The organism is Nocardia sp. NPDC046763 (assembly GCF_040645495.1).
Classification (GTDB): domain Bacteria; phylum Actinomycetota; class Actinomycetes; order Mycobacteriales; family Mycobacteriaceae; genus Nocardia.
In genome coordinates, this window is the sequence record NZ_JBEYYI010000002.1 from 344,238 (window position 1) to 459,580 (window position 115,343).

General features: G+C 67.7%; 96 protein-coding genes and 2 pseudogenes (2 of these 98 cut by a window edge). 56 read left to right on the top strand and 42 right to left on the bottom strand.

Annotated elements, in window-relative coordinates:
- Both htpG and ABZ909_RS04415 read left to right on the top strand, forming a co-directional pair.
- Window positions 1-433, top strand: the end of a protein-coding gene (gene htpG, locus ABZ909_RS04410; RefSeq protein WP_356996186.1) for a molecular chaperone HtpG. Its footprint begins 1,523 nt before the window's first position; only the last 433 of its 1,956 coding nucleotides appear in the window; its start codon lies off the left edge, out of view; the stop codon is at window positions 431-433.
- A 317-nt stretch (window positions 434-750) separates the two neighbouring features.
- Window positions 751-951: a cold shock domain-containing protein gene (locus ABZ909_RS04415; protein WP_033085228.1), complete on the top strand. Its 201-nt coding sequence runs from the start codon at window positions 751-753 to the stop codon at window positions 949-951.
- Between the two features lie 154 nt (window positions 952-1,105).
- On the opposite strand, the gene ABZ909_RS04420 is transcribed toward ABZ909_RS04415, so the two are convergent.
- The gene (locus ABZ909_RS04420; protein ID WP_356996187.1) at window positions 1,106-1,873 is read right to left on the bottom strand and encodes an SDR family NAD(P)-dependent oxidoreductase; all 768 of its coding nucleotides are present in this window, start codon (window positions 1,871-1,873) and stop codon (window positions 1,106-1,108) included.
- Between the two features lie 143 nt (window positions 1,874-2,016).
- Here ABZ909_RS04420 and ABZ909_RS04425 point away from each other — a divergent pair, with 143 nt between their 5' ends.
- Both ABZ909_RS04425 and ABZ909_RS04430 read left to right on the top strand, forming a co-directional pair.
- A complete protein-coding gene (locus ABZ909_RS04425; protein WP_356996188.1) occupies window positions 2,017-2,925 on the top strand; it encodes an SDR family NAD(P)-dependent oxidoreductase in 909 nt (302 codons plus the stop codon).
- 28 nt (window positions 2,926-2,953) lie between these two features.
- On the top strand, window positions 2,954-3,598 hold the full coding sequence (locus ABZ909_RS04430; protein ID WP_356996189.1) for a TetR/AcrR family transcriptional regulator: 645 nt from the start codon (window positions 2,954-2,956) through the stop codon (window positions 3,596-3,598).
- Here ABZ909_RS04430 and ABZ909_RS04435 read toward each other — a convergent pair.
- The 3 genes from ABZ909_RS04435 to ABZ909_RS04445 all read right to left on the bottom strand — a co-directional run bounded on the left by ABZ909_RS04435 (window position 3,539) and on the right by ABZ909_RS04445 (window position 5,916).
- Window positions 3,539-4,285: a TMEM165/GDT1 family protein gene (locus ABZ909_RS04435; protein WP_356996190.1), complete on the bottom strand. Its 747-nt coding sequence runs from the start codon at window positions 4,283-4,285 to the stop codon at window positions 3,539-3,541. The genes ABZ909_RS04430 and ABZ909_RS04435 overlap by 60 nt on opposite strands.
- Before the next feature lie 293 nt (window positions 4,286-4,578).
- On the bottom strand, window positions 4,579-5,100 hold the full coding sequence (locus ABZ909_RS04440) for a peptidase (protein WP_356996191.1): 522 nt from the start codon (window positions 5,098-5,100) through the stop codon (window positions 4,579-4,581).
- Between the two features lie 192 nt (window positions 5,101-5,292).
- A complete protein-coding gene (locus ABZ909_RS04445; protein ID WP_356996192.1) occupies window positions 5,293-5,916 on the bottom strand; it encodes a superoxide dismutase in 624 nt (207 codons plus the stop codon).
- 246 nt (window positions 5,917-6,162) lie between these two features.
- On the opposite strand from ABZ909_RS04445, the gene msrA reads away from it, so the two are divergent.
- A complete protein-coding gene (gene msrA / locus ABZ909_RS04450; protein ID WP_356996319.1) occupies window positions 6,163-6,792 on the top strand; it encodes a peptide-methionine (S)-S-oxide reductase MsrA in 630 nt (209 codons plus the stop codon).
- A gap of 119 nt (window positions 6,793-6,911) precedes the next feature.
- On the opposite strand, the gene ABZ909_RS04455 is transcribed toward msrA, so the two are convergent.
- Window positions 6,912-7,523, bottom strand: a complete 612-nt coding sequence (locus ABZ909_RS04455; protein ID WP_356996193.1) for a hypothetical protein — start codon at window positions 7,521-7,523, stop codon at window positions 6,912-6,914.
- 356 nt (window positions 7,524-7,879) lie between these two features.
- Here ABZ909_RS04455 and ABZ909_RS04460 point away from each other — a divergent pair, with 356 nt between their 5' ends.
- From ABZ909_RS04460 to ABZ909_RS04475, 4 genes are all read left to right on the top strand, one after another.
- Entirely contained in the window at window positions 7,880-8,206 is a 327-nt protein-coding gene (locus tag ABZ909_RS04460; protein ID WP_356996320.1) for a rhodanese-like domain-containing protein, read from the top strand.
- A gap of 18 nt (window positions 8,207-8,224) precedes the next feature.
- Window positions 8,225-9,322 carry a DUF4328 domain-containing protein gene (locus tag ABZ909_RS04465; RefSeq protein ID WP_356996194.1) on the top strand — a complete coding sequence of 366 codons (1,098 nt, stop codon included), beginning with the start codon at window positions 8,225-8,227 and terminating at the stop codon, window positions 9,320-9,322.
- On the top strand, window positions 9,319-10,086 hold the full coding sequence (locus ABZ909_RS04470; protein WP_356996195.1) for a glycerophosphodiester phosphodiesterase: 768 nt from the start codon (window positions 9,319-9,321) through the stop codon (window positions 10,084-10,086). The genes ABZ909_RS04465 and ABZ909_RS04470 overlap by 4 nt, the downstream gene beginning before the upstream one ends.
- Before the next feature lie 141 nt (window positions 10,087-10,227).
- Window positions 10,228-11,145: a DUF5926 family protein gene (locus ABZ909_RS04475; RefSeq protein WP_356996196.1), complete on the top strand. Its 918-nt coding sequence runs from the start codon at window positions 10,228-10,230 to the stop codon at window positions 11,143-11,145.
- 419 nt (window positions 11,146-11,564) lie between these two features.
- Here ABZ909_RS04475 and ABZ909_RS04480 read toward each other — a convergent pair whose 3' ends face one another.
- From ABZ909_RS04480 to ABZ909_RS04490, 3 genes are all read right to left on the bottom strand, one after another.
- Window positions 11,565-12,113, bottom strand: coding sequence for a ferritin (locus ABZ909_RS04480; protein ID WP_356996197.1), 549 nt, complete (start codon window positions 12,111-12,113; stop codon window positions 11,565-11,567).
- A gap of 397 nt (window positions 12,114-12,510) precedes the next feature.
- Complete coding sequence (locus tag ABZ909_RS04485) at window positions 12,511-13,305, bottom strand: CPBP family intramembrane glutamic endopeptidase (RefSeq protein WP_356996198.1); 795 nt, start codon at window positions 13,303-13,305, stop codon at window positions 12,511-12,513.
- A 34-nt stretch (window positions 13,306-13,339) separates the two neighbouring features.
- Window positions 13,340-14,110, bottom strand: a complete 771-nt coding sequence (locus ABZ909_RS04490) for a DUF2470 domain-containing protein (protein ID WP_356996199.1) — start codon at window positions 14,108-14,110, stop codon at window positions 13,340-13,342.
- A 115-nt stretch (window positions 14,111-14,225) separates the two neighbouring features.
- Between ABZ909_RS04490 and ABZ909_RS04495 the strand changes: the two genes are divergently transcribed.
- The 3 genes from ABZ909_RS04495 (at window position 14,226) to ABZ909_RS04505 (ending at window position 16,306) form a co-directional block, all read left to right on the top strand.
- Entirely contained in the window at window positions 14,226-14,645 is a 420-nt protein-coding gene (locus tag ABZ909_RS04495) for a hypothetical protein (RefSeq protein ID WP_356996200.1), read from the top strand.
- Between the two features lie 84 nt (window positions 14,646-14,729).
- A complete protein-coding gene (gene pheA, locus ABZ909_RS04500) occupies window positions 14,730-15,647 on the top strand; it encodes a prephenate dehydratase (RefSeq protein ID WP_356996201.1) in 918 nt (305 codons plus the stop codon).
- Window positions 15,644-16,306, top strand: coding sequence for a histidine phosphatase family protein (locus ABZ909_RS04505; RefSeq protein WP_356996202.1), 663 nt, complete (start codon window positions 15,644-15,646; stop codon window positions 16,304-16,306). The genes pheA and ABZ909_RS04505 overlap by 4 nt, the downstream gene beginning before the upstream one ends.
- On the opposite strand, the gene ABZ909_RS04510 is transcribed toward ABZ909_RS04505, so the two are convergent.
- The 6 genes from ABZ909_RS04510 to ABZ909_RS04535 all read right to left on the bottom strand — a co-directional run bounded on the left by ABZ909_RS04510 (window position 16,303) and on the right by ABZ909_RS04535 (window position 22,003).
- A complete protein-coding gene (locus ABZ909_RS04510) occupies window positions 16,303-17,052 on the bottom strand; it encodes an ESX secretion-associated protein EspG (RefSeq protein ID WP_356996203.1) in 750 nt (249 codons plus the stop codon). The two genes, ABZ909_RS04505 and ABZ909_RS04510, sit on opposite strands and share 4 nt — an antisense overlap.
- Before the next feature lie 62 nt (window positions 17,053-17,114).
- Window positions 17,115-18,287, bottom strand: a complete 1,173-nt coding sequence (locus tag ABZ909_RS04515; protein ID WP_356996204.1) for a PPE domain-containing protein — start codon at window positions 18,285-18,287, stop codon at window positions 17,115-17,117.
- Between the two features lie 15 nt (window positions 18,288-18,302).
- A complete protein-coding gene (locus tag ABZ909_RS04520; RefSeq protein ID WP_356996205.1) occupies window positions 18,303-18,614 on the bottom strand; it encodes a PE domain-containing protein in 312 nt (103 codons plus the stop codon).
- An 80-nt stretch (window positions 18,615-18,694) separates the two neighbouring features.
- Window positions 18,695-19,048, bottom strand: coding sequence for a metallopeptidase family protein (locus ABZ909_RS04525; RefSeq protein ID WP_356996206.1), 354 nt, complete (start codon window positions 19,046-19,048; stop codon window positions 18,695-18,697).
- Between the two features lie 19 nt (window positions 19,049-19,067).
- On the bottom strand, window positions 19,068-20,114 hold the full coding sequence (locus ABZ909_RS04530) for a septum formation family protein (protein WP_356996207.1): 1,047 nt from the start codon (window positions 20,112-20,114) through the stop codon (window positions 19,068-19,070).
- A gap of 299 nt (window positions 20,115-20,413) precedes the next feature.
- Window positions 20,414-22,003, bottom strand: a complete 1,590-nt coding sequence (locus ABZ909_RS04535) for a GMC family oxidoreductase N-terminal domain-containing protein (protein ID WP_356996208.1) — start codon at window positions 22,001-22,003, stop codon at window positions 20,414-20,416.
- Between the two features lie 290 nt (window positions 22,004-22,293).
- On the opposite strand from ABZ909_RS04535, the gene serS reads away from it, so the two are divergent.
- The 5 genes from serS to ABZ909_RS04560 all read left to right on the top strand — a co-directional run bounded on the left by serS (window position 22,294) and on the right by ABZ909_RS04560 (window position 28,707).
- A complete protein-coding gene (gene serS / locus ABZ909_RS04540; protein ID WP_356996209.1) occupies window positions 22,294-23,553 on the top strand; it encodes a serine--tRNA ligase in 1,260 nt (419 codons plus the stop codon).
- A gap of 75 nt (window positions 23,554-23,628) precedes the next feature.
- Window positions 23,629-25,497 (top strand): bifunctional diguanylate cyclase/phosphodiesterase, encoded by a 1,869-nt coding sequence (locus ABZ909_RS04545; protein WP_356996210.1) that lies wholly within the window; start codon window positions 23,629-23,631, stop codon window positions 25,495-25,497.
- A gap of 148 nt (window positions 25,498-25,645) precedes the next feature.
- On the top strand, window positions 25,646-26,902 hold the full coding sequence (locus ABZ909_RS04550; RefSeq protein ID WP_356996211.1) for an MFS transporter: 1,257 nt from the start codon (window positions 25,646-25,648) through the stop codon (window positions 26,900-26,902).
- A 138-nt stretch (window positions 26,903-27,040) separates the two neighbouring features.
- A complete protein-coding gene (locus ABZ909_RS04555) occupies window positions 27,041-27,970 on the top strand; it encodes a DMT family transporter (RefSeq protein WP_356996321.1) in 930 nt (309 codons plus the stop codon).
- Between the two features lie 59 nt (window positions 27,971-28,029).
- Window positions 28,030-28,707 carry a MauE/DoxX family redox-associated membrane protein gene (locus tag ABZ909_RS04560; protein ID WP_356996212.1) on the top strand — a complete coding sequence of 226 codons (678 nt, stop codon included), beginning with the start codon at window positions 28,030-28,032 and terminating at the stop codon, window positions 28,705-28,707.
- A 50-nt stretch (window positions 28,708-28,757) separates the two neighbouring features.
- Here ABZ909_RS04560 and ABZ909_RS04565 read toward each other — a convergent pair whose 3' ends face one another.
- Window positions 28,758-30,302 carry a Rieske 2Fe-2S domain-containing protein gene (locus ABZ909_RS04565; protein WP_356996322.1) on the bottom strand — a complete coding sequence of 515 codons (1,545 nt, stop codon included), beginning with the start codon at window positions 30,300-30,302 and terminating at the stop codon, window positions 28,758-28,760.
- Window positions 30,303-30,759: 457 nt separating this feature from the next.
- On the opposite strand from ABZ909_RS04565, the gene ABZ909_RS04570 reads away from it, so the two are divergent.
- Window positions 30,760-31,506 (top strand): lysophospholipid acyltransferase family protein, encoded by a 747-nt coding sequence (locus tag ABZ909_RS04570; RefSeq protein WP_356996213.1) that lies wholly within the window; start codon window positions 30,760-30,762, stop codon window positions 31,504-31,506.
- 33 nt (window positions 31,507-31,539) lie between these two features.
- Window positions 31,540-31,815: a DUF397 domain-containing protein gene (locus ABZ909_RS04575; RefSeq protein WP_356996214.1), complete on the top strand. Its 276-nt coding sequence runs from the start codon at window positions 31,540-31,542 to the stop codon at window positions 31,813-31,815.
- Here the strand turns inward: ABZ909_RS04575 and ABZ909_RS04580 are convergent.
- From ABZ909_RS04580 to ABZ909_RS04600, 5 genes are read right to left on the bottom strand one after another with little or no spacing between them, the layout of a single operon-like run.
- The gene (locus tag ABZ909_RS04580) at window positions 31,769-32,422 is read right to left on the bottom strand and encodes a hypothetical protein (RefSeq protein ID WP_356996215.1); all 654 of its coding nucleotides are present in this window, start codon (window positions 32,420-32,422) and stop codon (window positions 31,769-31,771) included. The genes ABZ909_RS04575 and ABZ909_RS04580 overlap by 47 nt on opposite strands.
- Window positions 32,423-32,460: 38 nt before the next feature.
- Window positions 32,461-34,143: an ABC transporter family substrate-binding protein gene (locus tag ABZ909_RS04585; RefSeq protein ID WP_356996216.1), complete on the bottom strand. Its 1,683-nt coding sequence runs from the start codon at window positions 34,141-34,143 to the stop codon at window positions 32,461-32,463.
- Window positions 34,144-34,186: 43 nt separating this feature from the next.
- Complete coding sequence (locus ABZ909_RS04590; RefSeq protein WP_356996217.1) at window positions 34,187-36,064, bottom strand: ABC transporter ATP-binding protein; 1,878 nt, start codon at window positions 36,062-36,064, stop codon at window positions 34,187-34,189.
- On the bottom strand, window positions 36,061-37,008 hold the full coding sequence (locus ABZ909_RS04595; RefSeq protein WP_356996218.1) for an ABC transporter permease: 948 nt from the start codon (window positions 37,006-37,008) through the stop codon (window positions 36,061-36,063). Before ABZ909_RS04595 ends, ABZ909_RS04590 begins: the two co-directional genes overlap by 4 nt.
- On the bottom strand, window positions 37,008-37,985 hold the full coding sequence (locus tag ABZ909_RS04600; RefSeq protein ID WP_356996219.1) for an ABC transporter permease: 978 nt from the start codon (window positions 37,983-37,985) through the stop codon (window positions 37,008-37,010). The genes ABZ909_RS04595 and ABZ909_RS04600 overlap by 1 nt, the downstream gene beginning before the upstream one ends.
- A gap of 259 nt (window positions 37,986-38,244) precedes the next feature.
- On the opposite strand from ABZ909_RS04600, the gene ABZ909_RS04605 reads away from it, so the two are divergent.
- Window positions 38,245-39,045 carry an HAD family hydrolase gene (locus tag ABZ909_RS04605; RefSeq protein WP_356996323.1) on the top strand — a complete coding sequence of 267 codons (801 nt, stop codon included), beginning with the start codon at window positions 38,245-38,247 and terminating at the stop codon, window positions 39,043-39,045.
- Window positions 39,046-39,052: 7 nt separating this feature from the next.
- On the opposite strand, the gene ABZ909_RS04610 is transcribed toward ABZ909_RS04605, so the two are convergent.
- Complete coding sequence (locus tag ABZ909_RS04610) at window positions 39,053-41,188, bottom strand: N-acetylmuramoyl-L-alanine amidase (RefSeq protein WP_356996220.1); 2,136 nt, start codon at window positions 41,186-41,188, stop codon at window positions 39,053-39,055.
- Window positions 41,189-41,506: 318 nt separating this feature from the next.
- Between ABZ909_RS04610 and ABZ909_RS04615 the strand changes: the two genes are divergently transcribed.
- On the top strand, window positions 41,507-42,934 hold the full coding sequence (locus ABZ909_RS04615; protein WP_356996221.1) for a SpoIID/LytB domain-containing protein: 1,428 nt from the start codon (window positions 41,507-41,509) through the stop codon (window positions 42,932-42,934).
- A 17-nt stretch (window positions 42,935-42,951) separates the two neighbouring features.
- Here ABZ909_RS04615 and ABZ909_RS04620 read toward each other — a convergent pair whose 3' ends face one another.
- A complete protein-coding gene (locus ABZ909_RS04620; RefSeq protein ID WP_356996222.1) occupies window positions 42,952-43,452 on the bottom strand; it encodes a MarR family transcriptional regulator in 501 nt (166 codons plus the stop codon).
- A gap of 107 nt (window positions 43,453-43,559) precedes the next feature.
- Here ABZ909_RS04620 and ABZ909_RS04625 point away from each other — a divergent pair, with 107 nt between their 5' ends.
- Together ABZ909_RS04625 and ABZ909_RS04630 are read left to right on the top strand one after the other, a co-directional pair.
- The gene (locus tag ABZ909_RS04625; RefSeq protein ID WP_356996223.1) at window positions 43,560-44,498 is read left to right on the top strand and encodes an EamA family transporter; all 939 of its coding nucleotides are present in this window, start codon (window positions 43,560-43,562) and stop codon (window positions 44,496-44,498) included.
- A gap of 29 nt (window positions 44,499-44,527) precedes the next feature.
- A complete protein-coding gene (locus ABZ909_RS04630; protein ID WP_356996224.1) occupies window positions 44,528-45,166 on the top strand; it encodes an NAD(P)H-binding protein in 639 nt (212 codons plus the stop codon).
- 87 nt (window positions 45,167-45,253) lie between these two features.
- On the opposite strand, the gene ABZ909_RS04635 is transcribed toward ABZ909_RS04630, so the two are convergent.
- On the bottom strand, window positions 45,254-45,985 hold the full coding sequence (locus ABZ909_RS04635; RefSeq protein ID WP_356996225.1) for a S1 family peptidase: 732 nt from the start codon (window positions 45,983-45,985) through the stop codon (window positions 45,254-45,256).
- 285 nt (window positions 45,986-46,270) lie between these two features.
- Between ABZ909_RS04635 and ABZ909_RS04640 the strand changes: the two genes are divergently transcribed.
- On the top strand, window positions 46,271-46,723 hold the full coding sequence (locus ABZ909_RS04640) for a DUF4189 domain-containing protein (protein WP_356996226.1): 453 nt from the start codon (window positions 46,271-46,273) through the stop codon (window positions 46,721-46,723).
- A gap of 73 nt (window positions 46,724-46,796) precedes the next feature.
- A complete protein-coding gene (locus tag ABZ909_RS04645) occupies window positions 46,797-47,552 on the top strand; it encodes a MerR family transcriptional regulator (RefSeq protein WP_356996227.1) in 756 nt (251 codons plus the stop codon).
- Window positions 47,553-47,819: 267 nt separating this feature from the next.
- On the opposite strand, the gene ABZ909_RS04650 is transcribed toward ABZ909_RS04645, so the two are convergent.
- Entirely contained in the window at window positions 47,820-49,043 is a 1,224-nt protein-coding gene (locus ABZ909_RS04650; protein WP_356996228.1) for a hypothetical protein, read from the bottom strand.
- A gap of 318 nt (window positions 49,044-49,361) precedes the next feature.
- Between ABZ909_RS04650 and glf the strand changes: the two genes are divergently transcribed.
- The 23 genes and pseudogenes from glf to ABZ909_RS04765 all read left to right on the top strand — a co-directional run bounded on the left by glf (window position 49,362) and on the right by ABZ909_RS04765 (window position 80,677).
- Complete coding sequence (glf, locus tag ABZ909_RS04655; protein WP_356996229.1) at window positions 49,362-50,558, top strand: UDP-galactopyranose mutase; 1,197 nt, start codon at window positions 49,362-49,364, stop codon at window positions 50,556-50,558.
- A gap of 70 nt (window positions 50,559-50,628) precedes the next feature.
- Complete coding sequence (locus ABZ909_RS04660) at window positions 50,629-52,575, top strand: glycosyltransferase (protein ID WP_356996230.1); 1,947 nt, start codon at window positions 50,629-50,631, stop codon at window positions 52,573-52,575.
- The gene (locus tag ABZ909_RS04665; RefSeq protein WP_356996231.1) at window positions 52,572-53,156 is read left to right on the top strand and encodes a phosphatase PAP2 family protein; all 585 of its coding nucleotides are present in this window, start codon (window positions 52,572-52,574) and stop codon (window positions 53,154-53,156) included. The genes ABZ909_RS04660 and ABZ909_RS04665 overlap by 4 nt, the downstream gene beginning before the upstream one ends.
- 26 nt (window positions 53,157-53,182) lie before the next feature.
- Window positions 53,183-54,130: a decaprenyl-phosphate phosphoribosyltransferase gene (locus ABZ909_RS04670; RefSeq protein WP_356996232.1), complete on the top strand. Its 948-nt coding sequence runs from the start codon at window positions 53,183-53,185 to the stop codon at window positions 54,128-54,130.
- Window positions 54,131-54,176: 46 nt separating this feature from the next.
- Window positions 54,177-56,117, top strand: a complete 1,941-nt coding sequence (gene zomB / locus ABZ909_RS04675) for a flagellar motor control protein ZomB (protein ID WP_356996324.1) — start codon at window positions 54,177-54,179, stop codon at window positions 56,115-56,117.
- 347 nt (window positions 56,118-56,464) lie between these two features.
- Complete coding sequence (locus ABZ909_RS04680) at window positions 56,465-57,433, top strand: alpha/beta hydrolase family protein (protein WP_356996325.1); 969 nt, start codon at window positions 56,465-56,467, stop codon at window positions 57,431-57,433.
- Window positions 57,434-57,768: 335 nt separating this feature from the next.
- Window positions 57,769-58,857 (top strand): alpha/beta hydrolase family protein, encoded by a 1,089-nt coding sequence (locus tag ABZ909_RS04685; RefSeq protein WP_356996233.1) that lies wholly within the window; start codon window positions 57,769-57,771, stop codon window positions 58,855-58,857.
- A 141-nt stretch (window positions 58,858-58,998) separates the two neighbouring features.
- Window positions 58,999-59,934 carry an alpha/beta hydrolase gene (locus ABZ909_RS04690; protein WP_356996326.1) on the top strand — a complete coding sequence of 312 codons (936 nt, stop codon included), beginning with the start codon at window positions 58,999-59,001 and terminating at the stop codon, window positions 59,932-59,934.
- 149 nt (window positions 59,935-60,083) lie between these two features.
- Complete coding sequence (locus tag ABZ909_RS04695) at window positions 60,084-61,130, top strand: alpha/beta hydrolase family protein (protein ID WP_356996234.1); 1,047 nt, start codon at window positions 60,084-60,086, stop codon at window positions 61,128-61,130.
- Window positions 61,131-61,239: 109 nt separating this feature from the next.
- Window positions 61,240-61,497, top strand: a complete 258-nt coding sequence (locus ABZ909_RS04700) for a hypothetical protein (protein WP_356996235.1) — start codon at window positions 61,240-61,242, stop codon at window positions 61,495-61,497.
- 308 nt (window positions 61,498-61,805) lie between these two features.
- On the top strand, window positions 61,806-62,039 hold the full coding sequence (locus ABZ909_RS04705; protein ID WP_356996331.1) for a hypothetical protein: 234 nt from the start codon (window positions 61,806-61,808) through the stop codon (window positions 62,037-62,039).
- A gap of 41 nt (window positions 62,040-62,080) precedes the next feature.
- Window positions 62,081-62,233 carry a hypothetical protein gene (locus tag ABZ909_RS04710; RefSeq protein WP_356996236.1) on the top strand — a complete coding sequence of 51 codons (153 nt, stop codon included), beginning with the start codon at window positions 62,081-62,083 and terminating at the stop codon, window positions 62,231-62,233.
- 324 nt (window positions 62,234-62,557) lie between these two features.
- Window positions 62,558-63,601 (top strand): alpha/beta hydrolase family protein, encoded by a 1,044-nt coding sequence (locus ABZ909_RS04715; protein ID WP_356996237.1) that lies wholly within the window; start codon window positions 62,558-62,560, stop codon window positions 63,599-63,601.
- Between the two features lie 304 nt (window positions 63,602-63,905).
- Window positions 63,906-65,072, top strand: a pseudogene (locus ABZ909_RS04720) (alpha/beta hydrolase-fold protein); the annotation flags it as partial.
- 145 nt (window positions 65,073-65,217) lie between these two features.
- Window positions 65,218-66,243, top strand: coding sequence for an alpha/beta hydrolase family protein (locus ABZ909_RS04725; RefSeq protein ID WP_356996238.1), 1,026 nt, complete (start codon window positions 65,218-65,220; stop codon window positions 66,241-66,243).
- A gap of 278 nt (window positions 66,244-66,521) precedes the next feature.
- Window positions 66,522-68,309, top strand: a pseudogene (locus ABZ909_RS04730) (alpha/beta hydrolase-fold protein); the annotation flags it as partial.
- A gap of 474 nt (window positions 68,310-68,783) precedes the next feature.
- Complete coding sequence (locus ABZ909_RS04735; protein ID WP_356996239.1) at window positions 68,784-69,320, top strand: DUF732 domain-containing protein; 537 nt, start codon at window positions 68,784-68,786, stop codon at window positions 69,318-69,320.
- A gap of 47 nt (window positions 69,321-69,367) precedes the next feature.
- Entirely contained in the window at window positions 69,368-70,300 is a 933-nt protein-coding gene (locus ABZ909_RS04740) for a cutinase family protein (protein WP_356996240.1), read from the top strand.
- A 678-nt stretch (window positions 70,301-70,978) separates the two neighbouring features.
- On the top strand, window positions 70,979-72,901 hold the full coding sequence (gene fadD32, locus ABZ909_RS04745) for a long-chain-fatty-acid--AMP ligase FadD32 (RefSeq protein WP_356996241.1): 1,923 nt from the start codon (window positions 70,979-70,981) through the stop codon (window positions 72,899-72,901).
- A gap of 168 nt (window positions 72,902-73,069) precedes the next feature.
- On the top strand, window positions 73,070-78,190 hold the full coding sequence (gene pks13, locus ABZ909_RS04750) for a polyketide synthase Pks13 (RefSeq protein WP_356996242.1): 5,121 nt from the start codon (window positions 73,070-73,072) through the stop codon (window positions 78,188-78,190).
- 53 nt (window positions 78,191-78,243) lie between these two features.
- Window positions 78,244-79,788, top strand: a complete 1,545-nt coding sequence (locus ABZ909_RS04755) for an acyl-CoA carboxylase subunit beta (RefSeq protein ID WP_356996243.1) — start codon at window positions 78,244-78,246, stop codon at window positions 79,786-79,788.
- 87 nt (window positions 79,789-79,875) lie between these two features.
- Complete coding sequence (locus tag ABZ909_RS04760) at window positions 79,876-80,352, top strand: hypothetical protein (RefSeq protein ID WP_356996244.1); 477 nt, start codon at window positions 79,876-79,878, stop codon at window positions 80,350-80,352.
- A 118-nt stretch (window positions 80,353-80,470) separates the two neighbouring features.
- The gene (locus ABZ909_RS04765) at window positions 80,471-80,677 is read left to right on the top strand and encodes a DUF5988 family protein (protein WP_356996245.1); all 207 of its coding nucleotides are present in this window, start codon (window positions 80,471-80,473) and stop codon (window positions 80,675-80,677) included.
- 212 nt (window positions 80,678-80,889) lie between these two features.
- On the opposite strand, the gene ABZ909_RS04770 is transcribed toward ABZ909_RS04765, so the two are convergent.
- Together ABZ909_RS04770 and ABZ909_RS04775 are read right to left on the bottom strand one after the other, a co-directional pair.
- Complete coding sequence (locus tag ABZ909_RS04770; RefSeq protein ID WP_356996327.1) at window positions 80,890-84,228, bottom strand: arabinosyltransferase domain-containing protein; 3,339 nt, start codon at window positions 84,226-84,228, stop codon at window positions 80,890-80,892.
- A gap of 220 nt (window positions 84,229-84,448) precedes the next feature.
- A complete protein-coding gene (locus tag ABZ909_RS04775) occupies window positions 84,449-87,700 on the bottom strand; it encodes an arabinosyltransferase domain-containing protein (protein ID WP_356996246.1) in 3,252 nt (1,083 codons plus the stop codon).
- Window positions 87,701-87,858: 158 nt separating this feature from the next.
- Between ABZ909_RS04775 and ABZ909_RS04780 the strand changes: the two genes are divergently transcribed.
- Both ABZ909_RS04780 and ABZ909_RS04785 read left to right on the top strand, forming a co-directional pair.
- Entirely contained in the window at window positions 87,859-89,736 is a 1,878-nt protein-coding gene (locus tag ABZ909_RS04780; RefSeq protein WP_356996247.1) for a serine/threonine-protein kinase, read from the top strand.
- Between the two features lie 14 nt (window positions 89,737-89,750).
- On the top strand, window positions 89,751-91,421 hold the full coding sequence (locus ABZ909_RS04785) for a serine/threonine-protein kinase (protein WP_356996248.1): 1,671 nt from the start codon (window positions 89,751-89,753) through the stop codon (window positions 91,419-91,421).
- On the opposite strand, the gene ABZ909_RS04790 is transcribed toward ABZ909_RS04785, so the two are convergent.
- The 6 genes from ABZ909_RS04790 to ABZ909_RS04815 form a co-directional block, all read right to left on the bottom strand.
- Window positions 91,422-93,269 carry a DUF6541 family protein gene (locus ABZ909_RS04790; protein ID WP_356996328.1) on the bottom strand — a complete coding sequence of 616 codons (1,848 nt, stop codon included), beginning with the start codon at window positions 93,267-93,269 and terminating at the stop codon, window positions 91,422-91,424.
- Between the two features lie 303 nt (window positions 93,270-93,572).
- Window positions 93,573-95,483 carry a galactan 5-O-arabinofuranosyltransferase gene (locus ABZ909_RS04795; protein WP_356996329.1) on the bottom strand — a complete coding sequence of 637 codons (1,911 nt, stop codon included), beginning with the start codon at window positions 95,481-95,483 and terminating at the stop codon, window positions 93,573-93,575.
- Window positions 95,484-95,625: 142 nt separating this feature from the next.
- Complete coding sequence (locus ABZ909_RS04800; protein WP_356996249.1) at window positions 95,626-95,952, bottom strand: hypothetical protein; 327 nt, start codon at window positions 95,950-95,952, stop codon at window positions 95,626-95,628.
- Window positions 95,949-96,149 carry a hypothetical protein gene (locus ABZ909_RS04805; protein ID WP_356996250.1) on the bottom strand — a complete coding sequence of 67 codons (201 nt, stop codon included), beginning with the start codon at window positions 96,147-96,149 and terminating at the stop codon, window positions 95,949-95,951. Before ABZ909_RS04805 ends, ABZ909_RS04800 begins: the two co-directional genes overlap by 4 nt.
- A 363-nt stretch (window positions 96,150-96,512) precedes the next feature.
- Window positions 96,513-97,274, bottom strand: coding sequence for a decaprenylphospho-beta-D-erythro-pentofuranosid-2-ulose 2-reductase (locus ABZ909_RS04810; RefSeq protein ID WP_356996251.1), 762 nt, complete (start codon window positions 97,272-97,274; stop codon window positions 96,513-96,515).
- Window positions 97,271-98,776: an FAD-binding oxidoreductase gene (locus ABZ909_RS04815; RefSeq protein WP_356996252.1), complete on the bottom strand. Its 1,506-nt coding sequence runs from the start codon at window positions 98,774-98,776 to the stop codon at window positions 97,271-97,273. Before ABZ909_RS04815 ends, ABZ909_RS04810 begins: the two co-directional genes overlap by 4 nt.
- A 65-nt stretch (window positions 98,777-98,841) precedes the next feature.
- On the opposite strand from ABZ909_RS04815, the gene ABZ909_RS04820 reads away from it, so the two are divergent.
- Entirely contained in the window at window positions 98,842-99,297 is a 456-nt protein-coding gene (locus ABZ909_RS04820) for a GtrA family protein (RefSeq protein WP_356996253.1), read from the top strand.
- Here ABZ909_RS04820 and ABZ909_RS04825 read toward each other — a convergent pair.
- The 3 genes from ABZ909_RS04825 to ABZ909_RS04835 form a co-directional block, all read right to left on the bottom strand.
- Entirely contained in the window at window positions 99,294-99,911 is a 618-nt protein-coding gene (locus ABZ909_RS04825) for a pyridoxamine 5'-phosphate oxidase family protein (protein ID WP_356996254.1), read from the bottom strand. The genes ABZ909_RS04820 and ABZ909_RS04825 overlap by 4 nt on opposite strands.
- Before the next feature lie 440 nt (window positions 99,912-100,351).
- Window positions 100,352-102,565 (bottom strand): molybdopterin-dependent oxidoreductase, encoded by a 2,214-nt coding sequence (locus ABZ909_RS04830; RefSeq protein WP_356996255.1) that lies wholly within the window; start codon window positions 102,563-102,565, stop codon window positions 100,352-100,354.
- A gap of 205 nt (window positions 102,566-102,770) precedes the next feature.
- Window positions 102,771-103,235: a hypothetical protein gene (locus ABZ909_RS04835; protein ID WP_356996256.1), complete on the bottom strand. Its 465-nt coding sequence runs from the start codon at window positions 103,233-103,235 to the stop codon at window positions 102,771-102,773.
- A 350-nt stretch (window positions 103,236-103,585) separates the two neighbouring features.
- Here ABZ909_RS04835 and ABZ909_RS04840 point away from each other — a divergent pair, with 350 nt between their 5' ends.
- Both ABZ909_RS04840 and ABZ909_RS04845 read left to right on the top strand, forming a co-directional pair.
- Window positions 103,586-104,173: a DUF4282 domain-containing protein gene (locus tag ABZ909_RS04840; protein ID WP_356996257.1), complete on the top strand. Its 588-nt coding sequence runs from the start codon at window positions 103,586-103,588 to the stop codon at window positions 104,171-104,173.
- Between the two features lie 127 nt (window positions 104,174-104,300).
- Window positions 104,301-105,173, top strand: coding sequence for a helix-turn-helix transcriptional regulator (locus tag ABZ909_RS04845; protein ID WP_356996258.1), 873 nt, complete (start codon window positions 104,301-104,303; stop codon window positions 105,171-105,173).
- Here ABZ909_RS04845 and ABZ909_RS04850 read toward each other — a convergent pair whose 3' ends face one another.
- Window positions 105,174-105,599 carry a MarR family transcriptional regulator gene (locus ABZ909_RS04850; RefSeq protein WP_356996259.1) on the bottom strand — a complete coding sequence of 142 codons (426 nt, stop codon included), beginning with the start codon at window positions 105,597-105,599 and terminating at the stop codon, window positions 105,174-105,176.
- An 86-nt stretch (window positions 105,600-105,685) separates the two neighbouring features.
- On the opposite strand from ABZ909_RS04850, the gene ABZ909_RS04855 reads away from it, so the two are divergent.
- A complete protein-coding gene (locus tag ABZ909_RS04855; RefSeq protein ID WP_356996260.1) occupies window positions 105,686-107,152 on the top strand; it encodes an MFS transporter in 1,467 nt (488 codons plus the stop codon).
- Window positions 107,153-107,261: 109 nt separating this feature from the next.
- Here the strand turns inward: ABZ909_RS04855 and rfbC are convergent, their stop codons facing one another.
- Both rfbC and rfbA read right to left on the bottom strand, forming a co-directional pair.
- Window positions 107,262-107,828, bottom strand: a complete 567-nt coding sequence (gene rfbC / locus ABZ909_RS04860) for a dTDP-4-dehydrorhamnose 3,5-epimerase (protein ID WP_356996261.1) — start codon at window positions 107,826-107,828, stop codon at window positions 107,262-107,264.
- Window positions 107,829-107,834: 6 nt separating this feature from the next.
- Window positions 107,835-108,710, bottom strand: a complete 876-nt coding sequence (rfbA, locus tag ABZ909_RS04865; RefSeq protein WP_356996262.1) for a glucose-1-phosphate thymidylyltransferase RfbA — start codon at window positions 108,708-108,710, stop codon at window positions 107,835-107,837.
- Between the two features lie 247 nt (window positions 108,711-108,957).
- On the opposite strand from rfbA, the gene ABZ909_RS04870 reads away from it, so the two are divergent.
- Window positions 108,958-109,965 carry an alpha/beta hydrolase gene (locus tag ABZ909_RS04870; RefSeq protein ID WP_356996263.1) on the top strand — a complete coding sequence of 336 codons (1,008 nt, stop codon included), beginning with the start codon at window positions 108,958-108,960 and terminating at the stop codon, window positions 109,963-109,965.
- 175 nt (window positions 109,966-110,140) lie between these two features.
- Here ABZ909_RS04870 and ABZ909_RS04875 read toward each other — a convergent pair whose 3' ends face one another.
- The gene (locus ABZ909_RS04875) at window positions 110,141-110,848 is read right to left on the bottom strand and encodes a hypothetical protein (protein ID WP_356996264.1); all 708 of its coding nucleotides are present in this window, start codon (window positions 110,846-110,848) and stop codon (window positions 110,141-110,143) included.
- A 434-nt stretch (window positions 110,849-111,282) separates the two neighbouring features.
- Between ABZ909_RS04875 and rfbB the strand changes: the two genes are divergently transcribed.
- Window positions 111,283-112,287, top strand: a complete 1,005-nt coding sequence (gene rfbB / locus ABZ909_RS04880; protein ID WP_356996265.1) for a dTDP-glucose 4,6-dehydratase — start codon at window positions 111,283-111,285, stop codon at window positions 112,285-112,287.
- A gap of 21 nt (window positions 112,288-112,308) precedes the next feature.
- On the opposite strand, the gene ABZ909_RS04885 is transcribed toward rfbB, so the two are convergent.
- The 3 genes in view from ABZ909_RS04885 to ABZ909_RS04895 are tightly spaced (at most 50 nt apart) and all read right to left on the bottom strand, a layout consistent with a single transcriptional unit that may run on beyond the window.
- On the bottom strand, window positions 112,309-113,286 hold the full coding sequence (locus ABZ909_RS04885) for a hypothetical protein (RefSeq protein ID WP_356996266.1): 978 nt from the start codon (window positions 113,284-113,286) through the stop codon (window positions 112,309-112,311).
- Window positions 113,287-113,336: 50 nt separating this feature from the next.
- Window positions 113,337-114,887, bottom strand: coding sequence for a DUF2142 domain-containing protein (locus ABZ909_RS04890; protein WP_356996267.1), 1,551 nt, complete (start codon window positions 114,885-114,887; stop codon window positions 113,337-113,339).
- A gap of 50 nt (window positions 114,888-114,937) precedes the next feature.
- Window positions 114,938-115,343 carry the 3' portion of a glycosyltransferase gene (locus ABZ909_RS04895; protein ID WP_356996268.1) on the bottom strand. The gene runs 566 nt beyond the window's last position, so only the last 406 of its 972 coding nucleotides appear in the window; its start codon lies off the right edge, out of view; the stop codon is at window positions 114,938-114,940.

The following is a 115,343-nucleotide window of genomic DNA, read 5'->3' on the forward strand; positions in this document are numbered from 1 at the left end:
GGACGAGAAGAAGGCCTCCGAGCAGCTGCGCGAGCAGCAGGAGAAGGACTTCGCCGACATTCTCGGCTGGCTGCAGCAGACGCTGGACGCGGACGTGAAGGAGGTGCGCCTGACCAACCGGCTCACCAGCTCCCCGGCCTGCATCGTGGGTGATGTATTCGATTTCACTCCGATGCTGGAGCGCATGTACCGCGCCTCCGGGCAGGAGCTGCCGCACAGCAAGCGCATCCTCGAGCTGAATCCGGCGCATCCGCTGGTCACGGGTCTGCGTGAGGCGTACGCGGCGGTGTCCGGCGCGGACGAGAAGCCGGTGGAGCTCACCGAGACCGCCGAATTGCTCTACGGCACCGCGGTTCTCGCCGAGGGCGGCGAACTGAAGGATCCGGCGCACTTCGCCCGCATCCTCGCCGACCGTCTGACTCGCACGCTCTGAGCGTCGTTCACGGGATCGGGCTCCTGCGGTGTTTCCGCAGGAGCCCGACCCATAGCAAGCGGGAATTGGTCATGCCCCTTTTGTCGTAAGTGTGACGATCCACATCCCTCGGTGATTTCGGGAACTAGCCGCGAACGCGTACGTTGTACGTCTTGGTCGTAAGTTTTTCGTGTTCGTGTTCAACATGCTCGCGCGGAACAGTGTGCGGGCGTCGCTTCACCTTGCCAGGCAAGTTGCAAGCCGCCTTCTGATCGACCCCCGGTACCGCGGCCGCGGTACCCACGCAATAAAAAGAAACACCTCGTCAGGAGAAGGTAATGGTTCAGGGCACCGTCAAGTGGTTCAACGCGGAGAAGGGCTACGGCTTCATCGCCCGCGAAGACGGCCCCGACGTTTTCGTCCACTACTCGGAGATCGAGGGCAACGGCTACCGTCAGCTCGAGGAGGGCCAGGCGGTCTCCTTCGAGATCACCGAGGGCAAGAAGGGCCCCCAGGCTGCGGCCGTCCGCCCGCACTAGGGAGGCTGCGGGCTGACCCCGCAACTCACTGAGTCGTGAATTGACAAGGCCCGCACCGGAATCCGGTGCGGGCCTTGTTGCTGCCGGGGGTCCGGGGGTAGGGCCCCGAAATTCCCTTGTGGAGGTTCGGGTGCGAAGCCCCCGGAACCCGGTGTCAGCGAGGCGCCATGCGCAGCGCGCCATCCATGCGGATGGTCTCGCCGTTCAGGTAGTCGTGCTCGGTGATGTACTGCGCGAGCTGCGCGTACTCGTCCGGACGGCCCAGGCGGGACGGGAACGGCACGCCCGACTCGAGGCCCTTGCGGTACTCCTCGGTGACACCGGCCAGCATCGGGGTGTCGATGATGCCGGGGGCGATGGTGTTGACGCGGATGCCGAACTGCGCGAGGTCACGCGCGGCCGGGACGGTCATGCCGGCGACGCCGCCCTTGGAGGCGGAGTAGGCGATCTGCCCGATCTGGCCCTCGAAGGCCGCGACCGAGGCGGTGTTGATGATCACACCGCGCGAGCCGTACTCGTCGACCGGGTCGGTCTTGGCGATGGCTTCGGCGGCCAGGCGCATGACGTTGAAGGAGCCGAGCAGGTTCACGGTGATCACCGTGCGGAACAGCTCCAGGTCGTGCGGGCCGTTCTTGGACAGGATGCGTCCCGCCCAGCCCACACCGGCGCAGTTGACGACAATACGCAGCGGCACACCGGATTCCACGACCGTGGCGACCGCGGCGGCCACCTCGTCACCGCTGGTGACGTCGGTCGGGATGAGGGTGACACCGGCGGGGACGTTGTCGCCCGCGCGCTCGATGGACTGAGCCAGATCCAGGCCGAACACGGTCGCGCCCGCGTCGGCGAAGCGCTTGGCGGTGGCGGCGCCCAGCCCGGACGCACCTCCGGTGACAATGGCGGCGGAGCCCGAAATCTCCACGGTGTTTGGTCCTCTCGACTGTGGACGGCCCTCTCACTGGCCCTCCGTCAATAGGCACCATAGCCGGGCTGTACGCACGCTTACGCAAGAGGCTCGCAAGATTTGCGAACACGGGTGTTCGTATAAGTGGTAGTTTCGCAGACATGAACGTCAGCACGGCCCGTCCTCGCCGTGGTCTCCGCCGTCCGGCCCCGCGAGTGGCCGGCAAACGCATCCTGATCACCGGCGCGGCCCGTGGCATCGGGGCCGCCCTGGCCCGCCAGCTGCACGTGCACGGCGCGCACGTGGCCCTGCTCGGCATCGAGGAGTCGCTGCTGGCCCAGGTCGCGGCCGAATGCGGGGACGCGCCCTGGCGCTACTGCGATGTCGGTGACCCGGCGCAGGTGGAGCGGGTTGTCAACTCTCTCACCGCCGAACTGGGCGGCCTGGACGCGGTGGTGTGCAATGCCGGGATCGCCCGGCAACTGTCCCTGCTCGACGGCGACCCCAGCGTGCTCGAGGAGACCCTCGCGGTCAATGTGCTCGGCGTCTACTACACGCTGCGCGCCGCCGGACCCCACCTCGCGCACCCCGACGGCTACGTCCTGCTCATCTCCTCGCTGGCCGCGGCCATCCACCTACCCCTGGCCGGCGCCTACAGCGCCTCCAAGGCGGCGGTCGAGGCGCTCGGCGACACCCTGCGGATCGAATTGCGCCATACCGGCGCCCGGGTCGGCTTGGCCTACTTCGCCGAACTCGACACCGAGATGACCAGCCGCGGTTTCGGCACCGAGGCCGCGCGCAGCATTCTGGGCCGCTCCACCGTCTCCGGCATCGCCCCCCTCGGCCCGGCCATCGACGCCTGTGAACGCGCCCTGGCCCGCCGTTCCCGTCGCATCGTCTCGCCCTACTGGGTGAGCATGGTGCTGTGGTGTCGTCCGCTCGCCCAGCGCCTGGTGGACTATTCACTACGCGGGGGCGTCGCCGGCGGACTCGAGATCGCCCGCACCGAACCGGCGGATTTCACCACCGACCAACCGGCCCGCCCCCGCAGAATGAGAAAGCTCGCCTGAATCGCTCGAGGCCAACGGAGTCCAGCACATGCCCGAATCGGCAACCCGCCAACTGCCCCGCGGCCGGCACGGCCTGCCCCGCGAAACCGTGGTGGCCGCCCAGCGCGACCGCATCCTGCTCGCCCTGGCCGAGGCGATGGCCGAGAACGGTTATGTCGGAACGCCGGTGGCCGCGGTGATCAAGCGGGCCGGCGTCTCCCGCGAGACCTTCTACGAGCAATTCCGTTCCAAGGAGGACTGTTTCGAGGCCGCCTACGAGCGCGCCGCGGAACTCATGCTGACCGGCATCCTGACCGCCACCGGCGCGGAATTCGACGGCGAGACCCGTACCGAGCGCATCGAACGTGTGCTCGGCGCGTACCTGGACGCGCTCGCGGGCCAACCCGCTTACGCCCGTTTGTTTCTCGTCGAGGTCTACGCCGTCGGCCCCGAGGCCATCGCGCGCCGCACCCAGCTGCAGGAGACCTTCGTGGCCATGGTCGCCGATGTGCTCGGTGCGGACACCGAGGAGCAGCGCTTCGCCTGCCAGACCCTGGTCGCGGCCCTGAGCTCCATGGTCACCGCCCGCGTCGCGGTGAGCGACCTGGACGGGCTACGGGAGTTGCGGGAGCCGCTACTGGACCTCGTGCGGCGCAGCGGGGACCTGTTCGGCAATACCGTGCTCGGTGACTGAGGACGCCTGGACGGTCGCGGCCCGGCGGTGCAGCAGCCACAGCACGCCGCCGGCGAGCGCCGGCAGGGCCGGTGACAGCACCGCGATGGCCGGGGTGCCCAGGCCGTGGGCGAAGGCCTCCAGCAGGGTCAGCGCACCGAAGTAGAGGAACAGCAGACCCGAGCAGACGGCGATGAACCGCTCCGGAATGTGCTTGCCGACGGTCACCCCGATCAGGATGGCGAGCGCGCCCGCGGCCACCATGCCCGCGACCGACCCGATCCACACCGCGACCCAGCCGTTCTTGGTGGCCAGGGCCATGGTGGCGAACATGGTGCGGTCACCGAGCTCGGCCAGCAGGAAGGCCGACAGCACCACCAGGAACGCCGAGCGCGAGTTCGGCTGCGGCGCGATCTCCCGATCCTCCTCGCCAGAGTCCGACGGCAGCGTCTCGCGCAGGGTCCACAGGCCGACCGCGATGAGAGTGGCTGCGGCACAAAGGGAAATGACTCCGGTCGGCAGCGCCGCGCCCAGGAAGTGGCCGACACCGACGGCGATCAGGTTCACCAGCATGCTCGCGACCGTGATGCCCGACAGCACCACCCACCAGTGGTAGCGCAGCGCGAAGGTCAGGGCCATGAGTTGCGATTTATCGCCCAATTCGGCGAGGAACAGCACGCCGAAACTCAGCAATATCGTGGCGATCATGAAGGTCAGCTCCCAGGTCTCCGGCCTGTCGGCTGAATGCGGGGACGCTTCAGCCGACACCGCACCGGTAAATCGGTTTGGTTCTTGTCGGCCGAAGGTCTCGCCCACCGGAGAAATCCGGTTCACGCGCCGGATCCTCGAGGGATCAGTATGTCGACGATGTGATTGGGGGCTACTCCCCTTCGCTCGGCCGCCATGCTACTCCGGCAAACCGGGCGCAGGCAAATGACTGTCTCCCAAATCGCAATGCGCACAATAAGTTTGGCGATGCTGCCGGAAGGTTTCGGTTACCCTTACGCGGCCAGCAGCATGGCCAGAACCGCGGTGTCGGGATCACTGATCGGATCCACCCCCACCCGTGAAACCATCGAGGTCACCGCGCCGTCGCTGTCGGTCTCCACCCAGGCCGCCCGATGTTCGAGTCCCAGATGCGGCAGCCCCGGCAGTAGCAGGCACCCCGAGGCCGCGCCCGCGCACTCGGGCAGAGAGGGCCGCGTCTCGCGCGGCGGGTGCAACATGATCAGGGCCGGTGGCACATGACCGGCAAACATGCCCGGCTGCAGCCCCTCCGTCCCCAGCACCGTGCCCTCGGCGATCACCAGCCCCACCATCTCGGGATCCGGGTCCTCCGGCAGTTCCTCGCGCGCTCCGAACACCGTCGAGGTGGGCAACAACCCCGGCAGACTGGCCACCCGCACCGCGAGCACCAGCAATTGCGCCCATTCCTTGGTGGAGTCCGGCCAGCGTCCGGAGATCACGAAACCCTGCAGCGAACCATGCGCATGGAACGGCATGACGCCGACCTGACCATTCATGATGTGCCTCCCGAACCTCCCGGGGGCGACTGTGCCCGGTGTTGCCGTTGGGAACACCAGGTTGTACCCGAACAGAACTGGCACACAAGTACCAAAGAGTGCTAGCACCCGGACCCTCGAAATGCGAAAGGCCCGCGAACCGATGCGGTTCGCGGGCCTCGGACGTACGAACGGGCCGGAGCCCGACGGGCATCAGCCGAAGATCAGACCCTTGCCCTGGTTGACCGCCTTGGAGTAGCGGTCCTGAATCTCGGCCCAGTTCACGACGTTCCAGAACGCCTTCACGTAGTCGGCCTTGACGTTCTTGTACTGCAGGTAGAAGGCGTGCTCCCACATGTCCAGGCCGAGCAGCGGGATGATGCCGAGCGGCACGTTGCCCTGCTGGTCGGTCAGCTGGAAGGTGAGCAGCTTGTTGCCCAGGGTGTCGTAGCCCAGCCAGGCCCAGCCGGAGCCCTGCAGGCCGTTGGCGGCCGCCGAGAACTGCGCGACGAACTTGTCGAAGGAACCGAACTCCTCGTCGATGGCCGAGGCCAGATCGCCGACCGGCTTGTCGCCGCCTTCCTTCGACAGGCTCTTCCACCAGATGGAGTGGTTGACGTGGCCGCCGAGGTGGAACGCGAGGTTCTTCTCGTTCAGGAAGATGGCGGCGTGGTCGTCCTTGGCACGCGCCTCCTCCAGCTTCTCGAGGGCCGCGTTGACACCCGCGACGTAGGCCGCGTGGTGCTTGGTGTGGTGGATCTCGTTGATCTGCCCGGAGATGAAGGGCTCCAGGGCGCTGTAGTCGTAATCGAGGTCTGGCAGCGTGTAAACAGCCACGATGTCCCTTTCCGTGTCGGGGCCGTGTGTCCTCGGCAGGTGCCGAGGCGCACCCAACCATCATTCGTACACCCGGTCGTCTGCAACCAGGCTGCGTGCCCCCACATTCCACCCGATGTATATCTTTCCCAACCTTTGGAATTCGGCTGAACGCAACGTCGCCGACGGTCGCGCCGGGTCCCGTAGCATCGAGTCATGTCGTGGTACGACGAGTTCGTTGGGCGTGTGCGACTACCGGAACCGATCATGGTGACGGCCGGGCAAGCGCTGCCGGGCCGCGCCGAACCGCTGGTCGTGCCGGACAAACATCATGTCAGCGGCCATGCCCTCAAACCTCCGTTCCCGCCGGGTACGCAGCTCGCGGTGGTGGCCATGGGCTGCTTCTGGGGTGCGGAGCAGGGCTATTGGCAGCTGGACGGCGTGTACAGCACCGCTGTCGGCTACGCGGGCGGATTCACCCCGAATCCCACCTACGAGGAGGCCTGTTCCGGCCGGACCGGGCACACCGAATCGGTACTGGTGGCCTTCGACCCGCAGGTGATCAACTACGCCGCGATCCTGAAGCAGTTCTGGGAGAACCACGATCCGACGCAGGGCATGCGGCAGGGCAATGACCGCGGCACCCAATACCGTTCGGCGATCTACACCCTCGACGACGAGCAGCGCGAGGTGGCCGAGGCGACCAGGGCCGGCTATCAGGAACGGTTGACGGCGGCCGGTTTCGGCGAGATCACCACCGAGATCGCCCCGCTGCCAGACCTTTCCGCCTTCTTCTACGCCGAGGGCTATCACCAGCAGTACCTGGCCAAGAACCCCGGCGGCTACTGCCCGGACCACGGCACGGGCGTGAGCTGCGCGATCGGGCTCGGCGCGTGAGCACTTCGGCGGACCACCGCGTAAGCACCGTGCGGACCACCGCGTAAGCACGTCGTCAGGCCACATCGAAAGGGGTTCCGGGACTTGGTCCCGAACCCCTTGTGCGTGTCCGTTGCTCTTTACAGCGGCGGGACGACGTCCGGTCGCATGGTGCGCGGGTCGCCCGAGTCGTGCGCCTGCCACCAGCGGACGCCGCCGGCGATGAAGTCCGGCAACGGGATCGGGTTGCCCTGCTTGTCGGTGACCTCCGCGCCCTCGAACCACACGCGCACGTCGAGCTCGCGCGGGTCGACGCCCTCCTCCTGGGAGAACTCCATCAAGTGGGCGCCGGGTGTGTCGCTCAGCGTGGAGTCGAAGCTCAGCAGTTTGCGCCACTGGCTCCAGGAGCTGTCGGAGAGGTCGAGGAAGTCCCAGCCGTGCAGCGCGCCGCCGCCGAAGCTCTGGACGGCGTCGTGCAGGCCGTCGAGGGTGAGCGGGAGCACAACGGGCTCGAGGTCGTCCCAGCGTTGGCGGCGCAGCGAGGCGGCGACCCGGCTGACCCCGGTGAGGGTCAGATAGATATCGCAGTCCGCCGGTGGGGGACCGTTCTCGGGCAGGGTCAGCACGTCGAGTTCCAGCCGTAGCGTGGCGCGCGGCGGGTCGACGTCGATGCCGAGGCATGTCGCCTCCGACAGCGCGCGGTTGAGTCCGTTGACGTCCAGGCCGTCGAGTAACCCCCTGCTCACAGTCATAGCACCAGGCTACCGATCTTGCCTGGCCGGACCGAGGATTTCCGTTTTTCGACAGTGTTGTCGTTCTTTTCGAGTGCGAAAGGAACCATGTGCTCACCTGCGGCGTCAGACTGAATGGGGCCTTCTGGGACAGGGGCCCGAGGTCGGCCGCTCCGGGACGGGGGAGGGGACTTCCGGATCGGCCGACCGGACGAATCGGTCATCTATCAACCTGTGGATCAGGTTGTGGATTATGTGGATAACTCCCGAAACCAACCCTGCGCAGGGACGGAACTCCACAGCCCTCGCGCGCGCGTGGCAGGATCGAATCCGTGACGAACCCCCACGTGCCCACGGTGCCGATCGACGCGGTTCCCGTGGAATTCGATGCCGCGGACGGCTGGGGTTCGGCCGCGCCCGTGCCCGCCCAGCTCCTCGACGTCCGCGAGGACGACGAATGGCAGCTCGGCCGCGCGCCCGGCGCCGTTCACATCCCCATGACCGACGTGCCCGCCCGGCTCGACGAACTCGACATCGATGCCGAGATCTACGTGATCTGCCGGCAGGGCGGACGGTCCGTACCGGTGGTGGAGTACCTGAACCAGATCGGCTACGAGGCCGTCATGGTTACGGGTGGCATGGTGGCCTGGCAGCAGACCGGCCGGCCGCTCACCGGTGACGGCCCCGAGGCGAAGATCTACTAGGCGCGGAGAGGTGGAGCGATGAACGGGGGACAGGTGGGCCGATCGCGATCCGCCGTCGTACAGCCGTGCGCCCGCTGTGGCGCGCGCTGGGCGGTACAGGGCAAACCGCTGCACTGGTGCCCGCGCTGCCACGGTGTCCTGCTCTCGCCCGCACCGGTGGACGCGCCCGCCGACCGGCGCAACTACCGCTGGGTGGCCCGCCCGCCCGGCCGCAGAACCCATGGCCCGCAGCCGGTCCGGCGTCCGGGTCCGCTGCAGACGCCGCGGTATCACCGGATTCCACAGTGGGGCCTGCAAGATCGGCCCCCGGAGGCGGCCGCCACACCGCATCGTCCGCTGGCCGCGCTGAGTGACCGCATCACCGTGCTGCTGCCGGCCACGGCCGGTGTGTTCATGTTCTCCGCCCTGGCCGAGCTGGGCCGGTACGGCGTGCTGCTGCACAACCGCACCCGCCTCATCCCGCCCTGGCTACTGTGGATTTCCGATGCGGCCGTGACGGTTTCCGCGGTAATCGCGTTGGCGTCGGCGCTGGTGTCGGCGGTGGCGCTGGTCGGCTGGCTCACCGAAACCCGCCGCGTCGCGTACGCGAGTGCGGGCGAGTCGGATCCGCGGTCGCTGCGTGCCCTGGTGCTGGGCTGTGTGGTGCCGATAGTGAACCTGGTGTGGCCGGGCATCTTCCTGACCGAGGCGGCCCGGCTGCGGTCGGCCGGCGGCGAGGATCCGCGGCTGCTGCGAGCGGTCCGGATCTGGTGGGCGGCTTGGCTTCTCAATGCGGTGCTGGTGCTGGTGGCGATCCTGTACCGGTTCGCGTCCTCGCTCCAGGTGCAGGCCGACAGCGTGCTGGCGAGCATGTGGACCGATCTGGTCGCGGCCGGTGTCGCGGTGGCCTCGCTCGGGCTGGTGCACGCCTTCGCGGGCCTGGATCTGCGGGGCCGACCGAAGGCGCTGCGGCGCTGGGTGATCGCCACCGGGCCCGCGCGACCGGTGATCGAACCCGTGCGACGCGCGCCCACCGCTGCGCTCGGGAATGATGCAGTCGTCGGGGATGATGCAGTTTCCGGGGATGACGCAGAGGCGTCCCCGGAAGCGGAGCAACAGGAGGTAGTTGCGAAGTGAGCCGGGCCAGTCGTGCGCCGTTCGTGGTCGCGCACCGGGGGGCGTCGGCGGCGCGACCCGAACACACCCTCGCCGCCTACGATCTCGCCCTGCAGGAGGGCGCCGACGGTGTCGAATGCGACATCCGCCTGACCAGCGACGGGCACCTGGTCTGCGTGCACGACCGCACCGTGGATCGCACCTCGAACGGATCGGGCGCGGTCAGCGAAATGACCCTGGAGGAGTTGAAAACCCTCAACTTCGGGACTGCGGAGGAACCGGAGGGTGTGCTCACACTGTCCGAGCTGATCGAGCTGGTGCTGGACTGGAAGAGCCGTCCCACCAAGCTTTTCATCGAGACCAAGCACCCGGTCCGCTACGGGGCGCTGGTGGAGACCACGCTGCTGACCGAGCTCACCCGCTACGGCATCGGCGCACCCGCCTCGGCGGATCACTCACGCGCGGTGGTGATGTCGTTCGCCGCGACCGCGGTCTGGCGGATTCGCCGTGCGGCCCCGCTGCTCCCGACCGTCCTGCTGGGCGAATCCTCCCTGTACCTGTCCGGCGGCGCCGCCCACACCGTCGGCGCGACCGCCATCGGCCCGTCCGTGCGCACCCTGCGCGAGCACCCGGACCTGGTCGACAAGGCCGCCGCCGCGGGCCGCGCCACCTACACCTGGACCTGCGACGATCCCGAGGACGTCCAGCTCTGCGCCGATCTGGGCGTGGACTGGGTCGCCACCAACCACCCCGCCCGGACGAAAGCCGTCCTGGCCAACGCCTGAATTCGCCCGGACCCCACGTTCGAGCACAGATAACACGAACGACTTCCTCGCCCTTACTCCCACAACCACTTTCAGTAGGAATTCCCGCGAACCCTGCCCGGAGCGAAGCGGAGGGCCAAAGACCCAGTAGGTTTGCCAGTCATGGGTAAGAGCAAGCGCAACAGTCCCAAGCCGGACTCCAATCGGGCGCAGAAGCTGGCCGCCCGCCGCGCCGAACAGGAGGCGGCGGCGCAGGTCGTGACGCGTCCCTTCGAGGGCTTGGCCGCCGAATGCGATCTGGTGGCGCTACGGGAGTTCGTGCCGTCGGCGACCGCGATCTTGAAGCTTTCGCCGAATGTCGCCGCGGAGCGGGCCGTCACCCTCGCCACCGTGCTGCCGGGCGCGGTCGCCGCGCTGGTGCGGGCCGGTGACGAGCCGATCGGTTTCGTCGGCACGCAGGTGCAGTTCCAGTCCGGCGATCCGGCCGCGGATCTGGCCGCCGCCGTGCTGTGGACCCAGTCCGCCACCCCTGGCGAGTCGCTGAACGCCGCGACCGTGGACGGCACGCCGCGGCTCACCGAGGTGCTGGATCCGGGCGCGGCCCTGGACCTGACCGTGCACCAGGATTTCAACTGGTGGGTGCCGGCGGGTGTCACCCCGGATCCGCAGGTGGCCGCCACCATCGAGCAGGCCAATCAGGCCATCATGCCCTCGGCCCGCCTGGAGCTGGGTGCGGACGCCGTCGGCGCGGCTTGGTGGGTGGACGCCGGCGAGAAGGCGCACATCCGCTGGGTGCGGCCGGAGGACGAGGACCAGCTGATGCTGGCGCTGGCCCGGCTGCATGCGGCCGGCGATCTGCACCTGGGTGAGGGTTCGCGCTTCGCGGGCTCGTTCCGCACGCACGGCCTGCTGGTGCCGGTCTTCGACCTGGACCCGGAGCGGCACGCGAGCGAGTGGGAGGGCCCGGCCCGCGAGTTCGGTGCGAAGCTGGCGACCGCGCTGAAGTCGGACGCCCCGCTGACCTCCGAGGAGCGCCGCTCCCGCGACGGCCTGCGGTCGCGCCAGGTCACGCTGCGCTGACACTTGCGGGCAGAGCACCCGCGGTACCGGCACGGTCCGGGCCGTTCTCCGATGAACTGGATTCACTCGGTGAACGGCCCGGGTTTTGCGGCGATTTTCTGAAAAGCACCTGTTTCGCTCCGAGTGCTCGGTTAGGTTCTCTTCACCCCGGAAGTTCGGGGGGATCCGGTGATCATCACACCGGATATCAGATGAGGAGAAGAACCATGGATGCCATTCTGGCCGTGGTCAAGTCGCTGTTCGGTACGTTGTCCGCGAACGCCACCGGCACCGTCACAGTGCCGCAGAAGTAAGGAAAAGGCGGGTACGTATCGCACGAGCACCGAGCACATGCAACAGGCCCGGTCCAGCGCAAGGGACCGGGCCTGCTGTGTCAATCCACCGGGCCGGGAACCGAATTACCTTCGGCCCACAGGTAATTACAGCGAGCCACCCGCGGCGTGCGGCGCACCGGACGCGTCCTTCGGACCGCTCATTTCCCGCTGTACGAAATTCTCCAGGTCGAACAGATTCGCGCTGGCCCGCTCGGCGACGGTGAGCAGGGTATTCATGGTCGCGACTTCTTCGACCTGTTCCTTCAGGAACCACTGCATGAATTGCTCGCCCAGGTAGTCGCCCTCTTCCCGGGCGGTCCTGGCGAGCTGGATGACCTGCTCGGTGACGGCCTGCTCCTGTGCGAGCGCCAGCGCGATGGGCTCCTTGGCATTCGCGAATTGTGAAGTGGCGGCTTCGGTTCCGGGCATCTCCACGGCGATGTCGTGATCGATCAGGTACTGCGCGATCATCATCGCGTGGTTACGCTCTTCGACGGCCTGCTTGTAGAAATACCTGGCCAGGACCGGCAGATCGGCATTGTCGAACCACATCGCCACCGCGATGTACTGGTGTTCGGCATTGAATTCGTTGCGGATCTGATCCTGGAGCAGGGCCTGGAACTTGCTGCGCTTGGTTTGGATTCGGGTGGACATGCGGACGACATTAATCGCGGGTCAAACCGCGTGTCAGCCAAGTACAGCCTTATTGAGTACAGCCTTAATGAGGCAAGTGTTGCCTAAATTATTCCTAGCTCCCGACCTTGGTGATCAAGTCCTGCTGAACCTGCTGATCCTTGGTGTCGGATCACCTGAGTCGGTTCTATGCCCGACCCGTCGTCGTCAACGGGCCGGCCGTCCCCGGGTGGCCGCTGAGACGAAGGTCTCTGCGATTGCCAGAGATTCGCTGCTGGTCGAGGCGGATACGTCGGGGGCTCGCCCGGGCGTCCCGGCGGCGGCTCCCGGCGCATCCGTGCAAAGTGCTGGGGGTCGTCGCCGTTCATCACTGGAAACGGTACCGACCGCGGCGCCCGCGTGGCTCGTTCCGATTGGATCACGGCAGCCAGGAGACGTGTCCGTGCAGGAAGGTGTACCCGATGTAGGCGATCGTGTCGATGAGCGCGTGCGCCAGCAGCAGCGGCCAGAGCCGGTTGGTGCGCTGCCAGTAACGACCGAAGATCAACCCCATCACCAGGTTTCCGAGCCCGCCGCCCAGACCCTGGTACAGGTGGTAGCTGCCGCGCAGGATCGCCGACGCGAGCAGTGATCGATTCTCGGTCCACCCGAGGGCCCGCAGCCGCGAGATCAGGTAGGCGACGACCAGTACCTCCTCGGCCGCCGAGTTCGCCCACGCGGACAGCACCAGCACCGGCAGCCGCCACCAGTGCGCGAGCGAACTTGGCACGATGGTGACGCTCACACCCAGTGTGTGTGCCGCGAGATACAGTCCCAGCCCGGGGATTCCGATCACGGCCGTGAGCGTGAGTCCCGGAAGCACGTCCGCCCGCCAGCGCAGCCGCCGCACCAGCCCGATCGCCCGCGGCGCGATCCCGCTGCGCCACAACAGATAGAGTCCCAGCGCCGCCCAGCCGAGCAGGCGGGCCACGCTCAGCAGCTGGAAGAGCAGGTCGATGGTCGACCGGGTGGCTCGCGACGCATTCAGCGCGATGGTCTGCCCGCCCACCCCGCCTGGCGCGAGGGCGCTCTCGAGCAGCGACAGTGCCGCATTGGCCCCGCTCAGCCCGAAGGTGACGACCAGCACCACCGCGATCTCGAGTTTGATCGCCCGCCGGCCCGGTTCGGACGATTCGGGCGCGGGCCACACGGGTGCGGGATCAGCCGAAACCATGCCCGCCAATCTAGGCGGGCGCCCGGCGAACCCGTCAGATGCGGTGCAGGCCGCCGCGGAAGGGGTTGCCCGCCAAGGCGCGTACCGCGCGGGCGAGGGATTCGATGTCGTGCGCCGGGGCCTCGAACGGGATGCGGATGTCGTGGTCGGCCTCGATGGCCTCGACACGCAGGGTGACGCCGTAGCGGTCGATGGCCAGCGGATGGATGAGGGCCCCGCGGCGCAGGGCGTGCGGTAGGCGGCGGGCCAGGCGATCCACCACATCGGGGTGATCGGCCTGAAGGTGTTGCAGCCAACCGGCTTCCAGTGCGCAGAACGGATCCGGACGGGCGTCGCGCAGCTGCTCGCGGTCGACCGAGTCGGCGCCGTTGGTGTCGGCCACCACCGCGGAGTCGATGACCAGCCGCAGCAGGACCGCCGTGTGGCCGACGTCGAGCAGGTCCGGATGCGGATGGTCGGCGGCGACCGCGCCGGCCAGCGCGCGCTGCGCGTGCGAGGGCACGGCGTGCGCCCAGCCACGCAGCCAGACCAGGGCGCGGACGCGTTCGCGCAGCGGCAGGGGGGCCTGGTCGGTGAGTTCGAGGACCGCGGGGGATCCGTTCGCGCCGCAGCCGCGCACGAGACCGGCGGCGGTGGAGTTCATCGGGACCGCCAGCACCATGTCCCCGCGACGCCGCAGCAGGTGCACGGAGGTGGGTACCGGGTCGACGCCGGGTAGGGCCAGCACCGCGCTCTCGGCGTGCGCGCAAGCGGTGTGCGCGCGTTCGGCGGTAGTGGGTGCGACGACCTGGGCCGCGGGTGGCATACACACCTCCGGGAGGAAAATTAGGCAAACCTAAGCTAAGTGACGTGGGTCGCGTGCGCAAGGACTTACCGGGTGGCCGCGCCGGCAACGTCGCGCCGATCGCTACCGTGAAGGCGTGCCGCACGACTCGTCCCCCGCGCCCGAACCGATCGCCCTCACCCTGTCCGTCCCGCCCCGCCCGGCCCGCGGACTGACCGAGGAGCTGGTCCGCCCGGTCTCCGCCGATCCGGGTGTCGAGGTGCTGGACCTGGCGCTCGACGACGAGGCGGTGTCGGAGTTCCTGGTGCGAATCGTGCACGGCGACAGCGGTTTCGTGGCCCGCACCGACTCGGGTGGGCGCGCGCTGGCGGGTGTGGCGGCGACCGTGGCCGCGCTTTGCGGCGAGGACATTCGCGCCGCGCTCGCCGCACCGGACATCCCGTTCCTCGCCGGGCTGAAACCGCCCGCGGTCGAGGCCTTCCGTGAGGTGCTGCTGGCCATCGAAACCGGCGAGGTCGCGGCCGTGACCGCCGTGCTCGCCGGGCTGGGCGGTTGAACCCGCCGCGCCCGGGGGTGCGAAGTTACCCAGGAGTTGGCCAAAGCCGGGGGTGACCGGGCGCACGCAAGTAATGTCGTAACCGTGCCGCGTATCGCCTACTTCGGGCCGTCGGGAACCTTCACGGAGATGGCCCTCGCCAAACTGGAGTCCACCGGAGTCTTCGATGGACCGGTCGAGCGTGTCCCGGCCCCGAGCCAGGGCGCGGCCGTCGAGCTGGTGCGGGCCGGTAAGGCCGCGGGCGCGGTGGTGCCGATCGAGAGCTCGGTCGAGGGCTCCATCGCGCCGACGCTGGACGCGCTGGCCGTCGGCCCGCGGCTGCAGATCATCGCGGAAACCGACCTGGATGTGGCCTTCACCATCGTGGGCCGTCCCGGCATCGAGCTCGACGAGGTGCGCCGGATCGCGGCCTACCCGGTCGCGGCCGCGCAGGTCCGCATATGGCTGGCCGTCACCATGCCGCTGGCGCAGCTGTACACCTCCGCCTCCAATGCCGCGGCCGCCGAGGACGTCGTCGCCGGGCACGCCGATGCCGCCGTCTCCACCGCGCTGGCCGGCGCCCGCCTGGGGCTCACCACCCTGGCCGACGGCGTCGCCGATGTCGATCGGGCCATCACCCGCTTCGTGCTGGTCGCCGCCCCGCAGCCGGCGCCGCCGCGCACCGGGACCGACCGCACCTCCATCGTGCTGGAGTTGGCCAACGAGCCGGGCTCGCTCATGCGCGCCTTCGCCGAATTCGCCACCCGCGGTATCGATCTCACCCGCATCGAATCCCGGCCCACCCGCACCGGCATGGGCACCTACCGCTTCTACCTGGACTGCGTCGGGCACATCGACGACGCCGCGGTCGCCGAGGCACTGAAGGCACTGCACCGCACGGCCGCCCGGATCCGATTCCTCGGCTCCTGGCCCGCCACCGCGGCCACCGGCACCCCGCCGCCGCCGGACGCACCCGGCGCGGTCTGGCTGGCCGATCTGAAGAAGGGGGTGGCCGACCTGTGACCGGCAAACTCATCCTGGTCCGGCACGGTGAAACCGAGGGCAATGTCGGCAAGATCCTCGACACCCGCCTGCCCGGCCTGCCGCTCACCGAACGCGGTGTGGCGCAGGCGAAGAGCTACGGTGCGAACCTGACCGTCCCACCGCAGCGGCTGTTCTCCTCGGCCGCGCTGCGCGCGCGGCAGACCGGCGGCTACATCGAGGCCGCCACCGGTGTCGCACTGGATGTGCTGGAGGATCTGCAGGAGGTGCAGCTCGGCGACCTCGAGGGGTTGAACACCCCGGCCGCGCACGAGGAGTTCCAGAAGGTTTATCACGCTTGGCATTTCGGTGATCTGGGCGTCCGGGTGCCCGGTGGCGAATCCGGTGAGGACGTGCTCGCCCGCTACGTACCGGCGCTGCAGCGACTCCGCGACGACTATCTGAGCCGCCCGGGCGCCCACGATGTCATCGTGGTCAGCCACGGCGCGGCCATGCGGCTGGTTTCGCGCGAATTGACCGGGGTGCCCAGGCCTTTCGCGGCCAACAATCACCTGGACAATACCGAGACCATCGAGCTGCAGCCGTTCGAGGACGGCATCTGGGAGTGCACCCGCTGGGGCCGCTATGCCGCACCGTTCGGCGACGTCATCGCGGCCGGCGGCGACGACCCCATGGGCTAGGCCAGGAATTCCGTTCGCAGCGGCAGGGATTCGATGAGATCCCGCAGCGCCGTGCGCAACCGGGCCGGGGTGCCGCCCGCCAACGACGTCCACTTCGTCCCGTCCGCTCCGGTGCCGGTGATGGCGAGAAAGCGGCCGTGCCGGGTGTTGTACACCGCGAGGTGGGTGCCCACCACGTCGCGCGAGCCGTCGCCGTAGCGCACGCCGACGATCTCCGCATGCGAATTCACCTGCACCAGAGCCGAAGCGAGGACCGGTGCGTCGCGGGCCGGTGTGCCTACCTCGGCCAGTCGCGCGGCCGTGGCGGCGGCATCGCCCGCGTCGTCGAACACGGGGGCCAGATCCCCGGTGGGTGCGTTCATTCCGGACAGTTCCAGCGCATCGGCCGGGCCGAGCGCGGCCATCACGGTGCCCGGGAGATCGTGACCGGCCTCGTCGACGACATAGGAGCCGGGGCCGCGCAGCGCCACCACCTCGAAGTCGTCGCCCTTGGCCAGGCAGCACCGGTTGACCTGTCCCGCCACATACCAGCGCAGGGCCAGCACCCAGTGCGGCCGATATAGCACGCGCAGTCGTTCGGCCAGTTCCGGATGTACCTCGTCGCCGTCGAGCAGTTCACGCTCGGTCAGGGCGGCGGCCGCTGCGGACATGGCGGTGTCGTGGTCGGCGGCATTGTCGTAGCGGCCCATGGCAGCCAGCACCACGGGCAGCTCGTCGATCCCCAATGTCTCCAGGAGATACTGCATTTCGTCGAGTGAGAGCGTGACCGAACGCAGCGTCGACGGCCCGCGGCTCGCTCCGAGGACGGTCACCGGTCGGCCGGCGGGTCGCCGCCGATGACCGCGGGCGCGATGCACCGGCCGTCGGTGAACACCTCCACCGAGCGGCCGTAGTCGTGGCCACGGTGCGACTCTTCCTCGTCACTGCCCCGGGTGCCGAGCAGTGGGCTGGCTCCTGCCGAACGGACCGACGCGGTCGCGGCCGGGGTGGTGGTCACGGTCCCGGGTTCGGCGATCGGTGCCGCGGGAGTCGGTGCGCCACCGGTGTTTCCGAGACCCGTGCCCCAGCCCTCGGGCAACTTCAGTGTGCCCGCGCCATTTCCGATGTGCACCGACACGCCGCCGCCGGTGACGGCCACCGCCTGCGTGGCCGGTGCCGCACCGCCCGCGCCGGTGGCCGCGGCACCCGCGCCCGCCGTGACCGGCAGGTCGGAGGTGCCGAGGCCGGACGTCTGCGTCACCGTGTTGACGACGGCGGTAATCGCCGTGCTCGCAACGTTTCCCGCGCTGGTGACCACCGTCCCCGCCACCTGCGCGACCTGTGACAGGGCACCGGTGACGGCCGGATTCTGCGCCAGCGCGGCGGCCGCGCCGAGCGCCGCCTGCAGCGGATCGCCGCCATTGGTGAGCACGTCCCCGCCCGCATCGGCCGAGCCCGCGCCCAGGGCGATGGGCGGCGGCATCAGGAACTGGCCGGGCGTGGCCACCATCAAACTCGTTGCGGCCTCATAGGTTTCCATCACCAGCGCGGCCCGGATGTCCAGCGCCAGCTTGGCCGCCTCGGCCGCCTCCGCGGTGCCGTTGAGGGCGCCGCCGCTGGAATAGGCGGCCACCCGTGCAGTTTCGACGGCCGTGATCTCCGGCAGGCTCGGCATGGCGAGGGCGGCCACGGTGTATGCGGTGGCATTGGCGGCTGCCTTGCCCGCCAGCACGCCGGCCATGACGGCCTGCTGTTCCGCCCACACGGTGAAACCGCCCAGCCGGGCCAGCACATTGAGCCCGTTCAGTCCCTCGAGACCGACACCGATCTCGGCCATCACCCGCGCCACCGTGGTGGTGGCGTCCACCCAGGAGGCGGTGAGCGCGCCCCAGGCGCTGCCCGCGGCCACGATCGGAATGGCGTGCGCGCCGGCATTGAGGCAGAGGGAATTGAATTCGGCCATCCGAGGCAGCCAGAACACCCCGGTGATTCCCAGCGTCATGCGTGCGTCTCCTCGTCAGACCTGGATCGCGGCGATGCCGGCCGCGCGCACGGCGTCCTGGGCCAGGTACTGGGCCAGCTGGCTCCGCAGGGTGGCGGCGGCGTGATGCAGTTCGAGAATGCCCTGGGCGACCGAGTGGTCGTGGGTCAGTGCGGCATTGTTGAAATGCGCTGCGGCCAGGAAGGACACCTCTTCGGTGCCGGAGGGAAGCACATGGGTGGCCGGAGCCGTCGCGCTCGCGGCCGCGGCGAGGCGTTCGGCGAGCAGTTCGAGTTCCAATGCGGCCGCGAGGATGACCTCGGGCTGCACCAGGACGTGGCCGACCATGATCGGGCTCCCTTCTCCGTTCCACCCCGGTTGTGAAGATTGGACGCGGAGGTTTGCCGATCGGTTCCCGGCGCGACTGGTCAGCCCCAGCCCAGCTGATGCAGGCGCTCGTCGTCGATCCCGAAATAGTGCGCTATCTCGTGAATCACTGTGATCGCCACCTCTTCGACCACCTCTTCTTCGCTGTGACACATCCCGAGGATGGCCTCGCGATAGATGGTGATGGTGTCCGGCAGCGCGCCCGCGTAGTGGCTGTAGTCCCGGTCGGTAAGGGCGATGCCGTGGTAGAGACCCAGCAGGTGGGGGTCCTCGTCGCTGCGCGGCTCGATGAGCACCACCACATTGTCGATCGCTCGTGCCAACTCCGGCGGAATCAGATCGAGGGCGTCGCCGACCAATTCCTCGAAGCGGTCGTCGGACATGGAGACGGGCATGCCTACAGCTTCCGCCGCATCACCGCGGCTGGGGGATGACCGGCGGGGCGGCGCCGGGCAGCGGCGGCGGGGTGTAGCGGCCGTTGTTGGGCGGCGGCACCGGGGCCTGGCCGTCGATCTGGATGTCGCCCTTGGCCGATCCGGTGATGGTGGCGAAGCCCTCCTGATCGGCGCCCTTGCCGACCATGCAGTTGAGGCTGCGGGAACCGGCCAGCCAGCTGCGGGTGTCGAGCGCGTCCCAGAACAGGGTGAGGGTCTTGTTGCGCAGTGCGTCGGGGGCGCCGAGGTAGTCGCCGGCGTCCTTGGCGCACTCGTCCTCCATGAACTTGTCCTGATCGTCCTTCGAGGGCGGGCCGCCATTGAAGTGGGTGGCCAGGTCCACAGTGGAGACGATCTCGAAGGCGTGCGGCTGGGTGCAGTCGACCGGATCGGTGGGCAGGTTGGACTTGATGCCGATGCAGGTGCCGATGTCGTAGACCTTGGACTGGTTGATGTCGCGCACGCTGCCGGTGATGGGCTTGGTGGCGAGGCCCTGGCTGCCGGAGACCTGCAGGCCGCAGCGCAGCGTCCGCTCGCCCGCCTTCCAGCCCGCCTCACCCGGATTGATCAGGCCGACAACGAATTTGCCGCGCGGGTCGAGGCGGCCGTCGAGGTATTCCTGGGCGGCGCTGACACAGTGCTCGTCGCGCAGTTCGGAGAAGCGCAGCGAGTCCGGGAAGCGGGAGCCGGGCCCGAATTCCTTACCGGGGTACTTGCTCAGGTCGATGTCGGCGGTGACCTCGAACAGGTGCTTGCTGGCGCAGTCGACCTTGGTGAGGTCGCCGGCATTGGCCTTGGACCAGGTCAGGCAGTCGCCCTGCCTGGCGGTGCCGAAGGCCGCACCCGCGACCGCGCCGGTGGGCTGGGCGGCCCCCGGCGCGTGCGCCTTCACGCGATTGGAGTCGAAGCCATTGGAGACGAACATGGTGATGAGCACGGCCAGGGTGACGCCGAGCGCCATGGCCAGCAGCCCCCACCGCACCGTCGACGCCGAGAGCGGACCGTTCTGGTCCAGCCTGGATTCCATGGCGCGGAGCGGTGTCAGCAAACGATCCAGCGCCGTCGGTTTCCGACGATTCGGCGGCCCGGGGCGCTGCGAGGACGGAGGCGCGGGCCACTGCGGAGGCATCTGTTGCTCAGGCATCGCGGCTCATCCTATTTGCCTCCGCTTCGCTCCGGCGGGTTCGCGGCCCTGCTAGCTCGATTCTTCCCTCCTCCGCTTCGCTCCCCCGCTCCAAGGCGGAGGTCTATTCCAGCCGCAGTCCAGAATCGAGCCGGGCCGCGAACCTGCTGGTGGGCTGTGCTTCGGCCGTCAGTTTGGGGGCCTTACGACAGGATGAGATCGGCCGCCTTCTCGCCGATCATGACCGCCGGGGCGTGGGTGTGGCCGCGGGTGATCACCGGCATGACCGAGGCGTCGGCCACACGCAGGCCCTCGATGCCGCGCACCCGCAGTTCCGGATCCACCACACTGGATTCGTCGCGGCTCATGGCACAGGTGCCGACCGGGTGGTACAGCGTGTGCGAGTGGTCCTCGAGGCAGCGCCGCAGCACCTCCTCCATCGGGGTGTCGGAGGCGACGGCCGGCTGCATGAGCTCGCCGATGTGCTCCTTCAGCGCCGGCTGGTTCGCCAGTTCGGTGCAAATGCGCAGCCCCGCGAGCAGGGCGGCGCGGTCGGCCGGCTCGGCGCAGTAGCGCGGGTTGATGCGCGGCGCGGTGAACGGGTCCGGGGAGGTGAGGGTGACGCTGCCGATGGATTCCGGCTTGAGCAGCACGGCGGCGAAGGTGAGGGCGTGCCCGTCCGGATCACCCAGTCCCTCGGCGATATACGGGGCGGGCGCGAAGATGAGTTCCAGGTCGGGCAGGTCGAGATCCTCGCGGCTGCGCGCGAACCCGTAGGCCTCACCGATGTTCGATGTCAGCTGTCCGCGCCGCAGCACCAGGTAGTTGGCGAGCTCGAGCAGGTTCTTGTCCGCGCCGTAGAGGCTGCCCGCGCCGGTGCGGTAGACGATGGGCGCGGCCAGGTGGTCGCGTAGGCCGCGCCCTACCTCGGGCAGGTGCTGCACGACGGGGATGCCCAGCTCCTGCAGCCGGTCGCCGTCGCCGATGCCGGAGAGCATGAGCAGCTGCGGGCTGTTGATGGCGCCGCCGGACAGGATGACCTCGCGCTTGGCGGTGATCTGCTTGGTCTCGCCGCCGACCCGGAATTCCACCCCGGTGGCGCGCTTGCCGTCGAACAGCACCCGGGTGGCGTGCGCGTCGGTGACGACGGTGATGTTGCGCCCCTGCAGGCGCGCGGGCCGCAGGTAGGCGTCGGCGGTGCTCCAGCGCGAGCCGCGCTTCTGGGTCACCATGGTCTGCGAGAAGCCTTGTGGCCGATCCTGATTCGCGCGTTCCACCGGGTATCCGGCTTCCGCGGCGGCCTGCAGGTAGGTGTGGGTGAGCGGGCGCGGGCTGCGCTGGCGGGAGATGTGCAGCGGTCCCTTGCGGCCTTCACCGGGTTCGCTGGCCTCCTCGACGGCTTCCATGCGCTGGAAGATGGGGAGCACCTGCTCGAAGGACCAGCTCGGTCCGGCGTATCGGGCCCATTCGTCGTAGTCGGCGGCGAAGCCGCGCACCCACATCATGGCGTTCATGGAGGAGGAGCCGCCGAGCATCTTGCCGCGCGGCCAGTAGACGCGCCGGTCGCTGAGTTCGGGCTGGGGTTCGGTGCGGTAGTTCCAGTCGTTGGGTCCCTGGAACAGCTGGTTGAACGCCGCGGGAATGTGGGCGAATTTGTCGCTGTCCTCGCCGCCGGCCTCCAGGACCACGACGCTGACGCCGGGTCGCTCGCTCAGTTTCGCGGCCACTGCGGCCCCCGCGGATCCGGCTCCGACGACCACGAAATCGGCGGTGTGCGGGGTGTATTGGGGCATGCTCACTCCTCGGAAAGACCACGGCGGAGCCGCTGCCGGACTCCCTGCCGTCCCATGCCGCTAACCCTAGGGCGCGAATCCCCCGGTCGTGGGCCGGATGGGTCGGATCAACTCGAAGGTTCGCGGCCCGGCTCGATTCTCGACTGCGCTCCGGCTCCCCGCGCTCGGAGCGGGGGAGCGAAGCGGAGGAGGGGAGGAGGGAAGAATCGAGCTTCCAGCTCCATGGGCCTGCGCCTTGGCCGCGAACCCGCCGGAGCGAAGCGGAGGCGATCAAACTACGCTCGATAGCCATGATCGACCTTCGATTCCTGCGGGAAAACCCGGATGTGGTCCGCGCGTCGCAGCGTGCTCGCGGTGAGGACCCCTCCTTGGTGGATGCCCTGCTCGAGGCGGATGCCGCCCGTCGCGCCGCGGTCGCGACGGCCGACAATCTGCGCGCCGAGCAGAAGGCCCTGGGCAAGAAGGTCGGCAAGGCTTCCCCGGACGAGCGTCCGGCGCTGCTGCAGCTGGGTCAGGAACTGTCGGCGAAGGTGAAGGAGGCCGAGGCCGCCGAGACCGCCGCGGACGCCGACCTCGACGCCGCCCAGCGCGCGCTGTCGAATGTGGTCCAGGAGGGCGCGCCCGCCGGCGGCGAGGACGACTACATCGTGCTCGACACGATCGGCACGCCGCGCGAGTTCGATTTCGAGCCCAAGGATCACCTGGACCTGGGTGAGTCGCTGGGCGTGATCGACATGGAACGCGGCGCGAAGGTGTCGGGCTCGCGTTTCTACTTCCTCACCGGCAACGGCGCACTGCTGCAGCTGGGCCTGTTGCAGCTGGCCGCGCAGAAGGCGGTGGCCAACGGGTTCACCATGATGATCCCGCCGGTGCTGGTGCGTCCGGAGATCATGCAGGGCACCGGCTTCCTGGGCCAGCACGCCGCCGAGGTCTACCACCTGGAGGACGACGACCTGTACCTGGTCGGCACCTCGGAGGTGCCGCTGGCGGGCTACCACTCGGGCGAGATCCTGGATCTGAGCGCGGGCGCCAAGCGCTATGCCGGCTGGTCGTCGTGCTTCCGCCGGGAGGCGGGCAGCTACGGCAAGGACACGCGCGGCATCATCCGCGTGCACCAGTTCGACAAGGTGGAGATGTTCGTCTACACCACCCCGGATCAGGCCGACGCCGAGCACAAGCGCCTGCTGGCCTGGGAGCAGGAGATGCTCGCCGCCATCGAGGTGCCCTACCGCGTCATCGATGTGGCCGCCGGCGACCTGGGTAGCTCGGCCGCCCGCAAATTCGATTGCGAGGCTTGGATTCCCACGCAGCAGACCTACCGGGAGCTCACCTCGACGTCGAACTGCACGACGTTCCAGGCCCGTCGCCTGAATGTCCGGTACCGGGACGAGAACGGCAAGCCGCAGATCGCCGCGACCCTGAACGGCACTTTGGCCACGACTCGGTGGATTGTCGCTTTGCTGGAAAACCACCAGCAATCCGATGGTTCGGTGCGGGTGCCCGCTGCGCTGGTGCCTTTCGTCGGCACCGACGTGCTGGCACCTCGCTGAATATTCGCTACTCGGTGTGGCTTATTCCGCCGGTTGTGTCTACTGGTGGCAGGGCTTGTGTCTAGGCTAGGCAGCGTGCGAGGAATCGGGTCCCGCGGCGATACCCGGACCCGGGTACGGGCGGCATCGGCGCTGGCGACGGCAATGGTCATGGCTCGGACCACCGGGGCGTTCTACGTCATGGGCGGGGTCCTGGGCCTGGTTCTGACTGCGGTCGCTCCGGGTAACGAGGGCAATCGGCCTCTGGTGGGTGCGGCGGCGTTCGTGGCGCTGCTGTTGGGTATCAGTCTGCTGATCTGGGGTCCGCGGCTGCCGCATTCGGTGCATCACTCGTATGTGGCGACCGCGACCGTGCTGGTGACCGTTGCGGTGCACTGGTTTCCGAATACGGTCGGCGCGATCAGTCTGGCGGCGTTCTATGTGTTCGTCGCCTGTGATGCCGCCATCTTCTTCTCGTGGCGCTGGCTGGGCGGGCACATAGCGTTCGCCATCGCCTGCTGTCTGTGGGTGGTGCCGTCGCGCGGGTTGCCGTGGTGGTCGGGCATCATTCCGGCGGGTATCACGTTCGGAATCGGCATCGTGGTCGGCATTTTGACGCGCATGGCGTCGGACGCCGACATCGATGTGCTGACGGGGCTGCTGAACCGGCGTGGTTTCGATCGGGCGCTGAGCAATGCCATCGCGCACGCCACCCGCACCGGCCAGGGCCTGGCCCTGGTGCTGGTGGACCTGGACCGCTTCCAGAAGATCAACGATCACCTCGGGCACCGGGCCGGTGACGCCGTGCTGCGGCGGGTGGCCGACAGCTGGTCGAAACTGCTTGCGCCGGAGCAGCGGCTGGCCCGCTACGGCGGTGACGCGTTCGCGCTGCTGCTGCCCGGGACCACCGAGCAGGCCGCGATCCTGCTGACCGAGGAGCTGCGGGCGGCCGTCACCACCGGCTGTTCCGCGGGTGTGACGTCCTGGCAGCCGGGCGAATCCGGGTCGCTGCTGGTGTCGCGCGCGGATGTGGGCCTGTACCGGGCCAAGCAGGCGGGCCGCAATCGCACGGTGCTGGAGTCCTCGCGGCAGCTACCGCTGGCGGTGGAGCTGCGGGAGGCCATCGATCGCGGCACGCTGGACGTGCAATACCAGCCGATCGTCAGTCTCACCGAGGGCGCGACCCGCGCGGTCGGCGTGGAAGCCTTGCTGCGCTGGTCTTCCCACGCGCAGCCCGATGTGACCACCGAGGGGCTGATCCGGGTCGCCGAGGAATACGACCTCATCTCGGATCTGGACGAGCTGGTGCTGCGGCGTGCCTGCGCCGATGCCGCCCGGTTGCAGGAGACGTTCGCCCAGCTGGATCTGACCCTGAATGTCAATGTGAGCGGGCTGGAGCTGGCCGAAACCGAGTACGCCGACCGGGTTTCCGGCATCCTCGCGGAAACCGGCTGGCCCGCCGAGCAACTGGTGCTCGAGGTGACCGAGAGCGAGCTGGCCGCCGAATCCGAGACGGCCATCGCGAACCTGCACAAGCTGCGCGAGTTCGGCGTCCGCATCGCCATCGACGATTTCGGTACCGGCTACTCCTCGCTGAGCCGGCTGGCCACGCTGCCGTCGGACATCCTCAAGGTGGACCAGTCCTTCGTGGCGTCCATCCGATCGGATTCCCCGGCGCCGCCGCTGCTGGGTGTGATCGCGGCGCTGAGCAAGTCCTTGGACCTGCAGGTCATCGCCGAGGGCGTGGAGACCGACTACCAGGCCGCCGTGCTGACCGAGCTCGGTTTCGCTCTGGCCCAGGGCTACCACTACAGCGATTCGCACCCGGTGTCCGAGCTCATCAACGACCTCAATGACCGGCACGGTCTGGTCGGCGCGGCGGTGTCGGAGGGCGAGCCGTCCACCAATGGCTGGATCCCGCTGGACAATTCGCTTGACGGTGGGGCGCCCGGCGTGCAGGGTTGATCTCATGCGGCTGCTCATCTACGCCTGTTGATTCGTACTCCATAGTGCGCTGCCCCGGGCTCACGCCGAACGCGTGGGCTCGACATGTGCACCGACCCACCCGATACGGGAACCAGCCCACTCGCTACGCGCACTGACGCTGCGGGCGATGCTGTTCGCCGTCACGGCGGATCTGATCCCGCTCTACGCGATCTACGCGCTGTTGTTCGCCGACCACGGCCTGAACGCGGCGCAGATCTCGTCGCTGTTCGCCATCTGGTCCGCGACCTCGTTCCTGCTGGAGATTCCCTCCGGCGCCTGGGCCGACACGGTCTCGCGGCGTGGCCTGCTCGTCCTGTCGGGTGCGCTGCTGGCCGCGGGCTTCGCCGTGTGGACGCTGTACCCCTCCTACCTGGGATTCGCCGTCGGCTTCGTGCTGTGGGGCACCTCGGGCGCGCTCCGCTCGGGCACCTTCGAGGCGCTGATCTACGACGATCTGCACGCTCGTGCCGCGACGGCCGAATACCCGCGGCTGATGGGCTATGTCCGCGCCGCCACCGAATCGGCCGCGCTGGCTGGCATTCTGGTGGCGGCCCCGCTCTACGCGTGGGGCGGCTACGTGCTGGTCGCCTGGTCCAGCGTCGCGATCGCCGCCGCGCACACCGTCACCGCGGCACTGCTGCCGACCGCACCGAAGTCGGTGTCCGCGGCGGAGGTCGAGGAGCTCGAGGATGTGGACGACGCTGCCGAGGACGCGGATGACGGTGTCGCCGAATCGGAATCCGGTGGCTACCTGGCAATGCTGCGCACGGGGCTGCGAGAGGCCATGCGTGTGCGGGTGATTCGGCGCGGCGTGATCCTGGTGGCGCTGCTGAACGGCATCACCGCGTTCGACGAATATTTCGCCCTGCTGGCCGATCACGCCGGCGCCGGCCCGTCCCTGTCCGCGGTCCTGGTGGGTGTCACGGTGGCCGGCGCCCTGGCCGGCGCGACGCTGGCGGGCCGCACCGAGGGCATATCGGAGCGAGTCATGGCTGCGGCGTTGGTCGTGGCCGGTGTCCTGTTCATCACCGGCGCGCTGCTGGCGGGCGCGGGCGCCCACCACCCGCAGGCGATGTATGTGCTGACGGCCGTGGGCTTTTCGGCGGTGGGCATCGCCTACGGCATCGACTACAACGCCGATGTCATCGCCTCGGCCCGCCTGCAGGACGCCATCTCGGGCCCGGCCCGTGCGACCGTGACCTCGGTGTCCGGCTTCGCCACCGAAATGATCGCCCTGCTGGTCTTCGCCTTCGCAGCATTGGCCACAACCTGGCTGTCACTGCCTGTGATGGTCGCTCTGCTCGGTGTACCGCTGCTGCTGGCCGCGGCACTGGTCCCCACCTGGCTACCCCGGGCGGCGTCGGTCGTCGGACGCTCGGGGTAGTGCCGCGTGTGGTTGGGGGTCGTCCTGTGCTGGAACGGGATCCGAGCACAGTGCGGCGCGGTGTGTCGCAGCGATGCGCGACATGATCTGGTCGATCGCTGCTGTGCCGGGGAAGGCGGGGACAATCGGGCGGTGGCGATGCGGCGGTGGGTGGGGTTGGGGTTCGGGGGGTCCATCGGCGCGGCCGTGGCCATTCAGGCGCGGATCAATGGGGAGCTCGGACACCGGCTGGGGGATGGGATTGCGGCGGCCACCATCAGTTTCGGGAGCGGGTTGCTGATCCTGGCCGTCGTGTTCGCGGGCAGCGGGCGCTTGCGTGCCGGGGTCGGGCGGGTGCGGGCCGCGCTCGGTACCGGTGAGTTGCGGTGGTGGCAGCTGCTGGGTGGGCTGTCGGGCGCGTATTTCGTTGCGTGCCAGGGGCTTACGGTGGCGACCATCGGGGTGACGGCGTTCACGGTGGCCGCGGTGGCCGGGCAGCTGGTGAGCAGCCTCGTGGTGGATCGGCTGGGGTGGGGTCCGGGCGGACCGACGCCGGTGACGGCCGCGCGGATCGGTGCGGCGGTGCTCGGGCTGGTCGCCGTGCTGCTCGCGGTGGTCGGCCGGAGCGGCACCGGCGCGGTCGCCGGGCAATCGGCGGCCTCGATGCTGCTGGTGGCGTTGCCGCTGGTCGCCGGCCTGCTGGTGGCTTGGCAGCAGGCGGTGAACGGCCGGGTGGGTGCGGTCGGCGGGCCGCTGTCGGCGACGCTGGGCAATTTCGCGACCGGCACGGCGGCGCTGGTGGTCATCGAGGCGGGCGTGCTGGTCCGGCGCGGTGGTCTCGGGCCGCTGCCGAGCGAGCCGTGGCTGTATCTCGGTGGCCTGATCGGGATTTCGTTCGTGGCGCTGGCGGTGCTGGTGGTCCGTTGGATCGGGGTGCTGCTGCTGGGCCTGACCTCGGTGGCGGGCCAGCTGCTGGCGTCGCTGGTGCTGGATGTGGTGGCGCCGACCGGGGTCGCGGTCTCGGCGTCGGCGATCATCGGCTGCGTGCTGACCTTCGTGGCGGTCGCCGTGGCCGCTCGATCGCGCTGATGAAATCTGTTCCCCTGATTCGTAATTCGCTGTCCACATGAGTGTGCGATGGTGCGATCATGGCTATCGACTACGTGGTGTGGGTCGCGCGTCTGGTGCTGGCCGTGGTGTTCGGCGTTTCGGCGTGGGGAAAGCTCGCCGATGGGCCCGGCACCCAGAAGGCGGTGGGGGAGTTCGGGATCCCGCTGACCTGGGTACCCGCGGTGGCCTGGGCGCTCCCGGCGGTGGAGGCCGTGGTGGCGGTGGCGCTGCTGCCGCCGTGGACGGCGGCCGGTGCGGCGCTGGTGGCGATACTGCTGCTGGGGATGTTCACCGGGGCGGTGGTACGACTGCTGCGTCAGGGAAAACGGCCGGTCTGTTCGTGTTTCGGGGCCGCCAGCGCCGCGCCGATCGGGCGGGGCACGGTGGCGCGCAATATCGTGCTGATCGCCCTGGCCGGCGTGACGGCGGTGGCGACGCTGGCGGAGCCGCAGGTGCCGGGCGGTCTGCCGGTGGATCACGTGGTCGCGATGGGGGTGGCGGCCGGATTCGGCGCGGTGCTGGTTTCCCTGTGGGGTGAGCTGCGGGCCCTGCGCCGGCGCCTGGACGAGGAGGTGCTGTCGACCCTGGGGGAGGAGGGACTGCCGCCGGGTGCCGTCGCGCCGGAATTCCAGGTGCTGAAGACCGCGAGCGGCCGGCCCGGAGGCCGCGCTGCGGTATCGCGTGCGCGGGACGTCATCGGGCGTCCTGATCGATGAGCAGAGCCGGGTCGCGGCCGATGCACCGGGCATCGGCCGCGATCACCGGGTCAGGCCAGTTTCTGCGAGCGCAGCTCGTGGCCCTTGGAGGTCTTGCAGCGGCCCGATTCCAGGTCCCACTGCCAGCCGTGCAGGTTGCAGGTGAGCGTATTGCCCTCGACCACACCGAATTTCGACAGGTCGGCCTTGAGGTGCGGGCAGCGGCGCTGCACCTCCCAGCCGTCGAGCTCGGTGGAGGCGGAATCGTCGTGCGCCTCGGCGAACCAGCCGTCGGCGTAGGCGATGCGCTCGTCGGTGAGGCACTTGAAGAAGGTGTAGAGGAATTCGTTGTAGCCGCCGATGCGCCAGGTGGTGAAGCGCGTCGACAGGAAGATGGTGTTCACCCAGTCCGGTTCGTCGTCACGCAGCACGGTGCGCACCAGCTGCGGGTCGATGCGGAATCCGTAGCGGTACTTGCCTTCTCCCTCGATGGGCTCGCGCACCACCCGCTTGGGGAAGTCGAGCACCACGGTCTCCTCGCCCATGACCAGGCCGACCGGGTAGCCGATGCCGTCGCAGATGACATCGCTCTGCGCCATGATCGGCTCGAACTTGGCCTTGAGCGCGGGTAGCAGCGGCTCGCCCTCGGCCGGGGCCCAGGTGGCTTTCTCGGCGGCCAGCACGGGAGCCATGCGCTGGGCCATGGCCTCGATGTAGGCGGCCTTGTCGCCGTAGATGGTGTCCGGGTCGACCGGGTGGGTGAGCGAATTCAGTTCCTTGCCACGCAGATCCGCGGTGGAGCCGGGGATCATGAGCAGCCCGCCCTCGTTGCCGTGGATCTTCATCTGGTCCAGGAAGACGATCTGGTCGGGGAAGATATTGCCCTCGTCGCCGCGGTCGTCGTTGAGGTAGCGCAGCTCGTCGTCGAGGAAGACCGGCGGGCCGGCCGACGGGACGACCCAGGTGGCCCCGACCTGTTCGATGTAGGAGCGGCATCGGTCCATGCCGCGCTGGCGCTTCTGCTTGCCGAAGTTGGCCTTGGTCTTGGTCGGAATGTCGTAGACCATCGGGTACCAGATGGCGCCGGAGTACTGCAGCAGGTGGATGTCCACGTGCCCGAAGGCGTCGTGCAGCACGTCCATGTCGACGGGCCGGGCGTCGTTCATGTTGAAGCACACGGTTTCCCCGTCGGCGACGACCAGGGCGGAGTCGCCGATGGGGCCATCGGCGGGCGCGCGCAACGCGATGATCATGATGTCCAGGTCGCCGCCCGGACCGGTGACGGTGGTCTTGACCGAGTCCTCGGTCTCCACGAACTTGGTGAAGCCGAGCTTCTCGAGCTCCCGCTTGAGGTCCGGCACCGGGTAGTCGGGCAGCAGGACGGTGGCGTCCTTGTTGACCTTGTCGGCCAGATGCTTGGCGTCCCAGTGGTCGCGGTGCAGGTGCGAGACATAGAGGAAATCGCAGTTGCCGAGCTCGTCCCAGTCCAGCTGGGTGTTGTCGGGGAATGGGAACCACGATCCGAAATAGGCCGGATTGACCCACGGATCGCACAGGATCGTTCCGGCAGCGGTTCGAATGTGGAATCCGGCGTGTCCGACGCTGGTGATCTGCACGAGCTTCATTCCTCCCTGACCGTTACCAGCCACCCAGAGTACTGGCTAGCCGGAGACGTCGCCGATGCAGTAACCCTCGGAGCCCGACTTCAAGGTGTATATCTGCTTTGTCTGGCTTCCGGCGCCGGTGGCGACCGGTACCGACACGGTGATGTACCCACCGCGAGGCCACTCCGACCTGATGTACTGGTCCCCGAAGGTCCTCACCGTCCCCGGCTTCGACGGGTTCACCGCCAGCGGCGCGGTGCCCGGGTTCCCGGTGCCGTCCGGATCCCAGGTCCGGCCCGCGGCCCAGACCAGCGCCGGCGGCGGTCGGCCAGTTCGTCCAGTCCCCTTCCCCGCGGGTCGGTTTTTCCACTCGTGCGAACCCTTTTCAGTGCCGAGAAGTCACATCAACTGAATTGTTGTTGCCGGGATCACTGGATGCCGCGCGGGCAGCGACTACGCTAGCGGAACTGTGGAACCCGTCTACTACCCCGTCATCGGGCTCGCCCGCACGATCTTCGCGCTGCAGGGCCTGAAGTTCGCCGTCAAGGGCGACGAAAACATTCCGGCGACCGGTGGCGCGGTGATCGCGATCAACCACACCGGGTACATGGACTTCACCTACGCCGGTCTGCCCGCGCGCACCACCGGGCGCTATATCCGTTTCATGGCCAAGAAGGAAGTCTTCGACAATTCCATCTCCGGCCCGATCATGCGTGCCCTCAAGCACATTCCGGTGGACCGTGCGGCGGGTGCGGAGTCGTACCACGAGGCCGTCAACCGCCTGCGCGCCGGCGAACTGGTCGGCGTCTACCCCGAGGCCACCATCAGCCGCAGCTTCGAACTCAAGGAGTTCAAGTCCGGCGCGGCCCGCATGGCCATCGAGGCCGGCGTCCCCATCATCCCCATCGTCATCTGGGGCGCCCAGCGAGTGTGGACCAAGGGCTTCCCGAAGCGCCTGGGCCGCACCAACACCCCCATCTCCATCGCGGTCGGCAAGCCCATCTCCCCCTTCGAACCGGCCTCGGCCCTGACCGAGCAGCTACACAAGACCATGTCGGAAATGCTCCTGGACCTGCAGAAAGACTACGTCCACGAGCCCAGCGCGTACTGGGTGCCCGCGCGCCTGGGCGGCAGCGCCCCCACCCTCGAGGAGGCCAACGCCATGGACGCCGCCGAGGCCGCCGAAAAAGCAGCCCGCCGCGCCCAGACCGAATAGCTCTCTCGAAAACCGGAAACGGCCTGTCGCGGGGTGGAGCACCCCCGTGACAGGCCGTGTCCCGTTCAGCGATCGCTCGCGCGGAACAGCGGCCGTACGGACACCAGGGTCCGTAACGCCCTATTCCGCAAGAGCAGCAAAAGCGGCAACGGGCCCGACTGTGTCGAGGTTGCCTTCCTGGCCGACGGCGATGTCGCAGTGCGCCACTCGAAAGCACCGCAGGCGTCCGGAATGGCGAATTCGAGCGGCCGTGATCGGCGGGTCAACTCGGGTCGGAGCCGCGGACAGCGGAGAGCCAGGTGGCCGTGACTGCCGCTATGACCATGGCGGCGGCGAATGCGGGTGGGCCGCCGCCCGCTATGTAGACCCAGAGGAGCGCGGCGAAGGGGGCCGCCACCGCTGATTGGGCGTCGAGGAGCAGGCGGCGGGAGAACTTGTCGCGGCCGAGGGCATCGGGGTCGGGGCGGACAGGGTTGTCGATGAGGCGGCCAGGTGGTTCCGAATCACGCAGGCGTCCGGAGGGATAGAGGCGGTGACCGTCGAGATAGACCGCCCGGACCGAGCATTCGGCCGATGACTTGGTGAGAGTCGGCAGGATGGGGTCGAAATACACGGGTAGCCAGCGGGTCTTGCCGCTCGCGGTGAACTCCAGCCAAGAACGGCTGACCAGACGATGCTGTTGCCGGACTCGGCTCACCGTCAGCGTGCGGGATCGGGCGGCATCGGCCTGCCCGGTACTCGCATGTTCGGAGACAATGGTGCGGGACAGGCCCGCAGGCAGGTAGCCAAGGGCGACGCACAGTCGAAAACCGCTGTAGCCCATGATGATCAGTGCCACCGTGCCCAGCATGGCCAGCTGCTCCGGATCGGCGAAAGGGACCCAGGCGAGGGTGATCGCCAGGGTCCCGATCGTCACGAGCGCCGGATAGGCCAGAGGATGACCCAGCCGGGAATTCACTTCAGGAAGCCGATTTTCGTGTAGTCGTAGCTGGCCAGGCCGGGCGCGCCGTAGTTGGCGAGATTGGCGCGGACGCCGATGTTGGCGGGGGACTGGATGAGCGGCAGGGAGTGGCCCTCCTCGAAGACCTTCTTGTCGACCTGATTGGCCATGTCGATGGCCTTTTGCGGGTCGAGCTCGGAGACGGTCTGCTCGATCAGGTTGTTGAGATCGTCGGAGCCGATGCGGCCGTAGTTACCCTGCACGTCGTCGGGGTGGTAGCCCCAGATCTGGTCGAGGCTGCCGAGCGGGAACAGATCACCCACCCAAACGAACTGCGCCATATCGAAATCGCCGGTCTTGATGTACTTGGGGAAGAAGTCCTGACCCGGCTTGGTGTCGATGGTCAGCTTCACGCCGATCCGGTCGAGATTCTGCTGAATGATCTGCGCCAGCTGCACCCAGTAGTCCTGGTTGTACATGACATCGCGGATCTCCAGCTTCCGACCGTCCTTCTCACGGGTGCCGCCGCCCGGCGGGACCTTCCAGCCGAGCGCGTCCAGTTCCTTGGCCGCGGTGTCGGGGTCGAAGCCGAGCGAATTGTCCTGGTAGCCCTTCTGGTTCGCCAGATAGACGTGGTTGTTCAGCGCCTTGGGATCGATGACGAGACCGTTCTCCATGGCCGTAGCGATGCCCTGCCGGTCTATGGCCTTGCCGATGGCCACCCGCAGCGCCGGGTCGGCCAGGATGGAGCCGGGTGCGCCATTGAAGGTCAGATGGGACCACTGGCTGCTGTTGGCCCGCCGAATGGTGATGCCAGCGGTGCCCTGGGCGGATTTGAGCTCGTCGCGGCTGGACAGTCCCACCGCGTCGATCTCATTGTTCTGCAGCGCGGGCACCGTGGCCGCGGCGTCGAGAATGCTGAAGGTGATGGTGTCCAGCTTCGGCGGGGCGCCCCACCACTTCGGATTGTGGCCCAGCGTGATTCGCCCTTGTGCGCGATCGACGGACTGGACGATGAACGGGCCCGCGCTGACGCCCATGGCGTTCACGAAACCCTTGTTGAAGGCATCGGGGGTCGCCGTAACGGACTTCGGGTAGAGGAAGCTGTTGCCTGCGAACTGGCCCTTCCACTCACCGAAATGCTTGTTGAAGGCGACGATGGCCTGCCGGTCGTCGACGCCGCGCTCGACCTTCTCGACCCGGTCCCAGCCCTGCGTGTTGCCGATCAGGAAGTCCTTGTTCCGACCGCTCAGCGCATTGGCTTGCGACGCGATGTCCTCCCAGGTGATCGGGCTGCCGTCCGACCAGACCGCCTTGGGATTGATCGTGTAGACGACCGTCTCGGGGTTGGTATTGGTGAGCTGAACGTCGGTGAAGTAGTCGGTGTCGATCGAGAGATTACCCGCCGCATCGGATTTGAACGCGCGTGGCATCGTCGGCCGTTCGACGCCCAAGACTTCGGCGTCGTTGCCGTCGACCTCGAGGGTGTTCCAGTTGGACGGGAACGAGGAGACGGCCAGACGCAGGTTACCGCCGTCGCGCAGATCTGCGACATCATGCGGATTGATGTCGCTGGTGGCTCCGAGGTCGGACGCCACCGCATTGGAATTGTCGTTGCCGCCGCCACAGCCGGTCGCCACTATCGACACGGCCACCAGTGGGACCGCGAGCTTGATGCCGATCGAGCGAATCCTCACCGGTTGCTCCTTCCATCGGAGTTCTGCTGGAACATTGTTCGCCCTATCCCGATACGACCGGGACAGGTACCGCGTCGATGAGGGCACGCGTGTACTCATGCCGAGGATCGGTGAAAATCTGTTCGGCCGCACCGTATTCGACGATCTGACCGCGATACATGACGGCGATATCGTGTGCGAGGTTGCGCACCACCGACAGATCGTGGGAAACGAACAGATAGGACAACCCGCGCTCGGCCTGCAAGTCGCGCAACAGGTTCAGTACACCTGCCTGGATGGAGACGTCCAGCGACGAGACCGGCTCGTCGAGCACCAGGATCTCCGGGTCCAGCGCAAGGGCACGCGCGATATTGATGCGCTGTTTCTGCCCGCCGGAGAAATCGGCCGGATATCGATCGGCGTGTTCGGGGCGCAAGCCGACCAGGCTCAGCAATTCCTTGACCCGGCGCTGGATTTCGTCGTTGGGACGGCTGTTCACGCGCAGCGGCTCGGCCAAGGTGTCGAAGATCGGCAGCCGGGGATCCAGTGACGCGGACGGGTCCTGGAACACGATCTGCATCTTGCGGCGAATCTCGCGGCGACGGACCTTGGTCAGCGTCGCGACATCGCTGCCGAGCACCTCGATGGTGCCGCTCTCCGGTGGGATCAACTCCATGATCTGGGTCAAGGTGGTCGATTTCCCGGAACCGGATTCGCCGACCAGGGCCAGAGTGCGGCCCGACTTGATCTCGAAGCTGACCCCGTCGACCGCCTTCACCTCACCGGTACGGCGTTTGAAGACCACGCCCTTGGTGAGTGGGAAGGTCTTCTTCAACTCCGAAACCCGCAACACCACCGCGTCATCGGTGGATTGGGGTTCCTCCGCGGGCGGTACCTCGTGGCGGTAGGCGGCGAACAGTTCCGCGGTTCCGATTTCGGCGACGCGGATGCATGCGGCTCGATGCCCCGGCTCGGTGTCCCGCAACGGCGGTTCCGCCGCGCGACAGTCGCCGACCGCGACCGGGCAGCGCGGCGCGAACGGGCAGCCGGGCGGCAGTGCGTGCATGGCGGGCGGCGCGCCCACGATCGGGACCAACGGTGCCCGCGCCGGACCGTCCAATCGCGGAATGGAACCGAGCAGACCGACCGTGTACGGCATTCGAGGTGCATTGAAAAGTTCTGCGGTGCGGGCAGTTTCGACAATCCGTCCGGCGTACATGACGGCCACCCGATCCGCCAGGGTGGCCGCGATACCCATGTCATGGGTGATGAAGACGACGCCCGCGCCCGTGATGTCGCGCGCCTTGCGCAGCAGATTCAGGATCTGCTTCTGCACGGTGACGTCCAGTGCGGTGGTCGGCTCGTCGCAGATGATGAGCTCGGGGTCATTGGCGATGGCCATGGCGATCACCACGCGCTGGCGCATACCGCCCGAGAACTCGTGCGGAAAAGCCTTGGCCCGAACCGAGGCATCGGGGATACCGACCAGGTCGAGCAGCTCCACCGCTTTCTCGGCGGCTTCGTGCTTGCTCATCTTTCCGTGCGCGAGCAGAGCTTCCGCGATCTGGTCGCCGACCCGGTAAACGGGGGTCAGGGCCGAGAGCGGGTCCTGGAACACCATGGAGATCTTGCTGCCGCGCAAGGCGGATAGTTGGCGGTCGCCCATGCCGAGCAGTTCCTGCCCGCGCAGCCGGATGGAACCCTGCACGCGGGCCTGATCCGGGAGCAACCCCATGATCGCCATCGACGAAACCGATTTGCCGGAACCGGATTCACCGACGATGGCCAGCACCTCACCGTCCTGGACGGTGTAGTTGACTCCGCGCACCGCCTCGACGCGGCCTTCTTCGCTGGGGAAGCTCACCCGCAAATCGGAGACCTCGAGCAGCGGCGCGGTGGTGGGCCGGATTCCATTGTCGGACATGCTTGCCTTGTCGGTCATGCCGCGGCCTTTCCGGCGGGCTTCGCCACCCGGTCCTTGCGGCGCGAGCGTGCGCGTTGTGAGCCGGGGTCGAAAGCATCGCGCAACCCGTCACCGACCAGGTTCGTGCACAATACCGTCAGAATCAGAAACCCGCCCGCGAACAGGAACAACCACGGGTAGGTGAGCGCAGACTTGGTGCCCGAGGCGATCAGCGTGCCCAACGAGACATCGGGTGGCTGCACACCGAATCCCAGGTAGCTCAGTCCGGTTTCGCCCATGATCGCCGCGCCCACGGCCAGCGTGGTGTCGATGATGAGGATGGAGGCGATGTTCGGGAGGATGTGGGTGGTGATGATCGTCCAGGTGGACGCGCCCATATATTTTGCGGCCCTGACGAATTCACGTTCCCGCAGACTGAGGGTCAGGCCGCGGATAAGCCTGGCGCTGATCATCCAGCCGAATCCAGCGAGCAGCACGATCAGCAATACGATGCTGCCGCTGCCCTTGGCACGCGGTGCGAACAGCGCGACGATGATAAAGCTGGGCATCACCAGCAACAGGTCGACAAGCCACATGATGGCGGTATCGGTCCAGCCGCCCAGCAGTCCCGCCACCGAGCCCGCGAAGGCCGCGATGAGGGCCGATATGAACGCCACCGAGAAACCGATGATCAGCGACTTCTGCAAGCCGCGCAGCGTCTGGGCGAGGACGTCCTGCCCGATCTGATTGGTGCCGAACGGATGCCGCCCGCTGGGTGGCTTCAGCAGCGCCGTGTAATCGAGCTGCTGGTAGTCGTATTTCAGCAGCGGTGGCAGCGCGAAACTGAGCACGAGCATCAACAACAGAATACTCAACCCGATCACCGCGGGCTTGTTGCGGAGGAATCGCCGCCACACCAGTTTGCGGCGTCCCGCCGCCATGGGCTCCGGCGCGCCCTGAACGATCATTTCGGTTTCGGTCATCACGCACGCACCCTGGGGTCGAGAATCGCGTAGACGATGTCGGACAACAGGCCCGACAGCAGAATCACCAGTGCGACGAACGCGGTGATGGTCACCACGGGGTACAGGTCCTGGGCGTTGATCGAATCCACCAACCACTCACCGACGCCGTGCCAGCCGAAGATCTTCTCGGTGAAGGTCGCGCCGGTGATGAGTGCGCCGAAGCTGTACGCGAACAGCGTCGCCATTGGAATGAGCGCGGTCCGCAATCCGTGCTTGTAGAGAGCCCGGGAGCGAGTGAGACCCTTGGCGCGCGCGGTTCGGATGAAATCGCTCTGCAGGACGTCGAGCATGGCATTGCGCTGGTAACGGCTGTATCCGGCGGCGGCACTGAGGATCAGGCCCAGGGTCGGGACGATCATGTGCTGGAGGCGGTCGACGAACTGATTCCATGCTCCGTGGATTGCGTTCGCCGAGGTCTCGCCGGTGTAATAGAAGATCTGCTGTCCGGTGGCCGTATTGATCTCGAGCGCACCGTATTTCAACAGAGTCGCGAGCAGGAACACCGGCGTGCTGAGGATCAGCAGGGATAGCACCGTGGTCAGATAGTCGCTGATCTTGTATTGCCGGATAGCCCCGGCCGCGCCGACCATCACGCCCAGCGCCGTGCCCACGATCGAACCGACCAGCAACAGTCGGAGACTGACCCCGATGCGACGCGGCAACTCCTGATTCACCGGCTGCCCGGCGAGGGTATGACCGAAATCGCCGTGTGTGACTACGCCTCCCACCCACTCCGCGTACCGCTGCGGGATCGGTACATCCAGCTTCAGCTCATCGCGTTTGGCGTCGATCACCGACTGCGGCGGCCGAGGATTGCGCTGCTCGAGGCTGTCCAGCGGGTGAAACGTGAGCGACGCGAGACTGAAGGTCAGGAACGACGCCAGCACCAGCAGCACGACATAGTTCAGCGCACGTCGCAGCAGAAAACCGGCCATCATTCCCTTTCGGGGTCGAGTTCTGACCCAGATCATAGGTAGTGAGGACCGTGAACGCGGGGTACGGACCGCGGATGCCACGGCAATCCGTGTGTTATTGCGCGCGTCTTCGTGGATGTGGAGGTCGCGGGGTGGTGTGGTGCGGGGCGGTGTCCGAAAGGTCTCGTTTATACGGCAGCGCCCGGAATCCACGGGCGCTGCCGTATTGGCTCGAGGCAGGATGGAGTAGGTGACGCTCTTTCACCTGCCCAAACCCAAGATGGTCGCCTCCGATGTGGACGGCACGCTCATCGACCACCGTGAGCAGGTGAGCGCCCGCACCAAGGCGGCGATCAATGCCCTCATCGCGGACGGGGTGCCGTTCGTGCTCGCCACCGGAAGGCCGCCGCGCTGGATCGATCCGGTCGTCGATGGGCTCGGCTTCTCGCCGCTGTGCGTGTGCGGCAACGGTGCGGTCATCTACGACAGCGCCGCGGATCGGGTGCTGGACACCCGCACCCTGGATATCGAAACCCTCACCTGGGCCGCCGATCTGGCCGAGCGCCTGCTGCCGGGCTGCGGCCTGGCCGCGGAACGGGTCGGTTTCAGCGCGCACGACGCGGCCACACCGCAGTTCGTCAGCTCTCCCGAATACGAGCACGCCTGGCTGAATCCGGACGACACCCAGGTCTCGCGCGCCGAGGTCATCTCCGCGCCCGCGATCAAGATGCTGATCCGCCTACCCGGCGCCGCCAGCTCGGACATGCGCGCCGTGCTGGACCCGCACTTGGCCGGCCGCGCGGACCTCACCTACTCCACGGACAACGGCCTGATCGAGCTGTCGGCCCCCGGCGTGACGAAGGCCACCGGCCTCGCGACCATCGCGCAGCGCCTGGGCGTCCAGCACAGCTCCCTCATCGCCTTCGGCGACATGCCGAACGATGTCCCCATGCTCCTCATGGCCGGCCACGGCGTCGCCATGGCCAACGCCCACCCCGAGGCCATCGCCGCCGCCGACGAGGTAGCCCCCTCCAATATCGAGGACGGCGTCGCCCGCACCCTCGAACGCTGGTGGTCCTGAACGAGATCTAGCTGGGCGCGGCCGCGGGGTTGGGGGCGGCCTGGGCGGGGGTGCCGGGGGCGGGAACGGGCTTGCCGGGGATGGGGTCCTGGACGGCGCCGTAGTTCTTCAGGACGGTGGTGACGATTCCGGTGAGTTTGTTGAAGATCAGGGCGCCGTTCTGGAAGTCGGTGCGGACGCCGTCCTGGACCGGATATTCATTGCTGGTGGGCATGCCGAGAAGGCCTGTGCCCGCACCCAATTGCAGGAAGCGCTCCAGAATTTTCCCGACCACCGAGAAGATCTGACCCGTCGGCGAGGAATACACGTAGCCATTGGTGAATTGGCCGTACTGGCCGCCGTCCGCCAAGGCGATCGGTTCCGCTTTCGGTTGTCCCAGTGGGCCGTTCGCGCCACCCTGATCGTTCCAGTAGCGGGCCACCGGACTGCGGTCGAGCATGCTCAGGATCTTCTGGGTGAGGTCGGCCAGGGCGGCCAGATCCACCTGGTTGTCGACGTCGGGGGCGGGTGCGGGCTGCGGATTGCCCGCGTTCTGGCCGGGCCGGACCCGCGTCGGACCGGGTTGCTCGGGCGTGTTCGTCCCTGCCGCCACATCCCCGGCGATCTGTCGGATCTTGTCCATCAGGGCGTAGACGGCGTCACCCGGGCAGGTGGTATTGCCGACATCGCGGTGCGCGAAGATGTTCGGTAGCTCGACCGCCTGTCCCAGAGCGTATTTCGTGTAGTCGCTGCCCTCCGAGTACATGGTGGTCCGGCCCTGGGGATCGATACCCGCCACCTTGGCACGCCAGCCGATGTACTTGCCGATCGCCTGGATGGACACGTCCGTCGGCGCCTCGTCCTCGTAGTCGCCCATCAGCGCGACACCGGCGGTATTGGTATTGAAGCCGCCCGCGTGCGCGCCCTCGACCGGCCGATCCAGGCCGCCATAGCGACCCTCGAAGATCTGCCCGTACTTGTCGACCAGGGCGTTGTAGCCGATGTCGCACCAGTCCAGCGTCTTCGCGTGATACGCGTAGATGGCGCGCACGATGCCCGCGGACTCGGCCTTGGTGTAGTCGTTGCGACCAGCGGTGTGGTGCACCGTGATCGCGGAGACGCCGTCGTCGTAGGTGGGTTCCTCGCAGCGCAGCGATTCGTCCGCGCCCCACTGCGCGCGAGTGATCACCTTGGGCCCGCCGCCGGGCAGCGGCTCCGCCACTGTCTGTAGGTTCTCGTCGATGCTGCCGCGGCCCGGATCGATCAGCACCGCGGCCAGCTTCTCCAGTTTGGTCTGCGCCGGATCGGCCGAACCATCGTCCAGCGGTTCGGGTTCGGCGGGTGCGGCGGCCGGCTTGCGGGTCACCAGCATCTGCACGGTCTTGGTATTGCCGACGTAGACCGGCTCGGTGCCGGTGCGCTTGCCCGGCGCGGGATGGTTCTTGCCGTCCTCGGTTTCGGCGTCGTACCAGGGTCCCCAGGTGCCGTCGGGGCGCTGAGCGCGGAGCTTGGTGGTGGTGCCGGCCAGGTCCGGCGCGGTGAGCGCGACCATGCTGAACGGGGTGTCCCGGGTCAGCTCCTTGACCTGTGCACCGACTTTGTCGACCAGGTCGGTGGGCACCGCGCCCGCGTTCAGCGCGGGGGTGCGCAGGTCACCGGTGAGGCCGGGCACGGGGTGCGGGCCGGGGGCAGCCGGATCATCGGCGGTCGGGATCGGAGCCGGAACCCCGGAATCGGCCGGGGCGACGGGCGTTCGACTGCCGGGACCCGGTGTGGTGGCGGGAGTTACTGGCACGGACGGGGTTTCGGCGCCCGGTGCCCCGGGGACCTCGGGCCCGGGTTCGGCGATGAAGCCGGGCGCGCCCGCGACCGGGGGGGAGCCGGGGGTGATGGGGGTGGCGTTGGGGAGCGATCCCGGCAAGGTGGGGCGGGCGGAGCGCGGCGCGGTGGCGGGCACTGGCTGCTGCTGCGGGTCGTTCAGCCGCGGTAGTGGGATCTCGCTGGGTAATTGGACGCCCGGAATGAGATTCGGCGGGATCGGAATCGACTTGGGCAGCGGCAACCTTCGTAGATCGGACAGGTGCAGATCGGGCAGGTCCAGCCCGGTGAGCTCGCGCAACGGCAGCACGATGTCGGGCGCCGAGGACAGCGCGACCTCTGCCATTTGTGCAGGTATAGCTGCCCAATTGCTTTCATCGGTGTTCCGGACATCCCGGGAATCGCTCAGCGCCAGAATGCCGACGGGAGCGGACAGCGCGAGGACGGTGATGACCGGGAGCGTATAGGCAGGTTTCGGTTTGCGATACGGCACAAGCATCTCCCATTCAGGTAAATCCGTCCAACCGCGCCCGGAGCACAAGCTTGCTACTTGGCGCATCAACGATCACACTAGTCCCTATTGTCACATTCTCTGAACGTAAGGTTGAGGCTTAGTTTTGGGTAACTCGAATGTAGCTTCGGCTCGAGACAGAACGGGTATGACATGCCGAACGGGTACCTAGCCGAGCGCCGTAGGCGGCGCGGTCTGCTCACCCTCTCCCTCGCTGTCGCGGCCACCACCGGCGGCACCGCATTGCTGTTCTGGGCCTGGCCCGACAATGCCTTCCTCTTCACCGCCGGCGCCGGTCACGGGCGCGGCCTGAGCCAGAACGGCGCCTTCGACAAGGCCGTCGCGGGCTGGGACGCCGACCGCATCCTGGCCAACTACTACTCCGGAGCCGATCTCGCCGACGTCGGCCGGACCACGGTCCGCGTCCGCCTCATGGAGCAGGACGACAAGACCCTCGACCTAGGCTCCGACGCCGTCTTCTACGTCGCCGGCCGCCGTGTCATCCCCGGCCAGGCCGCGCATCTGACCCCCACCGCCACCGGCGCCGACGTCACCATCACCCAGGGCTGCGAGGGAGACACCCTCTGGGAAGGCAGCACCGACGACCCGTGGGCCTACCCCGTCACCGACGGCACCGCCCGCCCCGCCAACGAACAGCTCGCGATCTGCGGCGGCAACGCCTACCGTGGCGTCCTCGGCGTCGCCCTCGACAATGGCTCCCCCCGCACCGTCAACGAGCTCGACCTCGACGACTACCTCAAGGGCGTCGTTCCCGCCGAAATGGTCCCCGGATGGGCCGACCAGGGCGGTACCGAGGCCCTGCGCGCCCAGGCCATCGCCGCCCGCTCCTACGTCCTCGCCGAAGACCGCTACTCCTACGCCCAGACCTGCGACACCACCGACTGCCAGATGTACCTCGGCACCGACAAGGAAGACCCCCGCACCACCAGCGCCGTCGAGGCCACCTCCGGCCGAGTCCTGGTGCGCGACAACCACCTCCTGCGCGCCGAATACTCCGCCGCCCCCGACGGCGGCCTCCCCACCCCCGCCTCCGCCATGGAGGTCGGCCCCGCCCTCACCGACTTCCCCGCCGCCGCAACCCCCAACCTCCCCTTCCTCAACCCGCAGTCCCCCCAAACCCAGCCCACCCCAACGGAATCCGACCCGGCCGCGCCCACCACCCCGGACCCCGTTACCCCAGGCACTGCGACCCCGGACGCGACAGTCCCGACCTACACCGACCCGACCAACACCGTCCCGGGCACCCGAACTCCAGCGACCCCGGGCAATGTCACCCCGGCGACCCCGGCGACCCCGGTACGCCCCACTCCCGACAACCGCTCACGGGTCACCACCCCTCTGCCGTCCCCCGGCAGCGCCGACCCCAACCCCATGCCCTCCGACCCCCGCACCGCCCCGGCCCCAGCGAGCTCGGGCCCGTTCAATCCGGTGATCCCGGCCGCGACTCCGGCTCCCCGGACCGTCTCCACCTCCACCCCGCCGACCTCCCCGGCCCCGGTCAACGCCCCGGCCCCGGCCGACGCCGCGGCACAACCTATCCCTCCTGCCTTGGCGCACTAGCGGTTTCGGCCAGCAGTTCAGTCCAAGGAGAGGTCGCCGAGGGATTCGGCGAACTTGCGGAGTAGGGGGATGAGGGCTGCACGGTCGGCGGGGGAGAGGTCGGCCAGGAGGCGTTGCTCGTTTTCCACGTGCAAAGGGAGGATTCGGTCGATCAGAGCTCGGCCGGAGTCCGTCAGGTGGACCTGGATGGCTCGGCGGTCCTTGGGGTCGGGTACGCGTTGTACCCAGCCTTTGGCGGTGAGACGGTCGATGCGGTTGGTGATGGCGCCGGAGGTGATCATCGCGGCCTTGTTGAGAGCGCCTGCGCTGAGGCCGGATTCGTTGCCGGAGCGGCGGAGGGTGGCGAGGACGTCGAACTCCCAGCGTTCCAGGCCCTGGGCTCGGAAGAAGTCGGAGAGCTCGCGGTCGACTATGCGGCCCAGGCGGGCGAGGCGGCCGAAGATCTCCATGGGGGAGGTGTCGATGTCGGGCCGTTGCTGACGCCAGGCGGCGGTGATCTGGTCGACGGCGTCGGGCACCGGCGGGCTCCTCTCGGGGCGGAATAAATCTCAACATTGAGATACTTGACGGTGAGGTATCTAGATGGTGTTATCTCAACGTTGAGATTATCAATGAGGAGCTATCGATGACCACCGCACGCGCCGGAGTCGCCGGACTCGCCGGGACGCTCGCCCTCACCGGGCTCGCGCCACTGGTCTGGGGGTCGACCTACGCCGTCACCACGACGTTCCTGCCGCCCGAGCGACCCATGTTCACCGCGCTCATGCGGGTGCTGCCCGCGGGGCTGCTGTTGCTCGCCATCACGCGGAAACTGCCGCACGGGCAATGGATTCCACGCGCGCTCGTGCTGGGCGGGCTGAACATCGGAGTATTCACCGCACTGTTGTTCGTGGCGGCCTATCGGCTGCCGGGCGGGGTGGCGGCGGTGCTCGCCGCGGCCGCGCCGCTGTTCGCGGTCGGGTTCGCCGCACTCGGTCTCAATGAGCGACTCACCGTGCGCAAGGTGGCAGCGGCGCTGATCGGGCTGGTCGGCGTGGCACTCGTAGTACTCAGGGCCACAGCCACTCTCGACACGCTCGGCATCATCGCCGGACTGCTGGCCGCCATCGCCATGGCCGCGGGCACGGTGCTGACCAAGCGCTGGGGACGGCCCGAGGGCATCGGCCCGCTGGCCATGACGGGCTGGCAGCTCACCTCCGGCGGACTCCTGCTGCTACCGGTCGCCGCCATCGCCGAGGGCGCGCCGCCCGCGCTGGACGGCCGGGCCATCGGCGGCTACCTCTACCTCGGCCTGATCGGTACCGCCGCCGCGTACGCGCTGTGGTTCCGCGGCATCGCCAAGGCCAATGCCACCTCGGTGGCCTTCCTCGGCCTGCTCAGCCCGCTGTCGGCGGCCGTCATCGGCTGGGCCGCGCTCGGCCAGGCGCTGGCCCCGCTGCAGATCCTGGGCATGGCCATCGCACTGGGCGGCACCCTGCTCGGCCAGACCGGATCCGCGCCCCGCACAACGGAACCCGCACCGCAAACCGATGACGACACTCCCAAGAACCGCGTCGCGGCTTGACCCGAACCCTCGATAAGGAGCGAAAGACCATGCAGATCACAGTGTTCGGAGCGAGTGGAGACGCCGGCAGCCGGGTCGTGGCCGAGGCGCTGAGCCGGGGCCACCGGGTACGCGCGGTCGCCCGCTCCGCCGAGCGGCTGCGGGAGCTACCCGCGCAGGTCGAGGTGTGGACCGGCAATGCCGCCGATCCCGCCGATGTCGAGAAGGCGGCGGCCGGCAGCGATGTCGTGGTCAGTGCCACCCGCCCGGTCCCGGGCCGCGAGCATGAACTGGCCGAGGTCGCCGCCGCGCTGCTGGAAGCCCTGGCGGACAGCGGAATTCGGCTGTTGGTGATCGGCGGCGCGGGCAGCCTCACCGTCGCTGGGACCGGCAAGACCCTCACCGAGCAGCCGGGCTTCCCGGCCGAGCTGGTACCCATCGCGGAGGGCGGCAGCCGCCAGCTCGAGGTGTTCCGGACGACCGCGCACGCGGTGAACTGGGCCTACGTCAGCCCGGCCGCACTGTTCGAACCCGGCGAGCGCACCGGCGTCTACCGCCTCGGCCGGGACGACCTGCTCACCGACGACGAGGGCAATTCCTCGATCTCCATGGAGGACATGGCCGTCGCCCTGCTCGACGAGATCGAACAGCCCGCGCACCACCGGACCCGCTTCACCGTCGGCTACTGAAAAACCGTACGGCACAACAGAACACCTGGATATACGCCGCGGGGCGTGACCGGAATACCCGGTCACGCCCCGCGGCGTAGAACTGGATCAGGCGACGTGGAAGCCCGCGCCCGCCCCGCCGTGCGCGTTGATGTCCGCCAGCACGGTGCTGATATTGGTGGCCAGCTCCGGCTCGTGGATCAGGTTGCCGCCCCCGGTGCACAGCGGCAGCTCGATGCTGACCGGCCCGGCGTCGAAGTCGGTACCCGCCACCACCATGCCGATCAGCTGGTCGCCGCGCAGCACCGGCGCGCCGGAGTCACCGTGGTTGGCGCACACCTGGCTGCGGAAGTAGGTGGACTTGGTCTCCCAGACCGGGCCGCAGGTGAAGCCGGTGGTGCGGCCGTTCTTGCAGACGTTCTCCCCGATCTGCGGCGGCGCGCCGACCGAATTGATGACCGACTGCGCGACCTGACGGGTCGGGTTCACCCGGTCCGGGTTGAACACGATGATGCCCCAGTCCATCTCCTCGCTCTTCTCGGCGACGACGCCGATGCCCCCGGAGCGGGTGTACTCGGCCGCGACACGCGCGCCGACCTCGCCGCAGTGGCCGGCGGTCAGCCCCACGAGCTGGTTCTTGTTGTCGTAGCCGATGGCGGTGATGGTGCAGTCGTTGACCGAGCTGGAGTCGGTGAGGTCCTCGACATAGACGCCGGAACCACCGCCGAGCACCACCGGTGCGGCCGCGTCCGCGGGCCCGGCGAACAGGAGCGTGGAGCTCACGGCGGTGGCGGCCACGGCCGCCCAGGACAGAACTCGGGCGCGGCCCGCAGACAACATTGGGTTTTCCTCATCCCCCGAATAACGAAATTCGTGCGCGCGCGGAAATCGGGAGTCCGGTAGCGCGCGCGTGGAGCATGTCACGCCCGCCTACCCGGCGCAAGTCATGTCCGGCCCGACCGATTCGATGGCCTATTCGGAAGGCTTTGCCCGCCAGCAGGTTCCGGCGCGAAACCGACTTGGCCGTGTCGGTGGCCCGTGATAGAACTCCGGCAGTGGTGATCGCACCACCGGAGTGCAAGCGGAGCGGCCATTTTCGCCGCTGCCGAATGGGGAGAATTTCTAATGGCTTTTTCGGGCAAACTCGCCCTGACCATGTTCGTTTCCGCTGCCGCGGTACTGGTTTCGACGGTGGGGGCCGGCGCCGCGAGCGCCGAGCGCGGACCGGACGGCTCGCTGTACGGCTCGCTCGCCATGAGCACCGACGGCGGCACTTTCTACGGCGCCGCCTGGAACTACCCGAGCTGGGGTGGCTCCGACGCCGACGCGCTGGGCCAGTGCGGGCACCGCGGCTGCAAGATCATGGTGCAGTTCCGGGACGGCTGTGGCGCCATCGCTGAGAGCGACGACCACACCTACTACTACGGCGGTTCGGGCAGCAACCGCGCCGACGCCGAGCAGGACGCCATGACCCGGCTGACCAACTGGATGCCGTCGCCGCCGGCCATGTTCGGCAGCTCGGCCCCGGCGAAGCAGGGCGTGCACATCCGCTACACCCAGTGCACCGACGGCGCCTAGCCTTGACCTTGACGCAACGTCAACTTGCATCCTGAATTCGTCGAGGAGAACGAGGGGAACGAAAGGCCCGAACGTGGCAGCCGAATGGTCCATCCAGGAATTGGCCAAAGTGGCCCGAACCACCAGCCGCACCCTGCGGCATTACGGTGACCTCGGGCTGCTGCCGCCCAGCCGGATCGGATCCAACGGCTATCGCTATTACGACCAGGAATCCCTCGTACGGTTGCAGCGCATCCTTTTGCTCCGGGAACTCGGCCTGGGCCTGCCGGCCATCGCCGAAGTCCTCGCCGGGCAAAAGGACACCGCTGCCGCCCTGCGCACCCATCTGGAATTGCTGAAACACGAGCAGGACCGGATCGCGCGCCAAATCACCTCGGTGCAAACAACATTGCGCAAAACGGAAGCAGGCGAGCAACTGATGGCGAACGAGGTATTCGACGGATTCGACCACGCCCAGTACCAGGACGAGGTCATCGAACGCTGGGGCAAGGACGCCTGGGACAGCGGCAACCGCTGGTGGAACTCGATGAGCGAGGCCGAGAAGAAGGCCCACCTCCAGACCCATGTGGATATCGCCGCCGACTACGGTCGCGCCCGCGCGGCCGGAGTCCCGGTCGACAGCGACGAGGTACAGGCGATCGTGCAGCGCCACTACGACTGGCTCGGTACGACCCCGACGGGCGGACCCGTCAGCGCCCAGTACTTCAACGGTCTCGGTGACATGTACGTAGCCGACCCGCGATTCGCGAAGAACTACGACAAGCACGGCGAGGGAACCGCCGAGTACGTCCGCGACGCGATCCGGGTGTACGCCGACACCCGGCTGTAGCCGCAACCACTTCCGCAGCCCTTTCGGCCGTCGCCGAAAGGGCTGCCATCGTCACCGGCCCGGCACCGGACGAATCGTATTGCGCATGTCTTCAGAGCCTCGGATCACGGTGTGCACCAGAGCCTTCCGGGTCGGCACCGGATGATCAGCCGCCCAGCCCGATGAGTTCGATCTCCATATGGAACGGCTGGGTCGTCCGCAGCAAACCGGAAAGCGAACAGCCGCCCGGTCTTTCGACCGGGCGGCTGTTGCGCTCTCAGCGGCGGATCAGGCCGCGCACATGGACTGCATGACGCCCCGCAGGATCGGCGCACCATAGGTGGTGGGTGCGAAGGCGATGGCCTGGGCGATGCTCAGCGGGGTCAGGATGGTGTTGGCCACCCCCGTCCAGCCGGCCGCCATATTGCCGACGGTCATCAGCAGGCTGGTGGTGTCCAGCGTGAAGGTGATGAGCGCGAAGACGTTCTCCACCTTCACATCCGCCAGCGGCACGGTGTTCAGTGCGCGGCCCTCGTAGATGTCGAAGCCCAGGTTGGCCAGGAAGGTGAGCGGGCCGTAGTCCAGTGCGTCCACGATCGGCCCGAGCTGTTCGGTGCGGCGCAGCATCATGACGTCGGCGACCCGGTTGTCGCGCAGGAAGCCCTGCAGCGCATCGGCATTGGCATTCACGGTGGCCGGATCGACGGGCAGCCCGGCGGCGGTGGTGAGGAAGTTGCGGGTGCGCTCGACCAGGTTGGAGGTCGTCAGCTCGGCCAGCGGGGTGCAGTTGCCGTCGGTCTTCACCAGCTGGTTGGCCAGATCGATGAGCGGCTGCGGCACGTCCACATGCTCATCGGGCAGGTCCAGCTGCAGCTTCTGGTAGACGCCATTGGCATTGCAGCCCAGCGACAGCTGCGATTGCACCGCCCTGGCCAGCGACTTCACGCCGTTGAACAGTTCGCCGACGATCGGCGAGAGCACAAAGCCGACAGTCGGCACCAGGCTGGCGGCGAACTCGGCCGGGATCTTCACGATCCGGGTGGCGAGGATGAACACCTCGACCACGTCCTTCACCTTCAGCTGCGAGATCGCGATGGCCCGGTTCAGCCGCCCGGTCCGGATCGCGTCCAGGTTGTTGACGATGTAGGTGACGATCGGGTCGTCGAGGAACTGGGTGCGGTCGTTCACCTCGTCCGGACTCAGCGGCAAGCTGTCGCGGTGCACGTGGATCGTCGCGATGTTGTGTCGGAAGTCATTGACCGCCTGGTCGTAGGCGGTCTGCTGGCCGGCCGGGACAGCGGTGCGGACCGCGGTGGCGGCCGCGGTGATGACGTCGTCGAAGGTGGCCGCGGACTTACCGCAGACCTCCCCGGCGTCGGTGATCTCGGCGGCGGCGAGGGTGTCGCCCTCGTCGGCGTGGGCGGGCGCCACACCGGGGACCAGTGCGGCAGTGCCCATGACGGCGGTGATGGACAGCGCACCCACTAGTGGGGCGAATCGAGCGAAGCGCATATACGTGGTCTTCCGGGTCGAGCGAGGGGCACGGCCGCCGCATATAGCACACGGCAACAAACTGGTCGGATGTTTAGTTTTAGGGTGGAGATGTAATACAGCTCCCGTGACGCCGCTGTCTGCGCCTTCATGAACTCTGCGCAAAAATCTTGCGACCAATCCCACACGGCGGGATGGCCCGCGTCACTCTACTGAGCCCCGCGTGGCGCCAGTCACTGCCCTCCATATCGCCGCGGCATCGACTCCACACCCAGTCCGTCGGCCTTCACCGCCGGAGCCCACGCGCGCTCCCCGGCCATGCCGGTAGTCTGGGCAGCCGTGACCGTCGCATCCCCGTTCGATCTCATCGTCGTCGGCTCCGGCTTCTTCGGGCTGACCATCGCAGAACGCACCGCCAACCTGCTCGGCAAGCGAGTTCTGGTGGTAGAACGCCGCTATCACCTGGGTGGCAATGCGTACTCCGAGGCGGACCCGGAAACCGGCATCGAAATCCACAAGTACGGCGCCCACCTTTTCCATACCTCGAACAAGCGCGTCTGGGATTACGTCAACCAGTTCACCGAGTTCACCGGCTACCAGCACCGCGTCTTCGCCATGCACAAGGGCCAGGCGTACCAGTTCCCCATGGGACTGGGCCTGTTGTCGCAGTTCTTCGGCCGCTACTTCACCCCGGACGAGGCCCGCGCGCTGATCTCGGAGCAGTCCGCCGAGATCGAGACCCAGGACGCCACCAATGTCGAGGAGAAGGCCGTCTCGCTGATCGGACGCCCGCTCTACGAGGCGTTCATCCGGGACTACACCGCCAAGCAGTGGCAGACCGACCCCAGGGAACTGCCCGCCGGCATCATCACCCGCCTGCCGGTCCGCTACACCTTCGACAACCGCTACTTCAACGACACCTACGAGGGCCTGCCGAAGAACGGCTACACCGCGTGGCTGTCGAAGATGGCCGAGAACGACCTCATCGAGGTTCGCGTGGACACCGACTGGTTCGAGGTGCGTGACGAGATCCGCGCCCAGAACCCGGACGCCCCGGTCGTCTACACCGGCGCGCTGGACCGCTACTTCGACTACGCGGAGGGCGAGCTCGGCTGGCGCACCATCGATTTCGAGACCGAAGTACTGAAAACCGGTGACTTCCAGGGCACCTCGGTCATGAACTACAACGATGCGGACGTCCCGTTCACCCGCATCATCGAGCCGCGCCACTTCCACCCCGAGCGCGACTACCCGACCGACAAGACGGTCATCATGCGCGAGTTCTCGCGCTTCGCCCAGACCGGCGACGAACCGTACTACCCGATCAACACCCCCGACGACCGCGCCAAGCTGCTGGCCTACCGGGAGCGCGCCAGGACCGAGACCACCGAGGCCAAGGTGCTGTTCGGTGGCCGCCTGGGCACCTACCAGTACCTGGACATGCACATGGCCATCGGCGCGGCGCTCAGCATGTTCGACAATGTGCTGCGCCCGCACCTGGAGTCCGGTGCGCCGCTGGTGGATCAGGAGGTCTGATGAGCCACACTGCGCAGCCCGCTGATCAGGCCGACGGGGTGCGGGAACTCCCGCAGGATCGAGCCGCCGAATGACCGCCCAACTCACGCGGGAAGACATGACCACCGAGACTCGCGCCGTATCCCTGCTCCAGCGCGTCATCCTGCCCCGGCCGGGTGAACCGCTGGACGTGCGCAAGCTGTACCTCGAGGAATCCGGGACCAATTCCCGTCGCGCGCATGCCATTACGCGCACCGCGCTGGCCATCGGCGCGGAGTCGGAGGTCTCCTTCTGCACCTACTTCAACGCGGTCCCGGCCAGCTACTGGCGGCGCTGGAGCGTACTGAAGTCGGTGGTGCTGAAGTTGGAGCTGTCCGGCCACGGTCGCGTGGACGTGTACCGTTCCAAGGCCGACGGCTCGCGAATCCACGTGCAGGGCAACGAGTTCAGCACGCCCGGTGAGGGCGCGGCGGCCGCCGCCTTCGTGGAGTTCGAGGTGGATCTGGGCCCGTTCGAGGACGGCGGCTGGATCTGGTTCGACATCACCACCGACAGCCATGTCGAAATGCGCAGCGGCGGTTGGTACGCGCCGGTCGAGGCGCCGGGTGAGGGCAGCATCGCCGTCGGCATGCCGACCTTCAACCGCCCCACCGACGCGGTGAAAACCCTGACCGCCCTTGGCTCCGACCCGCTGGTGCTGGAGAAGATCAAGGCCGTCATCATCCCCGACCAGGGCACCCGCAAGGTGGTGGACGAGCCCGGCTTCACCGAGGCCGCGGCCCGCCTGGCCGGTCGGCTGGCCATCCACGACCAGCCCAACCTGGGCGGGTCCGGCGGATACAGCCGGGTCATGTACGAGGCGCTCAAGACCACCGACGCCGAATACATCGTCTACATGGACGACGACATCGAGATCGAGCCGGACTGCATCCTGCGTGCGCTGGCGTTCTCGCGATTCGCCAAGTCGCCCATCCTGACCGGTGGCCAGATGCTCAACCTGCAGGAGCGTTCGCACCTGCACGTGATGGGCGAGGTAGTGGACCGTTCCATATTCATGTGGACCGCGGCCCCGAACGTGGAGTACGACCACGACTTCGCCAAGAACCCGCTGCGCGACCGCGACAACTCCAAGCTGCTGCACCGGCGCATCGACGTCGACTTCAACGGCTGGTGGACCTGCGTCATCCCGCGCCAGGTGGCCGAGGAGCTCGGGCAGCCGCTGCCGCTGTTCCTGAAGTGGGACGACGCCGAATACGGTTTGCGCGCACGCGAACACGGCTACCCGACCGTCACCCTGCCGGGTGCGGCCGTGTGGCACATGGCCTGGTCCGACAAGGACGACGCCATCGACTGGCAGGCCTACTTCCACCTGCGCAACCGCCTGGTGGTGGCGTCCCTGCACCTGCCGAACGACGGCCGGCCGATGGTGGTCAACACCATCAAGGCCACGCTGAAACACCTGCTGTGCCTGGAGTATTCGACGGTCGCCATCCAGAACGAGGCGATCCGCGACTACCTGGCCGGACCGGACAAGCTGTTCGAGCTGCTGCCGACCGCGCTGGGCAAGGTGCACGCCATGCGCAAGGAATACCCGGACGCTGTGATCGTGCCGTCCTCCACCGAACTGCCGCTGGCCTCGCACGCCGAGGTGGGCGCGGTCGGCGAGCCCGGCAATCCGATCGCCAAGGTGGCCCGGCTCGGCAAGGGTGTGCTGCACAACTTCCGCAAGGCCAACCCGAAGCACCACGAGACCCCGCAGCTGAACGTGCCCACGCTGGACGCGCGCTGGTTCCTGCTCTCGCAGGTGGACGGTGTCACCGTTACCACCGCCGACGGCCGCGGCGTCGTCTACCGTAAGCGGGATCCGCGAAAGGCCATGGAGCTGTTCAAGGAAGCGATGCGGCTGCGCAAGGAGCTGGCCGAGCGCTTCCCGGAGGTGCGCGAGCAGTACCGTCGCGCGCACGCGCAGCTCACGAGCAAGGCCGCGTGGGAGAACGTCTTCGGTATCGATACTGAATCAGGAAACGAACCCAAATGACCGCTGCTCACACTGCTTCCGGCCCGGACCGAGGCCTGCACGTGGTCCCGGACGCGCCGGCGGCCCCGGTCGCGTCCCCGGCCGAGGTCAAGATCATCAACCTGGTGCAGGGCACCATCGGGCAGAACCCGGCGGTCGTCAAGGCCGCGCGCGGTATGTCGCATTTCGGTGAGCACTCGCTGGGCTGGCTGGGCATCGCCGCGGCCGGAGCGCTGCTCGACAAGCCGCGCCGCCGCCAGTGGGCGGGCGTGGCCGTCGGCGCGTTCGGCGCGCACGCGGCCTCGGTGGTCATCAAGCGCATTGTCCGCCGCCCCCGCCCGCACGATCCGTCCGTGCAGGTCAACGTGTCGACACCGTCGAAGCTCAGCTTCCCGTCCTCGCACGCCACCTCCACCACGGCGGCGGCTGTGTTGCTGGGCAGGCTCACCGGGCTACCCTTGCCTGCGGTGCTCGTCCCGCCGATGCTGCTCTCCCGGGTCGTTCTCGGCGTGCATTACCCCTCCGACGTGCTCGCGGGTTCCGCGCTGGGCGCAGCATCAGCCGCAGCCGTGCTCGCCGCCGAAAAGAGACTCGCCAAGTGACAGCCCAGGAAAGAGCCACCGTTGACATGAGCGAAGAGCTGACCAGCACCGACCTAGCAGAGGCGGTCATCAAGGGACCGCCGAAGACGTTGGGCGGCGGCTTGATCAAGGCCATGCGCCCCCGGCAGTGGATCAAGAACGTGCTGGTGCTCGCCGCGCCGCTGGCCGCCGGGAAGACCGCCGGCGGCACGCTCGTGATCACCGACGTGTCGGTGCTCGGGCACGTCGCCATCGCCTTCGTGGTGTTCTGCATGGCCGCCTCGGGCATCTACCTGGTCAATGACGCGCTCGACGTCGAGGCCGACCGGGCGCACCCGACCAAGCGTTTCCGGCCCATCGCGGCCGGCGTGGTGCCGGTGAACCTGGCCTACGGGCTGTCGGCGGTGCTGCTGCTCGGCTCGATCCTGTTGTCCTTCACCGCGAACTGGCATCTGGCCGTGGTGATGGCGGTGTACATCGGCATCCAGCTGGCCTACTGCTTCGGTCTCAAGCATCAAGCGGTGCTGGACATCTGCATCGTGTCCTCGGGCTTCCTGCTGCGCGCGGTCGCCGGCGGCGTCTCCTCGGATATCCATCTGTCCCAGTGGTTCCTGCTGATCATGGCGTTCGGCTCGCTGTTCATGGCGGCCGGCAAGCGCTACGCCGAGCTGAAGATCGCGCTCGACACCGGCGCCAAGATCCGGAAGTCGCTGGAGTACTACACGCCGACCTACCTGCGTTTCGTCTGGACCCTGTCGGCCACCGCGGTCGTCGTGTTCTACGGTCTGTGGGCGTTCGAGCAGGATCGCGCCAAGGACACCATCTGGTTCGCCATCTCCATGATTCCGTTCGTCATCGCCATCATGCGGTACGCGGTGGACGTCGACGGCGGCGAAGCGGGTGAGCCGGAAGAGATCGCCCTGGGGGACCGTGTCCTCCAGTTCCTCGCAATCGCCTTGATCGGAGCCCTGGGTGTCGCTGTCTATCTCACCTGACGTGGTAGAGGGAGAAGAGCGAGAGACGGGCGCGCCGACGGCACAATTGCCGGTCGGTCGCGCCCGTCGGCGTGCGGATGCCTCCGCACGCTTCTCGCGACTATCCCGCTCCACGTTCATCGGTGGGATCGTGCTGACCGCGATACTGTTCGCGGCCGGCGCGTGGCAGCGGCGCTGGATCGCCGACGACGGCCTGATCGTCCTGCGCACGGTGCGAAACCTGATGGCGGGCAACGGTCCTGTCTTCAACGCGGGCGAACGCGTCGAGACCAATACCAGCGCGGCCTGGACCTACGTCGTCTGGTTCTTCAGCTGGCTGACGCACATGCGGCTGGAGTACGTGGTGCTCGGCATCACGCTCACGCTGTCGGTGCTGGCCATCGTGTTCGCCATGCTGGGCGCGGCCCGGCTGTGGGGCGGCACCCGGTCCGCGCTGCTGGTGCCAGCGGGCGCGATCGTCTACATCGCGCTGCCCCCGGCCCGCGACTACGCCACCTCCGGACTGGAGAACTGCCTGGTCATCTTCTGGCTGGCGGTGCTGTGGTGGGGGCTGATTCGCTGGAGTCAGGCCGAACGGGTGCGTCCCGCAGGCTTTTTCGGCCTGGTGTTCTTCGCCGGGCTGGCGCCGCTGGTGCGGCCGGAGATGACGGTGGTCGGCGCCCTGGCGCTGCTGATCCTGTTCTGCGCGCCGGTGCCGCAAACCCGGCTGCGGCCCTGGGTTTTCCGCTGCCTGGTGGTGGTGGTGGCCGGGCTGGTGCCGCTGGGGTACCAGATCTGGCGGATGGGCTACTACGGTCTGCCCTATCCGAATACCGCCGTGGCCAAGGACGCCGGTGGCGCGAAGTGGCACCAGGGCGTCCTCTACCTGTGGGACCTGGTGGGCCCGTACTGGTTGTGGCTGCCGCTGCTGGTGCTGGCGGTCGCCGCGATCGTGCTGATCCGGCAGCGCCGGGCCGAGCATCCGGCCGGCGGAGATGCGACCGCCGGCGCCGGAGACAAGAACTGGCGCACGCGGATTCACCGTTTCAGCGTGTGGCTGCGCACCCCCGCCGCGATCGTGACGCTCATGGTCGGCAGCGGTGTGCTTCTCACCGTCTACGAGGTCCGGGTCGGCGGCGACTTCATGCACGGCCGCATGCTGCTGCCGCAGCTGTTCCTGCTGCTCCTGCCGGTGTCGGTGCTGCCGCTGCGGCCAGCGCGGGGCTTCGGCCGGGGTGAGTCCGGAATGCGCGCCCTGGACTGGGCTTTCGTACTGGTGGCGGCCGCCTTCGTGGGCACCGCGGGCTGGGCGCTGTTCGCGGCGAACACCACCGCCATCACCACCGGGACCAAGATCCGCGCCAACGGCATTGTGGACGAGCGCATCTACTACGTGCTCAATACCGGGCACGACCACCCGATCCGCGCCGAGGACTACCTGGACTATCCGCGCATGCGCGCCATGGTCCGGGACATCGCCAACTCGCCGGACGGTGCGCTGCTGCTCAACTCGCCCTCGTTCACGAACTGGTATCTGGTGCCCGCACCGGTGCCGGAGGGCAATGGCGAGCACGTGGTCTTCTTCCTGAATCTGGGCATGACCAGCATGAACGTCCCGCTGGACGTGCGTGTCATCGACCAGATGGGCCTGGCGTATCCGCTTGCCTCGCATACCGATCGGCTCACCGACGGCCGCATCGGCCACGACAAGAACCTCTACCCGGACTGGGTGGTCGTGGACACCGGCATGGTGGACCGGCACCCGTGGATGCCGTGGTTCCTCGACGAGAAGTGGGGCGACCAGGCCCGAACGGCGCTGTCCTGCCCGGATACTCAGGCGATGCTGGCCTCCTCGCGGGCACCGTTGACCTTCGACCGCTGGCGGCACAACCTGATGCAGGCGTTCGACTTCGCCAAGTACCGCATCGACCGGGTGCCGAAGTACGAGATCCAGCGCTGCCAGCTGGAGGATCCGACCCAGCCGGCGCCGCCCGCGCCGCCGAGGTAATCCGCGCGCTGCACGTGTGAAAAGACCCCGCATCCTGTCCGGATGCGGGGTCTTTTGCGTGTCCGTGCGGGGGTTTGACCGAAACGTCACGCTCAGGGGTACGAGTTGTGGTTAGCTATCTCAATTTGGTAACACCCCGGCGTGGGTTTCGCGATAAGCTCCGCGAGTACTTCCGACGCCGACCAGAAACCCGCTGTGCGGCAACGGTTGTCGCAATACGAACCCGGGCGGGTAGGCAGGGAGGCCCGGGGCGCACGGACGGAAGGCCGAATATGCGGGGCGTGACGGTTCAGGGTGGGGCGCGGAGCTGGTTGCGGAAGTCGGTGCTGGCCTTGGCATTGGCGACGATGGTGCCGATGGGGGTGTCGGTGTTGGGCGCGCCCGCCGCGCAGGCCGCTTTCAGTCCGGACGGTATGGACTTCTACGTCGACTCCAGCATGGGCCCGATCAAGTCGCGCGTCTTCCGTGCGGCCGACGGCAATACCAACCGGGTGGTCTACGCGCTGGACGGTGAACGCGCGCGCGAGGACGACAACGGCTGGGAGATCAATACCGATGTCGCCCATGCGCTGACGGCCGCCAATATCAATGTCGTCATGCCGGTCGGCGGCCAATCCAGCTGGTACGCCGACTGGAACTCCCCGAGCACCTTCCTCGGCGTCCCGGCGGGCACCGCCTCCGGGCAGACCGGATCCGGTGTCACCCAGGTACTTTCCGGTGGTCCCGGCAAGTCCTACACCTACAAGTGGGAAACCTTCCTCACCACCGATCTACCCAACGCGCTGCGGGATCGGCTGGGCTTCAGCACGACTCGCAACGGCATCTTCGGCCTGTCCATGAGTGGCGGTTCCGCGCTGATGCTGGCGGCCTTCCATCCGAACCAATTCGCCTACGCCGGTTCGATGTCCGGTGCGCTGGACCTGTCGCTGCCGGAAATGCGCGCCGCCGTCCGGCTGGCCATGGTGGACGCCGGCGGCTACAACGTCGACGCGCTGGCCGGGCCGAAGGACTTCAAGTGGCAGCACCTGGATCCGTTCCAGTTCGCGCCCAAGCTGAAGGCCAACGGCACCAAGATGTTCATCTCGGCGGGCAGCGGCCTGCCCGCGTCCACCGACGCCATCAATGCCTCGACCATCGAGGCCATGGGCATCGAGGCGGTGGCCCTGGTCGGCACCAAGGGCTTCCAGGCCCGGTGGGCGGCACTGGGTGGCGGCAATGTCGTGTACGACTTCCCGGCCGTCGGCGTGCACAACTGGCGCAACTGGGAAGCCGAGTTGAATCGGATGCTCCCGGACCTGTCGGCGAACATCGGGTGAGCGGGCCGGCCGGCGGTGAGTTCCCTGAGACTTTCGAGAGTTGTAGCGCGCCTTTGGTATTCGCCTTGCAGTATCGGGGATGCTGAAGTCGCGCAGTGTGGTTCGCGCAGTATGGAGTGATAGTTGATGCGCATGAGTCTATGGGGGCGGAATTCGACTCTCGAGTCGCAAGCTGGCGCTGATGTGCGCCACATTCCTCGCCAACAGTGGCGCTCGTCACTTTTGTCACGATCCGATAACGTCTCGTTGGCCTATGCACGATAGGGTCCCCGAGACCTCAAACGTGGTTACGAGCACACGGTGAGACCGAACGACTGGAAAGGCCGGACAAATAAATGCGAGGCGATAGACGTCACAGATCCCGCGGTTGGCTCAAGAATTCCGTGGTCGGATTGGCGTTGGCGATTGCACTGCCGTTCGGGGTGTCGGCGGTGGGCGTCGGCACAGCGAACGCGGCACTGGATCCCGACGGGTTCGACTTCTACGTCGACTCCGCATCCATGGGCCCGGTCAAGTCCCGCGTCTTCCGCGCGGCCGACGGCAATACCTCCCGCGTCGTCTATGCCCTCGACGGCATGCGCGCCCAGCAGGACCTGAGCGGCTGGGAGATCAACACCGACATCGCGCACGCGCTGACCGCGGCGAACATCAATGTCGTGATGCCGATCGGCGGCCAGTCCAGCTTCTACGCCGACTGGAACGCGCCCAGTAGCGTGCTCGGCGTGGGTGACGGCGCCGGCTCGTCCTCCGGATCCTCCAAGCTGTCCTCCGGCTCGGCCTCGGGCTCGTCCTCCGGCTCGGGCGCCTTCCAGATCCTGGGTGGCGGCCCCGGCAAGAGCTACCGCTACACCTGGGAGACCTTCCTGTCCCAGGACCTGCCCAGCGCGCTGCAGAGCCGGCTCGGCTTCAGCCGCACCCGTAATGGCGTCTTCGGTCTCTCCATGGGTGGTTCCGGCGCGCTGACCCTGGCCGCCTACCACCCGGATCAGTTCAGCTTCGCGGGCTCGTACTCCGGCTACCTGAACATCTCCGCGCCCGGCATGCGTGAGGCCATTCGCGTCGCCATGATCGACGCCGGCGGCTACAACGTGGACTCCATGGCTCCGCCGTGGGGGCCGCAGTGGCTGCACATGGACCCGTTCGTCTTCGCGCCGCGTCTGAAGGACAACAACACCCGGCTGTGGATCTCGGCCGCGAGCGCGCTGCCCGGTCCGGGTGACGTCTCGGGTGTGATGTCGGTGGTCCAGGGCATGCCGCTGGAGGCCCTCGCGCTGGTGAACACCCGGGCGTTCCAGGCTCGGATGGCGTCCCTGGGCGCCAACAACGTCACCTACGACTTCCCGGCGACCGGTGTCCACAACTGGAACAACTGGAACGCCGAGGTCTACCGGATGCTGCCGGACCTCTCGGCCAACATCGGATAACAGCGCCGGCTCTCCGCGCTGCAGAAAGCCCCCGCCTTCTCGGGCGGGGGCTTTTTGCATGTCTTGACACAGTCTCATTGAGACTATAGTTTCATGCCATAGAAACGGTATCAATGATACTATGGAGCGATTGTGAACAGTATGGCCGTACACCCCGAACTGACCGACGTCCTCGCCGCGATGCCCGAGCGCCCGAGCTTCTTCGATGACCTCGCGGCCACCCGCCGCAACTTCGAGGCGACGATGGATCGGTTGCCGCTGGACACCTCGCGGGTCGAGATCGAGAACCTCGAAATCGAAGGACCCGACGGCAATCTCGTGCCGATCAGCGTGTACCGGCCGAAGGGTGTGGCGGATGTGCTGCCCGCGGTGCTGCACATTCACGGCGGCAGCTTCGCCTTCGGCCGATCCCGGCCCGGCGCGGACCGGACCGCCATCGCCATCGCGGAACAGGTTGGCGCGGTGGCCGTTTCGGTGGACTACCGGCTCGCGCCCGAGCATCGATACCCGGCGGGCATGGAGGACTGCTACGCGGCGCTGGAGTGGATTGCCGAGCACGCCGGTGACCTTCGCGTGGATCCGGAGCGGATCGCGGTCACCGGGAAGTCGGCGGGCGGCGGTCTGACCGCGGCGCTGGCGCTGCTGTCCCGCGATCGCGGCGGGCCGGCCATCGCCTACCAGTCGATGTACATCCCGACCGTCGACCACCGGCACGACACCGAGTCGGCCCGGGGGATCACCGACCGCCGGTTCCTCAACAACACCGATATGACCCAGACCTACGCGCACTACCTGCCGCAGCCGGTCGCCGATGCGGTCCCGGTCTACGCCAGCCCGGCGCATGCGACCGATCTGTCCGGTCTTCCGTCCGCCTTCGTCCTGGTCTGCGATCTGGATCCGCTGCGCGACGAGGCCCTGGACTATGCCCGCCGACTCATGGATTCCGGCACGTCGGTTCAGGTCTGCAATGTGCCGGGCGCCTGGCACATGTTCGAGCTCTCGGCCCCCGATTCCGCGCTCGCCCGGGATACGCAGCGGAAATGGCTCGGAGACCTGCGCGTGGCCCTGGATCGCTGAGAGCGCGGTACCGAATCGTTGAAGATCGATTCGCGACTCGCCGTAGTGTCCGCACCGGACACACCCAGTTGGACATCCGATACTCAGGTTGTACCGAAGATCAGTTCTGCGTGATCAATGTTCTGCTCAAACCGAGAAGGGCTGGGTCGATGCGGGTTCGAGGCTTCACACGGAAGGTACTGGGCGTCGCAGCTGCCGCCCTGCTGGTGCCCCTGATGGCGGTGATCGAATTGCCACCGGCCACCGCGGCGTTCGACCCGGCCATCTTCGATTTCTGGGCCGATTCCCCGGTCATGGGCCCGATCAAGACCCGCGTCCTGCGCGCTCGCGACGGGAATACCCAGCGCGTCGCCTACGTCCTGGACGGGATGCGCGCCCAGCAGGATCTCAGCGGCTGGGAGATCAACACCAATGTCGCCGAGGTGCTGGCGGACTGGAACATCAATGTGGTGATGCCGATCGGCGGCGAGTCCAGCTTCTACGCCGACTGGGATGCGCCGAGCTCGTTCTTCGGTGCCGCGCCGGGCACCGGATCCGCGTCCTACGGCACCGGATCGGGCGTCACCGAGTCCATGGGCGGCGGCCCGGGCAAGAGCTACCGCTACGCCTGGGAGGACTTCCTCACCAACCACCTGCGCTGGGAGCTGCAGAACCGCCTGGGCCTCAACCCGTATCGCAACGGCGTTTTCGGGTTGTCCATGGGCGGCAGCGCCGCGCTCACCCTGGCCGCGTACCACCCCGACTTCTTCAGCTACGCCGGTTCGTACTCCGGCTACCTGAACATCTCGGCGCCCGGTATGCGCGAGGCGATCCGGAGTGCCATGATCGACGCTGGCGGCTACAACGTGGACTCCATGGCGCCGCCATGGGGGCCGCAGTGGCTGCGCATGGACCCGTTCGTCTTCGCGCCCATCCTGATCGCCAACCACACCCGGATGTGGATCTCCGCCGGCAGTGGCGCGCCCAGGCCCGACGATCTGAACATCCCGCTCGGCGTGGCAGCCGACCGGCTGATCCGCGGCGCGCCGCTGGAAACGTTGGCGCTGGCCAATACTCGCGCCTTCCAGGTACGCATGCTCACCCTGGGCGCGCAGAACATTGTCTGGGACTTTCCGGCCACCGGGCTGCACGCCTGGACGAACTGGCAGGACGACGCCCTTCGAATGATCCCGGATATGTCCGCGAACATCGGATAGACCCGACTCCCGGATGCGGCCGCCGTCCTCGGGGACGGCGGCCGTCGTGTATTTCGCACCGGGGTGGTGATCCATCACGGTGCGATCGCGGGAGGTGTCTCGACGCCTGGTGACTCCGAATATGCGCCTGAAAAGCTCCTGCGACAACAGTTTCTGCATTTCGGATGTGGTCATGGCGACCACGCTCGCGAAAGGCGAGTCGATGCGGTCTGTTCGGGTGCGCGCGCCGGTGCGGCGGTCAATGGCCGGTTCGGTCCGGGCGGTTTTGGCGGTTTTGGCCGTGGCAGTGACGGTTCCGCTGGCTGGGACAATCGGGGCGATGGCGCCTGCGCATGCGTCATTCGATCCGGGTGGTTACGACTTCTGAGTCGATTCCGACATGGGCCCGATCAAGTCGCGCATCTTCCGCGCCGATGACGGCAATACCCGCCGCGTGGTGTACGCGCTGAACGGATTGCGCGCCCGCGACGACTTTCCGGATGGTGGATCGACATCGATATCGAGCATGCCCTCACCGCGTGGAACATCGATGCGGCTGGGCTTCGATCCGCGCGGGGTCGGGGTGTTCGGGCCGTCCATGGGTGGCAGTGCGGCCCTGGTGCCGGCGGCCTGTCATTCGGGCCAGTTCCGTTATGTCGGACCATATTCCGGCTATTTGAACATTTGGCCCCGGGTATGCGGGAGGCCCTGCGGGCGGCGCCGCCGGACGCGGGCGGCTTCGACATCGACGCCGTGTGGGGGCCGCCCTGGACCGAATTGTGGCTGCGCAACGATCCTTTCGAATTCGCACCGATGTTGCGGGACAACGGCACCAGGATGTGGATCTCCAGCGGCAGCGGTGTTCCCGGTCCGCGGGATGTCGTGCAATCACCACTGGACGCGGCCGACCTGACGATTGCGATGGTCTGAAATCCATAGCACTTGCGAATACCCGCGCGTTCCACGCGCGCATGGACTCCCTGGGCTCCGGTAATGCGGTGTTCGACTACATCACCGAGGGCGTGCACGCCGGGCCTCACTGGTCGGATCAGGTCTACAAGATGCTGCCGGACCCGAGCGCCGACCTCGGCTGCGCGAAACCGCCAAGCTTCCTTGCGGCGTAAGGGATTTGCATGTTGCCGCGACATCACGAGGGATTCGCGATATGGTCACCGCACCATTACGGTCGTATGCGACAGTGACTGAGTTGATTCACTGAACCAGCCACTCATTAGCGTGGCCTTGCCAACCGCTCGGAGCGTCGAATACCCTCCAGCAAGCAAGTGTGACCAATCCGTGGTAGCGCTTCACTCACAGGGAAGTGTCGGGATTCGCTGTGAGTGGTGATTGCGCATGTCCGCGCATGGCTTTGTCATGCCGGGGGTGCGTGATTGACAACTTAAGACACCGCAGCAGCGCAGTGCTGCGGTAGAGAAGGAGCAATATCCATGCGTTTCGGCAGGTCCGCCGTGCTGGGAGGAGTTTCGTCGCGACGCCGTGCGCAGAGTGCTTGGCGCACACGGCTTGTCGCGGCCACCGTCACCGCAGCGGCGCTCGCGGCCCCGACCGCCTCCCTGGCCGTCCCGTCCATCGCCTCGGCCGCCCCGGCGTTCGGTCCGATGCACCGCGGCATTCCGGGCAGCTTCGAAGAGCTGATGGTGCCGTCCAGCATGGGCCCGATCAAGGTCCAGGTGCAGTGGGCGAAGAACGGCGGCAACTCCGCGGTCTACATGCTCGACGGCATGCGCGCTCGCGACGACCGCAACGCGTGGGCCAATGCCGATGAGGGCGACGCCCCCGGCATCTTCGCGAACGACGACGTGAACGTCATCATGCCGGTCGGTGGTCAGTCCAGCTTCTATGCCGACTGGGTGTCCCCGTCCAACACCAACGGTCAGAAGTACACCTACAAGTGGGAGACCTTCCTGACCAGGGAACTCCCCGATTTCCTTTCCGGCTACGGTGTCGCGCGTAACAACACCGCCATCGCGGGTCTGTCCATGGGTGGTTCGGCCGCCCTCATGATGGCCGCCTACCACCGCGACATGTTCAAGCAGGCCACCTCGATGTCGGGCTACCTGAACCTGTCCGCGCCGGGCATGCGCGAGGCCATCCGCCTGGCCATGCTGGACGCCGGTCGCTTCAATGTCGACTCGATGGCCGCTCCGTGGAGCCCGGCCTGGCTGCGCATGGACCCGTTCGTGTTCGCGCCGCAGCTCAAGGGTCTGCCGATGTACATCTCGTCCGGTAACGGCATCCCCGGCCAGTACGACGGCATCGGTTCCGCCGCAGACGTTTTCAATACCGGTAACGCCATCGCGCTGGAGGCGCTGGCGAGCGTGAACACCCGTGCCTTCCAGGCGCGGCTGGGGCAGATCAACGTTCCGGCCCAGTTCGACTTCACCGGGACCGGTACCCACAAGTGGCGCTACTGGCACGACGAGCTGGTGAAGGCCCGCCCGCAGATGCTGAGCGCGCTGGGTCTCGCCTAGTGGAATCGACCGCTACTCGCCCCGGGCGATAGCGTGAACGAATGAACCGGCCATCCGACAGGGTGGCCGGTTCTTTTATGACTCCCCATCATTCGCCGCGACGCGGTAGAAACCTACTGTGACAGCTGTGGCGATTGGTAGATGGGGGAGAGGCGGCCGCAGAGGGCTGGTCGCGCTCGCGGTAGCCACGACAGCTTTGCTGACGGGTGGGGTTGTCGGCGGGGGCGCAACAGCATTCGCGGACCCGGGGGCCGCTCCACCAGCGGCCGAACCGGCGAAACCCACCAAGCCAGATATTCGAAATGTGTTGTGGCTGAGCGACAGACGCGTGGCTCTGTGGGTCGATTCCCCGGCCATGGGCACGCAGATCCAGGTGCAACTGCTCCTGGCCAGAGACTGGAACGCCAAGCCGGACACCAAATTTCCCGTGCTCTATCTGCTGGACGGTCTGCATGCCGGCGACGATCAGGGCGGTTGGACCAAAAACGCTGGGGCGGAAGGCTTCTACGCCGGCAAGAACATCACGGTGGTGCTGCCTGTCGGTGGCGCGGCCAGTTTCTATTCCGATTGGAAGCAGCCCGACAACGGCAAGACCTACAAGTGGGAAACCTTCCTCACCAAGGAATTACCGCCGCTGCTGGAACGCGACTGGCGCACCACGAATGTGCGCGGCCTGACCGGGCTCTCCATGGGCGGCACCGCGGCCATGATGCTGGCGTCCCGCAATCCCGGATTCGCGCGCTACGCCGCCTCCTTCTCCGGCTTCCTCACGCTGACGACTCTCGGTATGCCCCAGGCGATCGCGTACGCCATGCGTGACGCGGGCGGCTACAACGCCGACGCCATGTACGGCCCGCCCACCGACGTGGAATGGGAATCGCACGATCCCTACGCACTCGCGGAAAAACTGAAGGGCCTCAGCCTGTATGTGTCCAGCGGCAGCGGCCTGGCGGGCGTCTACGACATTCCGGCCGGGGTTCCGGGCGTGAGCACCAACTGGACCGGCATGGCGCTGGAAGTGTTGGCGCGCTTCTCTTCTCAGCAGTTCGTGGCCAAGCTGGACAAGCTCGGCATCCCGGCGCAGGTGAACTACCGGCCCTCGGGCACGCATTCCTGGCCGTACTGGGATTTCGAGATGCGGCAGTCCTGGCCGCAGGCGGCGGCCGCGCTGGGGGTGGAGGCGACCAAGCCGGACTGCGCCGGCGCGGGCGCGATTCAGCCTGTGGCGCTGGCGAAGTCGTGGCTGGGCGACTGCCTGACCGCGGAGTATCCGCTGGCCGGTGGTGCGGCGCAGGACTTCCGGGGCGGGCGGGTGGTGTGGTCGGCGGCCACCGGCGCGCATCCGGTGGGCGGCATGATCGGCGGCGCGTACGAGGGCGCGGCGGGACCCGCTGGCGCACTCGGCTTTCCCACCTCCGACGAAACGCCCATTCCGGGCGGAGCGCAGCAGGCTTTCCAGCACGGCACCATCGTCTTCCACGACGGTAGGGCCGAGATACACGCCAGCTGAACCGGATACCCGCCGACTACCTCCGGGACGAAGGTAGAGTGCACGGTTGTCCGTGACTCCCGTCACGTCGGTGTGGTTCCCCCTGCGGTTCAGGAGATCGATCTCTATGGCAGTACAGGGCGCTTCGTCATGCCCGCAGCACGGTTCGATTCGGATTTCCGGACGCGCCCGCGTCAGACACGGCTGGCGGCGCGCCCTCGCGGTCGTCGCGGCAGTGCTGGCGCTCCCGGCGCTGGCGGGGCCCGCCCTCGCCATGCCCGCGCATCCCCAGCACCGCGCCCGCGAGGGCGGCTTCGAGGAGCTGATGGTGCCCTCCAGCATGGGCCCGATCAAGGTGCAGGTGCAGTGGGCCGCGCACGGCGGCGACGCGGCGCTGTACCTGCTCGACGGCCTGCGCGCCCGCGACGACTCCAATGCGTGGGTCCTCGAGACCAATGCTCTGCAGCAGTTCGCCAATGACAATGTCACCCTGGTGATGCCGGTCGGCGGGCAGTCCAGCTTCTACACCGACTGGCGATCGCCGTCGAGCACCAACGGGCAGAAGTTCACCTACAGGTGGGAGACCTTCCTGACCGAGGAGCTGCCCGCGTTCCTCGAGGGCTACGGCGTCTCGCGGACCAAGAATGCGGTGGCCGGGCTGTCCATGGGCGGGTCGGCGGCACTGGCGCTGGCCGCCTATCACCGCGGCCAGTTCAAGCACGCCTCCTCGTTCTCCGGCTACCTGAACATCTCCGCGCCCGGCATGCGCGAGGCCATCCGCATCGCCATGCTCGACGCCGGCCGGTTCAATGTCGACTCCATGGCCTGGCCGTGGAGCCCCCAGTGGCTGCGCATGGACCCGTTCGTCTTCGCACCGCAGCTGCGCAACCTGCCCATGTTCATCTCCGCGTCCTGGGGCGTGCTCGGCCCGCACGACCACCCGGACTCGCCCATCGGCATCTTCAACACCGCGAATGCCGTTGCGCTGGAGGCCCTGTCGATGGTGAACACGCTCTCGTTCGTGGGCCGGATGACCCAGCTCGGTATCGGCGCCCACTACAACCTCCAGGTCGCGGGCACCCACTCGTGGCCCTACTGGCAGGACCAACTGGCGACCGCTCGCCCCGATATCCTCGCCGCGCTGGGGGTTTGATTCTGGACGTATGCCAGCGCGGCAGCTGATTTCGTGACGGCCGGGGTGACTCCAGGGGTACGCCCGAAATAGGTTTGCCACCCGACCGCCGGCACGTGTGTAAGACGCCGACGGCTCTCAGCTATGCGCTGGAGGCGTGGGGAGGCGGGTTGGCAACTGGACGTTTGCTGTCGAACGGTCCGTTTCCGTGTGTCCTGCCGGGACTCACGCGTTTTCGGAGGTACAACACTTGTGTGGCTGGAGTTGTCTGTGGGATCGAAGGAAGGCGCGTGCGCTGGATGGCATGCGCTGTAGCGGCGTTGTTTCCGCTGGCCGCGGGCACTTTCGCGCAGTGTGGACCGGCAGGTGCCGCACCGGATGCTCCCGCCGCTCCCGCAGCGTCCATCCAGAAGGTGTCGTGGCTCAACGACCGCCGGGTCGCCCTGTGGGTGAATTCGCCGGCCACCGGCGCACCCGTCGAAGTCCAGTTGCTGCTGCCGCGTGACTGGAACTCCAAACCGGATGCCAGATTCCCCGTCGTCTACATGCTCGACGGCCTGCGGGCCACCGACGACGAGAACGGCTGGACCAAGGAGGCGGGCGCGGCCGGCTTCTACGCCGACAAGAACTCCCTGGTGGTGCTGCCCGTCGGCGGCCAGTCCAGCTTCTACACCGACTGGCTGGCCCCCGACAACGGCCACAACTACCAGTGGGAGACCTTCCTGGTGAAGGAGCTCCCGCCGCTGCTGGAGAGCCAGTTCCGCGCCACCGATGTGCGTGCGGTGGAGGGACTCTCGATGGGCGGCACCGCGGCCATGACGCTGGCCGCTCGCAATCCCGGCTGGGTGCGCTCGGCCGCCTCCTACTCCGGCTTCCTCACCCTGACCTCGCTCGGCATGCCGCAGGCGGTCAACTTCGCCATGCACGACGCGGGCGGCTTCGACTCGTCGAAGATGTTCGGCCCGCCGACCGGCCCGGCCTGGAAGGAACACGACCCCTACGAGCTGGCCGACAAGCTCAAGGGCGTGGCCCTCTACGTCTCCAGCGGCAACGGCGTCGCGGGCACGACCGACCCGCTCTCCGACATTCCGGGCATCACAACTAATTACGCGGGCCTGGGCCTCGAGGTGCTGTCCCGGCTGAGCACCCAGAACTTCGTGGCCAAGCTCAACAAGCTGAATATCCCCGTCTCGGTGAACTACCGCCCGTCGGGCACCCACACCTGGCCGTACTGGGATTTCGAGATGCGCCAGGCCTGGCCGCAGGCGGCCACCGCGCTGGGCGTGGACTCGACCGCTGTCGACTGCCGGGCCGGTGGTGCGATCTCGCCGGTGGCGCAGGGCAACTCCTGGCTCGGTGACTGCCTCACCGCGGAGTATCCGGTGCCCGGCGGCGTGGCCCAGGACTTCCGCGGCGGCAAGGTGTTCTTCTCGCCGGGCACCGGCGCCCAGCCGGTGGCGGGCGCGATCGGCGGCAGCTACGGCGGACTGGGCACGGCGGCAAGCGCTCTGGGCTTCCCGATCGCGGGCGAGGGCGTCCTGCCCGACGGCCGCGGCAGGCTGCAGCCGTTCCAGCACGGGTCGATCTACTGGACTCCGCAGACCGGCGCGCAGGCGGTGCGCGGGGCCATCCTCGACGAATGGGCCAGGCAGGGCTACGAGCGCGGCCCGGCCGGGTACCCCACTGGCCAGGAGGCCCGGACGCCCCAGAGGGACGGCGCGGTGCAGGGTTTCGAGAACGGGTCCATGTACTTCAGCGCCAAGACCGGCGCGCACCTGGTGCAGGGCCTGATCCTGGGCAAGTACGCGCAGCTCGGATTCGAGAACAGCCCTTACGGTTTCCCGACCTCGGGTGAGCAGCCGCTGCGCGATTTCGGCCGCTGGTCCGGCTTCGAGGGCGGCAATATCTACTGGAGCCCGCTCTCGGGCGCCTGGGGCGTGCGGACCGGTCCGATCATGGACGCCTGGGGTGCAACCGGATTCGAGAACGGACCGCTCGGCTACCCGATCTCCGATGAGAGCCAGACCCCGGGCGGCACCCAGCAGACCTTCCAGGGCGGCACCATCACCATCCGCGACGGCCGGGCGTCCGCGGCCACCCTCGACGGCCGCCCGATCGCCATCCCCGGCAGCGAGCAGCCCAAGCCGGACCCGGCCCAGCCGGCCGCCCAGCAGCCCGCACTTCCGCTGCCGGGCCTGCCCGCCCTGCCGCAGCTGGCGCCGCCGGCCCCCGCTCCCGCGGCTCCCGTCCCCGTGCCGGCGACCCCGGCTGCCGCACCGACCCCTGCCGCGATCCCCGCGCCCGCTTCGGCCCCCGCACCTGCCGCAGCTCCGGCCCCCGCACCTGCCCCGGCGCCCGAGCTCCCACCTGCCGATTCCGCGCAGCCCACGCTCATTCCGGCGCTGGGTCCGGAGGTCCGTCCCAACTGAGACTTCCGGCCAAACGACCCTAATCAGCCCTAAGAAGTAGGTGTGGTTCCGTTGTGGCCCGGGACTCCGTCCCGGGTTGCGGCTAGCCTGGGGGCGACCTCTTGCCCCTGGACAGATATAGGAAGCGAATTGATGCACGGTACCCGTGGAAAGGTATTCGGCGTGGTGGCCGCCATCGCCGCCGCCGGACTGCTCGCCGCCTGCGGTAGCAATGACTCGACCGCCAAGAGCACGCCCACGCTGACCACCACCAAGACCACGGCCGCCGCGCCCGCCACCCCGGGCGACGCGACGCCGTCCACCGATCAGCAGGCTCCGCAGGCCGCGCCGGATGCCGGGACCCCCAGCTCCACGGTCGAGCGCCCGGCGCCGGTGCCGAGCCAGTTCATCACCACCCCGAACGGCTCCCCGGCGCTGTCGGACAAGGAGAAGAGCTTCCTCGACGACCTGAAGAAGGCCGGTATCACCCCGGGTTCCCCGGACATCGCCATCACCGCGGCCAATCTGGTGTGCCAGGGTAAGTCGGAGAACGCCCCGCAGGATCAGATCATCACCTACGTGACCGCGATCGCCGGTTCCGATCCGTCCTTCGATCCGTCCAAGATGACGGTCGAGCAGGCGGGCAAGATCTACTACGACGTCGCCTCGAAGAGCTACTGCAACAAGTGACGACGCGACGCCGAATCGGACAACGCCGGTCGCGGCCGGTGGGTTGCATGCTGCTCGTCATCGCCGCGATCGTGATCGTGGTCGTGGTGGCGCTGCTGCTGTGGTACCTGCTGGCCGGGCGGCTGCGGCTGCCCGGCCCCAAGCCGCCGGCCCCGCCCCGTCCGAGTTCGCAACCGGCCGCCTGCCCGGACGTGCTCATGCTGTCCGTGCCGGGCACCTGGGAGTCGAACAGCAACGACGACCCCTACAACCCGGCCGCGAACCCGGCGTCGCTGATGTTGAACATCTCCAATCCGATTCGGGCCAAGTTCCCCGATGAGCGGGTCGAGGTCTACACCGTCCCGTACGTCGCCCAGTTCTCCAACCCGGTCGCCATTCCGCCGGACGGGCAGTCCTCCTACAACAACAGCCGTTCCGAGGGCGCCAAGCGCGCCACCGACAAGCTCGCGCAGACCGCCGCCCAATGTCCGCTCACCACTTACGTTCTGGCGGGTTTCTCGCAGGGCGCGGTGATCGTCGGCGATATCGCCGCGCAGATCGGCGCCGGCAAGGGCCCGGTGGCCGAGGACCTGGTGCTGGGCGTGACCACCATTGCCGACGGCCGCCGCGATGTCGGCGATGCGGGCGACGCCACCGAGATCGGCCCGACCCCGCCCGGGGTCGGCGCGGAGGTGGCGCTCAAGGGCCTGAACGTCCCCGGCATCACCATGACGGGACAGCGCGGCGGCTACGGCAAGCTCACCGGCCGCACCTTCACCATCTGTGCCGCAGGCGATTTGATCTGCGATTCCCCTCGCCAGGCGCTGAGCCCGAGCAATATCCTCGGCAGCCTGAACATCCTGGTCCGCGCCGCGGGCAATCCGGTGCACAGCCTCTACAACGGCTACCAGGTGGACGACAACGGCACCACCGCCACCGAGTGGACGGTGAACTGGGCGTCCGGTCTCATCGAAAACGCTCCGCACCCGGCACATACGTAAGCATTCGCTCAGGCTTCCTCATGTGAGGGCAGCCACCCTTTACGGGTAGGCCTGCTCCACACCGAGCCAGTCAGGAGCGGGGCCTTCGGGAAGTGGCTTCGCACCCGCTATTTCGCGGATCACCAGGCTGTTCGCGGCCCGCCTCGGTCTGGACTGCGGCTTGATAGACCTCCGCCTTGGAGCGGGGGAGCGAAGCGGAGGAGGGAAGACCGAGGTACCGGCTCCATAGACCTGCGCCTTGGGCCGCGAACCCCGCCCGGAGCGCAGCGGAGGGCAATCAGACACAGCCCCCCCAGTTTCAGGGTCACCCGGTAAAGTGCTCCGGGTTGCGACACTGCCGAGACCCGGTGCGTGCGGCAACTCACATCCAGTCCTAATTGTGTCCTACGTGGGGCGCTCCCCACCCATTTGGAGGCATTCGCACCGGTGAAGCACTAGTCCAGAGGTGTGAGCTGGGAGATGTTCGGCCGCTCCGAAGCATGGCCGGGCAGCTCCTCTGTAACATGTCCCTGGTTTGAGAACATCTAGCCATTAGACGGTCACCGCGCAGACCGCAACACAATTCTGCAGGTTGGCTCTCGCATGGAGCTCCCGCGGGCGAAGAGAGTCGGGGCCTCACAGGTAACAGCGGCAATGCATGCCGTCTCATGCCGCGTGTGCCTCGGAGGAGAAGAAGGAATGGACGAGACTTTCGACGATTACCTCGACGAAACGGGGAACATCACGATTCCCGAGGGACGCACCCTCGTCGACTACGTCGAGAAGCACACTCACGGTAACGACGCCAATGACTTGGCCTACCGCTACATCGACTACTCACGCGAGCGCGACGGTGAGTACCAGGACCTCACTTGGAGTCAGTTCGGTACGCGGCTGCGCGCGGTGGCCGCCCGACTGCAGCAGGTGACCAAGCGGGGCGATCGGGTCGCGATCCTGGCTCCGCAGGGCCTGGATTACGTCATCTCCTTCTTCGCCGCTATCTACGCGGGCACTATCTCTGTGCCGCTGTTCGATCCGGACGAGCCGGGCCACACCGATCGCCTGCATGCGGTCCTCGGTGACTGCACGCCCTCCGCGATCCTGACGGCGAGCTCCTCCGCCGCCGGTGTCCGCCAGTTCTTCCGGTCGCTGCCCGCGGCCCAGCGTCCGCGCATCATCGCCGTCGACGCGATTCCCGACAGCGTCGGGGAGTCCTGGATCCGCCCCGACATCGTGGTCGACGACATCGCCTACCTGCAGTACACCTCCGGCTCCACCCGAGTGCCCGCCGGTGTCGAGATCACCCACCGCGGTGTCGGCACCAATGTGCTGCAGATGGTGAATGCGCTTGATCTGAACGAGAATTCGCGCGGCGTGACCTGGCTGCCGCTGTACCACGACATGGGTCTGCTGACGGTGATCCTGCCCGCCGTGGGCGGCAAGTACATCACCATCATGTCCCCGGCCTCGTTCGTGCGCCGGCCCTCGCGCTGGATCAACGAGCTGGCCGCGGTGTCCGACGGCGCCGGAACCTTCGCCGCCGCACCGAACTTCGCCTTCGAGCACGCCGCCGTGCGCGGTCTGCCCAAGCCGGGCGAGTCGCTGGACCTGTCGAACGTGCTCGGTCTGATCAACGGCTCCGAGCCGGTGACCACCACGTCGATGAAGATGTTCAACGAGGCGTTCGCCCCGTACGGCCTGCCCAAGACCGCCATCAAGCCGTGTTACGGCATGGCCGAGGCCACCCTGTTCGTGTCGGCCACCCGGCACGAGGACGAGGCCAAGGTCATCTACGTGGACCGGCTCGAGCTCAATGCCGGTCGCGTGAAGAAGGTCGAGCAGGGCGCGGAGAACTCCATCGCCCAGGTGTCCTGCGGTTACATCGCGCTGTCGCAGTGGGCGGCCATCGTGGACGGCGACTCCATCGACTCTCCGGATGGCGCGCGTGAGCTGCCCGACGGGCACGTCGGCGAGATCTGGCTGCACGGCAACAACATCGGTATCGGCTACTGGGGCCGCGCCGAGGAGACCCAGAAGACCTTCCGTAACCAGCTCGCGCATCGACTGTCCGAGGACAGCCACGCGGAGGGTGTGCCGACCGACGGCATCTGGCTGCGCACCGGTGACTACGGCGTCTACGTGGACGGCGAGCTCTACATCACCGGCCGCGTCAAGGACCTGGTCATCGTGGACGGCCGCAACCACTACCCGCAGGATCTCGAGTACTCCGCCCAGGAGGCCTCGACCATGCTGCGCCCCGGTTTCATGGCCGCCTTCGCGGTGCCCGCCAACCAGCTGCCCGCCGAAGTCTTTGCGCAGGACAGCCATTCGGGCCTGAAGTACGACGCCGACGACGCCAGTGAGCAGCTGGTCATCGTGGCCGAGCGCGGCCCGGGCGCGGGCAAGGCCGATCCGGGTCCCATCGCGGACGCGGTCCGCGCGGCCATCTCGTCCCGGCACGGCGTCACCGCGCGTGACATCCTCCTCGTTCCGGCCGGTTCGATCCCGCGTACCTCCAGCGGCAAGATCGCGCGTCGCGCCTGCAAGGCGGAGTACATCGGAGGCACGCTGCGTGGTGGTTACACGCAGCAGGCCTTCCCCGATGCACCAGACGAGGAGTGAGACGACCGTCTCGAAGTTGGATGGCGCGAGCCCGTTCGGTTCGCGCCATTCATGCATGAAAGGTAGTGCCGTTCCGGCACGCGAAGACAGAGCCGTTCGGGCAGGGAACGGCGAGAGTCCCGATAACACCGCCGCGCACCGTGAGCAGACAGGTAGCTTGAGGAACTGATGGCTGAGAACGAGGGCACGGACCCCACCCAGACGACCGAGAACGCACCGGCGGCCGATGGTGCGGCCACGCAGAAACCTGCGGCGGCCGACATGTCGGTGACGGACCTGCGGGAATGGCTGCGCCGCTGGGTCGCCGATGCGACCGGGCAGCCGATCGAGAACATCACCGTGGACCGGCCGATGGAGGAGTTCGGCCTGGCCTCGCGCGATGGCCTCGCACTCGGCGGCGATATCGAGGAGCTGACGGGGGTCATACTGAACCCGACCATCGTCTTTCAGCACCCGACCATCGCCTCGCTGGCCGAGCGAATCATCAATGGGGAGCCCGACCTTCCGGCCGAGGCGGCCGACGACTCGTTCTACACCCAGGTTTTACAGCCCGGCGAGGCGCACGATGTCGCCATCGTCGGGCTGTCCACCCGGCTACCGGGTGCGGGCGATACGCCCGAATCCACCTGGGAGTTCCTGATCAATCGCGGTGACGCGATTCGCGACCTACCCGAGGGCCGTTGGGACGAGTTCAAGGGTGATCCCCGGCTTGCGGAGGCTATCGAGAAGGCCAACACCCTGGGCGGCTACCTGGACCAGGACGTCATCAAGGGCTTCGACGCGGAGTTCTTCGCGATGTCTCCGGTCGAGGTCGAGCGCGTCGACCCGCAGCAGCGGCTCATGATGGAGCTGACCTGGGAAGCCTTGGAGCACGCCAGGATTCCGGCCAACGAGCTCAAGGGCAAGCCGGTCGGCATGTTCGTCGGCACCTCGACAAATGACTTCAGCTTCATCGTCGCGGGTGCGGCGGGCGGTCCGCGCGATCCGAATGTGCCCATTTCGGCCGAGGGCTACGGGCTGATGGGCTCGTCCACGGCCATCATTCCCAACCGGGTCTCCTACTTCTACGACTTCCGCGGACCATCCGTGGCCGTCGATACCGCCTGCTCGTCCACCCTCGTAGCGGTGCACGAGGCGGTGCGCTCGCTGCGGAGCGGTGATTCCGATCTGGCGCTCGCCGGTGGCGTGAACCTGATCATCGCTCCGGTGGCGACGCTCGGTTTCGAAGTCAATGGCGTCTTCGCGAAGAACGGCCGCCTCAAGGCGTTCTCGAAGGACGCCGACGGGTTCATCCGCTCGGAGGGCGCGGGCCTGATCGTGCTCAAGCGCCTGGCCGACGCCGAGCGGGATGGCGACAACATCCTCGCGGTGATCAAGGGTTCGGCGGTCAACAGCGACGGTCGCTCCAACGGCCTGCTGGCTCCGAACCCGGATGCGCAGGCCGAGGTGCTGCGCCGCGCGTACAGGGATGCCGGTATCGCCCCGTCCACCGTCGACTACATCGAGGCGCACGGCACCGGCACCCTGCTGGGCGACCCGATCGAGGCGGATGCGCTCGGTCGGGTGATCGGTCGGGGCCGTGATGACGACAAGCCCGCCCTACTGGGTTCGGCGAAGTCCAACTTCGGTCACATCGAGTCCGGCGCCGGCGCGGCCAGCCTGGCCAAGGTGATCATGGCGTTGCAGAACAACGTCATTCCTCCGACGGTCAACTTCGCCGGACCGAACCCCTTCATTCAGTGGGATCAGGCGCACCTCCAGGTTGTCGACCAGCCCACCGAATTCCCGCGCTACAGCGGCACCGCCACCATCGGCGTCTCCGGCTTCGGCTTCGGTGGCACCAACGCGCACGTGGTCATTCAGGAGTACGTGCCGGCCGTCGCCGCAGCGGAGGTTCCCGAGACCACCGACCTCGACAATGAGACCACCGACGTGGTCGCCGAGGCCGAGGCCATCACCGAAACCGTTGCGCCGGAACCGGAGTGGGGCAATCGCGAAGAGCCGATGCCGCTGATCCTCCCGGTGTCGGGCTACCTGCCCTCGCGGCGCAAGCGTGCCGCCAAGGACCTGGCCGACTGGCTGGAATCCGAAGCGGGACAGGCGACTCCGCTCGAGGATGTGGCCCGCACCCTGGCCAAGCGCAACCACGGCCGTTCGCGCGGCGTGGTCGTGGCCAAGACCCATGACGAGGCCATCGCGGGCCTGCGGGCCATCGCCGAGGGCAAGCCGGGCAATGGCGTCTGGACCGCCGATTCCCCCGCCGCCAAGGGCGCGCTGTGGGTGATGGCCGGTTTCGGCGCGCAGCACCGGAAGATGGGCAAGCAGCTCTACACCGAGAACTCGATCTTCCGCAAGGCCGTCGATCAGGTCGATGAGCTGGTCATCGACGAGGCCGGGTACTCGGTCAAGGAGATGATCCTCGACGACTCCATGGACTGGGACATCGGCACCAGCCAGGTCGGTACCTTCACCATCCAGGTGGGTCTGGCCTCGATCCTGCGCGCGCACGGCGCCGAGCCCGAGGGCGTGGTCGGCCACTCCCAGGGTGAGGTTGCGGGAGCGTACATTTCGGGCGGTCTGCCGCTCGAGGACGCGGTCCGGGTGATCTGCGCGCGCTCGCGGCTGATGGCCGAGGGTGAGGCCATGCTCACCGACGACCAGGTCCGCAATATGGCGCTGCTGGAGTACTCCGCCGAGGAGATCGCCAAGCTGGTCGAGACCGAGTTCCCCGAGATCGAGGTCGCGGTATACGCCGCGCCCAACAACACGGTGATCGGCGGCATTCCGGACCAGGTGCACGCGATCGTGGCGCGCGCCGAGGCCGAGGGCAAGTTCGCCCGCGTGTTGCAGACCCGCGGCGCGGGCCACACCTCGCAGATGGACATGCTGCTGGGCGAGCTCGCCGCCGAGCTGGCCGGCATCGAGCCCACCAAGCTCAAGCGGGACCTGTACTCGACCGTCCACAAGGACACCGTCTACCGCGCCGGGCACGCGCCCGTGCACGATGTGGACTACTGGGTCATGAACATGCGCGGCTCGGTGTACTTCACCAACGCCATCCGGCAGGCCGTCGACACCGGTATCACCACCTTCCTGGAACTTGCACCGAATTCCGTTGCGCTCATGCAGGTCCTGGGCACCACCTTCGCGGCGGGCGTGCACAATGCGGCACTGATCCCGACCCTCAAGCGCAAGGAGGACGAGGCCGCGGGCGTCATCTCCGCACTGGCGCAGCTGTATGTGCAGGGCCACAAGGTGGACCTGCCCTCGCTGCTGCCCGCCGGTGACTACGCGGCGGCGCCGCGCACCGCATTCCTGCGCAAGCAGTACTGGCCCAAGGTGACCGGTGGCTTCGGCGGCGGCGCGGGCAATGCTCGTGTCCCGGGTGCGCACGTGGCGCTCCCGGACGGCCGCCACGTCTGGGAGGTGCAGGCCCCGGCCGTCACCGACCTGGCCGCACTGGTGAATGCCGCTGCGGCGCAGGTACTCTCGGACGTCACCGTCGGCGCGTCGGTCGCGCACGGCGCGGTCCCCGCCGCGGGCACGCTCACGACCACGCTCACCCCGCACCCGGGCGGCGCGTCGGTCTCGGTGCACGCCAAGGAGGGCAATGCCTTCCGCCCGCTGTTCGACGCGGTCGTCGTCTCCGGCGCGCCGCTGCCGGAATCGGCTGTGGCACAGCCGGTCGCGGTCGTCCAGGCGGCGCCGGCGGTCGAGGTGGCCGAGGCGGCTCCCGGCGAGCGCTGGGATCCGAAGGGCACGCAGACCATCGAGCAGCGCCTGGCCATCATCGTGGCCGAGTCCATGGGCTACGCGGTCGAGGACCTCCCGATGGAGATTCCGCTGATGGAGCTGGGCCTGGATTCGCTCATGGCCATGCGCATCAAGAACCGTGTCGAATACGAATTCGATATTCCGCAGCTGCAGATCCAGGCCGTGCGCGATGCCAGCCTGCTCGAGGTCGGCAAGGTGCTGCGCTATGCCATCGAGCATCGCGATCAGCTCGACGATATCGCCGCGCGGCAGGCCGCCGGCGAGGACATCACCGTCGACGCCGACTTCATCTCCGCCGCGCGGGCCGCCATGGTCGCGGGCGAGGACCCGGCCGCGCTGCTGCCCAAGGCCGAGACCACCGATGTGGTGGCCGAGGCCGAAGAGGTCGTCGCGGAGCCCGAGTCCGCCGCGCCGATCGCCGAGACCGACGCCGACAATGTGCCCCCGCGCAATGGCGAGGAGCGGCTCGCCTTTGCCACCTGGGCGCTGGTGACCGGCAAGACGGCGGGCGGCATCTTCAACCCGCTGCCCGAGATCGACGACGCCACGCTGGAGAAGCTGGTGGCCCGGCTGTCGGAGCGGGTCAAGGCGGAGGTCGATCCGGCCGAGGTGCGGGCCTGCAAGACCATCGAGCAGCTGTCCGAGGTCGTTGTCCGCTACCAGGGCAAGAGCTCCGATCTGGAGGGCTTCGTGCGCACGCTGCGCGCGAAGGAGGCTGGTTCGAATGCGGTGCCGGTCTTCGTGTTCCACGCCTCGGGCGGCAACACCCTGGTGTACGAGCCGCTGCTGAACCGGCTCCCGGCCGGGACCCCGATGTACGGCCTGGAGCGGGTCGAGGGCACCATCGAAGAGCGTGCGCGCCAGTACATTCCGGAGATCCGCAAGCGGCAGCCGGAGGGCCCGTACATTTTCTACGGCTGGTCGCTGGGCGCGGTGTTCGCGTTGAAGGTCGGCGAGATCATGCGCGCCGAGGGTGCGGACGTCCGGCACATCGGCCTGATCGACCTGGCCATTCCGGTCGAGCCTTTCAGCGACACTCCCGACGAGCGGGTGGAGCGGATCCGCCGCTACCAGTCGTTCGCGCAGAAGACCTACGGCTTCAACGGCGAACTCGATCAGGAGCAGCTCGAGGAGCTGGCCGCGGCGTCCGACGCGGAGCAGATCGACATTATCATGGAGTTGCTGAAGTTCGCCGGGGTCGACATCCCGGGCGGCGTGATCGAGCATCAGCGCACCTCGTGGATCGACAGCAAGGAGCTGCAGAAGATCGAGCCGTCGAAGTACGACGGCGCTGTCGCCCTCTATCTCGCCGATCGCTACCACGACGGAATGATCGAGCTGGAACCGCGTTTCGCGGACCGGCGGCCGAACGGCGGCTGGCAGGAACACATTCCGAATCTGGAGATCATCCATATTCCGGGCGATCACATCCAGATCATCGACGAGCCGCGGATCGCCACCATCGGCGCCGATCTCAGCAAGAGACTGTCGGAGATCGCCACCACAACGAAATAGCACCACCGCGACACGGGTTCTGCGAAAGTAGGTTTTGCCGAAAGGAGTTCCCAGTGAGCACCACCGCCGAGAAACTCGCCAGCCTTCGACATAAGCTCGATATCGCGAGGGAACCGGCGGGAGATGCGGGAATCGCCAAGCGGGCACGGAAGGGAATTCCCTCGGCACGCGACCGCATCAATATGCTGCTGGATCGCGGGACTTTCGTGGAAGTCGGTGCGCTGGTGCGCAATCCGGGCGACGCGGGCGCCCTCTTCGGGGATGGCGTGGTCACCGGCCACGGCCTGGTGGAGGGTCGCCCGGTGGCCGTCTTCTCGCACGACCAGACCGTCTACGGCGGTTCGGTCGGCGAGATGTTCGGCCGCAAGGTCGCGGGCATCATGGAATTCGCCGCCAAGGTGGGCTGTCCGGTGGTCGGTATCAACGACTCCGGCGGCGCCCGCGTGCAGGAGGCGGTGACCTCCCTGGCCTGGTACGCCGAGCTGGGCCGGCGTCAGGAACCGTTGTCCGGCTTGGTGCCTCAGATCTCCATGATCCTGGGCAGCTGCGCGGGCGGCGCGGTCTACGCGCCCATCAATACCGACGTGGTGGTGGCCACTCAGGAGGCCTACATGTTCGTCACCGGCCCCAAGGTGATTCGCGAGGTCACCGGCGAGGACGTCAGTCTGGAGGAGCTCGGCGGCGCGAATTCCCAAGCCCAGTACGGCAATATCCACCACGTGGCCAAGAACGAGGCCGCCGCCTTCGAGTGGGTGCGCGACTACCTCGGCTATCTGCCGTCGAGCTGCCAGGAGCTGCCGCCGGTGGTGAATCCCGGTCTGGAACCAGAGATCACCGACACCGATCTGGAGCTCAACGGCATCGTGCCCGACGCCGACAATTCCGGCTACGACATGTACGAGATTCTGCTCCGCATTTTCGACGACGGCGCGTTCCACGAGTTCGGTGAGGCCGCGGGCAAGAACGTCATCTGTGGTTTCTCCCGGGTGGACGGCCGCACCGTCGGGGTGGTGGCCAATCAACCGATGGTCTACGCGGGTGCGCTCGATGCCCGGGCGTCGGACAAGGCCGCCCATTTCGTACGGCTGTGCGACGCGTTCGAAATCCCGCTGGTCTTCGTCGTCGACACGCCGGGCTTCCTACCCGGTGTCGAGCAGGAGAAGATCGGCGTCATCAAGCGCGGCGGCCGGTTCATCTTCTCCTTCGTCGAGGCGACGGTCCCGAAGGTCACCGTGGTCATCCGCAAGTCCTACGGCGGCGGCTATGCCGTCATGGGGTCCAAGCAGCTGGGCGCGGATGTGAATCTGGCCTGGCCCACCGCCCGCATCGCGGTCATGGGTGCGGAGAGCGCGGTCTCGCTCATCGGCGCCAAGACCCTGGCGGCGGCGCCGGAGGAGCAGCGCCCGGCCATGCGCAAGCAGATGATCGACTTCTACAACGCCACGGTCGCGACCCCGTGGGTGGCGGCCGAGCGCGGTTATATCGACGCGGTCATCGAACCGGCGAGCACCCGGCTGGAAATTCGCCGGGCCCTGCACCTGCTGAGAGACAAGAGAATTCCCCAGAACCCCCGTAAACACCACCTGCTTCCGCTGTAATCGGCCGGAACCATTGCAACCCGCCCCACCGTGTGAAACCATCTCATTTCAATTTAGCTCGGCAATGAGAGTTGGGGCGAAGCGCTTATGGCTACCCATCGAATTCGGAACACGCTCATCGGCGGCGCGGCGACCGCCGCCACGGTCATGGCGGTCCTGTCGGCCGCGCCGGCCGCGGACGCACAGGTCACCGGGCTGTCGGCCGGGACCGGGCTGGCGCACATCAATACGACCTACACCCTGACGGCGTCCGTCGGCGGCTCGAACGCGGGCAGCCAGGTGGGTTTCTGGATGGGCAGCCCGTCCGGCGGCGCAGCCGCGTACATGGGCGCCTCTCCGGTGGATTCCACCGGTCACGCGACCTACCAATGGACCCCGACGACGGCGGGTACATACACGCTCATCGCCAGTGACGACGGCAGCAGCACCAGCAGCAACGCCCAGACCATCGGCATCAGCGTCACCGCGGTTCCGGTCGGCGGCATGGGCACCGGCAGCGCCTCGAAGATTCCGATCATCGGCGGTGTGCTGAGCGGCCTGCTGAGCCAGTTCGGCCTCTCCTGATACCGATTCCTTCCGTCTGAAGCCGACCCGTGCCCGGTTCACGGGCGGCTTGCACAGGCGGCTCGCCGATTGCGCTGAATCTATCGGGTGACCCGTATAGATGTGAGAGCCTTCAGCTATGAGTACCTCACCTTTGGCGCTACTCGAAGGCGGGCCGGATGGCCTCGAAACGCGGATCGTCCCGATCACGCCACCGGGCGTCGAGCTGCGAGTGGCGTTCGGGGGCGGGTACGAGCGCTACAGAGTGACGTCACGCTGGCAGGACACTCCGGAGGGGAGTCTGCCCGTCTACGAGTGGGTGGCGCACGTGGACGCCAAGAAATAGCCTGAGCCGCCTCCCCGGGACTTCAACGGGCCGCAAAGAGCCGTCGGCAGTCGGGCACCCGTGCCGGTGGTTGCGAGCCGATCCGATTTTGGTCGTACCCGGCGAGTTACCCGGAACCTCGCGAAATCTGTTGTCGCGTCCCGTACTGACGAACCAGCTGGAAGTGGCCGCCCGCGAAGTCGCGGGCGGCCACCGGTTACGCGTGTCCGGGGTTAAAAAACTCGCATCTTCCCCGGCGACCAGAACCCGGAGCGGGTCACCACGTGGGTGTCGACCTGCGCGGGCTTGGGGAACTTGGCCTTGGCCGGGTCGGACGGATCCGGATAGAACGGCTCGTACTGCTCCAGAGAGCCCCAGTCGCGGGCGTAGTTGTCCTTCAGATAGGTCGGCACCGTCTTGGAGGCCGACAGCATCTCCGCCCAGCCCAGCGGACCACCGAATTCCTCGGCCTGCCAGGTATTGGTGGAGCTGATGGCCAGCGGCCGGTCGGGCAGGATGCGGTACCTGGGCGCCGCGTCCACCACACCGTTGCGGTGATCGAACGGGTGCTGGCACGGGAACTGCAGGCCCACGGCCCAGTCCAGCAGGATGGGCTGGGTGGAGCCCAGATAGCTGTTGAGCGACACCAGCTTCGGCACCCGCGGCGGCGTGAAGGCCAGCCACTGGTCGCCGATCAGCACCCGGCGTTCGGCGTGGATGCGCACCACATTGGCGTCGCCGGGCAGCGCCGAGAACGGGATGCGCAGGTTCCGCCACGAGGGGGCCGGGCCGATGTCCAGCGGACGGTACGACTGGATCTCACCGATGCTGCCGTCCGGATTCCGGTGGGCGTACTCGAGGAACAGATCCTGTCCGTAGGTCATATTGCCGGTGTCGTCGAACGACATGATGCGACCGGCCGCCGAGATGACGATCAGCGGTGTGTCATCCGATCGAGCCGGCAGCTCGTACCAATTCGAGGTGAGCGAGGCGGGCTGCTGCACACCGTCCTGGTAGGCGCCCTGCACCGGGGTGGTGGCCGGATCCAGGCCGAAGGGCAGCGCCACCGTGGAGCCGTTGACGCCCTCTGCGCCCTTGCCGCCTCCGGTACCCGCGTTCTGGCCCTTCTCGAAGGCCGGGCCGACGGTCTGGGTGGAGGTGTTGCCGGTGCCCGGCTTCACCTCGACACTGTCGGCATCCAGCTTGTCGGCGACGCCGTTGGGGGAGAAGCCCTTCGGGTTCTCGCCCGCCAGCGGATCGCCGTTCAGCGGCGGGTGGGCCGGATCGATGATCGGGGTCAGGTTGCCGCCGTTGACATTCCTCTCCACCAGCACGTCATTGGCCAGCCCGCAGGTCTTGCCGGTGAGCGCGTCGATGTTCGAGCGCGCCAGCGAGTACGCCGGGTACTGCTGTACCGCGCCCTTGAGCAGCGACATCACCTCGAAGGCCACCATGAGCGCGGCGACCACGGTGAGCGGGATGGCGGCGAACTTGCGGACCCGCCTGCCGCGCTTGGTCTTCCCGTTCTCCATCGGCTTGGCGTAGCCCTCGCGCAGCGACTGCCAGGCCACCACGGCCAGCGCCAGCCCGAACAGCACCAGCATCAGGGTGTTGGATTGGAAGCCGTGCAAGGAGACGGTCTTGTCGAACCACGGCACGCCGTAGCTGGAGACGTACCAGTAGCCGTTGATGCCGGAGAATGCGACGGCGAGGGTGAAGAGCAGCCCGGCCAGGAACACCGATCGGTTCTTCCGGGAGCGAAGTGCGGTGGCGGACACGGCAACCGCCGTCACCGCTGCCAGTGAACCCGCGATGCCCGCGTACGAACCGAAGTGGTGGGTCCACTTGGTCGGGTTGAACATCATGAAGAAGATGGTTCCGAAGACCACGCCCATGAGCCGCCAGGTCGGCGCGCTCGCGATGCCCGGCACCTGCCGCCGGCGCAGCAGCACCAGCATGGTGGTGATCAGGCACAGGATCATGAGCAGGAATGCGAAGCGGCGCGCCAGCGAGCCGTCCACGGTCTCGACGAAGAGGTAGTAGTAGCGCAGATAGTCCTCGTACCAGGCCAGATTCGGCCCGGTCACCTGCCGCACCCGGTTCGCCTCCATGATTCCAGCGAAGGTCTGATCGGCGAAAACCACCACCAGCACCAGGAATCCGGCCGCCGCGATGGGGGCGAGCAGGGCCAGATCGCCGAACTGCTTGCGCCGCCGCACCACGATCCGCACCAGCGGCCGGATGCCCGCGAGCAGCGCCGCCACACACATCAGACCGGTCGGCGCCGCGGCCAGCGTGAACGCCGCCACCAGCACCGCGACCGCGGCGGGCAGCAGGCGCGAGGTGGCGATGGCGCGCTCGATCGAAACCCAGGTCAGCAGGGCGCCCAGGGCCACGATCGGCTCCGAGCGCAGGCCGTTGTCGTAGGGCAGCCAGAAGGCCAGGAACACCATGCCGCCGGTCCACAGCGCGACCTGGGACTTCGCCACCGCGTTGCCCAGTCGCGGCACCACCTCGCGGCTGATCACCAGCCAGCACAGGATTCCGCAGAGCAGCGCGGGAATTCGCACCCAGGGGCTGGCGGTGGAGACCTCGGCGAAAGCCTGGATGACGTAGTAGTACCAGCCGAACGGCGCCTCGGGCACGCCGAACCAGCGGAAGTAGTTGGCCAGGTAGCCCGCGTGTGGTGCCACCCGCACCATGGTGAGGATGTAGCCGTCGTCGGAGGTGTTGGCGCCCACGAAGTGCCACAGCAGCAGGGTGCCGATGATGCCGCCGTCCGCCCAGGTCGGCTTCAGCCAGTGCGCCGGCAGGATGCGCCGGTGCCCGCGGCCGTCACTGGTGTCCAGCACCGCGAGCGCGCCCATGGCCAGCAGGGTGAGCAGGACCGCGGCGATGATGGCCACCAGCTTGATGACCGTCGGCGAGGAGGAGAATCGGGAGTCCACGGTCATGTGGAATGAAAGGCCCTCCGGCACGCCGCCTTTCATATCGGTGAACACGCCTACCACCTGGGGACGCAGATCGCCGAGCAGGCGGCCGTCGACGGGCACGGTGGCCGGTTCTCGTCCGCCGTCGGCGGTGGGCTTCTCGACGGTGCGGGTGACGCCCTCGAAATTGGCGTAGGTCTGGGTGCTGTCGGAGGTGATGACCAGCTGCGAGCACTGGTTCATCTCGGCGCGGGTGGCGCTGGCCACCACGGCATTGCGGTCCAGCACATCCACGCTCTCGCCGGAGACGCGGACGAACAGGGCCTCCAGGTCCGCGCCTCTGCCCTGCGGCGGCGCTGTTGCCAGCAGGATGCCGCCGCGCGGATCCAATTGCTGGACGGCGGAACACGGGATGGTGGCGTTCGCGTCGATGGGCACCTGCGACATCAGCGCCGCCTGCACCGGATCGAGCGAGCCGCCCTGCGGCCAGCTCACCTCCGCCTGGGTCTGCTGCACCGGCAGGAACGGTGTCGCCAGCGCGAACAGCGCCCCGAGCACGCCCGCGACGATCGCTATGAGCTTCGCGATGCGATAATCGCGCGGTGTCGTGGGGGCGGTCGCCGGGGTATTCGGCTTTGTCAGTACAGCAGATGCGTCTGGCACGGTTGCTGATGGTAGCTTCCCCGCCTCCCCGAGACTTGGCACACGGCTTGGGAGCCGTGGCTCCTCCGCCTCCCCGAATATTCGGCGGGCGGCAAAGAGCCGTTGCCGGAACTGCACCCGTGCCGGCGGTCGGGTGCCGAACCGATTCTGGGCGTACCCGAGGAGTTACCCCGGACCTTGCGAAATCAGTCGTCGCCTTTCACTTGACCTTGATGGGTGAATCCTTGGCCAGGCCGGAGCGGGACTGGACGGTCACGTCCAGGGTCGGCTTGAAGTTCGCATCCGGGACATACGGGGTGAACTTCTCGAGCGAGCCCCAGTCTCGCGCCCAGTCGTGATTCAGGTACGACGGCCGGGTCTCCGACTTGAGCAGCAATCCCGTCCAGCCCAGTGGGCCGCCGCCGATGTCGTCCTGCCAGGCATTGGAGGCGTCCTGGCCGACGCGGTCCGGCAGAATGCGCCATTCGGGCACCTCGGCCACGCCGTCGTGGTGGTCGAAGGGACGCTGGCACGGGAAGGCGAGGCCGACGTGCCAGTCCTCCAGCACCGGAGCACTGTCGCCGACGAGGGAATTCAGGTTCTGCAGCCGGGGCAGCCGGGGCGGGGTGACGGCCAGCCACTGACGCGGGGTGATGTCGGCGTCAATGAGCACCAGGCGAATCGCGTTGGCGCCCGCGGGAATCTGATCCAGCGGCACGCGCAGGTTGCGCCAGGACGGGCTCGGGCCGATATCGATCGGCCGGATCTGCCCGGTATTCGTGACGGTGCCCTGGGCATCGCGGGTGCCGTACTCGACGAACAGGTCCTGCCCGTAGGTCTCGACGCCGTCCTTGTTGAAGGACCGGATGCGCCCCGCGGCCGTCACGACCAGCACCTTGTAGGCGGGATCAGTGCGTACGCTGTTCAGCTTCTCCGCGTTGTACCACTGTGTGGTGAGCTTCGAAACCTGTTGTTCGCCATCGCTGTAACTGCCCTCGACCGGGGTCCTGGCCGGGTCCAGGCCGAAGGGCAGGGCGACAGAGCTGCCGTTGATGCCGGTCTCTTCGCTCTTGCCGCCGCCGGTGCCCGCGCCGGTGGTCTTGGACGTCTTGTTGCCGGACTTCTCGTTCACCGAGTTGGCCCCGCCGGTGACGGTTTCCTCCGCGTCCGCGGTGAGGTCGGAGGCGACGCCATTCGGGGTGAACCCGGTGTTCTCGGCGGACAGGCCGTCGGCGTCGGATCCAGTCCAGGGGTGCAGCAATGAATCCGCGGTATCGGTCTCCACCAGTACGTCATTGGCCAGTGCGCACGAATCACCCTGCAGTGCACGCAGATTCGACTCGGCAATGGAGTAGGCCGGGTACTGGCCGACGGCCGCCTTGGCCAGCGACAGCACCTCGAACAGCACCAGCGCGGCCGCCGCGATGGTGAGCGGCATGCTGGCGAACTTGCCGAAGCCGCGCACCGGTTTCGGCTGCGTGTACGGCTCGCGGAAGTGCTGGTAGGCGGCGATGAGCAGGCACAGTACGGCCAGGCCCAGGAACAGCGTGGAGAAGCCCTTGCCGGCGATGAGCGGCGCCTTGTCGAACCACGGCACGCCGTAGCTGGACACGTACCACCAGCCGTTGGACCCGGTGAAGGTCATGGCCAGCAGGAAGAACACCGCGGCGGTGAACAGCGTCCGGTTGCGCGGCGAGCGAATCCCGTTGACCCCCACCGCGACCGCGGCCAGCGCCGCCACCGATCCGGCCAGTCCGGCGTACACGCCGAAGTGGTGGGTCCACTTGGTGGGCGTGAACATCATCAGGAACAGCGACATGAAGATGATGCCCAGGATCCGCGCCGACGGCCCGCGCGAGGTCCCCGGGATGCGGCCGTTCTTGCGCAGCATCACCATCACGCACACACCCAGGCACAGCAGCATGGCCAGGATGCCGAAGCGGCGGGCCAGCGAGCCGTCGGGGGAGAGCATGAGCAGTGCGTCCCAGCGCGTGCGCTCGTCGAACCAGGCCACATTGGGGCCGATGAGCTTGCGCACCCGGGTCGCCTCCATGACCGAGGCGAGGGTCTGATCGCCGAAAACCACCACCAGCACCAGGGTTCCGGCGGCCACGCCGGGCGCCAGCAGCGCGCCGTAACGCAGCAGCCAGGACCCCGGGCCCTTGGCGCGCTCGAGGACGACCATGAGCACCGGTCGCGCGCCCGCGATGAGCGCCGCGATGCAGATGAGCCCGGTCGGCCCGGCGGCCAGCGAGAAGGCCGCGATCAGCACGCCCACGGCGGCGGGCAGCAAACGCCCGGTGGCAACGGCCCTTTCGATGGAGCACCAGGTCAGCAGCGCGCCCGCGGCGATGAGCGGCTCCGGGCGCAGGCCGTTGTCGTAGGGCATCCAGGCGGCCAGGAACACCAGTCCCGCGGTCCAGATGGCGATGGTGTCGCGTCGCACTCGTGAACCCAGGCGCGGCAGCACTTCCCGGCTGATGACCAGCCAGCACACGATGCCCGCCAGCAGTGCGGGCAGGCGCATCCACGGGCTGGAATCGCTGATCCGGGTCATCCAGGCCAGCACCTCGTACGGCCAGCCGAAGGGCGCCTCGGCCACCCCGAACCAGCGGTAGTAGTTGGCCATGTAGCCCGAAACCTTCGAGGCCCGAGCCATATTCAGGATGTAGCCGTCATCGGAGGTGTTGGCGCCGATGAGGTGCCACACCAACAGCGTGCCCAGCACCGCGACGTCGGCGAGCCGCACCCGCCACCAGTGCGCGGGCAGGAACCGGCGCGGCTTGCGGCCGTCGGAGGTGTCCAGCAGGTGCAGTGCGTAGAGGGCGAGCAGGGTGAAGAGCACGGCGCCGAGCGTCGCGATGCGCTTGAGCCAGGTCGGGCTGGAGGTGAAGCGCGCGTCGATATCCACGGTGGCGGTAGCGTTCCCGAGCTGATCCCGCTTCAGATCGGTGAACAGGCCCACCACCTGCGGCCGGGTGTCCCCGCCGACGCGGCCGGCGAAGGGCGTGCCGTCCTGGCGGTGCACTCCGGCGAATTCGACCCGGGTCTCGGCGGCGTCCGAGTGCACGGTGATCGCCGTGCAGTCCTGGATCTCCGCCGCCGGCGCACTGAGCAGCGGAATCAGCCGCACCAGTACCGATACCGTGCGTCCCTTGCCGGGCTCGTCGGTGACCTTGACGACCAGGCCCTTCGACTCGGCCTGCCCCGAGGCCGCGGGCACCGTCGAGAACAGCGTGCCGGTCGGCAGTTCCCGCAGCACCTGGCACGGCAGTGTCACGTCCAGCTGCAACGGCACGTACGACACCAGCGGCGCCGCGACGTCGGCCGTATCCCCTTGCGGCCAATGCAGTGTCGGCCGGTCCTGGTTGACCGGCAGGATCGGCGTGATCACCGCCAGCAGGAATCCGAGTAACCCGGACACCAGGGCGAGGATGCGGATGCGGTGGAACGCTCGGGAGTCTGCGCGCACGAGCACCGACTCTAACCATCGCGTCCGCGGCGGCTGCACATCTCCCGGCGTTCCGGCCGCCTCGAAGCGGCTGACCTGTAGCCGAATCGGCGGATGTCCGTCAGGATGGTTGTTATCCGAACTGGGCGTGGGGCCGGGCCGGAAGATGAAGAGGAAGCATGACCGAGCTGCGACCTGGCGAAATCATCGCCGGGTATGTGATCGCGCGGCGAATCGGGGCCGGGGGTTCGGGCGTCGTCTACGCGGCCCGGCATCCGCGGTTACCCCGGCTTACGGCCCTCAAGATCTTGAAACGTGACGACGTCGTCGACGACGACGAGGTCTGGCGGCGTTTCGAGCGTGAGGCCGATATCGCGGCCCACTTCGACCACCCCAATATCGTGCAGGTCTACGACCGCGGTGTCGCCGAGCACCAGTTCTGGATCTCCATGCAGTACATCGATGGCGTGGATGCCGCTGAACTGCACCATGTTTCGCCCGACCGGGCCCTGCGCATCGGCACCGAGATCGCGGCCGCCCTGGATTACGCGCACGGCAAGGGCGTCCTGCACCGGGATGTGAAGCCCTCCAACATCCTCATCGCCGATCCCGACAGCGGCCGCCCCGAGCGCGCCCTGCTCACCGACTTCGGCATCGCCCGGCTGCGCGACGAGACCACCAAACACACCCATACCGGAAATATCTCCGCCACTTTCGCTTTCGCATCACCGGAGCAGGTGAGTGGCCGGCCGGTGGGCCCGCGCTCGGACCAATACTCGCTGGCCTGCACGCTTTTCGTGCTGCTCACCGACCGCCGGCCGTTCCGCGCGGACAATCCGCTGGGCTGGGTGCACGCCCACACCCGGGAGCAGCCGCTGCGCCCGAGCGCGGTGAATCCCGAGCTGCCGGCTGCCATGGACAAGGTCTTCGACCGGGCCATGGCCAAGGATCCCGAGGACCGCTTCGACAGCTGCGCGGATTTCGCCTATGCCGCCACCCAGGCGTACTACTCCGATCCGGCCCTGGCGGTGACCGCGGCAGCCGGTCTGCGGCCGCATCCAGTGCCCCGGCACATCCGGGGCTGGGGCCGGAAACCGCTGTGGCAGCGCGTCTTACACCGGCGCGTCCTGGTCCCGGTGGCGGTGGCCGCGGTGACGGCCGCCGGCGTGGGTTTCGCGCTGCACCAAGTCGATTCGCCACCCGTCCGGTCCGGGCCGGGCCTGGTGCCGGACACGTTCGTGGGCACCTGGCTGGCCACCGAGGGGCAGACCAACTACCGGCTGACCGTGCAGCAGGCCAAGATCGGCGATCCGGTGCTGTCCAATCGCGTCGACGGCGTGCTGCCCGACGGTTCTCCGTTCCACTGCGAATTCTCCGCGCCACTGGACCGGGTGCCCCGCGAGGGCGACCGCCTCATCATCGGCACCTCCGAGATCGTGGTCCGGGAGCCGGCCAATGCCTGCCGCGCCAACGGTCCCACCACCCTCACCCTGCTGCCCGACGGGCGGATCAGCCGCAAAACCGATGTGAGCGGGCTGATCACGTACAGCAGTGCGGACGCACTGGTCTCGTCCTGGGGGCGCGACGACTCCGCCATCGCCCGCGCCTTCCCCAGCCTGGTCGGGCAGCTCGCCTCGACCGGCACCGCGGTGGGCTGGCAGGGCGGGTCCTGCCGGCCCCGGGATCCGGGTCCGGGCGAGGCGGCCCAGGGCGCGCATCGCGTGCTGTGCAATGGCGACGACGGCACCGGCCAGGTGCACTTCGACGTCTTCGACTTCGACACCCGGCCGGGCAGTTCCGTTGCCGCGGTCTTCTTCGACAACAACGCCCGTGTCACCACCCGCACCCACGAGGACGTGGCGGGCGCATTGACCGTCACCACGGCTGCCGGCGTGGACCCGGCCGCCACCCAGGACACCGAGGCCCACCGCGCGCTCGCCGCCGTCTCCTTTCCCGACGGTGATCCGAGATCGCGCTTCGTCATGGTGCTGCGCTGGCCGGGGCACACGGTGAACAGCCTCCTGACCGACTGGCTCGAAAGGGCTCCCCTGAAGTAGGTAGGTGCGCGACCATGGCCGATCTGAAGCCGGGCGAGGACATCGCCGGATACGTCATCGAACGCTGGATCGGGGCCGGGGGTTCGGGCACCGTCTATGCGGCGCGGCATCCCCGGCTACCGCGCCTGGCCGCCCTCAAGGTCTTCAACCGGGACGAGGTGACCGCCGACGCCGAGGGCTGGCGGCGCTTCGAGCGGGAGGCCGACATCACCGCCCGATTCGACCATCCGAACATTGTGTCGGTCTACGACCGCGGCCTCGACGACGGACGCCTGTGGATCGCCATGCAGTTCGTGGAAGGCCCTGATGCGGACAGCCTTTCGGGTCTGGCTCCCGAGCGGGCGCTGGGCGTCGGCGGCGGCATCGCCTCCGCCCTGGACTACGCCCACGGCAAGGGCGTGCTGCACCGGGACGTGAAGCCGTCGAACATCATGCTCTCCCCGGCCGAGGACGGCCGCCCGGAACGCGCTCTGCTGACCGACTTCGGCATTGCCCGGCTGCGCGACGAGACCACCCATGTCACCAAGACCGGGGACATCTCCGCGACCTTCGCCTTCGCCTCGCCGGAGCAGGTGTCGGGCCGCTTCCTGGATCCGCGGACCGATCAATACTCGCTGGCCTGCACGCTTTTCGTGCTCCTCACCGGATCCCGGCCGTACCTGGCCACCGATCTGGCGGGGCTGATCTACGCGCACACCAGCACACCGCCCCTGCACGTCACGCAGGTGCGCCCCGACCTGTCGGCGGGCTTCGACGCCGTCTTCGACCGCGCGCTGGCCAAGCATCCGGACGAAAGGTTCCCCAGCTGTACGGATTTCGCCGACGCCGCCTGGGCGGCGTGGCGAGCGGCGACCGCACCTACCGTGCTGAGCGCACCTCCGACCGTGCTGACCGCGCCGCCGATCGGCTTCGTCACCGATCCGGCCGCGCTACGCTCGCCCCGCACGGACCCGACGGTGCTGCGTTCCCCGCACACCGATCCGGCCCTGCTGCGCTCACCCCGTACGGATCCGACTGTGCTCGGTCCCGGGCGCTACTACACCGAGCCCGGCGCACCCGCGTACGGCGTGGCCTACGGTGCGACCAGCGGATCGTTGGAAGACGCTGCGCCGCACCGGCATCGGGTCCCGGAACCGGCGCGGACCGGGTCCGGGATGGGCCGCGGCGTGCTCACCGGGCTGCTGGCGGTGCTGGCCGCGACCGTGATCGCGGGCGGCGCCATCCTGGTGACGGTGGATCTGGAGAGCCACGGAAGAACAAGTGGCGCACCGGTGTCCGCGTCGGTGCCGACCGTGGCGACCGCGATGTCCACCGGCGGGCAGACCCCGATCGCCGCCGTGCCGCCCTCGACTCTCGCGGGCCGGGTGCCGGGCGACTTCATCGGTGAATGGGCGGGCACCAGCGACGCCAATGCCGACGACTACCGCCTGGTCATTCGGCAGGGCAACCTGAACGACGATGTGGTGACCTCCACGGTGCTGCGCGACAACCGGCCGATCTGCGTCTTCGACTATCGCCTGCTGGGCGTTTCCGGCGCCGGCGACATCACGGTCGGCGCCGGCACCCTCGTCTCCGGCGGCTCCGGCTGTAACCCGCAGAGCACCCACGAACTGCTGTTGAGCAATGGCAGGATCACGCGCACGCTCTCGACCAGCGGATACGTGACCTACACCCGGGTCGGCTGACTACGCCGGAGCGCTCGCGCCCACCAGATCGCGCACGTCCCAGAGCCATACGCCGTCGACGTATCTGGCCGGGAAGCCGATCAGCTGGTCGACGGTCAGGCGCAGGGTGTCGCTGTTGTCGGTGGGCGGCAGCACCACCGCGTCGGCCCGCCAGTAGCGCAGATCGGCCAGCGCTTGGGCCCGGGTGGCGTCGTCCACCACCGGAATCGTGTTGGACTGCTGCGCCTTCATCAGCAGGCTCGCGGTGGGCCGGTCGTCCGGGCCGTAGCGGCCCTTCTTGGAGGTGCCGGTCGGACCGACGAAATAGCCTCCCGCGAGCGGGAACTCGAAGCCCGATTCGGCCTGCCAGTGCAGTGCGCGGGCATCCGGCGGGGTCGGCGGCGGCGCGACCACCACCGAACCGTGCGAAACGTATTGGCGCACCGTGCCGTCCGCGAAGAAGTCGGGGGTGGGCGGGCGCTGCACCACGGGCAGGATGGTCGGGGTGAGCGGCAGCAGGGCGAAGGCCAGCGCGCCGAACAGGCCCAGCGGCCGCCAGTCGGTCGCCGAGACCTTCCAGTAGTCCAGGGCACGCTGGGTGGCCAGCGCCAGAATCAGGGCGATGGCCGGAATCGCCGCCATGGTGAAACGCGACTCCAGCACCGAATTCAACAGCGGCACATCCTCGAGCCGCTTCCACGGCAGGGTGATGCCGGTGTTGCGGCGGCCGATCATCAGGGTCGCGCCCAGCGACAGCACGGTGAACGCCACGATCACCGCGGCGGCCGCGCGCACCGCCCGCTCCCGCCACATGAGCACGGCGGCCACCGCGACCACGATCCACAGCGGCCAGCCGAAGTACGAATTCTCCTCGGTGGGATTGATGGCCACGTTCTGCCCGTGCGAGAACATCCCGCCCAGCGACTCGGACGGGAACTGGAACAGCGCCTCGAGGTCGTTGTTCATCGGCCCGTGCTCGATGGATCGGTAGGACTGCGGGCCGAAGAACTGCCACCACAGCGGAATCTCGGTGAGCGCCACCGTGATCAGCGCGGCCAGCAGCACCGTCGGGGTGATGGCGCGCAGCGCGCGCAACCCGGTGCGTGGGGTGTGCAGGTGGTAGACGAGCGCGAAAACGCCGAAGGACAGCGCGAAGATGAGCAGCGGCTCCTCGCCGAGCGCGATCTGCAGGGCCGCCAGCAGGCCCAGCACAAAGCTGTGTTTAATTTGCCCTCCGCTTCGCTCCGGGCGGGTTCGCGGCGCTGAAAGTCTCGTTCTTCCCTCCTCCGCTCCTCCGCTTCGCTCCCCCGCTCCGTCAGTCCAGAACGAGACGCGCCGCGAACCATCCAGGCGCCGGGTCATGCGGATCAGCTGCAGCACGATCAGCGGAAGCAGCGCCAGCACCACGAAATTCGGGTGTGCGTTGCCGTGCGAGATCATGGCCGGGGCGAAGCCGCAGAACAGACCGCCCACGGCCGCCGCGAATTTCGACGCCACCAGCTCCCGCGAGAACAGCCAGTACCAGGCGAACGCGGTGCCGAACAGGCCCAGGGTGAGCACCAGCACGAAGGTGACGGTCGGCCCGAACACCAGGGTGACCGGGGTGAGCGGCACGCCGACACCGAACATGGCGGTATTGGCCATCATGTTCACGCCGTCGGGATAGTTCTGCAGCATGGAGCCCAGCGGGTTCTCCAGATGCGCGACATTGTGGGCGGTGACCGCGAAGAACCACTCCCACATGGTCTGGTCCTGGCCGCTCTTGATCAGGTAGCCGCGATCGGTGTGCAGCCACTGACCCGACAGCACCAGCACCGCCAGCGACAGATAGGCCGCGGCGATGATCAGATCGGCGCGGGCCAGCCGGATGCGGCGGGCGACACGCTGTGGCCGAGAAAGCCTGGGGCGAGCCGTTTCCGGGGCGGCGCGGTCGAGCACCGCTACCGCCGAACCGCTGTCATCCCCCGGGCTGGATGCCCACCCCTGTGTCACGCGCAAACTCCTCGCTGCCTTGCAACGCAAACGTTCGGGTGCCTTGCAATCAGCGGCCCACGCTACCGGGTTCGACCGAGATCGCACTGGCAAGTCGCGAAGTTATCCACAGAAGCTGGCGTTTATCCACAGAAACCGGAGGATTTTTGGGGATAAGTGATCCTCGTCTCGCGCTGGTGGTCAGACACGCACCACCAGGGTGAACGGTCCGATATCGGTGATCCGGTAGTGCGCGTCGTCGAACAGCGCCTTGGGAAAGGACATTGTGAACCGCTTCACATTCGGGTCGTTCGGGTACACGTCCTGCGAGAGCCGCAGCGTGTAGTCGTCGCCCGACCGCCGGAACAGGAAGGCATCCGGCGCGCGCCAGCGGCAATGGTTCAGCGCGTCGGTCAGCTCCTGCGGCGTCTTCAGCGTGCTCCAGCGCTGGATTTCGGCGGTGCGCGCCGCGAAGTCGGCCAGCGGGTTCGCGTAATGCGAAGTGAGAGCCTGGAATCCGTAGTACGGGTAGATGGCCAGGAAACTGGTGTCCGCGGTGAGCACCACGCTGGCGTCGCGCGGCCGGCCGGTCTGCTCCAGCAGTTTCGCGTCGACCTCGCGGTAGTTCGACACCGCCGACGGCGGCCGCGCGTCGGCACGGAAGCCATTGCCGTCGGTATCGGTGTAGGCGGTGGTGATCTCCGCCGCCAGCACCGTCGGAATGCCCTGGCTGAACCCGATCGCGCCGGCCATCGCGACCGCCGCCGCGGCGATCCGGAACCGCCCGGGCTCGTTCAGCGCCCGGTAGATCGCCCGCGCGCCCTCGGCGAAGGCGAACACACCGGCGGCCGACAGCAACGCCATGAGCGGGGCCTCGAGCCGGAACGACAGCAGTGTGGTCCCGGCCGCCGTGGCGGCCATGGACAGCAGACACCACAGATAGATGGCGACGACGCCGATGCCGAGCGCCTGTGCGCGACGCGAACTGGCCGCCCGAAGTGCCAACCAGATGGTCCCGGCCAGGCAGAAGACGCCGAGCAGATCGAATTCGGTCATCGGCAGCGGCAGTCGCGACCCCGTCTCGGGCAGATAGTGGAAGGCGGAGCCTGAGCCGAGGGATGCTTTGCCGGACAGGAACTTCAGCAGGAAGGGCGTCCACACGGTGAGCGCCAGCAGACCCGCCACCGCGCCGATTCCGATGAGCCGCAACAGGATCGGCGCGATCGCCCGCCAAGTGCGCCGGGCCCGGATCGCGAGTCCCGCAGCGATCACCGCCATGAGGCACACCGCGAACACCGCGACACCGAAGTACAGGCTGTAAAAGGTTGCGGCCAGCCCGAGGAACAGGCCGGTACCCAGCATGGCGCCCCACCCGCCCGCGGTCGGTTCCGTCGCATCCCCGCCGACCTCGGCCGGCCGGTGCAGCGCACCCCAGGCCAGCACCAGCGAGGGTCCGAGCAGCAGGGTGAGTACCGCGCTGTACGCCTCGGGGGAGCCGTAGGCAAGGGTTACCGCCGTGGTCGTGGCGGCGACCGCCACCGCCCAGTCCGCCCGGATCAGGTTGGACCACAGCACAAGAGCGACAACCGCCGCCACTGCCAGGCCGATGATCGCGAAGGGCTTGAATGCCTCCCACCCGGCCATTCCGGTCAGACTCGCGAACCGGCCCCCGATCCAGAACCAGCCCGCGGGGTAGAACGGCGGCAGGTCGATGTAGTTCATATCGTGCAGCGCCGCACTGTCGGTCAGCCGCGTCAGATACTGCGTCCGGAACTCCTGGTCCACCGACATCCCGAACAGGTACAGCTTCGTCGCGGCCAGCGGCATGCCCAGCGTCACGGTCACGAAGGCCGAAAGCCCGCCCCAGGACAGCACTTTCGCGAGCCGGAGCCACTTGTGCAGCCGCAGCAAGACGACTGCGACCACCAGCACGGCCAGCGCGACCACCTGCCCCACGGTGGTGAGCGCGCGAGTCACATTGGAGGAGTTGAACGCCGGCCAGTGCACGGTCGCGAACGCCTCGAGCCCGATCGCCGCCACCGCACCCGCCACCACCGCGGCGAGCACCGCCTCCCCGACAGCCCCACCGGCCTGCCGCGCCAGCACCCCCATCCGCCCGCTCGACCGCTCGCTCATCCGCACCCTGCCTCCGCATTCGTGTCCATGGACCGCGCGTCAGCCTAGTCAGTGCGGTGCACTCGAACATGACCACCGGGCTCGACCGGCGGATCGCGAAAGATGGGTTCCCGGTCGACTACAGGTCGAATCGGGCGTTGAGCGCGGCTTTCACTCGTGACATCTCGTCTGCGCTGAGTCGGCCCTTCGATTCGGTGAACCAGGCTTTGTCGAACGCCGCGATGTCGTAAACCGCGACGGTCAAACCTGTTTCCTGAACTGGAACCGCCAGCAGTTTCATCGCTTCGGGGACCTCCCGGTCGGGGCGGACACGTGCGGCGAGTACGCGCTGGCGCTCGAGCATCGCAGGCACTGCGTCGAGGATGACGACTGTCGCTTCCTGTCGGGTCAGTGGGCTGACCGCGATCCAGATCTGTCCCTGGGTGATCGACGTCGGGCCGGTCACTCTTCGAACCCCTGCGGAAACTCTTCGGCGAGGCTCGGCTGCGGGTTGCGGAGCTCGAACTCGGCGAGTTTGCGCAGGTCATCTTCCATTAGTCGCTGACGTACGGCGCGGGCGATGTAGTCCGACACGTTTCCCGCTGCGGACTCGCGCAGCGCAGAAGCGAGTTCGTCCGGCAGGGAAATCGTCAGCTTCGTCATACAGCCAAGGATACAGTGCAAGGCTGTACTCAAGGGTGGCTTCGTATCGCATCGAAAGATTCAGCCCGTTCGCCAGTCTCCGATATCTGCGCCCTCATCCGGAGCGTTTGCCTCGATCAGGGCAGCACGGATCTTTCTCGGCTCGGTGATCGGCTTCTGCTCGTTCGATGTCCCACTCGCGCGCGATTTGGAAGTATTGCTCGAAGGCTGCGGCTCGTACTTGCCGCTCGTCGGGTTGCGGCTCAGGCATGGTGGGAGCGTACGTCCGTCTGTCCATGGATGTCCGGGGTCTTCGGGCCGGAACGGCGCATGCCGCGCCCGGGCGTCGGACGCGGCATGCGTATCGGTGCGAGAACGTGTCGCCTAGATGGGCAGGCGGCGGAAGATCGGGCGCGGCACGTGGCGCAGGATCATCATGACCCAGCGGAAAGTGCCGGGGGCCCAGACGATTTCCTTGCCCTTCTCGGAGGCGGCGACCGCGAGGAGGGCGACGTCCTCCTTGTTGATGGTGAGCCCGTTCTCCTTGGCGTGCGCGGAGAGCCGGGTGCGCACCATGCCGGGGCGGATGACCGTGACGCGCGGACCGAACTTCGCGACCGCCTCGCCGAGACCCAGGTAGAAGCCGTCCAGGCCGGCCTTGGTGGAGCCGTAGACGAAGTTGAACCGGCGCACGCGCTCACCGGCGACCGAGGACATGGCCAGGATGCGGCCGAAGCCCTGCGCCTTCATCTTCTCGCCGAGCAGCACGCCGACGGAAACCGCCGCGGTGTAGTTGATCTCGGCCATCATGACGGCCTTGCGCTGGTCCTGCCAGAAGATCTCGCCGTCACCGTCGATGCCGAACGCGACGATGGCCACGTCGACGTCACCGTCCGCCCACGCCGCGTCGATCACGGCCGGGTGGCTGTCGGTGTCGAGCGCGTCGAAGTCGATCATCTGCACCTCGGAGGCGCCGGCGGCCTTCATCTGCGACACGGCGTCCTCGCGCAGCGGGTCGCCGGGCAGGGCGGCCAGGACGATGCGCGCGGGACCCTTCTTCAGGTACTCGGCGCAGATCGCCAAGCCGATCTCCGAGGTGCCGCCCAGCAGCAGAATGGATTGCGGGTTCCCTACCGCATTGATCACTGAAGCTCCAGCCTTCTCGCCATATCGGACATGAAAACGCCTGTGGGATCCACGCTTCGGCGGATCTTGATCCACTCGTCGATCCGCGGGTACATCTTGTGGAAGGTCTCCGCGTCGGTCCGTGAATCCTTGGCAGTGTAGAGGCGACCGCCGAATTCCAGGACGCGCCGGTCCAGTTCGCGCACGAAGTCATTGAGACCGGGGCGGACCGGGAAGTCGACGCAGATGTTCCAGCCCTCCATGGGGAAGCTCAGCGGCGCCGGGTTACCCGGGCCGAAGAACTTCAGCACATTGAGCGCCGAATGGTGACCGGAGCGCTGGATATCGACGATGATCTTGGTGAATTCGTCGAGCGCCTCGGGCGGCAGCACGAACTGGTACTGGATGAATCCCTTGGACCCGTAGGCCCGATTCCACTCCGAGACCACGTCCAGCATGTGGTAGAACTGCGTCAAGTTCATGACCTTGCCGGTGTAATTGCCGCCGAGCGCGTAATACGCCTCGCCGACCATCCCCAGCGTGAGCTTGTTGGCCGCGAAACTCGGGAAGATATCCGGCACCGTCAGCAGATTCGGCGCATCGAACTTCAACGGATTCTTGCGCAGCTTCTTCGGCAGCTCATCGAGCGTCGCCAGCCGGCCGCGAGACACATTGGCGCGGCCCAGTTTCGGCGGCGCGCTGATGGCGTCGAACCAGGTGGAGGAGTAGGTGTAGTTCTCCTCGGACCCGTCCTTGTGGACGGCGATGGTCTCTTCCAGGCCGGTGGTCTTGATGCCGTCGGAGATGAAATACGCCGTCTCGGTGGGCGTCATCTCGATGGTGGCACGCAGGATGATGCCGGTCAGACCATTACCGCCGACGGTGGCCCAGAACAGCTTGGCGTTCTTCTTCGGCCCGATGGTCTGCACCTTGCCGTCGGCGGTGAGCAGATCGATGGACCGCACGTGATTGCCGAAGCTGCCCGCGCTGTGATGGTTCTTGCCGTGGATGTCGGAGCCGATGGCGCCGCCCACGGTCACCTGCCGGGTGCCCGGCAGCACCGGGACCCACAGGCCGAACGGCAGCGCCGCCTTCATCAGCTGGTCGAGGCTGACGCCCGCGTCCACGTCCACCAGCCGGGAGTCCCGGTCGATGCGGTGAATGCGGTCGAGTGCGGTCATGTCGACGACCAGGCCGCCCGCGTTCTGCGCGTGATCGCCGTACGAACGGCCGAGGCCGCGGGCGATGACACCGCGACGCAGGTGCGCGGGCTTGGAGTCGTTGTCCTCCGCGACCATAGTGACCGCCTTGGCGATCAGCTCCGGGTCAGCGGTGGAGAGCACTTCCGAGGTGGTGGCTGCGGTGCGACCCCAACCGGTCAGGCGCCGGGTCTGCGTCGGCAGGTCGAACGAACCCGGTGACGCCGTGCCCGCTGTGTCTTTGCCTACGACGGGGCCCGCGCCTGCCGAGCTGGGCTCGGTGGCGGCCGCGTTGGTGGTCTGAGCTTTCGTGGACATCGGCATAGAGGCTACAGGCATAACCGTCTCGAGGCTTGTGTCCTTTGTCCCGGGCATTACTCTTCTGCGTTGTGACCGCGGAACCCCATCTGCCCCTGCCGCCCGAGCTGCCCCTCGTCGATGAACCGGGTGGTACGGACGTCGATCTCAAGACGCAGATCATCCGATTCGCGGTCACCGGTGGCCTGTCCGCCATCGTCGACTTCGGCCTGTACACCCTGCTGTTCAAGCTGGTCGGGCTGCCGCTGCCGGTGGCCAAGTCGATCAGCTTCATCGCGGGCACGACCACGGCCTATCTGATCAACCGGCGCTGGACCTTCCAGGCCGAGCCGAGCCGCAAGCGCTTCATCGCGGTGGTGCTGCTGTACGCGGTGACCTTCGCGCTGCAGGTCGGCATCAACCAGCTCTGCTATTACGCGCTGCCCGATGCGTGGTGGCGGATCTGGCTCGCCTTCTGCGTCGCGCAGGGCACCGCCACCGTGATCAACTTCATTGTCCAGCGCGCGGTGATCTTCAAGATCAGCTAGGACTCGACCAGGGCGTTGGTCTCTTCCTTCGCCCGGAAGTAGTCGCCGCCCTTGGCGCGCACATTGTCGGTACCCCACTGGCGCTGCTCGCGCTGCGCCGGGACCAGGTGCGGAATGTGCTTGCGGCAGTGGATGTAGGCCTCCTCCACATCCACCACCACCCAGCGCTCCGGAATTCGGCCCCGGGTCTCGGCCGGCAGGTCGGGCACGCAGCGGCGCATGAGCGCGTCGTCCACGATGCGGGCGGTGCCATTGAGGTGCAGGCCGATCAGGTCGTGCACGAAATCGATCATGAGAATGCCGACATGGGGGTTCTCGAGAATATTGCCGAGGCTGGCCATGACGCCGTTGCCGCGATATTCGGGATAGGCGACGGTGTGATCGTCGATCACGTGCAGGAAGCTCGGTTTGCCGGCGCGGAAGCTGGAATCGCATTCACCGTGCTTGTCGGCGGTGGCGATGAAGGCCATGTCCATGCGCCGAATGAAATCGATCATGTGGGTATTGAGCCGATCTCGCACCTGATCGGCGTAGAAGCGTTGCGCCCGCTCCTCGGTACCGTATCGCTCCTGCAGTTCCCGTTCGCCGTCACTGCCGTTTCTGGTACCGGGCATCGTGCGCCCCCTTTGGTAGCTGAATACCGGATGGAAGAGGCTCGGCCACGAACTTCGGCCGTCCGAAATCCTATACGGTTTAACTATTTTCGTGTGGCGAATGCGTGAACCGGCGTATCTGCCCCGGTGGGGTTTCCTCGACTGCTGCCGGACAAACCTTCCCGGGGGAGGATCCTCCCGGATGACAGGACCCACAAGGGACCTTCGGCCCTTTGCTGCGGGGATGCTGCTCGTCGTTCCGGGTGGTAGGTGTGCGAGATCCCCAGGGGGCGTGAGGATTTCGTACTTCTGATTTGCCTGTTCCGCAGAGCTTCGGGGATGTGGTGCGGCCGTCATCCCCCTAGGTGGCGCCGATCTTCGGTACTCGAGACACAAATACCGAAAGGTCTTTCAAGGCACACCGATTCCGGCCGCAACGCACCGTGTGGTCCGGCTCCGCCTCACGCCCGGGCGAGCGTCACCGGCACGCCATTGAACACGGCATTCCCGGACGGGGCGTCCACCAGCGAATCATCGGTCAGCGCATTGGCATTCACTCCGGCATGCTCGCGCGCGACGGTCTGCGTGCTGTCCTCGTGTCCCCAGCCGTGCGGCAGGCTGACCACGCCGGGCATGATGTCCTCGGTCGGCTCGATGTCCACGGTCAGCGTGCCCGCCGCCGACTTCACCACGGCCTGCCCGTTCAACCCCAGCCGCGTCGCGTCCTCCGGATGAATGTGCAGCGTGCACCGATTCGACCCGCCCACCAACGGCGGCACATTGTGCAGCCAGCTGTTGTTGGATCGCAGCTGCCGCCGCCCCACCAGCACCATCTCCGGCCGCTCGACACCCAGCCGGGCCCGTAGCCGCTCCAGGTCGGCCAGCAGTTCGGCGGGCGCCAGCTCGACCCGGCGGGAGGCCGTCCGCAGTACACCGGGCAGCCGGGGCTCCAGCGGTCCCAGGTCGATGCCGTGCGGATTATCCAGCAGCACTTGCAGATTCAGCTTGCCGCGCCATTCGTTCTCGCCGTCCGGCGCGGTGGCCCATTCGCCGAGGGGGCCCAGCCGCAGCATCAGGTCCAGCCGCTGTTCGGTGGTGTCGGCGCCGAGCAGTTCGCCGCGGCGGTCGGCCAGGCCGGCCTTGTGCAGGGTCCCGGCGATGACGATCTCGTCGACCGCGCCGAGCGGATCCAGCCCGGGCTGGGCTTCCTGGCCCGACACGGCCAGGGCCAGTCGGGCCAGCACCTCGGCCTCGGACAGCTCGTTCTCGCCGAGCGGCACCAGCGGCCGCGAGTAGCGGGCGTAATTGTGGACCGCGAAATTGAGCAGCGCGAAGTCGTAGTGCGGCGACTGCAGGATGCGCGGCGGCGGCAGGATGACGTCCGCGTGGCGGGTGGTCTCGTTGAGGTAGCGGTCCACGCTCACCATGAATTCCAGCCCGGCGAAGGCGGTGTCGAGGCGCGTGCCGCTGGGTGCGGACAGCACCGGATTGCCCGCCACCGTCACCATGGCCCGGATCTGCCCGTCGCCGGGCGTGCGGATCTCGTCCGCGAGCGTGGCCACCGGCAGTTCGCCCATGGCCTCGGGCAATTCGCGCACCCGGCTGGTCCATCGCGCGAGGCGGAACGGCCGCGACCGCACGATGCCCAGCGCCGCCCCCGTCGCGAACATGGCCCCGCCGGGCGAGTCGAAATTGCCGGTGAGCACATTGACGACATCCACCAGCCATTGTGTGAGCGTGCCGAATTCGGCCGTGCAGGTGCCGATCCGCGCGTAGACGGCGGCCGTCGGCGCGGCGGCCAGCTCGCGCGCGATCCGCACGATGGTCTCGGCGGGCACCCCGGTGCGCCCGGACACCAGCTCCGGCGTGAATTCGGCTGCCGCTGCCCGCACCTCGTCCAGCCCGTTCACCTCGACCCGGACGTCGGTCAGGCCCTCCGCGAACAACGTGTGGACGATCCCGAACAGCAGGTAGGCGTCGCTGCCCGGCCGCACGAACACGTGCTCGTCGGCCAGCTTGGCGGTGCGCGTACGCCGCGGATCCACCACCACCAGCCGCCCGCCGCGCTGCCGCAGCGCCTTCAGCCGGCCCGGGAAATCCGGTGCGGTGCACAGCGATCCATTGGACTCCAGCGGATTCGCGCCCAGCATCAGCAGATAGTCGGTGCGGTCCAGGTCGGGCACCGCCACGGTCAGCGGATCACCGAACATGAGTCCGCTCGACACCTGCTTGGGCATCTGGTCGGCGGTGCTGGCCGAGAACAGATTCCGGGTGCCCAGCGCCCGGATCAGCAGCGGTACGTACAGCGCCCCGGCCACGGTGTGGGCATTCGGATTGCCCAGGTAGAGTCCCACCGCCTGATTGCCGTGCGCGGCCGTCACCTGCGGCAGCCGCTCTCGGATCACCCCGAAGGCCTCGTCCCAGCTCGCCTCCCGCCAGGTGTCGGTGGCGCGGTCGCGAATCATGGGCGCGGTCAGCCGATCCGGATCGGCGTCGAGATGTCCGAGGGTGGCGCCCTTGGGGCAGATGAAGCCCCGGCTGAAGGGATCGGCGTGGTCACCGCGCACCGACACGATGTGATCGGTGCTGTCCAGGGTGAGCTCGAGGCCGCACACCGCTTCGCAGAGCGGGCAGGTGCGTAGCAATGTCCGGGGGCTGTCCGTGACGTGGGTCATACCCCATGATCACCCGGAAACGTACCGGGCGGAACACCTCTGGCCGCCGGGAATATCGGACACGGACTCCCGGCGGCCGCCAATGCCGGAGCCTCGGATTATGTTCGCTATCTCTTAATTTGCAACGTTCGGACCCGGATACGGCGAAACCCGCGAGCGCCGGGGCGCACTCGCGGGTTTCGTGTCGTTGTGGGAGCTGGTGGCGTCAGGAGGCGATACGGGCCGCCTGCGGCGCTCCTTTGGCGGCGGCGCGGACGCCGGCGGCAATGGCGACCACCGGCGGGATCCAGCGGGCCTCGTGCGGGGCGACGCCCCAGCAGGCCGCACCGGCGGACAGCTTGCTCGGCGGCAGCGGGATGCCCGCGCCGTCGGCGTAGACGACCACACCGGACTCGCGCAGTGCCTCGATGGCCCGTTCGGCCTTGCGCAGGCCGGTGACGAGATGGATCTCGCGGCGCTCGGCGCCCGGGATCTCGATGACCGGGCCGGTCAGGTCATTGGCCCGCAGGTAGCGGCGCACGAAGGCGGCGGTGTCGCCGGTGACCTCGATGCCCGCGATGTTCTCGTCGGTGACCAGGCACACGCCATTGGCGGTTTCGGCGACCGTCCAGCCGCGCCGGATGTAGTCCTGCGCAGATTCCGCAACGGCTGACGAAAACGTCGTACGCACTGGATTCTCCATTCCCCGGTAGATCTCGTTCCTGCTCTGTGCGTCGTATCGGAACGGGGGGTTCGGGGTGTTACACACTCTTTTTGACCTTGGGTCCGTTTGTGTCCCGGAATGTCATGCATCAGGTCCGATTCGACCCAATGGTGACCATGTCCCAGCTGCGACACGACGTCGGTGTAGTGGCCCTGCCTGCGACAACACCGTCAAGGAGGCTGTCGTCGGATCCGGAGCCCAGCGCCCGCCCGTGAGCGTGACGTGTTCTACACCACACTGTCTCGTCCTGCGGCATCCCGGTGTTACCGGAGACACTGAGTCGGCCGAAAAGGTCTGCGGGAGAGGAGATCGTCGGCATGACCGATCAATCGGGCGGGAACACAGCCGAACTCGAGGAATTCGACGAGTTCGACGAGATCATCACCGAAGGGCGCTGGGCCGCCTTCAAGGAGTCCGCCACCCGCCGCATGTCCCGGCGGCTGGCCGCGGACGAGGAGGCCGAGGAGCCGGTCGAACCCTTCGCCAGCCCAGGCGCTTTCGGCTCCTGGAGCGTGGACGCCGCCCGCGCCCTGCTGGACCTGCAGTTCCAGCGCGCTGCCACCCGCACGCTGCTGCCCCTGGCATATCTGCTGGGCCTGGCGAGCGCCGTCGCCATCCCGATCGTGGGAACCATAGGGCTGTGGCGAATTTCGGCTTGGCTGGGCATCGTGTTCGCCGTGGTGTTCGCGGTCCCGCTGGGCCTGGTGATCGCCGCGGTGGTGCGCCTGCTGCTGGAGTTCGTGCTCAATGCCTCCCGGCTGGCGGCGCGGGTCGCGCATATCTCCGATATGGCCGACGATCTGTTCCAGGCCCTCTCGGATGTGGCCGAACCGGTCAATCAGCTGTCCAAAGATGTTCAGGCAGTCCAGTTCTGGCGCTTCCGCCGGCGCTCGTCCCGGAAGTAGGCTGGACAGCGGCCGCTATCCCGGCCACCGGGCGGTGCGAAATCTGCCCCGGGCCGCGTCCCGCGTCCATGGATCGCTGAGTTTTCCTGTGCAACAATGCGATCGCAACACTGGTTTAGGGGGACGAATGGCTCTACCGCAGGGGATTACCGGATCGACCGTGCCGCGCCGCCAGCTCGGCCGACACCTGCGCGACCTGCGCAATCGCGCGCGCATGACGACCCGGGTGGCCGCGCAGCGATTGGAATGGTCCGAGGCCAAGATCTGGCGAATCGAAACCGGTCAGACGTCTTTGCGCAGTCTGGATGTCGAGGCCATGTGCCGCATCTACGGCGCTCCGGAGGACGCCATCGAACCGCTCACCACGCTGGCCCGGGAAACCAAGGCCCGCGGCTGGTGGACCGAGTTCGGTGACGTGATCGACGAGGGTTACGAGGTCTACATCGGCCTCGAGGAGGCGGCGAGCCGGCTCACCAGCTATGAGAACGAGCTGGTGCCAGGGCTTTTGCAGACCGAGCAGTACTACCGGGCGGTGCTGGCCGGGGCCTACCCGGGTATCTCCGCCGAGCAGCTGGACCGCCGGGTCCGGGTGCGCACCGCGCGCCAGTCGCTGCTCACTCGCGCGGAATCGCCGCTGCAACTGGATGTGGTGATCGCGGAGGCCGTGCTCTGGCATCGCATCGGCGGCGACGACGTGACCCGCGGCCAGCTGGACCGGCTGCGCAAACTCGCCGAACTGCCCAATGTCCGGCTGCGGCTGCTGCCGGCCGAGTGCGGCTACCACCACGGCATGGACGCGGGCCGCTTCGTGCTGCTCGAATTCCCCACCGCCGCAGGCGAACCCACCGAACCGCCGGTGGTGTACGTGGAAGCCCTCATCGGCTCCTCGTATCTGGACAAGGAGCACGAGGTCGAGCGCTACCGTGAGGCGTTCGGCGGCGTGAGTTCCCTTGCCGTGGACGCGCTTCCGGTGATCGACACGCTCCGCGCCGCGGTCTGATCAGGCCTGCGGAGACCGGAGGGTCTCCTCGAGTATTTCCCGGTGTGTGGGCGCGGCCTGCTTGTGCAGTTCGCGCCCCTTGTCGGTGAGGCATACGAAGATCGCCCGGCGATCCTCGGTGCACAGCGTGCGATCCACGAGCCCATCACGCTCGAGCCTGGCCACCGTGCGCGAGAGCGCGCTCTGGCTCAGATAGATGTCATTGGCGAGATCGCTCATCTTGCAGCTGTCGCTGCCCGCTTCGACGAGGCGGTCCAGGGTTTCGAATTCGCTGAGCCCGATGTGGTGGCGGCCTTGCAGTTCCTTTTCCAGAGCGCACGAGGTCGTCGCGTGCCGGGCCAGCAGATCGCGCCACTCGCCCACCAGCCCGGACGTCTCGAACGACGTCGACACAGGCCGGTCGACGGGCGCTGTCGGCTTCGGCATGCGGCCATCTTAGTCTGCTCGCCGAACCCATGCAACTGCATTAAATGTTTGTGCATTTGATGCATGTGCATGTACTGTCCCTTCTCGTGACTTCCACCGAGATCCGCCCCGCAGTGAGCGCCGCGGCCGACACCACGCAGTGGACCGCCCGGCTCTGGGGCATGCTCATCACCCTGTGCATCGTGCTGTTCCTGGACGGCCTCGACGTGTCGATGATCGGCGTCGCGCTGCCGTCGATCGGCACCGAACTCGACATTCAGACCTCCACCCTGCAGTGGCTGGTCAGCGGGTACGTGCTGGGCTACGGCGGCCTGCTGCTGCTGGGCGGCCGCACCGCCGACCTGCTGGGCCGCCGCAAGGTCTTCCTGATCGCCCTGGCCGTCTTCGCATTGGCCTCGCTCGCGGGCGCTCTGGTCAGCTCGCCGGCGCTGCTCATCCTGACCCGCTTCGTGAAGGGCCTGGCCGCCGCGTTCACCGCGCCGACCGGTCTGTCCATCATCACCACGAACTTCCAAGAGGGCCCCGCACGTAACAAGGCGCTGTCCATCTACACCGTCTTCGGCGCCGGCGGCTACTCCATGGGCCTGCTGTTCGGCGGCCTGATGACCGGCCTCGGCTGGCGCTGGACCTTCCTGCTCCCGGTTCCGGTGGCCCTCGCCGCGCTGGTCTCCGCGTATTTCCTCGTCCCCAAGGACAAGCCCGCCGAGGAGGGCGGACACGACCTGATCGGCGCGCTGCTGTCCACCGCCACCATGCTGCTGCTCGTCTACACCGTGGTCTCCGCGCCGCAGGCGGGCTGGGGCTCGGCCCGCACCATCGGATCGTTCGTCGCGGTGGCCGTGCTGGGTGCGGCGTTCGTCTACGCCGAGAGCAAGGTGCGCTACCCCCTGCTGCGCCTCGGCATCCTGCGCAAGCCCACCCTGGTCCGGGCCAGCCTGGCCATCATCGCGGTCGCCGGTTCGTACTTCAGCTGGCAGTTCATCACCACGCTGTACCTGCAGGACACTCTCGGCTGGTCGCCGTTGAAGCTGTCGATGGCGCTGCTGCCGGTCGGTCTGCTGGTGGTCGCTTCGGCCTTCGTCTCCGACAAGCTGGTCGATCGCTTCGGCACCGGCCCGATCATCGCGATCACCATGGTGATCATGGCCGTGGGCTACCTGCTGTACCTGCGCATCGACACCGCGCCGTCCTACCTGACCGTGCTGCTGCCCGCGGTGCTGCTGGTCGGCATCGGCTGGGTCGGGTTCCCGGCCATCAATATTCAGGCCACCAGCGGCATCGACGATGACGAGCAGGGCCTGGCGGCCGGTGTGCTGCAGACCGCCATGCAGGTCGGCGCGGCCATCGTGCTCGCGGTGACCACCGCCATCGTCACCTCGGGCGTGCCGAGCAACCCGACCCCCGCGGCCATGCTCGACACCTACCGTCCCGGCCTGGAATTCGCCGCCGGTGTCTCCATCGTCGGCGCCCTGGTCGCCCTCACGGTCTTCCTCCCGAGGCTGCGGGCCCGCCGCCAGGAGGCCCGTGACCTGGAGGTCGAACTGGTTGGTTGATACCCACCGGCCGGGTCCGCCGCTCACACGGACTCGGCCGGTCACCTGAAACAGCCGAGGCGCACCGTAAATCACGGTGCGCCTCGGCTTTTCCCGTCGCGGGTGAAAATCAGTGCAACAGTTTCAAATCCGCCAGGCGGGGGGCGGCCGCGTCCTTGTCCGAGCGGACGAAGGTGAGCGGTTCGCCGTTGCGGCCCACGGTCGGCCACTCGATGGCCAGGTCCGGGTCGAAAGCGTCCAGGTCCCGGTCGAATTCGGGCGAGTACTCCAGTGAGCACAGGTAGTTGACGGTGGAGTCGTCCTCCAGCGACAGCAGCGCGTGCCCCAGGCCCTCGGCCAGGAACACCGACTTGCGCTCCACATCGTCGATGACGACCGCGTCCCAGCTTCCGAAGGTGGGGGAGTCGCGGCGCAGGTCCACCACCACGTCCAGGAACGCCCCGCGCACACAGGTCACGTATTTGGCCTGCCCGGGCGGATTCTCGGTGTAGTGGATGCCGCGCAGCACACCCGCCGCGGAGGTGGAGATATTGACCTGCAGCAGGTCGAAGGGCCGTCCCACCGCCTTCTCGAATTCCGAGGACTTGAACGACTCGTAGAAGACGCCGCGCTCGTCTCCGTGCAGCCGGGGCGCGAACTCCCACGCGCCCGGCACCGACAGTTCCCGAATCCGCATGCCTACCTACTCCCAGCTTCGCCCGTGGTCCAGCAGGCCCAGCAGGTACTTTCCATAGCCCGAGCGCACCAGGGGTTCGGCCAGCCGGGTGAGCTCATCGTCGTTGATGAAGCCGAGCCGCCAGGCCACCTCCTCCGGCACGCCGATCTTGAGGCCCTGCCGCTCCTCGATGGTGCGCACGTAATTGGCGGCGTCCAGCAGGGAGTCGAAGGTACCGGTGTCGAGCCAGGCGGTGCCGCGGGCCAGCACCTGCACGTGCAGCCGGCCCTGCTCCAGATAGGTGCGGTTGATATCGGTGATCTCGTATTCGCCGCGGTCCGACGGCTTCAGATCGCGCGCGATGGCGAGCACGTCGTTGTCGTAGAAGTACAGCCCCGGAATCGCGTAGTTGGAGCGCGGCGCCTCGGGCTTCTCCTCGATGGAAATGGCCCGGCCCTCGGCGAATTCGACCACGCCGTAGGCGGTGGGGTCGGAGACCCGGTAGGCGAAGACCGCGCCGCCGTCCAGGTCGTGGAAGGTCTGCAGCTGGGTGCCCAGGCCCGGGCCGTGGAAGATGTTGTCGCCCAGCACCAGCGCGGCGCTTTCGGTGCCGACGTGATCGGCGCCCAGCACGAAGGCGCGGGCCAGCCCGTCCGGTTCCGGCTGCACCACATACGAGATGGACACGCCGAACCGGCTGCCGTCGCCGAGCAGGCGGGTGAAGGCGTCGGCGTCCTCGGGAGTGGTGATCACCAGGATGTCCCGGATCCCCGCCAGCATGAGGGTGGACAGGGGGTAGTACACCATCGGTTTGTCGTACACCGGGACCAGCTGTTTGCTCACCCCGCGCGTGATCGGGTGCAACCGCGATCCGGTGCCCCCGGCCAGGATGATTCCGCGCATGTCTCGACAGTCTGCCAGTTCGACGGCAAAGCGCGGCGGTCAGGTTCCGACTGGACTTCGAATCGATCACGCGCGTTTACGGTGACGCCAATACGGCGATAACTGTTGCGTAGGTCACGTTCTCATGGTGTTCTGAAACGACGCTATGTGAGATGTCAGCGCCGACTCTCGCGCGCCGGGTGCCGAGCCAACGTATCGGTCGCTCCGGACGAACGGCTCGGCGCGCCAACAACGAGGTAGGTGCGCGATGGCTCACGAACGGCCTGTCAGCGAAACGGCCCACGAGGACGTCCCCGTCCAGAACCCGAACCGGACCAGTGCCGCCGCCCGCGCCCTGACAGTGGTGGCTCGCACCATGATCCGTCCGGCTGGCGAGCTGGTGCCGGTCACTGTGGCATCCATGCCGGTGGCCAGCACCGTCATCAACAGCCTGGCCAAGCTGCGCCCGACTCCGCGGGGAGTGGAGCGGGAACAGGTACGGCTCAATGGCTTCCGCATGGAGATCGTGCGGCCCGCCGGGGCCCGCAAGGCGCTGCGCGACGGCGCGGTCCTGTACATGCACGGCGGCGGTTTCTTTCTGTGCGGGCTCGACACCCACCGCCCCGTGGTCGCCGCTATCGCCCGGCGAACCGGGCTGCCGGTGGTGAGCGTGGAGTACCGGCAGCTGCCCGAGACCGATATCGCCGGATCCGTCGCCGACTGCCTGACGGCCTACAAATGGTTGCTGGCGCACGGCGTCCCGGCCTCGAAGGTGGTGTTCGCCGGCGACTCCGCGGGCGGCTACATGACCTTCGCGACCGCCCTGCGGGCCCGCGACGCCGGACTGCCCGTCCCCGCCGGACTGGTCGGGATGTGCCCCGCGCTGGATCTGGACTGCACCGAGAAGCGCGCCCACCCCAACTACCGCCGCGACGCGCTGATTCCGCTGTCCGCACTGGAGTCGGTGATCAAGCTGGGCGCCGAGGTGAACGGCCGCCTGGATCCGCGGCTGTCACCGGTCAACGATGTGCTGGCGGGCCTGCCGCCCGCGCTGCTCATCGTCGCCGAGGACGAGGTACTGCGCCGCGACAGCGAGATCATGGCCCAGCGCCTGGCCCAGTCCGGCGTGCCCGCCACGCTCGAGATCTGGCGCGGCCAGGTACACGCCTTCATGGCCATCTTCCCCGCCATGCCGGAGAGCCGAGCCGCCCTGGCCCACGTGGCCCGCTTCGTCCGCGACCGCATCGAGGCCGGGCAGGTCGCCCGCACGGCGTGATCGGGCGGGTGCGGCCCGATCGATTCGGGTGGGGTGCAGCCTGATTGATGATGTGGGGCTCGGGGCGCCGATCTCGGGCCCCACATCTGTTTCGCGGCAGCCGTTCCCGGAAGACGGCGGAACCCCCGCCCGGATGATCCGGGCGGGGGTTCCGTTATGCAGTGGGCGTGTCGCCTTACTTCGCCGGAGCCGGCTGGATGTGCGGCTCGTTGATGGTGGAGAAGTACTGGATCGCGGCGGCGATGGCGACCGGGGCGGTCACGAACACCTGGCCGGCCAGGGTACCCAGGAAGCCCACGGTGCTGGCGCCGATCAGGCAGCCGGCCACCGGGCCGACACCGAACATGGTGGCCAGGGGGGCAGTCGCAGCGGCGAAGACGACACCGCCGATGACGCAGCCGAGCGCCGCGCCACTGATACCACCGACCAGGGTGCCAATGGTGGCACCGGTGGCGATGGTGTCCTTCATACGGTTCCAGGCGGCCTGCTCACGGTCGTAATCCGACTTCCACGGAGCCTGGTCCTCGTAGGGGAGTGCAACCGGCTTGTAGACCGCGTGGTCCATGTCGAGCTGCGGGGTCACGGTCACGGTGTGGGGGTCGCTGATCTGCGCGGCGATCGGGAACTCGAAGTCGTCAACGCGGAAGTTCAGCGGCATACCAGCCACGACGGTGCCGTTGGAGGCCTTGAGCTCCAGGTTGCCGTTATCGACGACCAGCGAACCAGCGTCAGTGTGCAGGATGCTGCTGTCGCCGTTACTGGTGATGGCGTAGTTGATGGCGCCGTTGTCGTCGGCGGCCGGAGCGGCGTTCACGGTCCCGGCGGTGATGCCCAGGGCGGCGACGGCCAGTGCCGCGGTGGCGGCGAATTTCCTCATCAGCATTTGTAGAAACCTCATCGAAGAGCTCGGGGGGACATGTCGAATCGAAATGGAGAACAGCTAACGAGCGGTGAACCCATCGTGTCCGTCCGTTCAAATTTTGTTCACCAAGTCGATCGTGCGGTCTGCAAGGTAGTGGAAACGCGCTGCAAGGGAAAGGTTTTGACGCAGATATGCGATCCCCCTGTCCGTTACCCGGAGCAGTCCATGTGATGAAGGTCACATGCGTCGCGTGGAAAGTCGTGACGCTGGTCGCACGAATGTCACGGCAGGACCGTGGAATTACGACATTTCGGCCGAGCGGCCGCCTTTCAATTACGTGCGTTTGTTTCAACAGGATGTCCGATTCCGCGCACAACGACCGCCCGGCTGGTGTAGAGAAGGCAACTTCCCGTACCCATCGCGGGCGGACGCCCCGGCCGACGTAGTGTTTCCGTGTGCGACTGCTCGTAACCGGCGGCGCCGGGTTCATCGGCGCGAACTTCGTTCATCAGACCGTGACTGCACGTCCCGGTGTCCATGTCACCGTGCTGGACAAACTCACCTATGCGGGCAACCGCGCCTCACTCGACCCGGTCGCGGACCGAATCGAGTTCGTGCACGGCGACATCGCCGACACCGCGTTGGTGGATCGCCTGGTGGGTGGTGTGGACGCAGTGGTGCATTTCGCCGCCGAATCACACAACGACAATTCGCTGGCCGACCCATGGCCGTTTGTCCAGACCAATATTGTCGGCACCTATTCGCTGCTCCAGGCGGTGCGTCGCCATCAGGTGCGCTACCACCACATCTCCACCGACGAGGTGTACGGCGATCTGGAACTCGACGACCCCTCGGCATTCGGCGAGAACACCCCCTACAACCCGTCGAGTCCGTACTCGGCCAGCAAGGCCTCGAGCGACATGCTGGTCCGCGCCTGGGTGCGGTCGTTCGGAGTGCGGGCCACAATCTCCAACTGCTCCAACAACTATGGGCCATACCAGCATGTGGAGAAGTTCATCCCGCGGCAGATCACAAGTCTCATCGACGGTGTCCGCCCCCGCCTGTACGGCGCTGGTCACCAGGTGCGCGACTGGATCCACGTGGACGACCACAACAGCGCGGTCTGGGAAATCCTGGAACGCGGCCGCATCGGCCAGACCTATCTGATCGGCGCGGACGGCGAGCGCGACAACAAGTCCGTGGTGGAGCTGATCCTGGAGGCATTCGGCCGTGCCCCAGACGATTTCGATCATGTCACCGACCGTCCCGGCCACGATCTGCGCTACGCCATCGACGCCTCCCTGCTGCGCACCGAACTCGGCTGGGAGCCGCGGTACCGTGATTTCCGCCAGGGCCTCGCGGCCACGATCGACTGGTACCGCGACAACGAATCCTGGTGGCGTCCACAGAAAGCCGAGACCGAATCCGCCTACATCGCCGCGGGCGAAAAGGTCATCTAGCCGCTGCGGCCGGACCGCGAACTAGGCCCAGTCCTGCCGGTAGTCCGCCCAATCCTGTTGAGTGGCCGCGAAATCCACATAGAGCGCGACCCCGAATGCCGCGCGGTCGCGCGCGGTGCGGCCCAGCCCCAGGCGCACGCCGCGCAGCGCGGCGGCGACGGTCTCGGCCGCACCGTGATGGGCCGGGTTCTCGGCCCAGAAGGCGGGCAGCCCCATGAGCAGATCCGTGCCGGGCGGCGTGACCTGCAGGGCCAGACTGGTCTGCTGGGCGACATATCCGCCGTACAGTGCGCGGGTCGGCATGGCGGTGTCATAGGACATGACGGCGATTTGATCCACCCGCCGGGCCACCTCCGCGAAATAGGCTTGTGACCACCATTTCCCGTGATCGAACAAGGCCACGCCGAGCGAATGCAATCCGGGTAGCGGATCGATAACCGGAGCGGAGACCGACAGCACTGCGTGCCGGGCCGAAGTGATGGTGCGGACCTGATCCAGGATGATGGTATAGCCGCCCGATCCCGAGCGCACCGGTTCGAAATCGAAGTGAATACCGTCGAATCCGAGATCGAGTACCTGCGACGATGTCGTGACGACATGATCGCGGGTCCTCGGATCATCGGTATTCAGACCGTCGAATTCGGGAGTGAGCACATCTCCGAGCCACGCCTGTACGCGAATTCCGGGCAGCGTCCGATGCACGGCCTCGAGGAACCAGCGGGCCTGTGGATAGAGCTCGGGGGACAGCGTGCCGTCATTGTCGAGCGGCCCGGTGTGCACGTAGAGATCCTTGATCCCGGTCCCCGCCAGCAGAATTCCCAGCTGGGCGATATCGGCGTCGGATTTACGGCCGTCGACCCAGGCGTGCCCCAGCCAGACGGCGTCGTGGCCGCGGGTGCGGGTATCGTCCCGCAGGGTGCCGGCGTCCTGCAGGCGCAGGAACACTGCGGCCGCCGCGACGGGAGTCAGCAGGATGGCGACAATGATCAGCAACACCACGGCAATTCGCCGCGTCCGTGACCATCGACGCCATCGGACTCCCCAGCGGGTCATCCCCAGACGATAGTCGAATACTTGATCACCGCTGCGATGAGCGCGACCGAGGTGGCCGTCACCACCGTGATCGCCGCGCCGCGCACCGGGACCCGGCCCGCGGCGTCGGTGAGCCGCAGCGGCATCCAGCGCAGCACCACCGCCAGGCCGAGCACCGCCAGCGGCACGAAGTAGCGGCCCTGCACCCCGTCGATGATGAAGTAACCGACCGGTGTGAAGGACATGTACAGCGTCACGTAGATCATGGCCACGCTGGCCGCGACGGTCAGCAGCACCAGCCAGGTGCGCGCGCGGTCTGCGCCGCGCGCCGGGAAGCGCTCGGCCGCACCGATGCTCATGGTGAAGGCCAGCAGGCTCGCCAGGATGGTGAGCGCGGGCACCTCGACATAGGAGAAGCCGAGCGCGCCGAAGAACTGGGTGAACCAGAGCTGGTCGCGGCGGGCGATGCTGTCGCCGAATATCTGCAGGAAGTGCACCGGGTCGGTGAGGATGCCGTGCAGCTGGTCGCCCGGACGCACTGTGCCCCACTGCTTCTCGGGCCGCATCAGGCTCATGCCGTCCCCGGTCGGGGCGGCGATCTTCATCCACACCGCGAACGAGATCGCGCCGACGCCCGCGGCCACCCACGGCAGCGCCCGCTGCCACACGGCGATTCGCTCGGTGCCGCCGAAGCCGAAGCGGCGCACCGGGATGAGCACGGTGAGCATGGCGATCAGGACATAGGTCGGCTTGCACACCGGCAGTAGCACGGTGGTGGCCAGCGCGGCCACCGTCTCCGGCCGAGTGAGCCGCTCGCCGAGGAACAGGCCCTTCACCACCAGCGCCGACACCAGCAGGGCCAGCGCATTGGTGACGGTGTCCGCGGTGACGGTCCCGGCCTGGAACAGCGCGATGGGCAGCACCGCGACGGTGAAGGCCAGCCACTGCACCCGGTGCCCGCGTAGCACGCGCAGCGCGAAACCGACGATCACCAGGTAGGCGATCAGCCCGGCCCAGCGAGTGGCCAGCACCATGCCGCCGACACTGAGGTCGAAGGTCTCGGCGATGCGGATGCCCGCGGCGGGCGGCAGGTACGGAACGGGGGAATAGGCAGCGGTATTGGTGAACCACACCTGCTTGGTCTGATCGGAGACCGCGGCCCCGCCGAGCTGGTCGTAGGCGTGCGGATCCGCGACCATGGGCTCCGGCTCATCCGGATTGCCCTGATAGTCGTTGAAGGCGTAGTGCATCAGCGCGTCGATGCTGACCGGCACGTCGCCGCCCCACGCCGGGCCGCGATCGTCGTGGATCTTCTCGGGCAGGAAGCCGCCGTGCGCGACCTGGTAGGCCCGGCCGAACTGGGTGATCTCGTCGTGGCCCCAGAACGGGGGCGTCAGCACCGACCACACCGCGCCGAAGATGCCGGCGATCAGCACGAAAACCACGGTGGCCGAACCGAACCGCCGCTCGACGTCGATCACCGCGCGCCGCAGCCCCGCCGTCTTCGGCGCGGGAGCGGCCGGTTCCGGCGCCGTGATGGTCGTGCTGTCGTTCACTTCGGTAACCACGGTGTCCGATTCTGCTTTGCCGTCGGGATTCTGCCCGGCAAGCCGCACCGTCATCGCAGCGAACCGCCCGGCCGGGCATCGGGGCCGGTCTCGCCGACCGCCGAATAACGCAGGTACATCAGGCGGGCGGCCTCGTGCCGGGAGCGACGGATGCCGTCCAGGATCAGGCCGGCGGTCCAGGCCAGGCTGCCGAGCAGCAGCAGCGTGAAGCCGAGGAACAGCGTCGGGAACCGCGGGACCTGGTGAATCTCATAGAACTCGATCACGATCGGCGTGATGAGGATGACCGAGACGATCCAGGCCAGCGTGCCGAACAGGCCGTAGAAGGCGACCGGTCGCTCGTGCCGGGCCAGGCCGATGATCAGGCGCAGGATCTTGAAGCCGTCGCTGTAGGTGCGCAGCTTGGATTCGCTGCCGGCGGGCCGATCACGAAACCCGACCGGAACCGCCGTCTGG

Coding starts and splice junctions, on each gene's coding strand:
- ABZ909_RS04615 (WP_356996221.1), top strand. CDS start 41,507: ATGCCGAACGGGTACCTAGCCGAGCGCCGTAGGCGGCGCGGTCTGCTC.
- ABZ909_RS04670 (WP_356996232.1), top strand. CDS start 53,183: ATGAGCGAAGAGCTGACCAGCACCGACCTAGCAGAGGCGGTCATCAAG.
- ABZ909_RS04510 (WP_356996203.1), bottom strand. CDS start 17,052: ATGCAGTATCTCCTGGAGACATTGGGGATCGACGAGCTGCCCGTGGTG.
- ABZ909_RS04650 (WP_356996228.1), bottom strand. CDS start 49,043: ATGCGCTTCGCTCGATTCGCCCCACTAGTGGGTGCGCTGTCCATCACC.
- ABZ909_RS04875 (WP_356996264.1), bottom strand. CDS start 110,848: ATGCTGATGAGGAAATTCGCCGCCACCGCGGCACTGGCCGTCGCCGCC.
- ABZ909_RS04805 (WP_356996250.1), bottom strand. CDS start 96,149: ATGACGAAGCTGACGATTTCCCTGCCGGACGAACTCGCTTCTGCGCTG.
- ABZ909_RS04870 (WP_356996263.1), top strand. CDS start 108,958: ATGGCTCACGAACGGCCTGTCAGCGAAACGGCCCACGAGGACGTCCCC.
- ABZ909_RS04590 (WP_356996217.1), bottom strand. CDS start 36,064: ATGACCGACAAGGCAAGCATGTCCGACAATGGAATCCGGCCCACCACC.
- ABZ909_RS04425 (WP_356996188.1), top strand. CDS start 2,017: ATGAACGTCAGCACGGCCCGTCCTCGCCGTGGTCTCCGCCGTCCGGCC.
- ABZ909_RS04550 (WP_356996211.1), top strand. CDS start 25,646: ATGCTGTTCGCCGTCACGGCGGATCTGATCCCGCTCTACGCGATCTAC.
- ABZ909_RS04780 (WP_356996247.1), top strand. CDS start 87,859: ATGACCGAGCTGCGACCTGGCGAAATCATCGCCGGGTATGTGATCGCG.
- ABZ909_RS04715 (WP_356996237.1), top strand. CDS start 62,558: ATGCGTTTCGGCAGGTCCGCCGTGCTGGGAGGAGTTTCGTCGCGACGC.
- ABZ909_RS04535 (WP_356996208.1), bottom strand. CDS start 22,003: ATGCCCCAATACACCCCGCACACCGCCGATTTCGTGGTCGTCGGAGCC.
- ABZ909_RS04695 (WP_356996234.1), top strand. CDS start 60,084: ATGCGGGTTCGAGGCTTCACACGGAAGGTACTGGGCGTCGCAGCTGCC.
- ABZ909_RS04440 (WP_356996191.1), bottom strand. CDS start 5,100: ATGAATGGTCAGGTCGGCGTCATGCCGTTCCATGCGCATGGTTCGCTG.
- ABZ909_RS04690 (WP_356996326.1), top strand. CDS start 58,999: ATGGCCGTACACCCCGAACTGACCGACGTCCTCGCCGCGATGCCCGAG.
- ABZ909_RS04600 (WP_356996219.1), bottom strand. CDS start 37,985: ATGGCCGGTTTTCTGCTGCGACGTGCGCTGAACTATGTCGTGCTGCTG.
- ABZ909_RS04735 (WP_356996239.1), top strand. CDS start 68,784: ATGCACGGTACCCGTGGAAAGGTATTCGGCGTGGTGGCCGCCATCGCC.
- ABZ909_RS04430 (WP_356996189.1), top strand. CDS start 2,954: ATGCCCGAATCGGCAACCCGCCAACTGCCCCGCGGCCGGCACGGCCTG.
- fadD32 (WP_356996241.1), top strand. CDS start 70,979: ATGGACGAGACTTTCGACGATTACCTCGACGAAACGGGGAACATCACG.
- ABZ909_RS04710 (WP_356996236.1), top strand. CDS start 62,081: ATGGACTCCCTGGGCTCCGGTAATGCGGTGTTCGACTACATCACCGAG.
- ABZ909_RS04685 (WP_356996233.1), top strand. CDS start 57,769: ATGCGAGGCGATAGACGTCACAGATCCCGCGGTTGGCTCAAGAATTCC.
- rfbA (WP_356996262.1), bottom strand. CDS start 108,710: ATGCGCGGAATCATCCTGGCCGGGGGCACCGGATCGCGGTTGCACCCG.
- ABZ909_RS04605 (WP_356996323.1), top strand. CDS start 38,245: ATGGTCGCCTCCGATGTGGACGGCACGCTCATCGACCACCGTGAGCAG.
- ABZ909_RS04845 (WP_356996258.1), top strand. CDS start 104,301: ATGGCTCTACCGCAGGGGATTACCGGATCGACCGTGCCGCGCCGCCAG.
- pks13 (WP_356996242.1), top strand. CDS start 73,070: ATGGCTGAGAACGAGGGCACGGACCCCACCCAGACGACCGAGAACGCA.
- ABZ909_RS04640 (WP_356996226.1), top strand. CDS start 46,271: ATGGCTTTTTCGGGCAAACTCGCCCTGACCATGTTCGTTTCCGCTGCC.
- ABZ909_RS04485 (WP_356996198.1), bottom strand. CDS start 13,305: ATGGTTTCGGCTGATCCCGCACCCGTGTGGCCCGCGCCCGAATCGTCC.
- ABZ909_RS04660 (WP_356996230.1), top strand. CDS start 50,629: ATGACCGCCCAACTCACGCGGGAAGACATGACCACCGAGACTCGCGCC.
- ABZ909_RS04455 (WP_356996193.1), bottom strand. CDS start 7,523: ATGACTGTGAGCAGGGGGTTACTCGACGGCCTGGACGTCAACGGACTC.
- ABZ909_RS04850 (WP_356996259.1), bottom strand. CDS start 105,599: ATGCCGAAGCCGACAGCGCCCGTCGACCGGCCTGTGTCGACGTCGTTC.
- ABZ909_RS04680 (WP_356996325.1), top strand. CDS start 56,465: ATGGTGCCGATGGGGGTGTCGGTGTTGGGCGCGCCCGCCGCGCAGGCC.
- ABZ909_RS04635 (WP_356996225.1), bottom strand. CDS start 45,985: ATGTTGTCTGCGGGCCGCGCCCGAGTTCTGTCCTGGGCGGCCGTGGCC.
- ABZ909_RS04530 (WP_356996207.1), bottom strand. CDS start 20,114: ATGGAATCCAGGCTGGACCAGAACGGTCCGCTCTCGGCGTCGACGGTG.
- ABZ909_RS04415 (WP_033085228.1), top strand. CDS start 751: ATGGTTCAGGGCACCGTCAAGTGGTTCAACGCGGAGAAGGGCTACGGC.
- ABZ909_RS04630 (WP_356996224.1), top strand. CDS start 44,528: ATGCAGATCACAGTGTTCGGAGCGAGTGGAGACGCCGGCAGCCGGGTC.
- ABZ909_RS04740 (WP_356996240.1), top strand. CDS start 69,368: ATGCTGCTCGTCATCGCCGCGATCGTGATCGTGGTCGTGGTGGCGCTG.
- ABZ909_RS04705 (WP_356996331.1), top strand. CDS start 61,806: ATGCGGGAGGCCCTGCGGGCGGCGCCGCCGGACGCGGGCGGCTTCGAC.
- ABZ909_RS04490 (WP_356996199.1), bottom strand. CDS start 14,110: ATGCCACCCGCGGCCCAGGTCGTCGCACCCACTACCGCCGAACGCGCG.
- ABZ909_RS04785 (WP_356996248.1), top strand. CDS start 89,751: ATGGCCGATCTGAAGCCGGGCGAGGACATCGCCGGATACGTCATCGAA.
- ABZ909_RS04760 (WP_356996244.1), top strand. CDS start 79,876: ATGGCTACCCATCGAATTCGGAACACGCTCATCGGCGGCGCGGCGACC.
- ABZ909_RS04725 (WP_356996238.1), top strand. CDS start 65,218: ATGGCAGTACAGGGCGCTTCGTCATGCCCGCAGCACGGTTCGATTCGG.
- ABZ909_RS04815 (WP_356996252.1), bottom strand. CDS start 98,776: ATGCCGATGTCCACGAAAGCTCAGACCACCAACGCGGCCGCCACCGAG.
- ABZ909_RS04435 (WP_356996190.1), bottom strand. CDS start 4,285: ATGATCGCCACGATATTGCTGAGTTTCGGCGTGCTGTTCCTCGCCGAA.
- ABZ909_RS04840 (WP_356996257.1), top strand. CDS start 103,586: ATGACCGATCAATCGGGCGGGAACACAGCCGAACTCGAGGAATTCGAC.
- ABZ909_RS04765 (WP_356996245.1), top strand. CDS start 80,471: ATGAGTACCTCACCTTTGGCGCTACTCGAAGGCGGGCCGGATGGCCTC.
- serS (WP_356996209.1), top strand. CDS start 22,294: ATGATCGACCTTCGATTCCTGCGGGAAAACCCGGATGTGGTCCGCGCG.
- ABZ909_RS04595 (WP_356996218.1), bottom strand. CDS start 37,008: ATGACCGAAACCGAAATGATCGTTCAGGGCGCGCCGGAGCCCATGGCG.
- ABZ909_RS04480 (WP_356996197.1), bottom strand. CDS start 12,113: ATGTCCACCCGAATCCAAACCAAGCGCAGCAAGTTCCAGGCCCTGCTC.
- ABZ909_RS04465 (WP_356996194.1), top strand. CDS start 8,225: ATGAACGGGGGACAGGTGGGCCGATCGCGATCCGCCGTCGTACAGCCG.
- ABZ909_RS04475 (WP_356996196.1), top strand. CDS start 10,228: ATGGGTAAGAGCAAGCGCAACAGTCCCAAGCCGGACTCCAATCGGGCG.
- ABZ909_RS04830 (WP_356996255.1), bottom strand. CDS start 102,565: ATGACCCACGTCACGGACAGCCCCCGGACATTGCTACGCACCTGCCCG.
- msrA (WP_356996319.1), top strand. CDS start 6,163: ATGGTGACGGCCGGGCAAGCGCTGCCGGGCCGCGCCGAACCGCTGGTC.
- ABZ909_RS04795 (WP_356996329.1), bottom strand. CDS start 95,483: ATGGGGGTGCTGGCGCGGCAGGCCGGTGGGGCTGTCGGGGAGGCGGTG.
- ABZ909_RS04610 (WP_356996220.1), bottom strand. CDS start 41,188: ATGGCAGAGGTCGCGCTGTCCTCGGCGCCCGACATCGTGCTGCCGTTG.
- ABZ909_RS04525 (WP_356996206.1), bottom strand. CDS start 19,048: ATGCCCGTCTCCATGTCCGACGACCGCTTCGAGGAATTGGTCGGCGAC.
- ABZ909_RS04665 (WP_356996231.1), top strand. CDS start 52,572: ATGACCGCTGCTCACACTGCTTCCGGCCCGGACCGAGGCCTGCACGTG.
- rfbC (WP_356996261.1), bottom strand. CDS start 107,828: ATGCGGATTCGGGAACTGTCGGTGCCGGGCGCGTGGGAGTTCGCGCCC.
- ABZ909_RS04515 (WP_356996204.1), bottom strand. CDS start 18,287: ATGACGCTGGGAATCACCGGGGTGTTCTGGCTGCCTCGGATGGCCGAA.
- ABZ909_RS04555 (WP_356996321.1), top strand. CDS start 27,041: ATGCGGCGGTGGGTGGGGTTGGGGTTCGGGGGGTCCATCGGCGCGGCC.
- ABZ909_RS04560 (WP_356996212.1), top strand. CDS start 28,030: ATGGCTATCGACTACGTGGTGTGGGTCGCGCGTCTGGTGCTGGCCGTG.
- ABZ909_RS04825 (WP_356996254.1), bottom strand. CDS start 99,911: ATGCCCGGTACCAGAAACGGCAGTGACGGCGAACGGGAACTGCAGGAG.
- ABZ909_RS04625 (WP_356996223.1), top strand. CDS start 43,560: ATGACCACCGCACGCGCCGGAGTCGCCGGACTCGCCGGGACGCTCGCC.
- ABZ909_RS04520 (WP_356996205.1), bottom strand. CDS start 18,614: ATGGTCGGCCACGTCCTGGTGCAGCCCGAGGTCATCCTCGCGGCCGCA.